The organism is Methylobacterium sp. HJ2 (genome assembly GCF_056431005.1).
Genome location: NZ_JBWJYM010000003.1, coordinates 225,628 through 336,861, shown reverse-complemented (window position 1 = coordinate 336,861; position 111,234 = coordinate 225,628). Strand labels below are relative to the sequence as shown.

Here is a 111,234-nt window from a genome sequence, read left to right as displayed (position 1 = left end):
GCGGAGGGATCCTGCTGATGTGGGAAGCCGACCCCGCATTACCAGACGCGCGCATGACCAGCCGCGGACGGGTGCGGGCCGCGCGCGGCGGGCGGCGATATCCTGCCGAAGGCCGTTGACCGTCCCTGCGGTCTCCGCTATGACGCCCGACACTTTCAGGCAGGTTCGCCGTGTCGGCGCAATCACCTCGGAAGCGGATCCGGATCGAGCGTTCGATGCACACGGCCCTTATTGTAGCGGAAGCGCCACTGACGGGGCGGCTCTAGCAGGAGCCGCGATCCGGGCGGTGGCGCATGCGGGGTCCCTAGCGGGGCCCTTTTTTGTTGCCCGCGCCCGGCCGGACGCCGAGGTCCGAAACGATCCGCGAGACGAGACGAGACGAGGAGGAACACGATGGGCGGCGAGGTCATGACCGGGGCCGAGATGGTCATCCGGGCGTTCCAGGATCAGGGTGTCGACACGCTGTTCGGCTATCCGGGCGGCGCGGTGCTGCCGATCTACGACGCCCTGTTCCACCAGAACACGATCAAGCACGTGCTGGTGCGCCACGAGCAGGGCGCGGTGCACGCCGCGGAGGGCTACGCGCGCTCGTCCGGCAAGGTCGGCTGCGTCCTCGTCACCTCGGGCCCCGGCGCCACCAACATCATCACCGGCCTGACCGACGCCCTGCTCGATTCGATCCCGCTCGTCTGCATCACGGGCCAGGTCCCGACGCACCTGATCGGCACCGACGCGTTCCAGGAATGCGACACGGTCGGCATCACGCGCCACTGCACGAAGCACAATTACCTGGTCAAATCGATCGACGACCTCCCGCGCATCCTGCACGAGGCGTTCTACGTCGCGGCCAACGGGCGGCCCGGCCCCGTCGTCGTCGACCTGCCCAAGGACATCCAGTTCGCGAGCGGCCTCTACGAGCGCCCGACCTCCTCCGAGCACAAGACCTACCGCCCGGCCGTGAAGGGCGACCAAGAGCGCATCCGCGCGGCCGTCGAGCTGATGGCGGGCGCGCGCCGGCCGATCTTCTACACCGGCGGCGGCGTCATCAACTCGGGCCCCGAGGCCTCGCGGCTCCTGCGCGAGCTCGTCGCCGAGACGGGCTTTCCCGTCACCTCGACCCTGATGGGTCTCGGCGCCTTCCCGGCCTCCGACGACAAGTTCCTGGGCATGCTCGGCATGCACGGGACCTACGAGGCCAACCTCGCGATGCACGAGTGCGACGTGATGGTCTGCGTCGGCGCACGCTTCGACGACCGCATCACCGGCCGCCTCGACGCCTTCTCGCCCTTCTCCAAGAAGATCCACATCGACGTCGACGCCTCCTCGATCAACAAGGTGGTCAAGGTCGATGTCGGCATCGTCGGCGATTGCGCCTCGGTCCTCGCCGACATGCTGGAGGCGTGGCGCGCCTTGCCAGAGAAGCCCGAGGCCTCGAACCTCGAGGGCTGGTTCTCGAAGATCGCCACCTGGAAGGCGCGCGAGTGCCTGAACTACTGGCCGTCGGGCACGATCATCAAGCCGCAATACGCGGTCCAGCGCCTGTACGAGGCCTGCAAGACGCGCGAGACCTACATCACCACCGAGGTCGGGCAGCACCAGATGTGGGCGGCCCAGTACTTCAAGTTCGAGGAGCCGAACCGCTGGATGACGTCCGGGGGCCTCGGCACCATGGGCTACGGCCTGCCCGCCGCCATCGGCACGCAGCTCGCTCATCCGAACGGCCTCGTCATCGACATCGCCGGCGAGGCCTCGATCCTGATGAACATCCAGGAGCTGTCGACGGCGGTGCAGTACCGCCTGCCGGTGAAGATCTTCATCCTCAACAACGAGTACATGGGCATGGTGCGCCAGTGGCAGGAGCTGCTGCACGGCTCGCGCTACTCGCAGAGCTACTCGGAGAGCCTGCCGGATTTCGTGAAGCTGGCCGAAGCCTACGGCGCCAAGGGCATGCGCTGCGAGAAGCCCGGCGACCTCGACGCGGCGATCGCCGAGATGCTGGCCTATGACGGGCCGGTGATCTTCGACTGCGTCGTCGACAAGACCGAGAACTGCTTCCCGATGATCCCGTCGGGCAAGGCGCACAACGAGATGCTGCTCTCCGACTATCTCGGCGAGACCGGCGTCGAGCTGGGCGATGTCATCTCGGAAGAGGGCAAGATGCTGGTCTGAGGTTCCGGACGGGGGCTCAGCCGTGCCGATCGGCATCGATCCCGCGGGTGCTGCCCGTGCGCAGCACCCGGAGCGCCAGGGCGAGGCGGGCGCGCAGGCTCCCGGCGGGCCCCGCCTCGGGAAGGTCGTGATGCGCCCGCGGGTCGAGCCGCGGCGTCGCCGCGGCGCGCTCGGCCGGGCTCGCCCCGGCGCGCTTGCGCAGGGTCACGAAGAATTCCAGGGCCTTGGGCGCGGTCGGGACGATCTCGGCGACCTCGAACGGGATGAGGTCGAGGGCGATCAGCTCCGCGAACACCGCCAGGAAGCTCACCGGGGTGTAGACCGTGCAATGCACGTCGATATAGGCCCCCTCGGCGGCGACCAGGCGGGCATGCGCCAGCGCCGTGTCGAGCTGGTTCTCGAACATCGGCGGCGGGTTCCGGCCCGCTCCGGCCCAGACCGCCGGGACATCGACGGTCGCGGTGCGGGCGATGTGCTCGAAGACCTGCGCGGGGCTGGCGACGCCCGGCCCCGCCAGATGCTGCGCGACCAGTTCCCCGGTGGTGGAGGGCGCGCGGCGGAAATCGAAGGTGAAGCGCTTGTCGGGCACGGCCAGGAACAGCACGCCGCCCTCGCGCAGCACCGCGGCGAGTTCGACGAGCCAGCCGACCGGGTCGGCGATGTGCTCCATCACGTGGCTCGCCACGATGTAATCCACCGGGGCACGGGGCCCGAGCGCCTCGGCGAGGCCCTGGTGCTCGAGGACGAGGTCGACGTCCACGATCGGCTCGGCGCCCGGGCCGGACACCGCCTCGTGACCCGCGTACTTGGCGCGCAGGTCCTCGGTGGAGCGGTGATCGGCGTAGAGGACCTCGCCGTCCTCGCGTCGGATCAGGGGCCGGTTGAGCGGCCCGAGTTCGACGCCGACGCGTCCGCGGGGCTTCACGGCATCGAGGGCACGCTGTCGGGGGGTCATCCGGCGGCGGATATCACGCACCCCGGATGCGGTCCAGAGAAGCGGTAGGACCCGGGCACGGGCCGCCGTCAACGACGAGCACAGGCACTAGCGGGAGACGAGGGCATGAACGCGATGAACACCCACTACCCCGATCCGGTCCGGGTCGAGGCGGTCAACCGCCACACCCTGGCGGTGATCGTCGACAACGAGCCCGGTGTGCTGGCGCGCATCTCCGGCATGTTCTCGGGGCGCGGCTACAACATCGAGAGCCTGACGGTGTCGGAGACCGAGGCGGCCCGCCACATCTCGCGCATCACCATCGTGACGACGGGCACGAACGCCGTGATCGAGCAGATCAAGGCGCAGCTCGACCGGCTCGTCCCCGTGCACCGGGTGGTTGACCTGACGCTGCAGGGCAACGCCATCGAGCGCGAGATCTGCCTCGTGAAGGTCGTCGGCCACGGCGAGCACCGCAGCGAGGCCCTGCGCCTCGCCGCCGCCTTCGGGGCCAAGACCCTCGACGCCACGCTCAATTCCTTCGTCTTCGAGCTCACCGGCACCACCGAGGAGATCGACCGTTTCGTGCGCCTCCTGACGGTGATCGGCCTGGTCGAGATCTGCCGCACCGGCATCTCGGCGATGGGCCGCGGCGCCGAGCCGCTGTAGCCGCGAGCCGGCGCGGATCCGTGCCGGCACGCCCCCGCGCTGGGAATGGGAACGCGCCCGCGCAGGGAACGATCGACGACCGCGGCCCCTTGGCCAGTCCATCGACACGGACGGATCCGCACCATGACAGCGACCCTCTACTACGCCCCCGGCGCCTGCTCACTGGCCTCGCACATCGTGCTGGAGGAGGCCGGTGCGGATTACGGGACCGAGCGCCTCAACCTCCAGGCCGGGGACCAGCGATCGGGCCGCTACCTCGCGGTCAACGAGCGCGGGCGGGTGCCGGCGCTGGTAGAGGGGGATTGGGTGCTCACCGAGAACACCGCGATCCTGCGCCATGTCGCCCGGACCCATCCCGAGGCTGGTCTCTGGCCGGAGGAGACGCGCGCCCAGGCGGAGGCCGACGAGTGGCTGTGCTGGCTCTCGACGAACCATCACCCGGCCTTTGCCCATATCCGCCGGCCCGAGCGCTACGCCGGCGACGAGGCGGCCTTTCCCGACATCAGCGCGAAGGGCCGCGACACCTACGGCGACCTCTGCACCATGACGGAGGTGCGCCTCTCGAACGGCGGCTGGGCGGTCGCCGGCCGCTACAGCGTGGTCGACCCCTACCTGCTGCTGTTCTGGTTCTGGGGCCGCGGGCCGGCCTGCAAGTTCGACATGGCCGGGCGCTTCCCGGCCTGGACGGCGCATGCCCGGGCGATGGCCGAGCGCCCGGCGGTCCGCACTGTCTTCGCCCGCGAAGGGCTCGACCTGCCGGCCTGAGGCGCGGGCTGGACGTCTGCCGGCCCCCGATCGGTCGGCGCAGGATCGCGGTGCCGACCGAGCTCCGATCGACGCCAGCCCTTGTCCCGGCGGGCGAATCGGCTTAGTGAGCCGCCGTACCGTACGGTACGGTACTATCGAAAAGAGCCATGCAGCCGACCTCAGCGTCCCGCGGCGCGGCGCTTCCCGGAGCGCCGGCCGGCGCACGTTCCGACACCCGCGCCGACACCCGCGTCGAGCCGCCCTCGGCCCGCCAGCAGGCGGTGCTCGACGCCGTGCTCGCGCTCCTGGTGGAGGAGGGCGACCAGCTGACCATGGACGCGGTCGCGCGCCGGGCGAGCTGCTCGAAGGAAACGCTCTACAAGTGGTTCGGCGACCGCGACGGACTGCTCATCGCGACGGTGCGCTGGCAGGCCTCCCGCGTCCATGCGGGGCGCTACGAGCCGAGCACGCTCGACGGGACGGCCCTGCGGGAGACCCTGCGGGACTTCGCGGCGACGTGGCTGGAGGTCATCGCGAGCAGCACCTCGGTGGCGCTGAACCGCGTCGCGATCGGGCATGCCGGCTCCCGCAAGAGCAACCTCGGCGCCATCGTGCTGGCGAACGGGCGCCTCGCCATCGGCGAGCGGGTGAAGCCCGTGCTCGAGGCGGGCCGCGTCGCGGGGCTCCTCGCCTTCGAGGATGCCGAGACGGCGTTCCGGACCTTCTTCGGTCTGGTCGGCCGCGATATCCAGATCCGACTTCTGCTCGGCGACGCGCTCAGCCTCGACGCCGCCGAGCGACGGCGCGACGCGACCCGCGCCGTCGAGCAGTTCCTGGCCCTGTACGGCCGGGGAAGAGACCCGAACACCGACTGAGAAGGGATGACTGACATGCGGGTGTATTACGATCGCGACGCCGACCTGGGCCTGATCAAGGGCAAGAAGGTCGTCATCGTCGGCTACGGCAGCCAGGGCCACGCCCACGCGCTGAACCTGCGCGATTCGGGCGTGAAGGACATCGTCATCGCCCTGCGTGAGGGCTCGGCCACCGCCAAGAAGGCCGAGCACGAGGGCTTCCGGGTGATGTCCGTCGCCGAGGCCGCCAAGTGGGGCGACGTGGTGATGATGCTCACCCCCGACGAGCTGCAGGGCGACATCTACCGGGAGTCGCTCGAGGGCAACATGAAGCAGGGCGCCGCGCTGCTGTTCGCGCACGGCCTCAACGTCCACTTCAACCTGATCGAGCCGCGCAAGGACCTCGACGTGCTGATGGTCGCCCCGAAGGGCCCCGGCCACACGGTGCGCGGCGAGTACCTCAAGGGCGGCGGCGTGCCGACCCTGATCGCGATCGCGCAGGACGCCTCCGGCAACGCGCACGACCTCGGCCTGTCCTACGCCTCGGCCAACGGCGGCGGGCGCGCGGGCATCATCGAGACCACCTTCAAGGAGGAGTGCGAGACCGACCTGTTCGGCGAGCAGGCCGTGCTCTGCGGCGGCCTCGTCGAGCTGATCAAGGCCGGCTTCGAGACCCTCGTCGAGGCGGGCTACGCCCCCGAGATGGCCTATTTCGAGTGCCTGCACGAGGTGAAGCTGATCGTCGACCTCATCTACGAGGGCGGCATCGCCAACATGAACTACTCGATCTCGAACACCGCTGAGTACGGCGAGTACGTCACCGGTCCGCGCATCGTCACGCCCGAGACCAAGGCCGAGATGAAGCGCGTCCTGAACGACATCCAGTCGGGCATCTTCACCCGCAACTGGATGCTGGAGAACAAGGTCGGCCAGACCTCGTTCAAGGCCACCCGCGCCAAGCTCGCCGCGCACCCGATCGAGGAGGTCGGCGCCAAGCTCCGCGGCATGATGCCGTGGATCTCCGAGAAGGCGCTGGTCGACAAGTCGCGCAACTGATCCGCGACGGCGGGCAGGCCGGGCGCAGAGCCCGGTCTCCCTGCGGCGAAGGGCCGGTCCCACACAGGCGGGGCCGGCCTTTTTCGTGCGCGCCGCGGTTGCACGCCCGGGCCGATCCCGCGATCATCCGAGCGGAGCCGTCCCGGAGAGGACGGAGGCGGACGAGGACACCCCATGGCATCGCTCTACTCGGAGGCGCACCGCGCGCTGCAGGAGGAGTTCGGCACCGTCAAGCTTGCGGACCGTCTCGACACCGATTGGGTGCACGAGGCGATCCAGCCCGAAGAGGAGGCCTTCATCGCCTCGCGCGACATGTTCTTCCTCTCCACCGTCGATCCCGACGGGATGCCGACCGTGTCCTACAAGGGCGGACCGACCGGCTTCGTGAAGGTGACGGACGCGCGGACCCTGGTGTTCCCAGGCTTCGACGGCAACGGCATGTTCTACTCGATGGGCAATGTTGCCGGGCAGGCCAAGGTCGGGCTGCTGTTCATCGACTTCGAGACGCCGCACCGGATCCGCGTCCAGGGCCACGCCACGCTGCTGCGCGACGACCCGCTGATGGCCGCGTACACCGAGGCGAAGTACCTCGTCCGGGTGGATGTCACGAAGATCTGGGTCAATTGCCCGCGCTACATCCACAAGTACCGCAAGCTCGAGCAGAACAAGTACGTGCCGCGGCCCGACCGCGAGACCCCGCTCGCCGCCTGGAAGCGCCTCGACCTCGCGGGCGACGTGATCAGCGACGCGGACAAGGCGCGGGTGGCGAAGGAGGGCAAGCTCGCGGTGGCTGAGTACGAGGCGCTCGTCGCGCGCGGCGAGGCCTGAGCGTCGCGCCCTACGCGTCGGCCCAGCTCTGCGCGGCGCCCGCATCCAGGGGCGCGTCCACCCGGCACACCACGCCCGACGGCGCGAAGGCGATCTCGACGGTGCCGTCGAGGTCGCGGGCGAGGTTGCGCTCGATGAGGCGCGAGCCGAACCCGCGGCGGCGGGGCACAGACACCGGCGGCCCGCCGATCTCGCTCCAGGTCAGGCGCAGGCGTGGTGCCGCGCCACCGTCCGCCGTCCGGCCGGTCTCGCAGCCGGCCCCGCGCCCGATCTCCCAGCCGATCTCCACATGGCCGGTGCGGTTGGACAAGGCGCCGTACTTGACCGCGTTCGTCGCCAGTTCCTGGAAGGCCATCGCGAGCGCCAGGGCCATGCGGGGCGAGAGCCGCACCTCCGGTCCGCCGGTCCGGAAGCGGCCGCCCGATCGGGGGTCGTAGGGGGCGATCGCCTGCCCGACCACGTCGGAGAGGTTGGCGCCGTCCCAGTTCTCGCGGGTGAGGACGTCGTGCGCCCGCGACAGCGCCAGCAGGCGGGTTTCCAGGGCGTCCTGCGCCTCCGCGGTGGTCGGCGCGTTGCGCAGGGTCTGGGTCGCGATCGACTGGACGGTGGCGAGCGTGTTCTTCACCCGGTGGTTCAGCTCGTCGATGAGCAGCCGCTGATGATCGGCCCAGCGCTTCTCCGCTGCCAGCGCCTTGATCAGGCGCTGCTCGCCGGTGCGCAGCTCGACGAGGCGGGCGCGCGCCTCGTATTGCCGCCGCCGGCCGCGCAACGCGGTGCGGACCACGCTGACGAGGGTGGTCGGATGGAACGGGCGCTCCAGGAAGGTGACGTTGCCGAGCACCTCGGACAGGCGCTGCGCAGCCGGGTTGCGCTCGATCCCGCCCCGTCCCGTGAGCAGAACGAAAGGAAGGTCGGACCAGGGCGGCTGGTTCGCCACCCAGCGGTTGATCCGGCTCAGGTCCGCATCGTGGACCGCCTCCTCGGCCAGGAGGACGAGCCCCGCTCCCTCCGCCATCCCGGCATGGAGCGCCGCGAGATCGCGGCAGACCGCCGAGGCGATCCCGGCCTCGCCGAGCAGCGCCGCCGCCAGCCCGGCATCCCGCCCGACCGGCGCCAGGATCAGCGCCCGCTCGGAACTCTCGACCTCCGGCATCAACTCAGCTCGGTTCCCAGCACGGCCTTGTCGATACCCACATAGGTCGGGATGCCGCGCAGGACGCCCTGGAACTCCTCGAGGGGCGCCCCGACGCGCAGGCCGGTCGAACCGATCCGGTACTCCCGGATGGTGTCCTCGTGGCTGCCCGTGCGCTTCTTTATAATCGAGATCGCGCGCCGGACCCGGCCGCCGGCCTCGAAATAGCGCAGCAGGACGACGGTATCGGCGAGATAGGTCACGTCGACGGGCGAACGCATGTCGCCCACCAGCCCGTGCTGGGCGACGGTGAGATAGGTGGAGCTGCCTCGGCGATTGAGGTACTGCAGCAGCTCGTGGATGTGGAGGATGAGCGCGTTCTCCTCCGGCATCGCGGCCTGGTAGCCGTTGAGGCTGTCGATGATCACGGTCTGCACCGCGTGCTCGTCGATGCAGACCCGGACCCGATGGCTGAACTCTCCGGGCGACAGCTCGGCCGCGTCAACCTGCTCGAGGAAGAGCCGCCCCTCGTCGCGCAGCGCCTGCAGGTCGTGCCCAAGGAGCCGCATGCGCTCGATCAGCAGCCCGATCTCCTCGTCGAATACGAACAGGGCGGCCCGCTCCCCGCGCGCGATGGCGGCCAGCGCGAACTGGAGAGCCACCAGCGACTTGCCGGTGCCGGCCGGCCCGAGGATCAGGGTGCTGGAGCCCTGTTCGATCCCGCCGCCGAGGAGGGCGTCGAGCTCGTCGACGCCGCTCGAGGCCCGGCCGCGCGCGAAGCTGGTCTTGTGCTCGAGGGCGACGAGGCGCGGATAGACGGCGACCCCGCCGGTCTTGATCGCGAAATCGTGGTAGCCGCCGCGGAAGCGCTGGCCCCGGTACTTCACCACCCGCAGGCGGCGGCGCTCCGCGCCGTATTCTGGTGCCAGCTCCTCCAGCCGGACCACGCCGTGCGCGACGCTGTGGACGGTCTTGTCGGCCGCGTCCGTGGTGAGATCGTCCAGCATCAGCACCGTGGCGCCGTGTCGGGAGAAGTAGTGCTTCAGCGCGAGGACCTGCCGACGGTAGCGCAGGGAGCCGCCCGCGAGCAGCCGGATCTCAGACAGGCTGTCCAGCACGATGCGGGCCGGTCGGTGCGCCTCGACCGCCTGGAAGATCAGCTTGGTGGTCTCGCCGAGTTCGAGGTCGGAGGAGTAGAGCAGGCTCTGCTGCTGGCCGGCGTCGAGCAGGCTCTCGGGCGGCACCAGCTCGAACACCGTAATCCGCGCGTCGTCGAGATCCCAGCCATGGGAGGACGCGCTCTCGGAGAGCTCCTCCCGGGTCTCCGACAGGGTAATGTAGAGGCCCGTCTCGCCGCACCGCGCGCCCTCGAGCAGGAACTGCAGGGCGATCGTCGTCTTGCCGGTCCCCGGACTGCCCTCCAAAAGATAGAGCCGGTCGCGGGCGAGGCCGCCGACGAGGATATCGTCCAGGCCGGACACGCCCAGGGCCGCCTTCGGCCTCGTTCCGGTAAGCGTAGCCATGGCAGCCGATTCTCTGCTCGCGCGGCGGACGGACCCGGCGATCCCGTCCCCGCGGACGGACCACGAATCCGCGGTTTTATGCAACCAGGGATTGTATCACCAACCCTCTGTGCCCTCCCTCCCTAAGGAAACGGTTGCGGGATGCCAAGTCGCAGGCCGGTCCGCCGGGGGCCCCGGGACTGGGACGCTTCGACGCCCGCCGGGGGGCGAGGTCGGGACAGATCCGCGCTGGCGCGAAGCCCCAGGCGGCGTCACGGACGAGTTCGAGCCGGCCGCGGCCGGACGCTCAGCAGCCGAGCCGGTCGGCGAGATCGGCGAGGTCCCGGGCCGCGTAGGTCACCGCCGTCGCCGGAGCCGTCTCGCCGCCCGCGGGGCCGTGCTCGCGCGGGCGGGCGACATGCGCGGTGACGAGGCCCTCGGCGGCGGCGGCCGCCAGGTCGTTCGAATGCGCCGCGACCATCACGGTCTCGGACGGCGCGAACCCGAGCGCCGCGACGGCGTCGCGGTAGACCCGCGGAACCGGCTTGTAGGCGCGGGAGAACCCCGCACCCAGGATCGCGTCGAACGGCAGGGCGTTGCGCCGGGCGAGGTCGACCATCAGGCGCACCGGGCCGTTCGAGACCGGGGCGAGGATGTATCGCGTGCGCAACCGCGCCAGCGCCTGCGGCACCTCCGGCCACGCGTCGAGCCGGTGCCAGGCCTGGACGAGATCGCGCGCGGCCTCCGCCGGAAGAGGGGCGAGGCCGAGCTGTGCCAGGACCGTGGCCAGGGATTCGCCGTGCAGCGTATCGAGATCGACGTAGGCGCGCGCCCCGGACCGGACCGCCTCCATGCCGGGCTGGTAGAGGGCCCGCCACGCATCCGCGAAGGCGCCCCCGTCCACGCCCGGGATCAGGCGCTCGGCCTCCCGGGCGACGCCCGAGCGCCAGTCGACCAGCGTCCCGAAGACGTCGAAGACGAGCGCGCCGACCGGCATCAGACCGCCTTCAGGCGCGTGCGCCGCACGAAGCCGACGATGTCCTTGACGGCGTCGAGCGTCGGCGCGGCGATCGCCTCGGCGCGCTCGGCGCCGTCGGCCAGCACGGCGTCGATATGGCCGGGATCGGCGCTGAGGCGCTTCATCTCGGCGGCGATGGGCGCGAGGCGCTCCACCGCGAGATCGACCAGCGCCCCCTTGAACGCGGAGAACTGCGCGCCGCCGTACTGGGCCAGCACCTGCTCGCGGGTGGTCTCGCCGAGCGCGGCGTAGATGCCCACGAGGTTGTCGGCCTCCGGGCGGCCGGCAAGGCCCGCCGTCTCGGAGGGCAGGGCGTCGGGATCGGTCTTGGCCTTGCGCACCTTCTGGGCGATGAGGTCGGCATCGTCCGTGAGGTTGATGCGCGAATTGTCGGAGGGGTCCGACTTCGACATCTTCTTCGAGCCGTCGCGCAGGGACATCACCCGCGCGGCCGGTCCCCCGATCAGCGGCTCGGTCACCGGGAAGAACGCCTCGCCGTGGCCGTGCGCCGCGATCGAGCCGGCGAAGTCGGTGTTGAACTTCTGAGCGATGTCGCGGGTCAGCTCGAGATGCTGCTTCTGGTCCTCGCCCACCGGGACGTGGGTGGCGCGGTAAGCCAGGATGTCGGCGGCCATCAGCACGGGATAATCGTAGAGCCCGATCGAGGCGTTCTCGCGGTCCTTGCCGGCCTTGTCCTTGAACTGGGTCATGCGGTTGAGCCAGCCGAGGCGGGCCACGCAGTTGAAGACCCAGGCGAGCTCGGCGTGCTGGGGCACTTGGCTCTGGTTGAACACGATCGATCGCGCCGGGTCGATCCCGGCGGCGAGGAACGCGGCGGTGACCTCGCGGATCTGGCCGCGCAACGCCTCCGGGTCCTGCCAGAGCGTGATCGCGTGCAGATCGACCACGCAGTAGAGGCACCGCGCGTCGCGCGCCTGCATCTCCACGAAGCGCTTGATCGCCCCGAGATAGTTGCCGAGATGCAGGTTCCCGGTCGGCTGCACGCCGGAGAAGACCAATTCCTCGAACGCGGCCATCGGCGCCAATCCTGGGACTCGAAAGAAGCCGGGCCCGTCGCCGGCCCGACGCGGCGGTACTGGCACCTGCGATCGGGACTGGTCAAGGATGGCGCGATGGGGGCGCGCCTCCGTGGCCCGGCCAATCTGAGGCTTATCGCGGACGGAGGTTTCAGTCTCATCGCAGTCGAACCGGGGAGCGGGCCCCGGTTCCGGTCCGCCAAATCAATCCTCGTCCGCGTCCGGCCGCGACATCGGCACGCCGCCGAACACCGTGATGCCCGAGACCATCCCGCGCGACCCCGCGCCTCGACATGAGCGCGCGGCCGCGGAAGCTGCGGAGATTGCAGAAGGCCTTTCCGCCCACGCAGGGCAACGACGCCAATGGCTCGCCGGCCGTGCAGCCCGGCCGCAGCGCCGACGGGAAGCGGGCGCTCCTCGCATAGCTGAAAGCGCTCCGATCCCGGCCGATGCGGGCCGGGGGCGTATGGCCGATACGCGGTCGACCGCGGCGCGCTAGGCTCCGGAGGCGCCGGGGCGGGCGCCCGCTCCGCCGGAGAGCGTCGCGCTCGGGCAGATATCGGCCAGCACGCAGGCGCTGCAGGCGGGCTTGCGGTGGTGGCAGATCCGCTGGCCGTGCAGCATCAAGATCTCGTGGTTGTCGTAGAGATCCTGCGCGCTCCAGTCGGCGGGCAGCTGCGCCCGCAGCACCGGGTGGGCGGGGCCGACATCGACCCGCGGGCCGATCAGGCCGAGACGCTGGGCGACGCGATGGTGGTGGCTGTCCACCGGCAGCGCCGGCATGCGCAGCACCGAGAAGGACAGCACGGCCGCGCTGGTCTTCGGGCCGATCCCCGGAATCGCCTCGAGCCAAGCCCGCGCCGCGTCGACCGGCATCGCGCCGAGGAAGCCGAGATCGAGGCAGCCTGCCCGCTCGGCGACAATGCGCAGCACCGCCTGGATCCGGGGCGCCTTCAACTCGGGCCAGGTGACGCCCGCGATCAGGGCCTCGACCGCCTCGGTCGGCGCCTCGATCACCGCCTGCCAATCCGGATAGCGGGCGCGCAGAGCCTTGAAGGCGCGGCCCGATTCCGCGTTTCGGGTGCGGTGGGACAGGAGCGAGGAGACGAGCTCGCTCAGCGGATCGAGGCTATGGAAATACGGGATCGGGCAGCCGTAGACCGGGCAGAGCCGCCGATGCACGGCGAGCGCCTTCTCCGACAGATCGACCCGCAGATCGGGCTCGACGCGGGATCCGGGTTTGCGCCGGGGCGCTTCGTGTCGCGAGAGGACGGCCATGACGGAGCGAATCCGCCCCGGCCATCCCGGGTTCCGGGCCGGGGCGCGACAGGTCGCCCCGGCCCGCCGCCTCAGCGCACCAGCGCGTAGATGTTCACGTCGAGCCTGTCGTCGGTCCCGTCCTTCAGATCGGTGAGGTATTCCTCAATGAACCGGTCTTGGACCATGACGTCCTTGGCATCGAGATAGGCGGTCAGGGTCTCGTAGGTGCCGTCGATCGACTCGTAGGAGCCGCGGTGGGGGAAGCGCAGGGCCTTGCCGCTCGGCGTAGTCCCGAAGCGGACGCCCTCGGCCTCCGGCTTCGCCTCGGCTCCCTTCGTTTCGGGCCCCCGAGAGTCCGGCACCTGCCGCACCGGGATCATCGCCTCGTACTGGAAACCGTCCTCCTCGGTACGGGTGAAGACCGCGAGCGGGCGCCCGGCGGGCGTTACGCCGAGCTTGGCGAGTTCGGCCTCGATGCGGGCGAAGCTCTGGCGCAGGCTCGGCACCGCCTCCTCCCATTTCGTCCGGCCCGCCAGGATCGCGGCGGGCTTGGCCGGAAGCGAGACCGCGTCGACGTCGTTGGCGTCTCCCGGCGCCTCGACCAGGGGCGGCCGGCTCGTGGCCGCCTGGGGTTTGGTGTCGGCGGGTGGCGCGGTCGGCGGCGCGATCGCCTTCTCGGGCGCCGGCGCGTTGGAGCGGGTCGGGTCCTGCGGCGGGTTCGGGGCGGTGGTCGTCGGCAGCGGGCTGGTCTCGGCCGGGGAGGGCGCCGTGGAGGGCGGCGGGGGAGGCTGCTGCTGGGCGAGGCCCGGCGAGAGACCGGCCGCCGTCAGGGCGAGGCCGGCGAGGAGCAGGGGACGAAAGCGGATCACGGATGCGCTCCGGCAGGGTGGGCGGCCGTCAGAGTAATGGGGCGGCGCGCTGAGCCGCCGCACCGTAATCGCGAAGCCGGTGCCCCGCGAGGGCGCCGAGGCCGCACTGCGTGCGAACTTCGCGCGATCGTCGCGCAATCGTGTGAGCGATCGTGCGCGCGACGCGGGCCGGAGCCGCACCGCGCGGGGTACCGGCCCCTCGCGCCGCGCGGCGGAGTTTGCCATATAGCCGGCGCGTCGCGCCGCGGCAGAGTCCCTCGCCCGAGCCGCCCGGAGGGGTTCGCCGCACCACGGGGTCTTTCGTGCCCTTGCCGAGACCGAGACCGTCAGAGAGAGCCCCCGCACCCGGCATGAGCGCACTCGCCCACAAACGATTCCTGAAGATGCATGGAGCCGGCAACGCCATCGTGGTGCTGGACCTGCGCGGCACGGATCTGCGCGTGGCTGCCGAGGAGGCGCGCGCCATCGCGGAGGACGCGCATTCGCGCTTCGACCAGCTGATGGTCGTGCACGATCCCGTGAGCCCCGGCACGGACGCCTTCATGCGGATCTATAACGCCGACGGCTCGGAATCGGGCGCCTGCGGCAACGGTACCCGCTGCGTCGCCTTCGCGATGTTCGATGACCCCGCCATGGCGCGCCCGGCCGAGGGCGGGCGCCTCACCCTGGAGACGGTCGCGGGCAAGATCGACGTGCGCCGCGTGGCCGACCGCTCCTTCACCGTAGATATGGGCCGGCCGCGGCTCGCCTGGAACGAGATCCCGCTGCGCGATCCCTTCCCCGACACCCGCCGGATCGAGCTGCAGATCGGTCCGATCGACGATCCGATCCTGCACTCGCCGGGCGCCGTCAGCATGGGCAACCCGCACGCGGTCTTCTTCACCGAACTCGACCCCGACACGTTCGACCTCTCGCGGATCGGGCCGCTGCTTGAGAACCACCCGATCTTCCCCGAGCGGGCCAACATCTCGATCGCCCAGGTCACCGGCCGCGAGGCGATCAAGCTCCGGGTCTGGGAGCGCGGGGCCGGGCTGACGCTCGCCTGCGGCACCGCCGCCTGCGCCGCGGTGGTGGCCGCCTCGCGCCTGAGGATGATCGGGCGCCAGGCGAGCGTCAGCCTGCCCGGCGGCACCCTGTTCGTGGAGTGGCGGGCCGACGACCACGTGCTGATGACCGGCCCGGTCTTCCTCGAGGCCGAGGGCACGCTCGCCCCGGAGCTGTTCTCCGGCGCGGCCTGATGCCGGTCGAGACGCTCACCTTCGGCTGCCGCCTCAACACCGTCGAGTCCGAGGTGATGCGCGGCGCCGCTGCCGGAACGGAGGACGATCTCGTCATCGTGAACACCTGCGCGGTCACGGCGGAAGCCGGGCGGCAGGCGCGCAAGGCGATCCGCCGCGTGCACCGGGAGCGTCCCGGCGCCACCATCGCGGTGACGGGATGCGGCGCGCAGGTCGAGACCGCCGCCTACGCGGCGATGCCCGAGGTCGCCCGGCTCGTCGGCAACGCCGAGAAGCTGCGCCCCGAAGCCTGGACCGCGCCGGCCTCCCGCATGGTCGGCGACGTGATGGCCGCGCGCGAGCAGGCGGGCACGCGCATCGACGGGCTCGCCGGGCACACCCGCGCCTTCGTGCCGGTGCAGAACGGCTGCGACCACCGCTGCACCTTCTGCGTCATCCCGTTCGGCCGCGGCCATTCCCGCTCAGTGCCGGTCGCGGCGGTTGTGGAGCAGGTGGCCCGCATCGTCGCGCAGGGCGGCCGCGAGGCGGTGCTGACCGGCGTCGATCTCACCGCCTACGGCCGGGATCTGGGAACACCGACCCTCGGCACCCTGGTGCGGGCGATCCTGCGGGGGGTGCCCGATCTCCAGCGGCTGCGCCTGTCGTCGATCGATTCGGTCGAGGCCGACGCCGACCTCGTGCGGGCCTTCGCCGAGGAGCCGCGGCTGATGCCCCATCTCCACCTCTCGCTCCAGGCCGGCGACGATCTCGTGCTCAAGCGCATGAAGCGCCGGCACGGGCGCGCCGACGCCATCCGCTTCTGCGCCGAGATCCGGCGGCTGCGGCCCGGCACCGTCTTCGGCGCCGACCTGATCGCAGGCTTTCCCACCGAGACCGAGGCGCAGTTCGCCCGCTCCCTCGACCTCGTGGAGGAATGCGGCCTGACGCACCTGCACGTCTTTCCCTACTCGCCCCGCCCCGGCACGCCGGCCGCCCGGATGCCGCCGGTCGCGCCCGAGGCGATCCGGGAGCGCGCCGCGCGGCTGCGTGCGGCCGGCGCCGCGGCGCTGCTGCGCCATCTCGACGGCGAGGTCGGCCAGGGACGCCGGGTGCTCGCCGAGCGCGGCGGCCTCGGCCGGACCGAGGCGTTCACCCCCGTGCGCCTCGCGGCCGAGCCCGGCGAGATCCACACGGTCACCATCGCGGGCCATGACGGGCGGACGCTGATTGCCGCCTGAGCCGGATCAGGCCAGCCCGCACCCCGCGAGGACCGACCGCATGTGGGGCGGCGGCGGCGCCTCGACCCGGATCGGATCGCGCTTCGGATAGAGCGGTAGCGCGAGCGCGCGGGCGTGCAGGTGCAGGCTGCCGCCGCGCGGCCCCGGCCCATAGATCGGATCGCCGAGGATCGGCCAGCCCGAGGCGGCGCAGTGGACACGGAGCTGATGGGTGCGGCCGGTGACCGGGTTCAGTTCGAGCCAAGTCCGGTTCGCCGCCCGGTCGCGCCCGAGCACGCGCCAGCGCGTCAGCGCCGGATCGCCCGCGGGATCGGCCTTCATCCACCACGAGCGCGGATCATCGGAGCGGCGGGCGAGGGCGAGGTCGATGCTGCCGGCTTCGGCCTCGGGTCCGCCCTCGACCAGCGCCCAGTAGGTCTTGTCCACCGCACTCGTGGCGAACAGCTTGCCGAGACGCGCCAGCGCCTTGGCGTGGCGCCCCAGCGCGAGGCAGCCCGAGGTGTCGCGGTCCAGCCGGTGCACAGCCTCGGGTCGGCGCGGCAGGCCGAAGCGGAGCGCGTCGAGATGGTCGGTCAGGGTCTCGCCGCCCTTCGGTCCCGGATGGACCGGTAAACCCGCCGGCTTGTCGATGACGAGCAGCAGGGCATCGCGGTAGAGCAGGCGTGCGCCTATGTCAGGCAGGATCGGGGCGGACATCCCCGTCCGCTAAACCATTTCGGCCCGCGCCGGTATCCGGCGCGCGCCATCGCCAAGGACGACACGATGAGCGAGGACAAGCCGGGCTGGTTCGGCCGCCTGTTCGGGCGCAAGGCCGCGCCGGACCCTGCCGAGGCGCCGACGGAGACCACCGCCTCGCCCGAGGAGGAGGTCTCGCCCGCGCCGGGCGCTTCGCCCGCAGAGGGGCAGCCCGACTTCGCCACGGGGGCCGACGACGTCGCGCATGTGCCGCCGCCGCCGGGCGAGCCGGATCCGGAGCACCCGGAGCGCAACGCGATCCCCGACGAGATCGAGGGCGCCGACCTGCAGCCGATCGAGGGCGCGGCCGAGACCCCGCCGGCCGGCACCGCCGGGGACGACCCGGACCGCGGCGCCGAGCCTGCCGACACCACGAGCCGGGCCCGCGAGCCCGTGGTCGAGCCCATCCCGGAGCCCGAGCCCGAGCCCGAGATCCAGCCCCTCGACGCCGCGGCCGCACTCGCCCACGATGCGGGCCCCGGGCCGCAGCGCGAGCCGGAGGCCCGCGGCTGGTGGAGCCGCCTCACCTCCGGGATGAAGCGCACCTCGACGGCGCTGTCCGACCGGGTGACCGGCCTGTTCACCAAGCGCAAGCTCGACGCGAACACCCTGGAGGATCTGGAGGACGCCCTGATCCAGGCCGATTTCGGCCTGGAGACCGCGACGCGGATCTCCGAGGCCGTCGGCAAGGGCCGCTACGAGAAGGGCATCTCGCCCGACGAGGTGCGGGCGATTCTGGCGACCGAGGTCGAGCGTGCGCTGGAGCCGGTGGCGCTGCCGCTGCGAATCGATACGGCGCACAAGCCCTTCGTGATCCTCACGGTCGGGGTGAACGGCGCGGGCAAGACCACGACGCTCGGCAAGCTCTCCCTGAAGCTGCGGGCCGAGGGGCGCAGCGTGATGCTGGCGGCGGGCGACACCTTCCGAGCGGCGGCGATCGAGCAGCTCAGGGTCTGGGGCGACCGCACCGGAACCCCGGTGGTGAGCGGGGCGCAGGGCGCGGACGCGGCGGGCCTCGCCTACGAGGCGCTGCAAAAGGCGCGGGCGGCGGGTACCGACGTGCTGCTGATCGACACCGCGGGCCGGCTCCAGAACAAGGCCGGGCTGATGGCCGAGCTGGAGAAGATCATCCGGGTGATCCGCAAGCTCGACCCGGAGGCGCCGCACGCCACCTTGCTCGTCCTCGACGCCACGGTCGGCCAGAACGCGCTGAGCCAGGTCGAGCTGTTCTCGCAGGCCGCTCCCGTCTCGGGGCTGGTGATGACCAAGCTCGACGGCACGGCGCGCGGCGGCATCCTGGTGGCGCTCGCGGCGAAGTTCGGCCTGCCGGTCCACTTCATCGGCGTCGGCGAGGGGGTGGAGGACCTGGAGCCCTTCGCGGCCCGGGACTTCGCCCGCGCCATCGCGGGTCTGGAGAAGGACTGAAGGGGCCGCTCGCTACGGCCGCCGTGCGATCCTATATCAGGCCCGCATGCAGATCGAATCCGTCCCCCCGCGCCGCCACCTCCCGCCGCTGCTCAAGCTCGCCCTCGAGATGGGGCCGCTGGTGCTGTTCTTCCTCGGCAACGCCTATTCCGAGCGCTTCGGAGTGGCGCCCGAGCAGAAGCTGTTCGTGGCGACCGGCGTGTTCGTCGCCGCGACCGTGGCGGCCCTGGCGGTCCACTACGCGCTGGTGCGGCGGCTGCCGATCATGCCGCTGGTCTCCGGCGCGGTGGTGATCGTGTTCGGGGGGCTGACGCTCTACCTGCAGGACAAGACCTTCATCATGGTGAAGCCCACCATCGTGAACACCCTGTTCGGCGTCGTGCTGCTGGGCGGCCTCGCCTTCGGCAAGTCGCTGCTCTCGGTGGTGCTTGATTCGATGTTCGCCCTGACCGAGGAGGGCTGGCGCAAGCTCACCTTTCGCTGGGGCCTGTTCTTCCTGGCGCTCGCCGTCTTGAACGAGGTGGTCTGGCGCACCCAGACGGAGGATTTCTGGGTGAACTTCAAGGTGTTCGGCATCATGCCGATCACCGTGCTGTTCGCCCTCGCCCAGACGCCGCTGCTGTCGCGCTACGAGCGCAAGGGATCCGGGGTCTGAGGCACCGCGCGCTCAGCGGGCCGCCGCGAGCTTGCCCGCCGCGCGGATCTTGCCCAGCACGGCCTCAAGGTTCTCGGGCGTGACGATGCCCACGAGCTTGTCGCGGATCACGCCGTCCGGGCCGATGATGAAGGTCTCGGGCACCCCGTAGACGCCAAAATCGATGCCGACCCGGCCGCTCTCGTCGCGGCCGACCGCCTGGAACGGCACGCCGTTGCGGGCGAGGAAGGCGCGGCCCTTCTCGGGCGCGTCCTTGTAGTCGATGCCGACGAGGCGGATGCCGGGCTCGCGGGCGAGCCGCATCAGCATCGGGTGCTCGATCTGACAGGGGGCACACCACGAGGCCCAGAAGTTCAGGACCGTGACCTGACCGCGGAAGTCGGCGCTCGACAGGCCGGGCACCGGCTTGCCTTCGTGGGCGAGGCCCGGCACCTCGGGCAGGGTGAAAGCCGGTGCCGGCCGGCCGATCAGAGCGGAGGGCAGGGCGGCCGGATCGACGCCCGAGCGCAGGCGCAGGAAGAAGACACCGGCCAGCACCGCGAAGGTGACGACCGGCAGGATCAGCAGCAGCGAGCGCGAGGCCGGCCGCGGGGTCTCGGCGCTCACCGGCGCTCCTCCCCGAACTGCCGCAGCGCCCGCTTCTGGGCACGCTGGTCGCGCAGGGCGTTGAGGACCAGCGCCCCCATCACCAGCGCCGTAAAGGCGTAGGCCCCGAGGATGAAGCCGGCGTGGTTTCCGAGATCCATGATCGGCGCCCTCAGAGCGCTTGGCCGAGGGGGAGGGGGCCCGACGCGGCCAGGGCGGGCCGGCCGGCATCGAGGCGCTCGGCCGCGCGGATCGTCAGCGTGCGCACCCGGCGCCGCATCACCTCGGTGCGCATGGCGTAGAGATGGAGCGTGCTGCTGCCCAGCGTCGCCGCGAGGATCATCACCAGGAGCGGGTAGAGCATCGACGGGTCGATGGTTGGGCCGCCCATGCGCAGGATCGAGGCCGGCTGGTGCAGCGTCGACCACCAGTTCACCGAGAACTTGATGATCGGCAGATTTACGGCGCCGACGAGGGTGAGGATCGCCACCGCGCGCGCCGCCCGGTTCGGCTCCTCCATCGTCCGCCACAGGGCGATGATGCCGCAATAGATCAGGAACAGGATCAGCATCGAGGTCAGGCGCGCGTCCCAGACCCAGTAAGTGCCCCACATCGGCTTGCCCCAGAGCGAGCCGGTGACGAGGCAGATCAGGGTGAAGGCCGCCCCGATCGGCGCACCGGCGCGCTGCGCCACGTCGGCCAGGGGATGGCGCCAGACCAGGGTGCCGATCGCCGACAGGCTCATGGCGCCGTAGACGAAGACGCCGAGCCACGCCGCCGGCACGTGGATGAACATGATGCGCACGGTCTCGCCCTGCTGGTAGTCGGGCGGCGCGACGAACCAGGACAGGTAGAGCCCGAGCGCGAGGCTCAGCACGGAGATCGCGGCGAGCCAGGGCACGAGCGCCCCCGACCAGCGCATGAAGTGGCTGGGATTGGACAGCCGGGTCCAGAGGGAGATCGGCTGCGGGATCGGCGTGGCCTCGGACATGCCCGACGCTTTAGCGCGGGGTGCGGTGCAGCATCAATGCGGGCCGAGGGCGCAGGGCGGGGCCGATCCCCAGGCGAGCCGCCGCCCGCCTCGCGCGGCGGGACCGGGGTCGTCAGGGGGCGTCGCCCAGGCGCCCGTGATCGCAGCGGCAGCGCCGCGGTCGCGGTCGAATGCGGGGGCGCCCCGGGCGGCCGAGGGTGGTCGCCCGCTACTCCGACCAGCGCAGGGCGGCGGCGGCCGCAAGGGTGCCGGTCACCGCCGCGATCAGGCTCAAGGCCGCCAGGATGGTGAGCGGCGTTCCGAACGGCACCGTGCCGCCCGAGGCCGATTCCGTCGCCGAGACACCGAAGATCAGGGTCGGCACCATCAGGGGCAGGACGAGGACCGCGAGGATCAGGCCGCCCCGCCGGATCGAGGCGGTGAGCGCGGCTCCGACCGCCCCCACGAAGGTGAGGGCCGGCGTGCCGGCGAGCAGCGTCAGCGCGGTGGCGCCCATCTGGGTGCCGTCGAGAGCGACGAGGAGGCCGAAGAGCGGAGAGGCCAGCGCCAGGGGCAGGCCGGTGGTCAGCCAATGCGCCGCGACCTTGGCGAGCACCACGAGTTCGAGGGGGACCGGGGCCGCGCTCATCAGGTCGAGGGAGCCGTCCTCGTCGTCGGCCTGGAACAGGCGGTCGAGGCCGATCAGCGTGGCGAGCACGGCCGCGAGCCAGAGGATGGCGGGGCCGATGCGCGCCAGCAGGTTGAGGTCCGGCCCCAGCGCGAAGGGCACCAGCGCCACGATCATCAGGAAGAAGACGAGCGAGAGCGCGCCGGAGCCGCCCACGCGGGCGGCGAGGGCGAGGTCGCGGGCGACGAGGGCGGAGAAGATCCGGATCACGCCCAGTCCTCCGCGTCGTGTGCGGGCAGAGACGCCACGGCGAGCGCCGGGGCGGCGATCGCGAGCTCCCGCGCGTTCTCCAGGCCGAGGGCCTGGTGGGTCGCCGCCACGACGAGGCCGCCGGCGGCCCGGTGCTCGGCCATCAGCCCGGCGAGCAGGGCCTGCGAGGCCACGTCGAGGGCGGCCGTCGGCTCGTCGAGGAGCCAGAGCGGACGGGCGCAGACGAGGAGCCGGGCGAGCGCCACGCGCCGCCGCTGCCCGGCCGAGAGATAGGCAACCGGCAGGTCGAGGGCGTGGCCGAGCCCAAGGCGCTCCAGGGCGGCGCGCGGCTCGAGGCTCGGATGGCCGAGCAGCGCGCGGGCGAAAGCGAGGTTCTCGCCCGCCGTCAGCGCCGCCTTCAGGCCGTCCCGGTGGCCGACCGCGTGCAGGCACTCGGGCAGGCTGGCCTCGCCGACATCCTCGGCGCGCACCGCGCCCGCGTCGGGGCGCAGCCGTCCGGCCAGGATCGCGAGCAGGCTCGACTTGCCGGCCCCGTTGCGCCCCGTGACCGCGAGCGCCTCGCCGGGCCCGAGGGCGAAGGACAGGCCGGCGAAGATGCGCCGGCCCGAACGGCGGCAGGCCAGATCCTCGACGCTCAGCCGCACACCGAACCCTCCCGGCGGCACCGCCGCCGCGCCGTCTCAATGCCCGATTGCGCGCCGGAACGGAACGGCGCAGTCTCGCGCAGCGGGCGCCGCGACGGGGATCGCGGCGGCTCGGCAGAGGATGGTGTCATCGGGATCGATCAGGAGAGGGCCATGCCGGGGACCGGACAGAGAGAGACTGCCGATCGCGGGCCGCGGAGCGAGGCGGAGGCCCGCGAGAGCGCCGACGCGGTCGCGGGGCTGCGCCTGGTCCAGGCCCGGCTCGCCCGCTGCAGCCCGACGGAGCGGGACGCCTACTGGGCGGCGGTGCGCCACTGCTTCGGGACGCCCGATCCGGCCCAGCCCTGAGCCGGCCAGGACCCGACGGCCGCCCGGTCGGTGCCATGCCGGGCGAAAGGCCGTCGCGGGCGGACAGCCCGGGCGGAGTGTCACGCAACCGCCCGTAGCGGGCAGATTCGAAACGTTCTATACGAGCCCCTGGCTGCGCCGCGCGAATCTGGGGCGTCCAAATCGTCCCTCGCGCAACCTCCTGCTCGGGCGCCCCCGAGGCGGCGCGCGCTCCCCGGAGCGCAGTCAGGCCGAACACTGTTATCGTGGCGCGGGAAATGCCTGCGCGTGTTCGACAAACGCCAGCGAGGAAGCAACCAGCCGTGGCATCCATCGACAGCTTCAAAGCCCACCAGACGCTCGACGCGGGGGGCAAGACCTACACGTACTATTCCATCCCCGAAGCGCAGAAGAACGGACTCGCCGACGCGGCGCGCCTGCCCTTCTCCATGAAGGTCATCCTCGAGAACCTGCTCCGCTACGAGGACGAGCGCTCGGTCAAGAAAGCCGATATCGAGGCCACGGTGGCGTGGCTCGGCAACATGGGCAAGACCGAGACCGAGATCGCCTTCCGGCCCTCCCGCGTGCTGATGCAGGATTTCACCGGGGTGCCCGCCGTGGTCGACCTCGCCGCCATGCGCGACGCGATGGTGGCGCTCGGCGGCGATCCGCAGAAGATCAACCCGCTTGTGCCGGTCGACCTCGTGATCGACCACTCCGTAATCGTCGACGAGTTCGGCACCCCGAAGGCGCTCGCCGACAACGTCGCCCTCGAATACGAGCGCAACGGTGAGCGCTACACCTTCCTCAAGTGGGGGCAGTCGGCCTTCGACAATTTCTCGGTGGTCCCGCCCGGCACCGGCATCTGCCACCAGGTCAACCTCGAGTACCTGTCGCAGACGGTGTGGACGCGCGCCGAGAACGGCACCGAGGTCGCCTATCCGGATTCGCTCGTGGGCACCGATTCCCACACCACGATGGTCAACGGCCTCGCCGTGCTGGGCTGGGGCGTCGGCGGCATCGAGGCCGAGGCCGCGATGCTCGGCCAGCCGCTCTCGATGCTGATCCCCGAGGTCGTCGGCTTCAAGCTCTCCGGCAAGCTGCCCGAGGGCACCACCGCGACCGACCTCGTGCTTACCGTCACCCAGATGCTGCGCAAGAAGGGCGTCGTCGGCAAGTTCGTGGAATTCTACGGCCCCGGCCTCGACGACATGGCCGTGGCCGACCGCGCCACGATCTCCAACATGGCCCCCGAATACGGCGCCACCTGCGGCTTCTTCCCCGTGGATCGCAAGACCATCGACTTCCTCAAGGTCACCGGCCGCGCCGACGACCGCATCGCGCTGGTGGAGGCCTACGCCAAGGCCCAGGGCATGTGGCGCGACGCCGAGACCCCGGACCCCGTCTTCACCGACACGCTCGCGCTCGACATGGGCGACGTGCGCCCGTCGCTCGCCGGCCCGAAGCGCCCTCAGGACCGGGTGCTCCTCGACGGCGCCAAGGCGGGCTTCGCCCAGTCGATGGAAACCGAGTTCAAGAAGGCGGCCGACATCGCCAAGCGCTACGCGGTCGAGGATTCGAACTTCGACATCGGCCACGGCGACGTGGTGATCGCCGCGATCACGAGCTGCACCAACACCTCGAACCCGAGCGTGATGATCGGCGCGGGTCTGCTCGCCCGCAACGCGGTCGCCAAGGGCCTCACCTCGAAGCCCTGGGTCAAGACCTCGCTGGCACCCGGATCCCAGGTCGTCGCCGAGTACCTGGAGAAGGCCGGCCTGCAGAAGCCGCTCGACGCGCTGGGCTTCAACCTCGTCGGCTTCGGCTGCACCACCTGCATCGGCAATTCCGGCCCCCTCCCGGCCGCGATCTCGAAGGCGATCAACGACAACGACGTGGTCGCCGCCGCGGTACTCTCGGGCAACCGCAACTTCGAGGGCCGGGTGAACCCGGATGTCCGGGCGAACTATCTCGCCTCGCCCCCGCTCGTCGTCGCCTACGCGCTGGCCGGCTCGCTCCAGGTGGACATCACCACCGAGCCGCTCGGCCAGGGCTCGGACGGGCAGCCGGTCTACCTGAAGGACATCTGGCCCTCGACCGCCGAGGTGCAGGCCTTCATCGAGCAGAACATCACCTCGGAGCTGTTCAAGAGCCGCTACGCCGACGTGTTCGGCGGCGACCAGAACTGGAAGGACGTCGAGGTCACCGAGGCCGAGACCTTCGCCTGGAACCCCGGCTCCACCTACGTGCAGAACCCGCCCTACTTCGTCGGGATGGAGAAGACCCCGGCGCCGGTGACCGACATCGAGAACGCCCGCATCCTCGGGCTCTTCCTCGACTCGATCACCACCGACCACATCTCCCCGGCGGGCAACATCCGCGCGGCCTCGCCGGCCGGCGAGTACCTGCAGTCGCATCAGGTGCGCGTGCAGGATTTCAACCAGTACGGCACGCGGCGCGGCAACCACGAGGTGATGATGCGGGGCACCTTCGCCAACATCCGCATCAAGAACCAGATGGTGCGGGACGCCTCCGGCGGCGTGGTCGAGGGCGGCTGGACGCATTTCCAGCCGACCGGCGAGAAGATGTTCATCTACGACGCGGCGCAGAAATACGCGGAGCAGAACACGCCGCTCGTGATCTTCGCCGGCAAGGAATACGGTACCGGATCGTCGCGCGACTGGGCGGCCAAGGGCACGAAGCTGCTCGGCGTGCGCGCCGTGGTGGCGGAGAGCTTCGAGCGCATCCACCGCTCGAACCTCGTGGGCATGGGCGTGGTGCCCCTGGTCTTCCAGGGCGACACCAGCTGGGCCTCCCTGGGGCTCAAGGGCGACGAGACCGTCACGATCAAGGGGCTGTCCGGCGAGTTGAAGCCGCGCCAGACCCTGGTCGCCGAGATCACCTCGGCCAACGGCTCCAAGCAGGAGGTGCCGCTGACCTGCCGCATCGATACGCTGGACGAGCTGGAATACTTCCGCAACGGCGGCATCCTGCCCTACGTGCTGCGTTCGCTGGCGGCCTGATCCTCGGGCGCGGCGGCCGCAGGGCCGCCGCCACCGCATCGACATCGACCGCGCCGGGGCGACCCGGCGCGGTCTTGCGTTCCGGACCCGCGCGGTGCGTGTCGGCGCCGCGGAAGGTCGCGTGGCGGGGTGCTGTGTTTTGCCGAACCGGTCCCCATCTCGGCCGAAAGCGCTCTCGGAGGTCCCATGCGCGCCGTCCTGCCGGTCCTGATCTGCCTCTCCGCCGTGCCGGCCCTGGCCGAGCCCTCCGCCGTGAAAGGCGCGCCGAAGCCCGCGCCGGCGCCGGTGATCGGCTGCGCCTCGCTGGCGAACTACCGGATGCTGTTGGCGGAGAGCCCCGGGGCGGAAGCGGGCGCGCGGCTCGCTGATCCCAAGGCCGATCATCTCGGCTGCGCCGCGATCGCGCCGGAGACGGTCACCGGCCTCGCCGACCATGTCGTGCTGGAAGGCCGGCCCTACGATTGCCTCGCCCTGCAGAGCACCACCGTCTGCCAATGGGTGACGGGGGGCAGCCTCGCGCCGGCCGCCCGGAAAGCGGCCGAGACCGGCAAGAGCAAGCGCTAGGGCGTCCGGTCGACCGCATCGGCCAGGGCCGGACAGGAAGGGGCGCTGTCAGGCGGCGCAGGACGCGCCGCCCGGAAGCACGATCTCGGGATCGGCGAGGTAGGTCGTCCCGTTCCGCACCGGCCACGCCACCCATTCCGACCAGGTGAAGCCGAGCCTGACCCCCTGGATCAGCCGCGGCACCACGGACCCGAGGATCGGCCGGTATGGCATCGTCACCTCGGCCAGCACGAAGCGCGCGCCGGCCCGCTGAAAGTTCGTCGGGACCGCGATGCCCGTCGCCACGCCGACGCTCCGGCTGCTCGTGCTGGGATAGGTGGAGCAGACCCGGACCGCGAATTGGCTGTTCGACTGGTAGACGCCGATGGCCGAGACCTGGATCGCGGCGTTCGCCGCGGCGAACGGGGCGAGAATCGGCTGGGCGGAGGCCAGGATATCGGCCATCAGGGTGGCGGAGATCGGGCTCTGGCTGTCGCCCTGGGCCGTGAGGTCGGCGAGGGTCCGGCTGAGCTGGACCACCTTGCGCTTCTGGTCGACGGCGTTGACCAGTTCGGCCGTCGCGAGCACCAGGACGAGGAGGATCGGGAGGAAGAGCGCGAACTCCACCGCCGCGATGCCGCGCCGCTCGCGCGCGAGGCGCCCGGCTGTCTGTCCGAGGCGCGCGAGGCGCCCGTAAGCAGGCCCGAAGCAAGCGCGCGCAGGATCCCGCCGTCGCATCAGCAGGCACTCCCGCTGCCGGATTGGTAGGGCTCGACCCGGAACACGGCCGCGGCCTGGATCAGCGCCGAGCCGTCGGCGAACACGCCGAGCCCGAAGCTCAGCCCGCGGGCGAAGACGGGATACTTCACCGCGGCCCGCACCACGGCGACGCTCTGCGGGCCCGGGCAGGCGTAGGTGGTGCCGAACCCCGCCGACCACGTGCCGGAGCCGCTGTCGACGGCCGACGTGCCCGACGAACTCGACGCGAAGGAGCCGGCCGAGCGCACGTCGAGCTTCAGGTTGGCGCAGCTGAACATCCAGGCCTTGGAGTCGAGATTCGGCCCGCAGATCGTCGCCTGGAGGTTGCGCAGGATCTGCGCCTGGTCGGTCGAACCGGCATTGGCCTGCTGGAATGTGCCGGTGAGCAGGCTGCGCGTGGCCTGCTGGAGCGCTAGCGCGAGGCTGTCGCGGGCCATGTAGACCAGGGCGTACTGACACAGCACCAGGAACAGGACGATGAACAGGCTGCCCGCCAGCGCGAACTCGACCGCGTAGGCGCCCTCCGTCGCGCCCGCGAAGCGCCGGAGCTGCCCCGACGCGCCCCGTGCCGGCCGGAGCGGGCTCATTGCGACAGCCTCACCAGGGTGAAGTTCTGGAAGATCGCCTGGAACGCGGCGCCGACCGAGGCGGTCGTCGCCGCGTTGACGAACAGGTTCGGGGTGCTGGCGCAGGCGGTCAGCTGCGGGATGATGTCGTCGAACCGCGTGCCGGCATTGCCGATCTGGCTCGGCTGGCCGAGCGTGGCGTTGTAGCCCCAGTCCCAAGTCATCTTGAGATAGGGCGCGTAGAGGACGCCGACCGAGACGCTCGCGTCGAGCTTGCGGCAATCGGTCGGCGAGAACGGCTTCACCTGCGGCTGCAGCCAGGGCTGGTAGCTGCTCCAGGTCCGGGTCGGGTCCTGCACCCCGTCGGTGGCGATGATCACGAGCTTCTTGGGCGTCGTCGTCCCATCCCCGCCGGTCCCCACCGTCGCGGCGAAGGAGGACATCAGGGAGCTGAACAGGGTCGCCCCGTCGTAGTCGCCCGAGGCGGACGGGGCCTGCGGCAGGTTGCTGGAGGCGGTGCTCAGCGTCGCCGTGATCGGCACCACGGTGGTCAGGCTGGTGCTGAAAGCATAGACCGCGATGCGGAGCCGCTTCGAGGACGACGACTGGTTCTGGAGCCAGGTGACGAAGTCGGTGATGCCCTTGTTGATCTCGTTGATCCGCAAGGTGATGCCGTTCTTCTGCGCCCACTGGAAGGCGTCGTAGGCGGTTCCCTTGACCGGAACGCCGTCGTGGCAGGCGAAGGCGCAGCCGATATTGGCGTTGAGCGCGTTGATGTCGGCGTTCGTCGCTCCGATCGCCATCGAGCCCGACACGTCGATCATCAGGTAGATGTCCACCATCGGGGACAGGTTGAGGCTCGAGACGGCGTTGCCGGAGAGGGCGAACTGATTGAACCCCGTGACCTTGAGCAGGCTCGTCGCGGTCGCCGAGGTGTAGCGGCCCGTCACCGTCACCGTCCGGTTCTGCTGCACGACCGAGAAGGTGGCGTTGGTCCCCGGCGGGAGATTGGGGGCGGAATTGAACGCGTCGTTGGCGGCCTTGACCGCGTTCGCCACGATGGTGGAGCTCGCGACGTTGGCCGCGTCGTCGGCTTGGGCCTTGTTGGCCGCGATGATGACGGCCGCATCGAGGGCGTTGTTGATCCGGGTGCGATCCTGGATCGCGCGGCTGTAGTCGATCGCCCCACCGGCGAGCCCGAGCATGGGCACGAGGAACACGCCGAAGAGCATCGGCATCGAACCGCGCGTGTCGCCCGCGCCGCGGCGCACGAGCCGCGCGAGCGGGTTCTGCCTGCCCATCGCTTTGTCCGTCCCCATGGCCCGATGCCGTGGAAGCGCGACCGACAGACCCTCACCGGAGCGGTGGAAACGATCCATCCGATGACGCGACCCGATGCGTTCGGTATTCGATCGTCTCTACGGCTCTGGAATGAAAAAAACGCTAACGTTTTCAGTGCTCGCGCACGCGAAATGAGCGAATTCCGCGCATAAGCCCTGTAAGTCCCTGCGCTATCAGCAACTCATGGTTGCAAATACCGACTTCGATTGCGCGCATTGCGCGGACCTGCGCGAGGCCGTGACGCGATCGTCCGACGGGGCGCGCCTGGACCGTCCGAGGCAGGGGTCCCGAGCGGAGGACCGAAAGCCCATTGTCCTCGGATCCGACCGGGGTCGGAGGCCAATCCTCGCCGGGCGTATCGGGCGTGCGGCCGCGGGCGGGGACGTCGTTTCCACGCGCGCCGGCTGACGCCTCGCCACGACCGAGGCACCCCGTGCCAAAGAGGGCGGCCTCGGCGTCTCGGTCATCGTCTCCGAGGCCGCAAGGCCGTCGAGTCCGCGCAGCGGGACCCGACCACCCCGCTGCGTGCGCCGTCAGGCCGAGGCCAGTGGCTTCGAGACGTCCTCGAGCGAGCGCCCCTCGGCGGCCGTGCCCCAGATGCCGCCGACTACGGAGGCGGCGGCCATCAGGGCGGCCCCGATGAGGTAGCCGGTGAAGACCGCCCCGCGCGAGCCGGATTCGACCAGAGTGCCGAACAGGAGCGGGCCCGAGACGCCTCCGACTCCGGTGCCGATGGCGTAGAAGGCCGCGATGGCGAGCGCCCGGATCTCGAGCGGGAAGGTCTCGGCGACGGTGAGGTAGGCCGAACTCGCCGCCGCCGAGGCGAAGAAGAACACCACCATCCAGGCCCCGGTCTGTCCGACGGGACCGAAGGCCTCGATCTTGAACAGGTAGCCGGCGATCGCGAGCAGCACGGCCGAGATGCCGTACGTGAAGGCGATCATCGGCCGGCGGCCCACCGTGTCGAACAGCCGCCCCAGCAGCACCGGCCCGAGGAAGGAACCCAGCGCGAAGGGCAGCAGGTACCAGCCGACATGCCCGCCCGGCACGCCGTAGAAGCGCTCCAGCACCAGGGCGTAGGTGAAGAACAGGGCGTTGTAGAAGAATGCCTGCCCGATCATCAGCACCAGCCCGACCACGGTCTGCTGCCGGCTCGTCACGAACATCGCCCGGAACACCTCGGAGAGCGGGGTGTGGTCGCGGGTCTTGAGCTTGAGGCGCTTGCTCTCGTCCGGCGGCGGCAGGGTCACGCCCGCGTCGGTGAAGCGCTTCTCGATGCCCGTCACCACCCGGTCGGCCTCGGCGGCGTAGCCGTGGGTGACGAGCCAGCGCGGGCTCTCGGGGATCCAGGTGCGCAGGAGCAGGATCGCGAGGCCGATGGCGCCCCCGGTGAAGAAGGCGACGCGCCAGCCCCAGGCGGGGTCGATGACCTCGGGGCGCAGCAGCACGATCGACATGAAGGAGCCGAGCGCGGCGCCAATCCAGAACGAGCCGTTGATGACGAGGTTGGTCCAGCCCCGGGCGCGCGCCGGCACCAGCTCCTGGATGGTCGAGTTGATCGCCGTGTACTCGCCGCCGATGCCCGCCCCGGTGAAGAAGCGGAACAGGCAGAAGCTCCAGACATTCCACGACAGGCCGGTCGCGGCCGTCGCCACCAGGTAGAGGGCGAGGGTGATGAAGAACAGCTTCTTGCGCCCGATCCGGTCGGTGAGCCAGCCGAAGCCGATCGCCCCCGTGACGGCGCCGACGAGATAGGCGCTCGCCGCAAGGCCCACGTCGAATTCCGAGAAGGCCATCGGCGGCTGGCGCAGGGCGCCGACGAGGGAGCCCGCGAGCGTCACCTCCAGCCCGTCGAGCACCCAGGTGATGCCGAGGGCCACGATGACGAGAACGTGGAAGCGGCCCCAGGGCAGCCGGTCGAGCCGGGCCGAGATGTCGGTGTCGATCACCGCGCCCATCGGCGCCCGCTCGGGTGCGCCGGACCGGGGCGCCGACTCGACCTTGCTCGTCATCGTGCTCGTTTACCTTGATCCGCAACAGCTGTTGGCAGGTGTTCGCCGGTGTGAACGGCGCCGAACGGTTCAGGTTCGTCTTCACCCGCGTCGGCCTCAAGTAGGGCAGCCACGCGGATGCGTCCCCATGCGACCCCATCTATCGCTGATCTGTGTCCTCCTCGCCGCCACCGCCCCGGGCGCCACGGCTCCGGCCCGCGCCGCCGAGCCGGCGCCGCGCCCGCCCGCCGACCTTGGCGCGGAGGTCTGGCGCCTGCGGCCGTCGCAGCCCGCGATGCCGCCCGCGCTGCCAGCGCGATCCGTGCGCGGCTCCGGCGCGCGGCCGGCCGGCGAGATCCCGGAGGCGCGCCGCAGCGTGCGGGTAGTCTACCCGGCGCTCACAGAGGCGCGTTGAGGCGGCCCATCAGGACAGGTTGCTGCCGTCGGCGCTGCGTTAAAGGCAGCGCCGGCTTGGGAGGCATTACGCCTGTTTCCCAGGTCGGCCGGCTCGCTCGTTACACCATCGATGGCGAGGCAGGGGGCGCCCATCCGCAAGAGCGCCGTCGTGGGGGTGTGCCCAGCGGCGAGCACGACGTTCTTGCGCTCGGCGCGGCGCGCTTTCATGGCGGCGAATGAGAGCGTGCAGGTCGGCTGTCGCGCGTGACGGGCAGGCGCCGGCAACCAAGAGGACGGCCTCGCAGCCCAAACAGGGTCCTGCACAAAGGGCGGTCTCCGGTCTCGCGGCGCCGATCCGGGACCGGACTGCCGCGACTGGCGGCGGCGCGCGTGTTAGACTGTCTCCCGACAACATGCCGGACGCCGACAATGCCGCAATGGCTCGCCATTGGTCTCGGGACAGTGATCGGACTGAGCGTTCTCGCAGGTTCGCTAGCATGGGCATTCAAGCCTCGGCGCCGAGGACATGCCTCGCGCCTCCCGCCAGGCTCGGACACCCCCGCTCCGATGACTGCGGCCAACCTCGATTCACTCTAACAGGGCGCCTGCACTCCTACGCCTCCTGCAGCCCATATTCGAAGTCTCTGGGCGGCAGGTCGAGCGGCGTAGGCAGACGCGAGCCGCGATAACGCCGCTGGGCGGGTGGCTACCCCGTCGCGTGACGGGTTACCCCGGCGGCCAGCGGAAATCGTCGGCGCGGCCGGGCTGGGGTAGGGGGGCGGCGCCGCGCTGGAGGGCGCGGTCGACATTGCCGGAGGGGTCGGAATCCAGAGGGCGGCCGGAGGTGAGCGCACCGCCGGGCGAGATCTCGGCCCGGCCGAGCGGCACCACCGGTCCGGCTGCGGGCTTGACCGGGAGGGCCGGGATGCCGGGGGGCTCCGGCAGGCTGGGGAGCATGGCGGTGATCTGGCGGTCGATGGTGGCGGTGTCGTCGAGGTTCGGCGCGGCGTTGCCGAGCGTCGGGCTGCCGAGCGTCGGGCTGCCGACAGCGGGGCCCGGCGTCGCCGAGACCGCCGCGGCGGGCGCCTCCGGGGCGGGGGCGGCCGTGCCCATCAGGCGTTTCAGCTCGACATCGACGAAGTGCGCCAGCTTGCGCGCGCCCGCGGCGGTGAAGTGAACGCCGTCGGCGGTGCGGAGCTTGGCCGTCTGGCCGTCGAGATCCGGGCCCGTGGCGGTGTAGCGGTTGCGGTCGTCGACGAAGCCCGGCCCGACATCCACGAAGGTGGCGCCGGCCTTCTGCACCACCTCGCGCACGAGATCGTTGATGCCGGCGAGATCCTTGGTCAGGCCTTCGCTGCGCATCGGCGGCGCGCCGACCCAGATCAGCGGGATCTTGCGTGCGGTGAAGACCTGCGCCAGCGCCTCGACGCGGGCGCGGTAGAGCTCGCGCCAGCGGTCGGTGAGGGGATCGACGCTCTGGTCGCCGTCGCGGATCGGCTGGCGGTCGTTGGCGCCGAGCAGCACCACCGCGTAGCCGACCTTCGGGTTCGTCTTCAGGTAGTCCTCGGCGACCTTGGGCCAGTCGACCACGTCCTTGCGCACGAGGCCGCTGTCGCCCCGCGCCCGGTCGATCACCGCGACGTCGGCGTTGTCCTCGAAGACATCGTCGAGGCCGCGGCTGAGATGATCGGCGAGCGAGTCGCCGAACACCGCGATCTGCACGCTGGGCTCGGTCTTGGCGATCGCGGGCTTGGCCGGCTCCGGCGGGGAGGGCGGCCGGGCACGGCGCTTGGGGACGGGCCGCGGGCCCTCCTGGGCGGCGGCGGGACGGGGCGGGCGCGGGCGCCGGTAGCTCGGCTCCGGGCGCGGCTCGGCCGCCTGAGGCCGGTCCTCCCAGGGCCAGTAGAATTGCCGCGGCGCCTCCTGGGGCGGCGCGTAGCGGCGCGGCGGCGGCCGGTCGTCGTAGGCGTCGCGCGGACGCCGCCGGGGCACGGCGTAGCCGGGCTGGTCGTAGCTGTCGCCCCATTGCGCCTGGACCGGCGCGGGCATCAGCACGGACGCGCCCGCACCGGCCGCGAGCCACGCACCGACCGCTCGGCTGATCCAGGCCACACGCGCCCGTCGCATCCCACAATCCCTGCCCACCGCCGTGACGCGGCGCTCGTCCGGCCAGCATAGCGGAGAGCGGGGCGTGCGTCTAAAGCGGGGCAAGCGGCTCGCCGGTGGGCCTGAAACGGGTCGGCCCACGCAGAGACCCCTTTCCCTGCCTTTGTATGCCACGCCCAGGAGCACGATGTTGCGCCCGCCGAAATCTGACGCCTGGGTCTCGTAGAAACGAACTAATAGCGACCCTTTCGGCAATTCCTGAACGTCTGACGAATGCCCACCTCTATTCCGAGCCCGTCGATGGCAGGCCACAGGCGCAATGGATAAGCCGGAGTTCCTCGGCGCCTCGGATCACCGCGGCGCCGAACGGTCCCCGCCTCACCATCCTATCAAAGACGGCCGTTCAAGCGGGCAAGTAGCGCCGGCGTGGCATAGCCGTCCGCCGGGAGGCCTTCGCGGATCTGATACCGGCGCACGGCCTCGCGTAGCTTCGGGCCGGCGCGGCCGTCCGCGTCGCCGGCGTAGAGCTCCTGCGCCTTGAGCCCCGTCTGAAGGGCGCGCAGGCCCGCCGTATCGAGACGGCCGGCGGCGCTCGGCCAGGGGGCGGCGAGCGGCGGGCCGCCGGAGAGGCGGTCGGCAAGATGGCCGACCGCGAGCGCGTAGGAATCGGCGGTGTTGTAGCCCCGGATCACCTCGAAATTGTCGGTGATCAGGAAGGCCGGGGCACCGCGCCCGCCCGGCAGGAACAGGCTCGCGCGTCCCCGGGCGGGCAGGGGCTCCCCGTCGTTCCGGCGCACGCCGCGGGCGGCAAAGTCTGCGAGGTCGGCGTCGTAGCGGGTGAGGTCGAAGCCGTCGGGCAGGGTGACGGCGTACCCCCAGGATAGCGCCGAGTTCCAGCCGAGATTTTTCAGGTAGGCGGCGATGGAGGCCAGCGCGTCGGGCTCGCTCTGCCAAATGTCGCGGTGGCCGTCCCCGTCGAAGTCGACGGCGTGGGCCAGGAAGGTCGAGGGCAGGAACTGGACCTGTCCCATTGCCCCGGCCCAACTGCCCTTCATGGCGGCGGGGGTGACGTCGCCGCGCTCGAGAATCGTGAGCGCGGCGAGCAATTCGTCGCGAAACAGCGTGCCCCGGTGGCGGGCTTCGGCCAGCGTCGCGAGCGCCCGAATGGTGGGCGTCGCGCCGCCGCTCGCGCCGAAATCCGACTCGATGCCCCAGAAGGCCAGGATCACAGGCGCCGGCACACCGTAGCGCGCCTCGATCGCCGCGAGGGTAGAGGCGAGGGCCCGGCCGCGCGCCTGCCCGCGGGCGATCCGGCCGGGCGAGACGGCGCCCACGAGATAGTCCCAGACCGGGCGACCGAACTCGCCCTGACGCTTGATTCGGGCGAGGACATCGCGGTCCGGCCCGGCCACCCCCGCGAAAGCCGCCCGGAAGGTCGCCTCCGAGACGCCGCGGGCGGCCGCGTCCGGCCGCAGCGCCGCGACGAAGGCCGCAAACCGTGCAGGCTCCGCGGCCGGCTCAGCCTGGGCCGGGTCGAACCGGACGGGGACGAGGGTCAGCAGAGCTGCCGACAGAGCGACGAGAAGGGCGGCGCGTCGCGGCGAAACACGCATCGCGTCAGCGCCGGTTGCGCCGGATCAGCGCGTCCTCCCAATCGAGGGCCTGTCGGACAATGCCCGCGAGGTCGTCGTAGCGCGGCTGCCAGCCGAGGGCGCGGATGCGCTCCGCGCCCGCCACGATCCGGGCGGGGTCGCCGGGGCGGCGCGGGCAGAGGCGCACGGTGAAGTCGCGCCCCGAGACGCGTTTGACCACGTCGATCACCTCCAGCACCGAGTAGCCGCGGCCGTAGCCGCAATTCATGACCCGGCTCTCGCCGCCCGCGCGCAGGTGGTCGAGGGCGACGCGGTGGGCATCGGCGAGGTCGGAGACCTGGATGTAGTCGCGCAGACACGAGCCGTCCGGCGTCGGGTAGTCGGTGCCGTAGACGTCGAGGTGGCTGCGCTGGCCGAGCGCGGCCTGGGTCGCGACCTTGATCAGGTGTGTGGCGTTCGGTGTCGACTGGCCCGAGCGCCCGCGCGGATCTGCGCCGGCGACGTTGAAGTAGCGCAGAATGACGTAACCGAAGCCGTGCGCCTTCGCCGCGTCCTCGATCATCCACTCGCTCATGAGCTTCGAGCGGCCGTAGGGGTTGATCGGCCGGGTCTCGAGATCCTCCGGGACCGGGACGGTGTCAGGCTCGCCGTAGACGGCGGCGGTGGACGAGAAGATCACGTGGCGCACGCCCTCGCGCACCGCGGTCTCGATCAGCGCCCGGGTCTTCACGGTATTGGCGAGGTAATATCCGAGCGGGTCGGAGACCGAGTCCGGGACCACGATTCGCGCCGCGAAATGCGCGAGCGCATCGCAGCCGTAGGTGCGGATCGTGTCGGCCACGAGGGTCTGATCCGACACGTCCCCGACCACGAGCTTGACCTCCGGCGGGAGCAGCCAGTCGAATCCCGTCGAGAGGTCGTCCAGCACCACGACCTCCTCGCCGGCATCGTGGAGCGCCAGCACCATGTGGCTGCCGATATAGCCTGCACCGCCCGTGACCAGAACCGCCATCGCCGAAATCCCCTTCGCGCCGCCAGTGCCTTGCGGATGTCACCCGTTTTCGGCTCGCCGCTCCCACCCGCTGCGCCAAGTAAGCCTTGCAGGACGTGAGGCCGTGCTATCTCTGTCCTGCCAAACATTCTGTTGCCGTTCCACTCCCCAATCACTCCCTACGACCAGGTTCGCCGATGAAACCGATCCGCAAGGCCGTTCTCCCCGTTGCCGGACTTGGCACGCGTTTCCTTCCCGCGACCAAGGCCGTTCCCAAGGAGATGTTGACGGTCGTGGACCGGCCGGTCGTGCAACACGTGGTCGATGAGGCGCGCGAGGCGGGCATCGAGCATTTCATCTTCGTGACCGGACGCGGCAAGGCCGTGATCGAGGACCATTTCGATATCGCCTACGAACTCGACCGGACCCTGCAGGAGCGCGGGAAGACGGAGGCCTACGAGGCGCTGAAGCGGGATCTCCCCAGAGCCGGCCAGACCAGCTTCACGCGCCAGCAGGCCCCGCTCGGGCTCGGACATGCGGTCTGGTGTGCCCGGGAGATCGTCGGCGACGAGCCCTTCGCGGTCCTGCTGCCGGACATGCTGAGCCGGGGTTGCATGCAGCAGATGCTCTCCGCCTACGAGCGGCACGGCGGCAACGTCATCGCGGTGGAAGAGGTCAAGCCCGAGGAGACGCACCAGTACGGCATCGTCAGCGTCGGCCAGACCTTCGGACAGACCTTCGAGATCAACGGCATGGTCGAGAAGCCGAAGCAGGGTACCGCGCCGTCGAACTTCATCATCTCGGGGCGCTACATCCTTCAACCGGAGATCTTCGAGATCCTCGAAAAGGGTGAGACGGGCGCCGGTGGCGAAATTCAGCTCACCGACGCCATGATCAAGCTGATGGCTGTTCAGAGCTTCTTCGGCATGCGCTACGAGGGCCGGACCTACGACACGGGCTCGAAACTCGGCTTCCTCACGGCGAACCTCGCCTATGGGCTGGAGCGTCCCGACCTCTCCGGTCCCCTCAAGGCCGAGATCGCACGCCTGCTCCAGGAATTCTGAGACCGCTGCACGCGGGGTGCGCGGGAATTGCAGGTGAACACCTGCAATTCCCGCGCACGGACCATGCGCACCGCGCAGGGCAAATCGTCGGAATCGTCTTGCAATTGGTGCGGCGCACTTTATTTTGTGCATTGCGGGATCGCGATGGCGTCGCGGTTTCGCTGCCCTTCTTGGGCGTTTCCTCCCTAGACTTCGGGCCGCTCCTTCGGGAGTGGCCTTTTTTCTTGCCCGGTCCTCGATCGGATCGATGGATCTGTCGAGCGGCGCCGCTCGGTCATTCGGCGGCGATGCGCTGCGGTGAGAGATCGCCCAGATCGTCCGCCACCGCCGTGATCACCCGACGCAGAGCGTCCCGGAGACCGTCGAACCCCGCCGTCACGGCGAGACTCGCCTCGTTCATGTAGAGCCCGCGGTTGATCTCGATCTGGAGGGCGTGGCGCCCGAGGTTGGGCTCGCCATAATGCTCGGTGATGAAGCCGCCCGCATAGGGCTTGTTGCGCACCACAGCGAGGCCCTCGGCGCGGAAGGCTGCCTCGAAGCGTTCGATCAGGGCTGGGACGCAGGCCGTGCCGAAGCGGTCCCCCAGGACGATGTCGGCCTTCGGGTCCGTCTCGCGCCCGACCGACGAAGACGGCATCGAGTGGCAGTCGATCAGGATGCACTGGCCGAAGGCCCGTGCCGTGCGCTGGATGAGACCGCGCAGGACCCGATGATAGGGTTTGTAGAGCCCATCGATCCGAGCGAGCGCCTCCTCGACAGCGAGCCGTCTTGAATAGATCTCCTGCCCGTCCGCGACGACGCGCGGCACGGTGCCGAGGCCGCCCGCGACCCGCATCGACCGCGTGTTGGCGAAGGCAGGCAGGCGTCCTTCGAACATGCGCGGGTCGAGTTCGTAGGGCTCGCGATTCACGTCGAGGAACGCGCGCGGGAAATGTGCCTTCAGCAGCGGCGCCCCCAGCGCCACCACAAAGTCGAAGAGCCGCTCCACGTGCGCGTCCTCGGAGCGGCGGAGCGCCAGCGGCTGCAGACGGGACGCGGCCAGGAAGGCGGTGGGATAGACCGCGCCGGAATGGCCGGTATTGAAGACGAAGGGCAGCCTGTGCTGCGCCGGCTCCTCCACCGCGAAGGGCAGCGCGAAACCGAGGGCGTCCGGCTGATCCGGAATGAGCTGTGTCATCGCGTCGGACGGGCCCGGTCGGGGCGGGTGCGGAGCATGAGCCCACTCTGCGGTTCGCGGAGCCGGCTGTCCAGCGCCGACATAGACGCCACGGTTTCGGCTGCGTGCGCTGCGTCACCCCGCCCGCCGGACGAATCCTAACGCCTTGTTTACCACCGGCTCCCTTTATGGAATGAACCTGAACGACTCGAAGGTCCGGAACCGTCCGATGAAAATCCTGCTGGCGGAAGACGACAACGACATGCGGCGCTTCCTCGCCAAAGCCCTGCAGAACGCGGGCTACGACGTGTTGTCCTTCGACAATGGCCTCTCAGCCTACAATCGGCTGCGCGAGGAACCCTTCGAGCTGCTGCTCACCGATATCGTGATGCCGGAGATGGACGGCATCGAGCTGGCGCGCCGTGCCACCGAGCTCGATCCCGACATCAAGGTGATGTTCATCACCGGCTTCGCCGCGGTGGCGCTCAACCCCGACTCGAAGGCCCCGAAGGACGCGAAGGTGCTGTCGAAGCCCTTCCACCTGCGCGATCTCGTGAACGAGGTCGAGAAGCTGCTGGCGGCCTGAGCCGCTCGGAGTGGCTCCAAGGGCATAGGCGCCGGCACCGAGCGCGGCCTATATGATGCGTTCCACTCGCGGGACGCGTCCATGCCGCCTGTCACCATCTACACCACCGCCTGGTGCCCCTACTGCTCGGCAGCCAAGAGCCTGCTGAAGGAGAAGGGGGTCGCCTTCCAGGAGATCGACGTCGAGAAGACGGCCGGCGCCCGCCCCACCATGGTCCAGCGGGCGGGCGGCCGAACCAGCGTGCCGCAAATCTTCATCGGCGAGCGTCATGTCGGCGGCTGCGACGACCTCTACGCTCTCGAGCGTGGCGGCAAGCTCGATCCGATGCTGAAGGATCCCGCCGATGCCTGAGGCCGGGTGCTTCGTCGCGGCCTGCGTGCAGATGCGCTCCGGCCGCGACCCGGCCGCGAACGCCGATGCCGCGGTGGCGGGCGTGCGCGAGGCCGCCGCCGCCGGCGCGGCCTACGTGCAGACTCCGGAGATGACGTCGCTCGTCGAGCGCAGCCGGACACGCCTGTTCGAGCTCGTGACGGATCAGGAATCCGATGCGACCCTGGCGGCCTTGCGTCAGACGGCACGGGAGACCGGCACGGTGGTGCAGATCGGCTCGCTCGCCATCCGCAACGGCGACAAGATCGCCAACCGGGCGTTTCTGATCGACGCGGACGGCGCGATCGTCGCGGCTTACGACAAGCTCCATCTCTACGATGTCGACCTGCCCAACGGCGAGCGCTGGCGCGAATCCGCGACCTATACGGGCGGGGCCTGCGCCATCGTCGCCGAAACGGCGCTCGCGCCGATCGGCCTCGGCATCTGCTACGACATCCGCTTCCCGGCCCTGTTCCGCGCGCTCGCCGAGAACGGCGCGCGGATCCTGACCGCCCCCGCCTGCTTCACCCGGCAGACCGGCGAGGCGCACTGGCACGTGCTGCACCGCGCCCGTGCCATCGAGACCGGATCCTTCATGATCTCCGCAGCCCAGGGCGGCCGGCACGAGGACGAGCGCGAGACGTACGGCCATTCCATCATCGTCGATCCCTGGGGCCGGGTGCTCGCGGATGCGGGTGGAGCGGAACCCGGCGTGATCCTGGCCGAGATCGATCTCGCCCGCGTGGACGAGGCGCGTGCCCGCATCCCGACACTCGAACATGCCAAGCCCTTCCGCATCGAGCGGGTCGGCGGGTCCCCGGAGGGCGGCGGCTTCCTCCAGGCATGATCCGGTACGCCCTCGCCTGCGAACACGGCCATGACTTCGAGAGCTGGTTCCCGTCCTCGGATTCCTTCGATGCGCAGGCCGCGCGCGGCCTGGTGACCTGTCCGGTCTGCGGGAGCGCGAACGTCGCCAAGGCCCTGATGAGCCCGCGCCTCGGCAGGAGCGACAAGAGTGCCTCGGCACCGCTGCCTGCCGTGCGAGCGGAAGGCGACCGCATGATCGGCGAGCCCGAGCAGCGCGTGCGGGCGGCGTTGCGCGCGATGCGCGAACATATGATGGCGAATTCCGAGGCCGTCGGCGACCGCTTCCCCGAAGAAGCGCGCCGGATCCATTACGGCGAGAGCGCCGAGCGCGCGATCCACGGGCAGGCCAGCATCGAGGAGGCCCGCGCCCTGATCGAGGAGGGCATCGGCGTGGCGCCGCTGCCGATCCTGCCGGACGACCGGAACTGATCGCGGGCGCGTCGCGTCGACCCTGGGCCTGCACACAGCCTTTCGGGGCGCAGCCCGCGGCCGGATCGCCGGCACGCTCCTGTGCCAGGATCGTCGGCGGAGCATCCCGTCGGCCGGGCATTCCCCCGGGCGGTCGATGTGCCACCCCGGATGTCGAAGACCGCTCGATTGAGGCACAAAAGGTCCGGTTGCTGATGATGGCGACCTGACATTCATTGATAACAAGTTCTTGATCGTTGCAGGCCAGGACACGCACATCCGAAACCTCAGATCGCAGGCTTCGCTTGGGAACGAAACACCGGAGCGCGTCTCGAAGGAGCGCAACACGTTCAAGTTGAATAGCCTATAAATCGACCAAATCTAAAATTAAGAAATTTTTAATTCTTATTGCACAAACAAAGATCGTTATTTGCGAGTGTCCAATGCTTTCATCTGCCAGATCAGCGCCGGACGATCGAGGTCTTGCCCAGTCCTCTCCGCCGACCTTGGACACGATCGCCAAGCGCGCCGCCGAGGTGCGGCAGGTGGCGCAGGAGAAAACGGGGCGGATCCAGCAGATCACCGGCCAGGCCCGGATGCTGGCCCTGAACGCCCTGATCGAGGCCGCCCGGGCGGGCGAGCACGGACGCGGCTTCTCGGTGGTCGCGCAGGAGGTCAGATCGATCGGCACCGAGATCGAAGCGCTCGCCCGCGAACTCGAGACCCATCTCACCAGCCGGATCGTGGACCTGCAGCAAGCGGTGAGCGCGATGGCGGGCCGAGCCCAGGAGGAGCGTTTGGTCGACCTTGCGCTCAATGCCGTGGAACTGATCGACCGGAATCTCTACGAGCGCACCTGCGACGTGCGCTGGTGGGCGACCGACGCGGCCGTCGTGGAATGCGCCGCGAATCCGACGGCGGAAGCGGCCGCCTTCGCCGGCACGCGCCTCGGCGTGATCCTCGGCGCCTACACGGTCTATCTCGATCTTTGGCTCTGCGACCGGGCCGGACGCATCCTCGCCACCGGGCGGCCCGATCGCTATCCGGGCCTCGCGGATCGCAGCGTGGCGGGGGAGCGCTGGTTCCAGGACGCCCTCGCCTTGCGTAGCGCCGACGAGTACGGCTGCGCCGATATCCGGCAGGAGGCGATGCTCGGTCAGGCGCAGGTGGCAACCTACGCGGCGGGGGTATGGGCCGGGAGCGCACTCAGCGGCGTGCTCGCCATCCATTTCGACTGGGAGCCTCAGGCCCGCGCCATCGTCGACGGCGTGCGGATCGCCCCGGAGGATCGGGCTCACACCCGGGTGATGCTGGTCGATGCCCGGCGCCGCGTGCTCGCGGCCTCGGGCGGACGGGGCAAGCTGGGGGACGCCGTGGCGATCGACCCGGGCGGCCGGACGAGCGGGGTGCTGCGCGATCCCGCGACCGGAACGGTCACGGCCTTCCATCGCACGCCGGGCTACGAGACTTACCGCGGCCTCGGCTGGTACGGGATGATCGAGCGGAGTGCGGCCGATCCGGGACGGCGCTGAGCGCGGACCGCGATGCGGGCCGGCAGGCGGCGATCGCTTCGACCACACCTCCCTCAGGCGGCCCGCGCCGCGGCGGTGAGGCCCCAGGCCTCCGCGATCAGCCCATAGGAGCGCCGACGGGCTGCCTGATCGTGGATGCTCGACACGATCATGATCTCGTCGGCCTGCGTCGCGCCGGCGAGTTCCGCCAGCGCTGTCCGCAGGGTCTCGGGCGAGCCGACATGCAGGCGGCTGCGCCCGCGCGCGATGCGCATGCGATCCGCGTCGGTGTAAGGATAGGCCTCCGCCTCCGCGAGGCTCGGGATCGGGCCGTACTCGCCGCGCTCCCGCCGCAGGGTCGCCAGCCGCGCGCTCATGGCGAGGCGTTCGGCCTCCGCGTCGGTCTCCGCGCAGATCGCCGCGAGCGCCAGGATCGCGTGGGGCTTCCCACCCCAGCGGGAGGGCCGGTACTGCCGCCGGTAGCCCAGCAGCGCCTCGGCCGCATCGTGGGAGGCGAAGTGCTGGGCGAAGGCGAAGCCGGTGCCGATCTGCGCCGAGAGGACCGCGCTGTAATCGGAGGAGCCGAGCAGGAACAGGGGCGGCAGCCGCACGCCCGCGGGCATTACGGCAACGGTGGCGAAGGGGTGTCCCTCGGGAAACTCGCCCGTCTCCCACAGCATCAGTTCCTGCAGACGCTCGAGGAAGTCGTCGCCCGAGCGGGGTGCGTCCCGGCGGCGCAGCGCCTGGGCGGTGATCCCGTCCGTCCCCGGAGCGCGACCGAGGCCGAGATCGATCCGGCCCGGAAACAGCGCCTCGAGCAGCTTGAAGCGCTCGGCCACCATCAGCGGCGCATGATTCGACAGCATGATGCCGCCGGACCCGACCCTCAGGTGCCGGGTGGCCGCAGCGATCTGGCCGATCATGATCTCGGGGGCGGGGCTCGCCACCGAGGCCAGCGCGTGGTGCTCGGCGAGCCAGTAGCGGTGGTAGCCGAGATCGTCGACGTGGCGCGCGAGCGCCAAGCTGTCCTGCAGCGCGTCGGCGGCCGTCGCGCCGGAATTCACGAACGAGAGGTCGAGAACGGAGAGCGGGATCATTCCGCGCAGATGTGGACTCGGATGCCGGTCTGCGAGGGGAGCGGCGGCGCGGGAGCCCTGCGCGGCATGCGTGGCATGCCGTCCACCGTGTCACCGGCCCGATCTTGCCGCCTCGGGTCGGCGCGCCTAGGGTCCGCGCGCCCGCCGCGCGCGGCCTGCGTGACACGATCCAAGATTCCGGAGCATTCCCCATGGGCTTTCTGGCCGACGCCCTCTCCCGCGTGAAGCCGTCCGCGACCATCGCGATGACGCAGAAGGCGCGCGAGCTGAAAGCCGGAGGCATGGACGTCATCAGCCTGTCGGTCGGCGAGCCCGATTTCGATACGCCCGACCACATCAAGCAGGCGGCGATCGAGGCGATCAACCGCGGTGAGACCAAGTACCCGCCGGTCTCCGGCATCGTGCCCCTGCGCGAGGCCATCGCGAAGAAGTTCAAGCGCGAGAACGGGCTCGACTACAAGCCGTCCCAGACCATCGTCGGCACCGGCGGCAAGCACGTGATCTACAACGCGCTCCTCGCGACCCTGAACCCCGGGGACGAGGTGGTGATCCCGCGGCCCTACTGGGTCTCCTACCCGGAGATGGTGGTGCTGTGCGGCGGCACGCCGGTCTTCGCCGAGACCGATATGGCGCACGACTTCAAGCTTCAGCCCGAAGAACTCGACCGCGTGCTGACGCCCAAGACGAAGTGGATCATCCTCAACTCCCCCTCCAACCCGTCCGGCGCGGCCTATACCCGCGACGAGATGAAGAAGATCACCGACGTGCTGATGCGCTACCCGCACGTCTGGGTGCTCACCGACGACATGTACGAGCACCTGACCTACGGCGACTTCGAGTTCGTTACCCCCGCCCAGGTCGAGCCGGCCCTCTACGAGCGCACGCTCACCATGAACGGCGTGTCGAAGGCCTACGCCATGACCGGCTGGCGCATCGGCTACGCCGCCGGGCCCGAGCACCTGATCAAGGCGATGGACTTCATCCAGGGCCAGCAGACCTCCGGGGCCACCACGATCTCGCAATGGGCGGCGGTGGCGGCCCTCGACGGCACGCAGGAGCATCTCGCCCGCTTCCGCGCGGCCTTCCAGGAGCGGCGCGACCTCGTGGTCTCGATGTTGAACCAGGCCCGCGGCCTGAAATGCCCGATGCCGGAGGGCGCCTTCTACGTCTACCCGTCCTGCGCCGAGCTGATCGGACGCAAGACCGAGGCGGGCAAGACCATCGAGACCGACGCGGATTTCGTGACCGAACTGCTCCAGAGCGAAGGCGTCGCCGCGGTGCACGGCTCGGCCTTCGGTCTGGGGCCGAACCTGCGCATCTCCTACGCCACCTCGAACCAGGCGCTGGAGGAGGCCTGCACCCGCATCCAGCGTTTCTGCGCCTCGTTGCGGTAACGGTTGAGCGAAGCGAATGGATACGGATCGCGGGCTCACCGTCTCCATTCTGGCCCCCGGCGCGATGGGCAGCGCCGTCGCAGCCCGCCTCGCGGAGAACGGCGTCCGGGTCCTGACCTCGCTGGCGGGGCGGGGAGCGGCGAGCCGGGAGCGGGCCGCGGCCGCAGGCATGGTCGACGTCCCGGACGACGCGCTCGTCTCGGCCGACCTGGTCCTGTCGATCGTGCCGCCAGCCGAGGCCGTGGCGCTCGCCCGGCGCCTCGCGCCGAGCCTCGCGGCGGCGCCGGTCAAACCCGTCTACGTCGATGCCAACGCGGTCGGGCCCGACACGCTCGCGCTGATCGCGGATGTCGTGACGGGCACCGGGGCACGGTTCCTCGACGGCGCGATCATCGGTCTGCCGCCGAAGCCCGGTGCGCGCGGCCCGCGCTTCTATCTCTCGGGCGACGACCCGGCGCCGGCCCTGCGGCTCGCCGGATACGGGATCGACGCGCGCGCCTGCCCGGGCGGCGTCGGCGCGGCCTCGACCCTGAAGATGAGCTATTCCGGCATCAACAAGGGCCTCACGGCCCTCGCCGCCCTGATGGTGCTCGCCGCCGACCGGGCGGGGGCCGGCGAGGCCCTTCTGGCCGAACTCGCCGAGAACGAGCCGCAGCTCCTCGCCCGCTTCGCGACGCGCTTGCCCGACATGCTGCCCAAGGCGCGGCGCTGGGCACCCGAGATGCTGGAGATCGCGGCCTTCCTCGGCAGCGACGGGGCGGGCCAGGAGGTCTTCGCCGGCAATGCCAAGCTGTTCGCGCGCCTCGGGGAGGGGACCGACGGGGCGGAGGCGGAGGCGATCCTGCGCTTCGCCGAGGCGGCCGCCGGGCGCGGGACGGGCTGACGGGCGGGCGCCCCGGCCGGTTCCGGTCGGCCGAGCCGACGCTGACACCGCCCAGTACCCTGGCCGATCGCAGGAGCGCGCGGCGGTCCCGACGAGACGCCTCGGGGAACCTTGTCCAACCTCAGGGATGCGGCGCGCCGGGGAGGGAGCCCGTCGCGAGGGGCTCGATGAAGGGCAGGTCGCGCCGGGCGATGTCGCGGCGGTCGCGGTCGAGCTTGTCCGCGGAGAGCAAGGCCGCCGCGATGAGTGCCGCCAGCGCGAGGGTGACCTTGGCGGCCTCCCAGATCCGTCCGAGCATGGGAAACTCTACAGCCGGCGCGCCCTGGACCGGAACGGGCGCAGGACCGTTTGTGCAGCGCACCCATGACCAAAGCGTTACGCGCCGCCCATGCCCGGTGTCCCGCCGCGCTCAGGCCTCCTCGGCCTCGGCGGCGAGCGCCCGGAACACCAGCGCGTGGCGGGCGGCCAGCGCCTCGACATCGGCCATGTAGCCCCCGCCGATCACCCCCACCACGGGCACGCCCCGCGCGCGCGCCGCGCCGATCACGAAACGGTCGCGGGCGTACAGCCCGGCATCACTGAGCGCGAGGCGTCCGAGCCGGTCGTCGCGGTGGGGATCGACGCCCGCGTTGTAGAACACGATGTCGGGCCGGAGCGCGTCGAGGAGCGGGATCAGGCGGGCGGCCAGGATCTCGAGGTAGGCCGCGTCCTCGACGCCGTCCGGCAACCCGATATCGAGGTCGCCCGCGATCTTGTGGCTCGGGTAGTTGCGCTCGCAATGGATCGAGAGCGTGAAGAGGTCCGGCGCGTAGGCGAGGCAATCGGCGGTGCCGTCGCCCTGGTGCACGTCGAGATCGACCACGAGCGCACGGGAGATCCTGCCCTCCGCCTGGAGCGCGCGGGCGGCGACCGCCACGTCGTTGAAGACGCAGAAGCCCGCACCCTGCGCCCGCCGCGCGTGGTGGCTGCCGCCCGCCGTGCTGCCGGCGAGCCCCTCGGCCAGCGCGAGGCGGGCAGCCAGCAACGTGCCGCCGACCGAGGCGCGCGAGCGCCGCACCACCGTCTCGCTCACCGGCAGGCCGATCGCCCGCTCGATCTCCCGCGGGACCGCGCAGGCGAGCACGGCCTCGACATAGGCGGGTTGGTGGGCGAGCGCGAGGAGGTCGGCGGAGGCGGGCTCGGGCGCGACGAAGCCCAGCGGCGCGAGCCCTTGCTCGGCCACGATCTCGGCGAGCCGCCCGTATTTGCGCATCGGGAAGCGATGCCCGTCCGGCAGGCTGGCTTCGTAGGCAGGATGGAAGACGATGGGCGGGATCAACCGCGCTCCTCGGGCATCGCGCCCCGAAAGCGGATCACCGGCTCCGGTGCTCCGCAACCCCTGTTCGCGGCCCGGTCCGTGCCGGCTGCAAGAGGCGTCATAAGACTGAAACAGCGCGACTGTTAGGGGGCTGCTGACCGGCGCGGCGGCAGGCCGCGGCCGGACGAGCAGAGGCATCCGCCCGCATGATCGACGCGCCGACCGGCACCCTGCTCGCCCTGTCGCTCTGCGCGCTGCTCGCCCTGGTCAACCTCACGAGCTTCGCCCTCACGGCCCGCCGCATCGGTCGCGCGCCGCGAACCGCCTGCTTTCCCGCGGGCGCACCCGTCTCCCTGGTGCGGCCGGTCTGTGGCCTGGAGGCGTTCAGCGAGGAGACGCTGACCCGCGGCTTCCGGCTCGCCTACCCGGATTACGAGATCGTGTTCTGCGTCGCCGACCCCGCCGACCCGGTGCTCCCGCTGGTCCGCCGGCTGATCGCCGCGCATCCGGCGGTCCCGGCCCGCATCCTCGTCGGCGACGAGCGCGTGAGCGACAACCCGAAGCTGAACAACTGCGTGCGCGGCTGGGAGGCGGCGCGCCACGACTGGATCGTGCTGGCCGATTCCAACGTGCTGATGCCGCCCGATTACCTTCAGCAGTTGCAGGCGGCCTGGGGCCCCGATACCGGGCTCGTCTGCTCGACGCCGATCGGCGCGCGGCCGGGCAATCTCTGGGCCGCGGTCGAGTGCGCCTTCCTCAACACCCTGCAGGCGCGCTGGCAATATACCGGCGAGAGTCTGGGCCTCGGCTTCGCTCAGGGCAAGAGCATGCTCTGGCACAAGCCGTTCCTGGACGCCCGGGGCGGCATCCGGGCGCTCGCGGCCGAGATCGCCGAGGACGCCGCCGCGACGAAGCTGGTGCGGGCCGCCGGACGGCGCGTCCACCTCGTGCACGCGCCCTTCGAGCAGCCGCTCGGGCGCCGGCGCCTGCGCGAGGTCTGGGCCCGCCAGCTGCGCTGGGCCCGCCTGCGCCGGGTGACCTTTCCGCTCTTCTTCGCGCCCGAGATCGCCAGCGGCGTCCTGCTGCCGTTCTGCCTCGCGGCGGGGCTTGCCGGGACCCCTGAAGCCTGGGCCGGCAGCGGCCTGATGGCGCTCCTCGTCTACGGCGCCGAATACGCCCTGGCGGCCCGTGTCGGCTGGCACCGGGGGCCGCGGCTGATCCTCGGCTTCCTCCTGCGCGACCTGATGATTCCGCTGCTGTGGATACGGGCCTGGATGCACGATTCCGTGGTCTGGCGCGGCAACGCCATGGATATCCGTCCCAAGCCGCCGCGCCGCTTGCGCGCCGACGCGCGCACGGCCTAACCCCGGTGACGCGCGCGGACGGCGCGTTCGGAGGCAGACAGCCCGTTGCGCATCGCGATCCTCGAGACCGGACGGCCGCCGGCGCGGCTCTCCGGCTTCCCCTCCTACGCGGCGATGTCGGCGAAGCTCCTCGGCCCCGCCTTCGAGACGACAGCCTTCGACGTGCAGGCCGGAGCGCTGCCCGATCCAAGGGCATTTCCGGGCGTCCTGATCACGGGCTCGGCCGCGGGCGTCTACGATCCGCTGCCGTGGATCCCGCCGCTGCTCGCCTACCTGCGATCCCTGCCGCGCGACATCCGCCTCGTCGGCATCTGCTTCGGCCACCAGATCATGGCCGCGGCCTATGGCGGGCGCGCCGAGAAGGCGCCTCAGGGCTGGGGCCTCGGGCTCCATGACTACGCGGTGATGACGCGCGCGCCCTTCATGGACGACGCGCCGCGCATCGCCGTGCCGGTGTCGCATCAGGATCAGGTGACGGTCCGCCCGCCCACGGCCCGGGTGCTCGCGGGCAGCGCCTTCACACCGAACGGGGTTCTGGCCTACGCGGATCGGGCCGCCCTGTCCTGCCAGTGCCACCCGGAATTCGCGCCGGACTACGCGCGGGCGCTCGTGCGCGGGCATCGGGCGGGCGCCGAGGATCCCGCGGCGATCGACCGGGCCCTGGCGAGCCTCGAGGCGTCACACGACAGCGCGCGGCTCGGCGCCTCGATCCGTCGCTTTCTGGAGGGGACCGACTGGTGCGGGTAGAGGGAATCGAACCCCCACGCCTTGCGGCTGGCGATTTTGAGTCGCCCGCGTCTACCAATTCCGCCATACCCGCGCGAGCTGCCTCATCGCACAGGTCGCAGACGCGGGCCAGCCCTTTCCGCCGCGCGCGGGCGAAGCATCCGGGGACTGTCCCCTGACCTGGCCCCCTGGCCAGTGCGGCGGCGCTGTGCTCAAAGGGCTCCCGCCCGCCACACCTGCTCCCGGACATGCATGATCCGCCGCCTCTACGAGTGGATACTCGCGCTCAGCGGCAAGCCCGCGGCACCCTGGGCGCTCGGCGCGGTGGCCTTCGCCGAGAGCTCCTTCTTTCCCGTCCCGCCGGACGTGATGCTGGTCCCGATGGCGGTGAGCCGGCCCGACCGGGTCTGGTTCTATGCTCTGATCACCACGGTGGCCTCGGTGCTCGGCGGCCTCGTCGGCTACGCCATCGGGGCGCTGCTGTTCGATTCTCTCGGCCAATGGGTGATCGGGCTCTACGGCCTGCAGAACTCGGCGGCGAGCTTCCAGGAATCCTACGCCAAGTATGGCCACTGGGTGATCCTGCTGAAGGGGCTGACGCCGATCCCCTACAAGCTGGTGACCATCACCTCGGGCTTCGCCCATTACAGCCTGTTCTGGTTCACGGTGCTGTCGATCGTCACCCGCGGTCTGCGCTTCTTCATCCTGGCGGGCCTTCTGGGCCGCTACGGCGTGCAGATCCGCAGCGTGCTCGATCGCCATCTCAACGCGGTCGCGGCGATCTCGGTGGCGGTGATCGTCCTCGGCTTCGTCCTGTTCAAGCTCATCCTGTGATCGAAGGTCGGCAACCGTGATCAACGAGACTGCATTGCTGCGGCTGAAGCGGGCCGCGCTCGTCCTGCTCATCGGATCCGTCGCGACGGTCGGAGCGGCCCTGGTGCTCGAGTACGGCTACGGCTACGCGCCCTGCAAGCTCTGCCTCACCGAGCGGCTGCCCTATTACGCGGCGATCCCGCTGGCGCTCGGCGGCCTGCTGCTGCCCGAACGCCTCGCCCGGCTCGCCCTCGGCCTCGCGGCGCTCGGTCTCCTCTACGGGGCCGGGCTCGGCGCCTATCACGCCGGTGCCGAGTGGGGCTTCTGGCCAGGCCCGAGCGATTGCGGCGGCGGCACCGGAGCCAATCCGGCGGCGGTCGGCGACTTCCTCGACAGCCTCAAGACCACGAAGGTGGTCGATTGCAGCACCGCCGCGATGCGGATCCTCGGGATCTCGCTCGCGGGCTGGAACGCGGTGGCCGCCTTCATCCTCGCCGCGGTTGCGGGCACCTGCGCCGCGAAGCGCTAGGAAGGCCGATCGACGTCGGCGGGAGACCCGAAGGGGGCCCTCCGCCGAGTCATCCGCTCAGCGGCAGAAGCGGCGCGGCCCGTATGGCGTCGGCCGGATGAAGCAGCGGCGACCGAAGAAGCGCGGCGCCGCGAAGGGCCGGCATCGGCCGTAGGGTCCGCGCGCCCAGCCCGGGCCGCAGCCCTGAGCCACCGTCTCGACCGGCACGCCGCCGGCGAGCGCCGTGCCGGAGCCGGCGCCGAGCGGCGCCGCCTGCGCGCTTGTCACGGCGCCGAGACCGCCGAGCGTCAGGGCCGCGGCGAGACCGAGGATCGTCCGTTTGGTCATGGGCTGTTCCTCCTGTTCCCATTCGGATCCGGTGCCGCGTCGGCGGTACCTTGACCGTTCGCGGATCCTGCGAGCGCCCGCCTTGCCGCAAGGTTTGCGGAGGATGACGGTTTGGACAGGTTCGCTCCGCCCTCGTCCCCGCTCGATCCGCGAGTGACAGCGCTGCGCATCCGACATCTCCCCGCAGCGGATGAAATGCATCGGAAATACTCGTCCATCAGTTGCACCCTCAGACCGAGCGAGGGGGGCAGCCCCGGGCCGCGCACAGATGCGGACGCTCCGGAGGACGCCCTGGAGGACACCATGAGTGCGGATCGACGCGATTTTCTGACCTTGACGGCCGCCGGTCTCGCCGCCGGCGCGATGGGGGGCGGGGCCAGGGCGGCGACGGGCGACCGGCCGGCCGCGGCGCAGCCCTTCGGCATGCCGCGCGACATGACGCTGCTCAACCTGCGCCGCGGGGGCGGCTATGGCCTCGGGGTGAAGCTGAAGGGCGGCGTACTCGACGTCACCGCCGCTGGACGCGCCCTCGGCCTGCCCGTGCCGGCCGACATGGACGACCTCCTGCAGAACGGGCGCGGCCCGATGCTGCGCGCCCTGGTCGATGCGGCCGAGGCGGCGCCCGACCCGCGGCTGATGCTCGACGAAGCCGCGCTTTCCTACGCGCCCCTGGTCACCCGGCCGGAGAAGATCGTGATGATGGGCTTCAACTACCGGCACCATGCCGAGGAGACCGGCACGCCGATCCCCAAGGACCCGCCGCTGTTCAACAAGTACAACAACGCGCTCAACCATCACGGCGGTACGATCCGCCTGCCGACCAAGGCCGCCCGCGAGTTCGATTACGAGACCGAATTGGTGATCGTGTTCGGGCGGGAATGCCGCGACGTCTCGGAAGCCGACGCGCTCGATTACGTGGCGGGCTACGCCACCGGCAACGATTTCAGCGCCCGGGACCTGCAGACGCTGACCTCGCAGTTCATGATCGGTAAGACCTCGGACGGGTTCGCGCCGCTTGGGCCCTATCTCGTCACCGCCGATAAGGTGCCGGATCCGAACAACCTCCGTCTCGTCACCACGGTGAACGGCAAGGTCCGTCAGGACTGGAACACCAACGACATGATCTTCAACTGCCGGCAGCTGATCAGCTTCGCCTCGCGGGTGATGACCCTGAAGCCCGGCGACATCTTTTACACCGGCACCCCGCAGGGGGTGATCTTCGGCGAGAAGATCCCGCGCAGCGAGCGTGCGTGGCTCAAGCCCGGGGACGAGATCACCTCGAGCCTGGAGGGCCTGGGCGAGCTTCGGTTCCGTCTCGTCTGAAGCGGCCTGAGGGTCCGGCGAGCCGGATCCTCAGGCCCGCGCCTCAGCGGTAGTGGCGGCGGTGATGGCGGCGATAGGCGCGGCGCGAGCGCATGTCGGTGCGATAGGCACGCCGGCCCGGATCGATGCCGAGCGCGCCGTTCACGGTGCCGACCGCGCCGCCGACGGCGCCGCCCACCACGCCGCCGATCGGGCCGCCGACGCGATCGCCCTCGGCCGCGCCGCGGCGCACGCCGCCGACGAGGCCCTGCGCGTCGGCCGCGCCCGTAAGCGTCAGCGTGGAGAGGGCGAGGGTGGCGGCGATCAGGATGCGTTTCATGGCGGGTTCCTCTTCTTGACGCCCGGACGCCAGCGTCGCGGCGCGTGACCCTCAACGGCCACGCTCGCGAAAGGTCGCAGCGCGCCGCCGCGGATTCTTGCGGACCCGTACCGAGGCCCGCCCGCTGGCGTCCGGCGCGGGCCGCTGTTAGAAGCCGCTCCATGCGCGTCGCCACAGATCGATGCGGGCCTCTGGGCTCGCGAATTACGGGCCCGGCCGCCGCCTGAGTGCCGCGCCCGCGCGGCTGCGCGGGGGCCGGGAGCGCGAGAGCCCCGGGACCGGCCGAGCGCCGGAGGTCCGGACCCGATCGATGACGCCACTTCCCAGGACGCCCGGACCGATGAGCGACGAGACCCCGGCCACCCGCGACTATTCCAAGACCCTGTTCCTGCCCCGAACCGAGTTCCCGATGCGGGCGGGGCTGCCGACGCGCGAGCCGCTGCTGATCGAGCGCTGGGAGCGCACCGATCTCTACGGCCAGCTGCGCGCGCGGGGCGAGGGCCGGCCGAAATTCGTGCTGCACGATGGCCCGCCCTACGCCAACGGCAACATCCACATCGGCACGGCGCTGAACAAGATCCTCAAAGACGTCATCGTCCGGGCGATGGGCGGCCTCGGCTACGAGGCCAACTACGTGCCGGGCTGGGATTGCCACGGCCTTCCGATCGAGTGGAAGATCGAGGAGCAGTACCGCGCCAAGGGCCGCAACAAGGACGCGGTCCCGGTGGTCGAGTTCCGCCAGGAATGCCGCGCCTTCGCGGCGCAGTGGCTCGACGTGCAGCGCGCCGAGTTCAAGCGCCTGGGCGTCACCGGCGACTGGGCCCACCCCTACGCCACGATGGCGTTTCCGGCCGAGGCCGCGATCGCTGCGGAACTCCTGAAGTTCGCCATGTCGGGCCAGCTCTACCGCGGCTCGAAGCCCGTGATGTGGTCGGTGGTGGAGAAGACGGCGCTCGCCGAGGCCGAGGTCGAGTACGAGGAGCACGTCAGCGACACGATCTTCACAGCGTTCCCGATCCGCGCAGGCGCCGCGGACGACCTCGCCGGTGCGCGCGTGGTGATCTGGACGACGACCCCCTGGACCATCCCGGGCAACCGCGCCGTCGCCTATTCCAGGAAGATCCCCTACGGGCTCTACCGCGTCACGGCCGCTCCGGAGGAGAACTGGGCCAAGCCCGGCCAGAGCTACATCCTCGCCGATTCGCTCGCCGAGACGGTGTTCCGGGCGGCCCGCGTCGAGGCGTTCGCGCGCATCGCCGACGTGCCCGCGGCCACGCTCGCCGGCCTCACGCTGGCCCACCCGCTGCACGCGCTGGGCTACGGCTTCGACGTGCCGCTCCTCGACGGCGACCACGTCACCGACGAATCCGGCACCGGCTTCGTCCACACCGCCCCGAGCCACGGCCGGGAGGATTTCGAGCTCTGGATGGCGAGCGGTCGCAGCTTGCGCGAGCGCGGCATCGACACGGCGATCCCCTACACGGTGGATGCCGACAGCGTGCTCACCGCGGCGGCGCCGGGCTTCACCGGCACGCGGGTGCTCACGGAGAAGGGCGAGAAGGGCGACGCCAACAAGGCGGTGATCGCCGCGCTCACCGAGGCCGGGGCGCTGATCGCCCGCGGGGTCCTGCGCCACCAGTACCCGCATTCCTGGCGCTCGAAGAAGCCGGTGATCTTCCGCAACACGCCGCAATGGTTCATCGCCATGGACCGGCCGGCGGAGAGCCTCGGGAACCGGACCCTGCGCGAGGTCGCCCTCCAGGCGATCGCCGACACTCAATGGGTGCCGCCGCAGGGCCGCAACCGCATCAACGGCATGGTGGAGAACCGCCCGGACTGGGTGGTCTCGCGCCAGCGCGCCTGGGGTGTGCCGATCACGGTCTTCGTCCATCGCGAGACCGGCGAGGTCCTGCGCGACGAGAGCGTCAACGCCCGCGTCGTCGAGGCCTTCCGCCAGGAGGGGGCGGATGCGTGGTTCACGGACGCGGACGGCGCCCGCTTCCTCGCGCCCGAGTACGACCCGGCGGCCTACGAGAAGGTCACCGACGTCCTCGACGTCTGGTTCGACTCGGGCTCCACCCACGCCTTCGTCCTGGACGATCCGGAGGCCTTCCCGGGCCTCTCCGGCGTGCATCGTCGCCGCGATGGCGGGCAGGACCGGGTGATGTACCTGGAGGGCTCGGACCAGCACCGCGGCTGGTTCCAGTCCTCGCTGCTCGAGTCCTCGGGCACGCGCGGTCGGGCACCCTACGACATCGTCCTCACCCACGGCTTCGTGCTCGACGGCAAGGGCCTGAAGATGTCGAAGTCGAAGGGCAACGTCGTCGCGCCCCAGAGCGTGATCAAGGATGCGGGCGCCGACATCCTGCGCCTGTGGGTCGCGGCCTCGGACTACACCGACGACCTGCGCATCGGACCCGAGATCATCAAGACCTTCGCGGAGACCTACCGCAAACTGCGCAACTCCCTGCGCTGGATGCTGGGCTCCCTCGCCCACCGCGTGCCGGGCGACGACGTCGCGCTGGGCGACATGCCCGAGCTGGAGCGGCTGATCCTGCACCGGCTGGCGGAACTCGACGGCGAGATCCGCGAGGCCTACGCGGCGTTCGACACCAAGCGCGTGGTGGCGCTCCTCAACGGCTTCATGACCGGCGATCTCTCGTCCTTCTACTTCGACGTGCGGAAGGACGCGCTCTATTGCGACCCGATCTCGTCGACGCCCCGCCGCGCCGCCCTGCAGGTGATCGACGAAGCCTTCCGGCGCGTGGCGATCTGGCTCGCGCCGGTGCTCGCCTTCACGGCCGAGGAGGCGTGGCTCGATCGCTACCCGTCCGAGACCGGGTCCGTCCATCTCGAGACGCTGCCGGAGACCCCGGCCGCGTGGCGCGATCCCGCCCTGGCGGAGCGCTGGCACAAGGTGCGCCGGGTGCGCCGCGTGGTGACGGGCGCGCTCGAGATCGAGCGCGCGGCCAAGCGCATCGGCGCGAGCCTGGAGGCGGCCCCGATCGTTCACGTGGCCGATGCGGACCTGCTCGCGGCCCTCGATGGGCTCGACTTCGCCGACGTCTGCATCACCTCGGCGATCACCGTGGTCGCGGGAGAGGGACCGGCCGACGCCTTCCGCCTCGACGACGTGCGCGGCGTCGCCGTCGAGCCGCGGCCGGCCGAGGGCCGCAAATGCGCCCGCTCCTGGCGGGTGACACCGCAGGTCGGCAGCGACCCGGACTACCCGGATGTCACCCCGCGCGACGCGCGGGCTTTGCGCGAGTGGGATGCCGCGCACCCGGCCGCGAGCGCGGCGTGAGGCCGCACGCGGCAGGATCCGGGGCGGGGCGATGACGCCGTTCCGCCTCGGCCTCGCGGGGCTCGTCGCCACGCTCCTGCTCGATCAGGCCTCGAAGCTCGGGCTGTATTTCGGCACCGATCTGGTGCTGACCCAGCCCTGGCACCTGAACCCGTTCACCGACCTCGTGGTGGTGTGGAACCACGGGGTCTCCTACGGGATGTTCCAGCAGCAGGGGGGCCTCGGCCGCTGGCTCCTCGTCGCCCTGTCGCTCGCCGCCGCCCTCGGGCTCGGCCTGTGGATGCGGCGGGCGTCCTCGCGCCTCCTCGGGCTCGCCCTAGGGCTGATCGCGGGCGGAGCCCTGGGGAACGTCGTCGACCGGATCGCCTACGGCGCCGTGTTCGACTTCGTCCACCTGCATGTCGGCCCCCATTCCTGGTACGTCTTCAACGTCGCCGACGCGGCGATCGTGGCGGGCGTGGTGGGGCTGATCCTCGACAGCCTGATGCCGGAGCGGCGCGGTGCGCGCCCGGGGGATTCGGCCCCGACGGCGTGATACGCACAACACATCGTTCCCGGTCGTCGCTCCGGTCTGGTGCGGCGTGGTCAAGGCGCCATACGATCGCCGGAAACCGGGATCAGGCCGAGACGGTCGGATCGGGCCGCGAGAACCGCGCGGCCGTCTCGGCGATTCGCGCAGCGGGTCGCGGGGGCGCCCGGCCAACGCCAATCTGTGGGGCAGCATGACCGGGTATCGCTGGATCCTTCCTCTTCCCGCCGTGCTCGCCGGGATGATCGCGGCGACGGGCGCGGGCGCGCAGGAGAGCGGGTCGCTGATGCGGGACACGCTCAGCACCCTCGGCCTCGTCGAGCGCGAGCAGGCGCCGATCGATTATCGCGAGCGCGCGCCCCTCGTCATGCCGCCCAAGCTCGATGCCAAGGCGCTGCCCGCGCCGCGCGCCGGTGCGGGCAACCCGCAATGGCCCAAGGAGCCCGAGGTCGCCGCCCGCGAGCGTGCGCAGGCCGAGCGGCGGGTGCCCCGCGGCAATCAGGCCCAGGGCCGCTACGACGACAACAACGCCACGCTCTCCCCCGACGAGATCCGCGGCGGACGGCGCGCCGACGCGCAGATCCCGCGCACCAACGAGTACAAGCCGGGCGACAACACCCGCGAGTCTTTCTGGGTAAACCCGCTCGACCTGATGCGCGGCGTGTCGGACGCGAAGGCCGAGCCCGCGGATGTCGAGCCCACGCGCGACAGCCTGACCGAGCCGCCGACGAGCTACCGCAAGGCGCCGCGCAAGATCGCCAAGTCCACGGGCGAGCCGATCAACAATGCGAGCCGCGACCGCGAGGAAGCGGATCCGGGCGTCTACCTGCGCGAGCAGCAGCGCCGCCAGTAGTCGCACCCGCTGTGGCACGGTTGCGACAGAGCCGCGGCGTAGCGAGATAAGATCACGCCGCCGGTACGGACTTTGCCGGCTCGAACGTCAAAGATGGATCGGTCGCCGTGTCCTCCCGAGAGGGAGCGGGAACGCGAGCGGGCCGCGACGAGGACGAACGCATGCATCTGTTCAGGCACCGGACGCCGGGCTTCTTCCCGCAAAACCCGCGGATCAGCGCCGGCCGCGGGGACGCCGCGCCGTTCGGACGCTCGGAGGCGGGCGGCCCCGACGTCACCGCCTTCACCCTGGACAACGGCCTCGATGTCATCGTGGTGCCCGACCACCGCGCGCCCGTCGCGACCCACATGATCTGGTACCGCAACGGCTCGGCCGACGATCCGCTCGGCCAGTCCGGCATCGCCCACTTCCTCGAGCATCTGATGTTCAAGGGCACCGACAGCCACCCGGCCGGTGCCTTCTCGAAGGCGGTCTCGGGCCTCGGCGGCCAGGAGAACGCCTTCACCTCCTACGACTACACCGCGTATTTCCAGCGCGTCGCCCGCGACCATCTCGGCACGATGATGGCGTTCGAGGCGGATCGCATGAGCGGGCTCGTCCTCGACGACGCCGTGGTGGCGCCCGAGCGCGACGTCGTGCTGGAAGAGCGCCGCATGCGCGTCGAGACCGACCCCTCGGCCCAGCTCTCCGAGGCGATGGCGGCCTCCCTGTTCGTTCACCATCCCTACGGCATCCCGATCATCGGCTGGATGCACGAGATCGAGGGGCTGAACCGCGAGCACGCGCTGGGCTACTACAAGCGCTTCTACACGCCCGAGAACGCCATCCTGGTGGTGGCCGGCGATGTCACCCCCGACGAGGTGCGCCGCCTCGCCGAGGCCACCTACGGCCGCGTGGCGCCGCAGGGTGCCCGGCCCGAGCGCCGCCGCCCGCGCGAGCCGGAGCCGAAGGCCCTGCGCCGCATCGCGGTGGCCGACCCCAAGGTCGAGCAGCCCACCCTGCAGCGCCTCTACCTGACACCCTCCTGCATCACCGCCCGCGACGGCGGCTGCCACGATCTCGAGCTCCTGGCGGAGGTCCTGGGCGGCGGCTCGACCTCCTACCTCTACCGCAAACTCGTGCTGGAGCAGGGCATCGCGGTGAATGCCGGTGCCTGGTACATGGGCTCGGCGATCGACGACACGCGCTTCTCGGTCTACGCGGTGCCCGCGGAGGGCGTCACGCTGGAGAAGCTCGAGGAGGCGGTCGACGGCGTGCTGCGCCGGGTGCCCGCGGAAGCCCTCGATGCCGAGGCGATCGAGCGCGCCAAGACCCGGCTCGTGGCCGAGACCGTCTATTCCTCGGACAGCCAATCCTCGCTGGCCCGCATCTACGGCTCGGCGCTCGCGATCGGCGAGACCGTCGAGGAGGTGCGGCGCTGGCCCACGGACATCGAGGCGGTGACGCATGGCCGGCTCGCCGGGGCCGCGGAGCGCTGGCTCACGCCGTCCCGGTCCGTCACCGGCTACCTGATGAAGACAAAGGATCTCGACGCGCCGGTCGCGATCGCCGCCGAGTAGCGGCCCCGGCGCATCCGTACCGGCGGCGCCATCCCGCCGCCGAACAAGAACAACGAGGTTTCGATGAACTTGGCCGACACCGATACGCGCGCAGCCACCTCGCCGACCAAGGCGCTGCCGGTCCCGACCGCCGCGGGCATTGAGGCGTGGCACGTGGAATCGCCGGTGGTGCCGATGATCGCGCTGTCCTTCACGTTCGAGGGCGGCGCCGCGCAGGACCCCGACGGCAAGTCGGGCTGTGCCCAGATGCTGGCGCGCCTGCTCGATGAGGGCGCGGGCGACCTGCCCTCCGACGCCTTCCAGGAGCGGCTTGCGGCCCGCGCCATCGAACTCTCGTTCCATGCCGGCCCCGACGCGATCGGCGGCTCGCTGAAGATGCTGGTCAAGCATGCGGACGAGGCGATCGACCTGCTGGCCCTGGCGCTCGCCAAGCCCCGCCTCGACCCGGACGCGATCGAGCGGGTGCGGGCACAGATGATCGCGGGCCTGCGCTACCAGCAGAACGATCCCGGTGTGCTCGCCTCGCGGCGCTTCTTCCGGGAGGGCTTTGCCGGTCATCCCTACGGACGGCCCTCGTCGGGCACGCTCGAGAGCGTCGCGGCGATCACCCGTCAGGATCTCGTGGCGATGCACGCCCAGATCATCGGGCGCAGCGCCGTGAAGGTCGCGGCCGTGGGCGCGATCGGGGCGAGCCAGCTCGCGGAGGCGCTGAACCGCGCCTTCGGGGCGCTGCCGGAGGCGGGCGAGCTGCGGGCGGCCCCGCGCACCACCGTCCAGGGCCTGGGGCAGCGCGTGCTCGTCGACCTCGACGTGCCGCAATCGGTGATCCGCTTCGGCCTCGCGGGCGTGCCGTGGCGCGATCCGGACTTCATCCCGGCCTACGTGCTGAACCACGTGCTGGGCGGCGGCGCCTTCACCTCGCGCCTGTTCCAGGAGGTCCGCGAGAAGCGTGGCCTCGCCTACTCGGTGGGCACCTCGCTGGTCAGCCACCGCGCCACCGCGATGATCTGGGGCTACACTGCCACCAAGAACGAGCGCGTCGGCGAGGCGCTGAGCGTGATCTCCGATGAGATCGGCCGGCTCGTCAGCGACGGCCCGACCGACGAGGAGCTGCAGAAGGCCAAGGACTATCTCACCGGCTCCTACGCGCTCGGGTTCGACACCTCGACCAAGATCGCGCACCAACTCGTGCAGATCGCCTTCGAGGACCTCGGCATGGACTACATCGCGCGCCGCAACGACCTCGTAGCGGGCGTGACGCAGGCCGACATCCGGCGCGCCGCTGCCCGGACCTTCGCGGACGGGCGAATGCTGGTCGTCGCCGCCGGGCGCCCCACCGGCTTCTGAGGATCTCGCCGCCGGCGCGGCCCCGCCTGTGGGGCCGCGCCGGACTCCGACCGGAACGGAAGCAGCCGATCTCCGAGGCGTCATCCATGCAGCTCACCGGCCTTCATCACCTGACCGCGATCACCGCGCGGGCCGCCGACAACTTCGCCTTCTACACCCGCGTCCTCGGCCTTCGGCTGGTGAAGAAGACCGTGAACCAGGATGACGTCTCGGCCTACCACCTGTTCTACGCGGACGGGCTGGCCTCGCCCGGCAGCGACGTCACCTTCTTCGATTGGCCGGCGCCGCCCGAGCGCCGCGGCACCGACAGCATCGTGCGCACCCACCTGAGGGTGCCGGCGGGCTCCCTGGAGTGGTGGCGCGAGCACCTCGCCCGGCAGGGCGTCGCCCATGCGGTGCCGATCGCGCGGGACGGGCGCCAGACCCTCGACTTCGAGGATGGCGAGGGGCAGCGCCTCGCCCTTGTCGAGGACGCCGCCGGTGCCCCGGGAGCCGCTTGGGCGGACAGCCCGGTCCCGGCCGAGCGCCAGATCCTCGGGCTCGGGCCCGTCCGCCTCGCGGTGCGGGATCCTGCGCGCACAGAGAGCGTGCTGACGGAAGTGCTCGGCATGACGTTCGATCGTCGTTTCGAGCTGCCCGAGGGCGAGGTGGGGGTCTTCCGCATGGGACCGGGCGGGGCCGCCGCCGAGGTGCAGATCCTGGCCGATCGCTCCGCGCCCGCGCGGCAGGGCGCGGGCGCCGTCCACCACGTCGCCTTCCGGATCCCGGACACGGCGTACGCAGGGTGGGAGAAGCGCCTGCGTCTGCATCGGATGCCATCGAGCGGGCCGGTCGACCGCTACTATTTCCGCAGCCTCTACTTCCGCGAGCCGAACGGCATCCTGTTCGAGATCGCCACCGACGGGCCGGGCTTCACCGCGGACGAACCCCTCGACGCTCTGGGCGAGGGGCTGGCGCTGCCGCCCTTCCTCGAACCGCGCCGGGCGGAGATCGAGGCCGGGCTGAAGCCGCTCTGACAAGGCGGCGGCGCCGCGCGGGCAAGAATTCAGACCGATTCCAATCGGGCGAGACCAGATCCGGCTGCCATCCAGCCATGCCTTGACGGCGGTGGCGCAAGTGCGAAAAGGGCCCGGCCGAGGGCGGGCAAGAGATTCGAGGACCGTGGCGCAGATGAGCAAGTTCTACGAGGAGCGGGTGCTTTCGGTGCATCACTGGACGGATACGCTCTTCTCGTTCCGCACCACCCGCGATCCGGCGTTCCGGTTCCGCAACGGCGAGTTCACCATGATCGGTCTGGAGGTCGAGGGCCGGCCGCTGCTGCGCGCCTACTCGGTGGTCTCGGCCAATTACGAGGACGAGCTGGAGTTCTTCTCCATCAAGGTCCCGGACGGCCCCCTCACCAGCAAGCTGCAGCATCTCAAGGTCGGCGATCCCATCATCGTCGGCAAGAAGCCCACCGGCACGCTCGTGCTCGACAACCTGCTGCCGGGCCGCCACCTCTACCTGCTGGGCACCGGCACCGGGCTCGCGCCGTTCCTGTCGATCATCAAGGATCCCGACACCTACGAGCGCTTCGAGAAGGTGGTGCTGGTCCATGGCTGCCGGCAGGTGCAGGAGCTGGCCTACGGCGAGACCATCACGCAGGACCTGCCCCAGCACGAGTTCCTGGGCGAGATGATCGCCAACCAGCTGATCTACTACCCGACCGTGACGCGCGAGCCGTTCCGCAACAGCGGCCGGATCACGGATCTGATGGTCTCGGGCAAGCTGTTTGCCGACATCGGCCTGCCCGCGATGTCGATCGCGGCCGACCGCTTCATGCTCTGCGGCTCGCCCGAGATGATCCGCGACACGCGCGACCTCCTCACCGGCCGCGGCTACGAGGAGGGCAACCACGGCGAGGCCGGACACTACGTCATCGAAAAGGCCTTCGTCGAAAAGTAGGACGGCCGGCCTCCGGCGCTCGACCGGGGGAAGCGGGCATCCTGAGCCGCTCAGCCATCCGCGGCGTCCGGCACCAGATCCCGCACGGTCCGGGCGAGGTCCGCGAGGCTGGTGCTGCCCTTGGCGATCACCCGGTCCGCCTGGCCCGCGAGCCGGCGTCTGTCCTCGCCGGTGATGTCCTTGGCGGTGAGGACCACGACGGGCACGTCGCGCCAATCGGGCCGTGCGCGCAGCGCCCGCAGGAAGCCGAACCCGTCCATTTCCGGCATCATCAGGTCGAGCAGGACGAGGCTCGGCTTCTCCGCCTCCACCGCTTCGAGGGCGAGCCCACCATGCGCGGCCTCGCGCACCGGCAGGCCCTCGCGCACCAGCGCCGTCACCAGCCGCTCGCGGGCATCCGCGTCGTCGTCGACCACGAGGATCGGGCCGTCCTCCGCGCCCGTGCGGAAGCGGTCGGTTACCGCCTTCAGGCTCGCCCAGTCGATCGGCTTCTGCAGGTAGTCGGTCGCGCCGAGCGAGAAGGCGAGGTTCTGCTCGTCCAGCACCGTCACCATCACGATCGGGGTCGCCGCCAGATCCGGATCGGCGCGCAGGGCCCGCAGGACGGCCCAGCCGTCCATGCGCGGCATGGTCACGTCGAGCAGGATGGCGCGCGGGCGCAGGATCCTGGCGCGTTCGAGCCCGAGCCGGCCGTCCTCCGCCACGGCCACCCGGAACCCCTCGCGCTCAAGGAAGCGGGCGAGCAGGTCGCGCATCGCCGCATCGTCGTCGATCACCAGGATCGTGCTCCCGGCCGGGCCTTCCGGCTCCTCGGGCCGCGTCTCCTCGGTGGCCTGGAACGTGTCCGGCAGATCGAGGGTGAAGGTGGTGCCGACTCCCTCCGCGCTCTCGACCGTGATGCGGCCGCCCAGCATCTCGGCGAAGGCCCGCGTGATCGAGAGGCCGAGGCCGGTGCCGCCGAAGCGGCGGGTCGTCGAGGCGTCGGCCTGGGTGAAGCGCTCGAACAGACGGCCGAGCTGCGCCTCGCTCATGCCGATGCCGGTGTCGCGCACGGTGAATCGGAGATGCGCGCCCGTATGCTCGGCGCCGAGGGTGATGCGTCCGTTCTCAGTGAACTTGGCGGCGTTGCTGAGCAGGTTGATCAGGCATTGGCGCACCTTCGTCACGTCGGTGAAGGCATGGCCGACCTCGGGAGCGATGGCGAGCGCCAGGGTGTTCCCGTTCTTGCCGACGAGGCCTTCCACCGTCGAGGCGACCTCGTGCACCATCCCGGCGACGTCGAAGGACTCGGCGTAGATCTCGACCCGGTCGGCCTCGATCTTCGAGATGTCGAGCACGTCGTTGATCAGGCCGAGCAGATGGCGGGCATTCGACTCGATCTTGCGCATGTCGGCGATCAGCGCCGGCTCGCCGAGGTCCTCGAGTTCCTCCTGGAGCATCTCCGAGTAGCCGATCACCGCCGAGAGCGGGGTGCGCAGCTCGTGGCTCATGTTGGCCAGGAACTGGCTCTTGGCGCGGTTGGCCTCCTCGGCGGCCTCCCGCGCGGCCAGGATCGCGGCCTCCGCGGCCTTGGCCTCCGTGACGTCCGTATGGGTGCCGACCCATTCGCGGATGGTACCGTCCTCCTCCAGGATCGGCACGCCGCGGACCGCCATGCTGCGGTAGGTGCCGTCCCGGCGCCGCAGCCGGTGCTCGACTTCGTAGAGGGACAGCGTCGAGACCGCCGCGAGCCAAGCGGTCCGCGTAGGCTCGCGATCGTCCGGGTGGATCGCGTCGAGGAAGCCCAGCCCCGCATAGGCCGCCTCGTCCTGTCCGGTGAAGCGGGTCCACGCCGCCTGCCGCGGATGCAGCTCCCCCGTCGGGGTGGCCGTCCAGACGATCGCCGCGCTGGCCTCGATTAGCGAGCGGAAGCGCTCCTCGCTGCGCCGTGTGCCGGCTTCGGCCAGATGCCGCACCGTCTCGTCGAGCACCACGAGGCCGACGCCCTCCTCGGCGGCGCCCGCCTTGAGGCCACCGCGCAGGGGATAGAAGCTCATGGAGAAGTAGCGCACGCCGCCCGGCGCGCTCGCCGTCGGCACCGCCACCGGCACGTCGGGCGTGACGAGGCCTTCGTGAAGGGCGGCCGCGAGCTTCGGGGCGAGCGCGTCCCGCAGGGTCGGCAGCATCGCCCAGATCGGCGCACCGATCTCGGCGCCGAAGCCGCGCTCGTTCATCAGCGCGAGCGCCCGGTTCATGTGGCGGATGCGCAGGTCGCGATCGAGGAAGCCGAGGCCCACGGGCGCGTTGGCGAGTACGTCGTCGAGCAGCGCCGACATGCGCAGCGATTCGCGCCGCCGCACCAGGGCGAGACGCGCCAATAGACCGATCGCTGCGAGAGCGGAGGCGGCCGAGAGCAGGAAGAGCAGCGGCGAGCGCACGCGCTCCCGCGCGCGGATGTCGGCCAGCATCGCCTCCGTGGCGGCCTGTCGGGCGGCGGCCTCGGCACGGATCGCCACCATCAGGCGCCGGCCCTCGCCGGTCCGCACCAGATCGGTCGCCGGATCGAACCCCTGCTCGCGCCGGGCCGCGACCACGCGCGCGGCGAAGTCGCGCTTGCGCGCGATCAGGTCGGCGAGCGAGGGTGCCCCGGACCGGACCGGTTCCTGAGCCGTGCCGCCGAGGGCGGCGAGACCGGTCTCGATCGCATCGAGGGATCCCGTGTAGGGCTGGAGATAATCCTCGCTGCCGACGAGGACGTAGCCGCGCTCGCCCGTCTCCAGATCCTTGACGGCGGAGAGGAGGCGCTCGACGGCGGCAACGATGAAGGTCCCGCGCGCGGTCTCGGCCCGGCTCGCCTCCCCGGCCACGTAGTTGAAGCCGCCGGCGAGCAGGGCGACGAGCAGCAGGATGAAGGCGGCCGGCGATCCGAGCAGGCCCGAGAAGGGGCCCGCCCCGGCCAACCGAGGCCGGCGCAGCCGAAAGGTCGACACTGTCATGGAACTCTTCGCTCGGGGAACGGGGCCCGCGGGAGATAGATCGCACGCGGCCGATATCGACGTGCGGGGCCGATCCCGCCGCCCGCAGGATCTCGTGCCGTGTCGGCGGACCGCCCCTGCAACGGGGCGCGTGCGGGAAGCGCCCGGTCCCGCCTTGCGCGTCCGGGCTCAGGTCTCGACCAGACCTGTGCTGGTGCCGGTGGCCTCGGGGCGGCCGTGCGGGAGGGCGAGGTATTCCGAGGAGCGCATCTCGATCAGGCGCGAGACGGTGCGGTCGAACTCGAATGCCTCGCGGCCGGTCGCGGCGGTGTAGAGTTGCTGCGCCTCCACGGCAGCCGAGGCGACGAGCTTCACCTGCGCGTCGTAGAGGGTGTCGATCAGGGTGATGAAGCGCTTGGCCTCGTTGCGCCGGTCCTCGCCCATCTGCGGGATGTCGGAGAGGATCACCGTGTGGAAGGCGCGCGCCACGGCCATGTAGTCGGAGGCGCCGAGGGGCTGGGCGCAGAGGTCGTCGAACCCGAAGCGGGCGACGCCGGCCGCCTCCTCCGGGACCGCCACGTCGCGGCCGTGGACGCGCAGCGTCGCGGGCCGCCCCGCCGCCCGGCCGGTGAGGTTGCGGAAGGCGGCATCGAGGGCTGCGCGCGACGCGGCATCGGCCGGGACATGGTAGACCGGGGCACCGCCGAGCTTCTCGAGGCGAAAATCCGTGCGCGCGTCGAGCCGCATCACCGCGACCCGCTCGGTCAGCTCGGCGATGAAGGGCAGGAACAGGGCCCGGTTCAGGCCACCCTCGTAGAGCCGGTCCGGCTCGACGTTCGAGGTCGCGACCACCGTGACGCCGCGGGCGAAGAGCGCCGCGAAGAGGCGCCCGAGGATCATCGCGTCGGCGATGTCGGTGACGGTGAACTCGTCGAAGCAGAGCAGCGTCGCCTCGTCGGCCAGGGCATCCGCCACCGGCCGTATCGGGTCGTCCCCCTTGACCTCCCCGCGCTTCAGCGCCTGCCGGTAGGCGTGGATGCGCTCGTGCGCGTCCGCCAGGAAGCCGTGGAAATGGACGCGGCGCTTCGGGCCGGGCGCCGCCTCGTGGAACAGGTCCATCAGCATGGTCTTGCCGCGTCCGACCGAGCCCCAGAGATAGAGTCCCCTGGGTACGGTACCGGCCTCCTTGCGGCCGAACAGCCATCCGAGCGCGCTGCCCTTGCGGGCGCGCTGCCGCCGCTGCAGCGTCTGAACCAAGCCGTCCAGGGCGCGCACCACCTGCATCTGCGCGGGATCACGCTCGATCGTCCGGGCAGCCACCAGCGCCTCGTAGCGCAGCTGCACCGGCCCGGACGGACCGACGCCCGCGACCGGGTCGGGGGTGGGCAGGGGCTTCGAACTCGATGTCACGCGCGGCCTCCGGGCCTGTCCAGGCCGTCCGAACATGGGTGTGGCGGGTCTGCCGCGCCTATCGGGAGGGATCAAGGCGACGCATGTCCGGCCGCGCGCAGGCGGCGGATGCCTGTCACGCAGGCCGTGCATGCCGCCCCACCGGGTCCGTTGTTTTGCTGCATTGCACAAACGGCCCCGGACTGCCACATCGGGATGATCCTTCGGGATCCCGACCATGCCGGCTTCCGGCGGGGTCGCGGCGTCGCGCAGCGGCATTCGATCGGCACGCCGTGGGGGCTAGCCGCCGGATCCGCCTCGGGAGGGAACGTCCGGATATCCGCGCCAACGATGCGCTGCAGACCGGAGACCCAGATTGGCTTTGCCAGAACGCATCCTGCCGGGACACACCGTCCGACGCCTGTGGCCCGGTGATCGCGCGGCCGTGCTCGACTACTTCCTGCGGCTCGATCCCGAGACGCGGGCCTGCCGCTTCATGGGCGGCGTGAGCGAGGCGGGCGTGCGCGCCTATGCCGAGCAGGCGCTCGTCGCGGACGGACTGGTGGTCGGGGCGTTCGCCGAGGGCGTGCTGCGCGGCCTCGGCGAGCTGCGCCCGGTCGACGCGCGGGCACCCGGGTTCATGCTGGGCTCGCAGGCCGAGGCCGCCTTCGCGGTCGAGGCCGGCTTCCGGCGCCGGGGCATCGGCACGGCCCTGTTCGGGCGGATCGCGCGGGCGGCCCGCAACCGCGGCGTCGGCACGCTTCAGGTCCGCTGCCTCGGACGGAACCGGCCGATGATCCGTCTGGCGGCCAAGCTCGGCGCCGAACTCCGCAGCGATCGCGGCGAGGCGCACGGGGATGTCCGGCTCGCGCAGCCGACGCCGGTATCGCTCTGGTACGAGAGCATCGCCGAGGCCTACGATTTCACGCTCTCGATGGTGCAGCCCTCCGCAGCGGCGGAGGAGCACGCGGCCTGAGAGCGCGCCTCAGCCGATCGGGTCGGCCACCAGCGCGAAAGTCAGGAGATCCACTGCGGATGCGCCCCCGCGCAGGAGCGCGCGCGCGGCGGCGTTGGCGGTGGCGCCGGTGGTGCTGACGTCGTCGATCAGCAGGACGCGACGCCCCTGCAGGCGGTGGCGGTGGAGCGGGCTCACCCGGAAGGCGCCCTGCAGGTTCTCGGCCCGCGCCGCCCGGCTCAGGTTGACCTGCGAGCGCGTCGCCTTCACCCGGACCAGCAGGCGCGGCTCGAACGGAAGCCCCGCCGCGCGGGCGACCGGGCGGGCGAGGAGCGCCGCCTGATTGAAGCGTCGGCGCCAGAGGCGCCAGCGGTGGAGCGGCACCGGCACCACGCAATCGGCCTCGCCGATGAGGTCGCGCCCGCTCGCGGACATCATCCGGGCCATGGCGCCGGCCAGATCGAGCCGATCCTCGTACTTCAGGCGATGCACGAGGCCGCGCGCGACGGGATCGTAGAGCGCGACCGCGCGGGCCCGCGCGAAGACCGGCGGATCGGCGATGGCGCGGGGCGAGAGCAGGGGGCCGATGCCGAGATCGAGGGCGAAGGGCGTGCCGTAGCGCGGGCAGAGCGGCTGCTCGATGAGCCTGAGCGAGGACCAGCAGGCCGGGCAGAGCGCACCCGGATCCGCGATGGCGCCGCCGCAGCCGGCGCAGGAGGGCGGGTAGATCAAGCCGACGGCGCCCCGGGCGAGCCGCGTCGCGACCGTTCGGAATGAGGGCGACATCGCGCGGCGACCTTCGGCCGGAGGCATCTCGGTGGGGAGGCCCCCGCGGGCGGGAGCGCCACGGCACTCAGCCATGCGAACAGCCTCCCGTCGAGCCCCCCCGGGACCGTCCCACGAACGCGAAACCCCGCGCGGCCCGTGCCGCGCGGGGTTCGGGATGGTCCGGGCCTGTGGACCGGCGGCACGGACCGGACCGCCACGGCGCGGCGGCGGTCGTTCGCCGGACCTCCTGGGTGATGGCCCGTGAGACGCGGTTCTACTCGGCCGGCTGGAGCACCGGAGCCGTCGCCTCGACGGGCATCGGCTTGCCGCCCAGCGCGGCGGCGAGCTTGGCCTCGTCAACCTCGCCCTCCCAGCGGGCGACCACGATGCAGGCCACCGCATTGCCGATGAAGTTGGTCAGCGCGCGGCACTCGGACATGAAGCGGTCGACGCCGAGGATCAGCGCCATGCCGACGACGGGGACGGAGGGCACCACCGCAAGCGTCGCCGCCAGGGTGATGAAGCCCGAGCCGGTGACGCCGGCCGCGCCCTTCGACGAGAGCATGGCGACGAGGAGCAGCAGGCCCTGCTCGCCGAGGCTGAGGGGCGTGTCCGTCGCCTGGGCGATGAACAGCGCCGCCATCGTCATGTAGATGTTGGTGCCGTCGAGGTTGAACGAGTAGCCGGTCGGGACCACGAGGCCGACGACGGGCTTCGAGCAGCCGGCCCGCTCCATCTTCTCGAGAAGCGAGGGCAGGGCGGATTCGGACGACGAGGTGCCGAGCACCAGGAGCAGCTCCTCCTTGATGTAGCGGATGAGCTTCAGGATCGAGAAGCCGTTGTAGCGGGCGACGAGGCCGAGCACGCCGAGCACGAAGATCGCCGAGGTCAGGTAGAAGGCGCCGACGAGGTAGGCGAGGTTGGCGAGCGAGGCGATGCCGTACTTGCCGATGGTGAAGGCCATCGCCCCGAAGGCGCCGATGGGGGCGACCTTCATGATGATGTTGACGACGCCGAAGATGGCTTCCGACAGCACCTTGATGATGTCGAGCACCGGCTTGCCGCGATCGCCCAGGAAGGCGAGGCCGAAGCCGAACAGCACCGAGAAGAACAGCACCTGCAGGATCTCGCCGCCCGCGAACGCGCCCACCGCGGTGGACGGGATGATGTTCATCAGGAACTCGATGATGCTCTGCTCCTTCGCCTTGCCGGCGTAGGTCGCGATCGCCTTGGCATCGAGCGTCTTGGGGTCGATGTGCATGCCGGCGCCCGGCTGGATCAGGTTTGCGACGATCAGGCCGACGATCAGGGCCAGCGTCGAGAAGGTGATGAAGTACAGCAGCGCCTTGCCGCCGACGCGCCCGACCTTCTCCAGGTTCGTCATCCCGGCGATGCCGGACACGACCGTGAGGAAGATCACCGGCGCGATGATCATCTTGACGAGCTTGATGAACGCGTCGCCGAACGGCTTCATCTCCGCGCCGAGCTGCGGGTAGAAGTGGCCGAGCAGGATGCCGATCGCGACGGCGGCCAGGACCTGGAAGTACAGGGTGCGGTAGAGCGGCTTGGGCTTGGCCGGCGCATGCGGCGCGGTGAGGGGAGCTGGAACGGACACCATCGGGCATTTCCTCGAGACTGGAGTGCGAAGGGCGTCTGAGGTCGCGATGCCCCGGGGGCACGCGCAGCGATCGCTCTTGCTTTTGGGCCCGCGAGCCGCAGTCATGCGTGCTCGACAGGTCAGGGTTACGGGTCCGGAATGGCAACCGTCGTGCCACCGCGCGGGACGCGGAAAGAATTTGTTAAGGTCTTGAGACAGCGAGGATTTTGTCGATGATCGGATCGTCTCCGATCGATGGGTGTCCGGGTCCCCGCACGGGGCGGGCCCGAGCGTTCTGGAATCCCGGAACGCCGTGGCGGCCGTGAGCAGACCTCCGGGGATGGCGTCACGGGGCCCGTCGCCGAGCCGGCTGCGGGGCCTCGTCACGGTGCTGGGCATCGCCATGATCGTGGTCTCGGCCTGGGCCGCCGGGCACGTCGCGGAGCGCTTCGCGCTGGCGGAGCTGCGCCGGGCGGCCCTGTCGAGCCTCGCCAGCCAATCCGGCGCTCTGCAGGCCGAGATGCAGCGCCAGAGCGCGCTGCCGCTGGCGCTGGCCGCCGATCCCGAGATCGCCGCCCTTGTCGGCCCCGATCCGGCCGAGGGCCTGGGCGCCCGGGTCAGCCTGCGCCTCGCCGAGATTGCCCGGGCAACGGGCTCGGCGGTGATCTACGTGATCCGGGCCGACGGGATCACCGTGGCGGCGAGCAACGCCGCCGAGGCGCGCAGCTTCGTAGGCCGCAACTACGGATTCCGGCCCTACTTCCGGGCCGCGCTCGAGACCGGCTACGGCTCCCAATTCGCCCTCGGCACGGTGAGCGGGCGGGCGGGCCTCTACCGCGCCCGGCGGGTGGGCGGCGGCGTGGTGGTCGTCAAGATGGAGTTCGACGCTGTCGAGGCCGCGTGGCAGGCGGCGGGCGAGCGCGTGCTGGTCTCCGATCCGCGCGGCGTCGTGCTGGTGGCGAGCGACCCGGGCTGGCACTTCCGCACGCTGGCGCCGATCGGCCCCGAGGAGCAGGCCCGGATGCGCGCGGGCCTCGAATTCGGCGACGCGGCCCTCGCGCCTCTGCCGATCCACCCGGCCGAGCACGGGCTGGTGCGGATCGGGCGCGGGGCCGAGCCGGCCCAGCTCGCCCTGATTCTCGACGCACCCGTCCCCGAGACGGACTGGCGGCTGCACACGATCACGCCGGTCAGCGCCGCCGTGGAGCGGGAGCGACTGCAGGCCCAGCTGATCGCGGTGCTGGCCGCCGGCCTCGCGTGGCTGGCGCTGGCGACCGAGCTCGACCGTCGCAGGCGCGTGCGGGCCCGCCTCGCGGAAGCGGCCGCGCGCGGGGCCGAGCTGGAGGCGCGGGTGGGCGAGCGCACCCAGGCGCTCAGCGCCGCGAACGCCCGCCTGCGCGCGGAGATCGAGGAGCGCCGCCGTTCCGAGGCCGAGCGCGAGCGGCTGGGCCGCGAGCTGGCCCAGGCCGGCCGGCTCGCCGCGCTCGGGCAGTTCGCCGCCAGCATGGCGCACGAGATCAACCAGCCGCTCGCGGCGATCCGGGCCTACGCCGACAACACCGGCGTTCTGGTGCGGCGCGGCCGGGTCGACGACGCGGCCGAGAACGCCGCCGCGATCGGTCGTCTCACCGACCGGATCGGCACGCTGACCCGGCAGCTCAAGGGCTTCGCCCGGCGCGCCTCGGGCCGGCGCGAGCCGGTGGCGCTCGCCGAGATCCTGCGCGGCGCGCGCGAGCTGGTCGAGGCGCGCGCCCGCGCCGAGGGCGTCGCCCTGGAGACGGCCGTGCCGCCCGATCTCGCGGCGATGGGCGACGGGCCGCGCCTGGAGCAGGTGCTGGTCAATCTCCTGCAGAATGCCCTCGACGCCCTGGCGGGCCGCCCGGACCCGCGCATCGTCGTGAGCGCCGCCGCCGAGGGGGATCGGGCGATCCTGGAGATCCGCGACAACGGCCCGGGCATCGCCGAGACGGAGCGTGCCCAGATCTTCGATGCGTTCTTCACGACCAAATCGAACGGGCTCGGGCTGGGGCTCGCCATCGCCCGCGGGATCGTGGAGGAGTGCGGCGGCACGCTGAGCCTGCGGGAGGCGCCCGGCGGCGGCACCGCGTTCCGGATCGAGCTCGGCCGGGCTCCCGCGAGCGAGGCGATCGCGGGCGCGGAGGCGCCGGCCCGCGCGATGGGGGAGGCGACGTGAGCGATCCGAATCCGGCCGAGCGCATCGTCTTCGTCGACGACGAGGACGACGTGCGCCGGGCGAACCGCCAGAGCCTGGAGCTCGACGGCTTCGCGGTCGAGGGCTTCGGCGACGCCGAATCGGCGCTCGCCGCGATCGAGGCGCAGCCGCCGGGCGTCGTCGTCAGCGACGTGCGCCTGCCGGGGCTCGACGGTCATGCCCTGTTCGAGCGGGTGCGGCAGCTGGATCCCGACTTGCCGGTCATCCTGATCACCGGCCACGGCGACATCCCGATGGCGGTGCGGGCCCTGCGAGCCGGAGCCTACGATTTCCTGGCCAAGCCCTACCCGGCCGATGCGCTGGTGGGCTCGGTCCGCCGTGCCCTGGAGCGGCGCAGGCTGATGCTGGAGAACCGCCGCCTGCGCGCCGAGCTCGACGCGGCTCTCGACGAGGATCCAGCCTTCCTCGGCGTCTCGCCCGAGATCGTGCGGCTGCGCCGCCTCGTGCGCGACGTGGCGCGGGCCGATGTCGACGTCCTGGTGCTCGGCGAGACCGGCTCCGGCAAGGAGGTGGTGGCGAGCGCCCTGCACCGCTGGAGCCGCCGCGCGGCCCGCAACTTCGTCGCGATGAATTGCGGGGCCTTGCCCGACAGCGTGGTGGAGAGCGAGCTGTTCGGCCACGAGGCCGGCGCCTTCACGGGCGCGCTGAAGCGCCGCGTCGGGCGGATCGAGCACGCCCAGGGCGGCACCCTGTTCCTCGACGAGATCGAGAGCATGCCGCTGCCGCTCCAGGTGAAGCTGCTGCGCGTCCTGCAGGAGCGCACGGTGGAGCCGCTCGGCACCAACGAGATCCGGCCGATCGACATGCGGGTCGTGGCCGCCACCAAGATCGACCTCGGCCAAGCGGCCGCGCAGGGCACCTTCCGGGACGACCTCTATCACCGCCTCAACGTGATCGTGGTGGCGATCCCGCCCCTGCGCGAGCGGCGCGCCGACGTGATGCTGCTGTTCGGCCATTTCCTCGCCCGGGCCGCCGCCCGGTTCGGGCGCGAGCCGCCGCCGGTGACGCGGGCGATCCGCGACCATCTCCAGCGCCACGACTGGCCCGGCAACGTGCGCGAGCTCGGCCATTTCGCGGAGCGCTGCGCGCTGGGCTTCGCGCCGGAGGACCGGGCCGCCGACGGGGCGCCGCGGGCGGGCATGAGCCTTTCGGAGCAGGTCGACCGCTTCGAGCGCGACCTGATCCGCGACGAGCTGATCGTGGCCGGCGGCGACGTCCGGCTCGCGGCCGAGTCCCTCGGCACGCCGCGCAAGACCCTCTACGACAAGATCGCCCGGCACGGCCTCACCGCGACGGATTACCGGTGAGCCGAAGCGGCGCCGGCGCGTTGCCCCGGAGATTCCACGCGCAACGGTGACGATGTCCAACGAGATCGAGATTCCGCCCCGCTCCGGCGCGGCCTTCACCCTGGCCGCCGGCGACCGCCTCACCGTGATCGACCCGTGCGGCGAGCAGGTCGCCGACCTGCTCGCCTTCGACCGGCACGATATCGGCGAGGTGCTGTCGTCCGGCCGAACCCTCGACTACGCCAGCCGGATCTACCTCACGACGGGCGACCCACTCTACTCGAACCGCTCCAACGTTCTCCTGCGCATCGTCCAGGACACGGTGGGACGGCACGACTTCCTGCTGACGCCGTGCTCGGCCGACACCTTCCGGATCATCTACGGCGACCCCCACCCCCATCGCGGCTGCTTCGGCAACCTCGCGGCGGCGCTCGAGCCCTACGGTATCGAGCCGGACCGCATCCCGGTCGCCTTCAACTGCTTCATGAACGTGCCGATCGACGCCGCGACCGGAGCCCTCACCGTGGCGCCTCCCCTGAGCCGGGCCGGCGACCGCATCGCGTTCATCGCCGAGCGCGACCTCATCGTTGGCCTGACGGCCTGCTCGGCGCTGCAATCGAACAACGGCAGCTTCAAGCCGATCCGCTACCGGATCGATCCGGCCGAGCCGAACGCCGCACGGTAGCGGCCCGGGCTGGTCCCCAGCCGGGCGCGGAAATGGTGGCGCAGGGTCGCGGCGGTGCCGAAGCCGCAGGCCGCGGCGATGTCGGCGATGGGCGCTCCGCCGGTCTCGAGCAGGTGCCGGGCGCGCGTCAGCCGCTCCTCGAGGAGCCAGGCGCCGGGCGTGGTGCCGGTGCCGGCGCGGAACCGGCGCAGGAAGGTGCGCGGGCTCATCCCCGCGGCCTCGGCCAGCGCCGCGACCGGGTGGGACCGGTCGAGCTGCGCCCGCATCCGGTCGAGCAGCGGCGAGAGGCGCGCGCCCTCGCGGGGGATCGGCACCGGGCGCTCGACGCACTGGGCCTGCCCGCCCTCGCGGTGGGCCGGAACCAGGAGGCGGCGGGCGACCGAATTGGCGGCGGCGGGGCCGTGGTCGCTCCGGACGAGATGCAGGCAGAGATCGATCCCCGCCGCGCTGCCCGCGGCCGTCAGCACGGTGCCGGCATCGACGTAGAGCACGTCCGGCACGAGCGTCGCGGCGGGGGCAACCCGCGCCAGCGCCGCCGCGTAGCGCCAATGGGTGGTGGCCGGGCGCCCGTCGAGCAGGCCGGCCGCGGCGAGCACGAAGGCGCCGGAACACAGCGACAGGATCCGCGCGCCGCGCGCCTCGGCGCGCCGGAGTGTCGCGCTCAAGGATCCGGGCACGGGCGCGTCGGGTCCGCGCCAGCCCGGCACCACGATCGTGCCGGCCCGATCGAGCAGCGCGAGGTCGCCGTCGACCGCGATCCGGATGCCGCCGGTCGCGCGCAGCGGGCCGGGCTCCACGGCCGCGACGGCGAAGCGGTACCAGTCCGCGCCCATCTCGGGCCGGTCGAGACCGAAGACCTCGACGGCGATGCCGAACTCGAAGGTGCAGAGGCCGTCATAGGCGAGGACGACGACCAGAGGATCCGGGCAGGCGTTTGGCATGATCTTGACGCCGATCGGCGATCGCGCCGCTCACAGCCCCTGCATCGCACGCGCCATCCTGGCCGGGCAATCCGAGACAGGAGATCGCCCCGTGCAGAGCCGCGTCACCGAGACCCCGCCCGCCCCATCCTCGAGGGCCGCCGCGCATTTCGCCGACCGGCTCGCGCTGGAGACCGATTGCGACGACGTCCACGCGGCCCTCGTCGCGGGGGAGCCGGATTTCGTGCTCACCGACACCCGCGGACCGGGCGCCTACGACCGCGCGCACCTGCCGGGCGCCGTCAACCTGCCCCATCGCACCATCACGGCGGAGCGGTTGGCCGCGTGGCCGCCCGACACCCTGTTCGTGGTCTATTGCGCCGGGCCCCATTGCAACGCGGCCGACAAGGCGGCGCTGCGGCTCGCCGGCCTCGGACGTCCGGTCAAGCTGATGATCGGCGGCGTCACCGGCTGGATCGACGAGGGGTTCGCTCTCGTCGGCCCCGACGCGACCTGAGGCGGGGGAGGGGGCCGGCCTCGCATCGGGGCGCGGCGGCCCTATTGAATCCGCCAGGGATGCAGAGGAACCGACGGCATGGCCGGGATCGCGATCATCGGGGCCGGCATGGCGGGCGCCGCGGCGGCGCGGGCGCTGCACGCGGGCGGCCATACTGTCCGCCTGTTCGACAAGGGCCGCAATCCCGGCGGCCGCCTCGCCAACCGGCGCCTGTCGGACGGGATCCGGGCCGATCACGGGGCGCAATACGCGACCGCGCGCGATCCCTGCTTCGCCGCATTGATCGACACCCTCGTGGCCGCGGGAGCGGCGGCAGCCTGGGGCGAGGCCGGCTGGTTCGTCGGTACACCCGCGATGACCGCCCTGCCGCTGGCGCTGCTCGCCGGGTTCGATCTCCGCACCGCGTGCCGGGTCACGGCGCTCGCGCGCGACGGTGCGGGCTGGCGGCTCGACGCCGAGGATCACGACCTCGCAGACGATCGCTTCTATGCGGTTCTGGTGACGGTTCCGGCCCCGCAGGCAGCGACGCTGCTCGCCACGGTGGATGCCGCATGGCCCGATCTCGCGACGACGCTCGCCCGGATCCGCTACGCACCGTGCTGGACGCTGATGCTCGCGCATGACGGGCCGCCGCTCATCCCCGAGACCTATCGGCGCGCGCCGGATCCCGGCTCGGCGCTCGCCTGGATCGCTCGCGACGCGACGAAGCCGGGCCGCGAGGCGCCCTGCGAGATCCTGACGATCCAGGCCGGCGAGGCGTGGTCGCGCCGGCATCTCGAACTCGACCGCGACGCGGTGGCGGCCGGCCTGCTGGCGGCCCTGCGGGAGGCCTATCCCGACACCGCGCCCGTCGACGCCGCCATCCGGGCGAGGAGCGCGCATCGCTGGCGCTACGCCCGCGTCGAGGAGCCTGCGGGCCTCCCCTGCCTGTGGTCGCCGGACCTGCGTCTCGGCGTCGCCGGCGACGGCTTCCTCGGTCCGCGCGTCGAGGCGGCCTATCTCAGCGGACTCGCTGCGGCGGACGCGATCCTCCGATCCGTCTGACGCAGATCCCGCGCCGCGCCGGCCAAGGTGAAAACGTTACCATGCACTCTCTGCATAGCCCCTCTCTCACCGACGGCATGGTGCGGCGCAATGGAGTCGTGCATAGATCATTTGTGCACGGCGGCGATGGCGTCGCGGCCGTGCTGCCCTTCTTGGGCGTTTCCTCCCTAGACTTCGGGCCGCTCCTTCGGGAGTGGCCTTTTTTCTTGGATGGATGAGATCTCGGTCGGGAAAGGTCTCGGTCGCGGATCGGCCCTGTCCGGAACGGCGGGTCGCCGGTCTACCGCTGCACCGCAGCACGATTCGCCGACGCGAAACCGGTCCGTGCATCGGTGCCGCGCGGTCGAGAGAGCGGCATCCGCCTCCGGGAGCCGGGCCCTAATGCCCGTCGTGGTCGTGAGGCTCCGGCAGCGTCAGGCCGAAATGGCTGACCAGATCCTGCACCTGGCCCGGGCTCAGCATCCTCGGATTGAGGTTGCGCAGGAGCAGGTAGAGCTTGGCCGTCTCCTCAAGCTCCTCCGTGGCAAAGACCGCCGTCTCCAGGCTCTCACCAGCGACGACCGGGCCGTGATTGGCGAGAAGCACGGTGCTATAGTGGCCGGCTAGGCCCCGGATCGCGTCGGCGACCGCCGGGTCGCCGGGTCGGAAATACGGCACCAGCGCGGTGCCGCCGGTCCGCATCAGGTAATAGGGCGTCAGCGGCGGCAGCACCGCCTTCGGGTCGATCTCGGGCAGCATCGAGACCGCGACCGCGTGGGTGGAATGCAGGTGCACGATGGCGCGGGCCTCGCTCCGGCTCTCGTAGAGCGCCGTGTGGAGCGGGATCTCCTTGGTGGGCTTGTCGCCCGAGACGAGGCGGCCCTCGGCGTCGAGCCTCGCGATGCGGGCCGGATCGAGGAAGCCGAGCGAGGCGTTGGTCGGCGTCACCAGCCAGCCGCCGTCGTCGAGGCGCAGGGAGATATTGCCGGAGGAGCCGGGGGTCAGGCCGCGCTCGAACAGCGAGCGGCCGTAGCGGCAGATCTCCTCGCGCAGGCGGGTCTCGCTCATGCGGTCGCTCCCTCGTTGAGTTCGAAGCCGAGATCGAGCGTGCCGGCCGGCGCGCCGCTGCTCAGGCGCTCCGCCGCAGCCCGGCCGATCTCCAGGCGCGGGGTCCGCATCGTCGAGAGCGGCTGCGGCAGCGCCGCGGTGATGTCGAGGGCGTGGCAGCCGAACAGGGCGAGGCGCCCGGGCACCGCCCAGCCATGGCCGAGGCAGCAGAAATAGCCGCCGAGCGCCATGTCGTCGTTGGAGAAATAGACCGCGTCGATCTCCGGCACCCGGCTGATCAGCGCATCGAGACCGGCGCGGCCGGCCGCCGCCGAGGAGGGGCCGGGGACGATCTCGCGCCCGAGGAGGGCGAGGCCCGATTCCCGCAGGCCCGCCTCGAACCCCGCGAGGCGCTTGGCCGCCCGCAGGTCCCGTCCGAGATCGTGCCCGACATAGCCGATCCGGCGGTAGCCGCGCCCGATCAGATGGCGGGCGCTAGCATGACCGACCGCCCGGTTCGAGAAGCCCACCACGATGTCGAGGCCCGGCCCGTCCGTGTCGATCATCTCCACGATGCGGATGCCGGACGCGCGCAGGCGCGCCAGGGCCACCGGGGTGTGCTCGAGTCCCGTCAGGACCAGCGCGGCCGGACGCCAGGACAGCAGGGCGCCGATCAGGGCCTCCTCCCGCTCGGGATCGTACTCGCTGACCCCGATCACGCTCTGGAAGCCGGTATGGTCGAGGGTGCCGGTGAGGCCGCGCAGCAGGTCCGGGAACACGATGTTGGCGAGCGAGGGAATCACCACGCCGACGAGCTGGGAGCCGGCCGAGGCGGCGTTGCCGGCGAGGCTCCCGGCGAGGCGGTTGGGCACGTAGCCGAGCCGGGCGGCCGCCTCCAGCACGCGGGCACCCGCGCGCTTCGAGAACGAGCCCTGGCCGCGCAGCACCCGCGACACCGTGCTCTCGCCGACCCCCGCCTCGCGGGCGACGTCGGCCAGGGTCACGAGCCGGCCCGGCGGCTGGTGGATCGTCATCGTTCCTCCCATCGCCGCCCCGGCGTCTTCCGCGATCCACGACGGTTCGGCAGCGCCGGCATAACAAGTCGCCGCCGCCGTCACAATCAATTTTGGCAGCGCTGCCACATCGCCGTTGGCAGCGCTGCCAAAGCAGTATACGGCTGAGGATCAGCACCGCCGGAACGCGCGGTGACGAGGATGGCCGCCCGCAAGAAGCGGCCGACGAGGGAGAACGCCATGTCCGTGCAATCCGCCGCGGTCCCGGGGGCCGCCGTGCCATCGACGGACTTCGTCGAGCAGACATACGCGAAAGTCTTCTGGCGGCTCGTGCCGTTCCTGATGCTCTGCTACGTCGTAGCGTATCTCGACCGGGTGAACGTCGGCTTCGCCAAGCTGCAGATGGCGCAGGAACTCGGCTTCAGCGAGACGGTCTACGGCCTCGGCGCCGGGCTGTTCTTCATCGGCTACTTCCTGTTCGAGGTGCCCTCGAACGTGATCCTGCACCGGGTCGGCGCCCGGGTCTGGATCGCCCGGATCATGATCACCTGGGGCATCATCTCCGGCGCGTTCATGTTCGTGAACTCGGCGACCACCTTCTACCTGATGCGCTTCCTGCTGGGTCTGGCCGAGGCCGGCTTCTACCCGGGTGTGATCCTCTACACGACCTCGTGGTTCCCGGCGCACCGCCGCGCGAAGGTGATCGCGGTGTTCATGTCGGCCATTCCCGTCTCGGGCATCTTCGGCAACCCGCTCTCGGGCTGGATCATGGACGCCTTCAACGGCGCATCGGGCCTGTCCGGCTGGCAGTGGATGTTCGTGATCGAGGCGGTGCCCGCGATCCTCGTCGGCGCCGCGGTGTTCCTCTACCTCGACAACCGGCCCTCCGAGGCGAAGTGGCTCTCGGATGCCGAGAAGGCCGTGATCGAGCGGGACGTCGCCGCCGAGGGCGCGGGCAAGACCGAGAGCCCGCACTCGATCGCCACCGTGTTCCGCCACGGCCGGATCTGGTTCATGAGCCTGATCTACTTCGCCTTCGTCACCGGCCAGTACGGCCTGACCTTCTGGATGCCCACGATCGTCAAGGCGTCCGGCGTGCAGGGCAACCTCAACATCGGCTTCGTGAGCGCCATCCCGTTCCTATTCGCGGTGTTCGTGATGATCCTGCTCGGCCGCAGCGCCGACCGGATGCGCGAGCGGCGCTGGCACCTGATCGTTCCGGCGCTGCTCGGCGCGGTCGGCTTCGTGGTGGCGGCCAGCACCGGCAGCACCGTGGTGGCGATCGCCGCCCTCTCGGTGGCGGCCGGCGGCGTCCTCACCTGCGCGCCGCTGTTCTGGTCGCTGCCGACCGCGTTCCTGACCGGAGCGGGCGCGGCGGCCGGCATCGCGCTGATCAACTCGGTGGGCAATCTCGCGGGCTTCGCCAGCCCCTACGTGATCGGGGCGCTGCGCGATGCCACCGGCAGCACCGCGGCCGGCATGTACGCGCTCGCCGTGATGCTGGTGATCGGCGCGGCCTGCGTGTTCGTCACGCCGAAGAGCCTCGTCAACCGCTGACCCGACCCGGCGGACGGCGCCTCGCGCCGTCCACCCCCGTTCCGACACGAGAGCGATCAGGCCTCCCATGACCAGCACCACGACGAGCGGCCGAGCCGCGGTGATCGGCCTCGGCTCGATGGGGGCCGGGATGGCGGGCTCGCTCCTGCGGGCGGGCTTCTCGGTGACGGCCTGCGACGTGAACCCGGAGGCCGTGGCGCACTTCTCGGCGTCGGGCGGCGTGGGCGCCACGACCCCGGCACAGGCGGCGGAGGGCGCGGACGTGGTGGTCTGCGTCGTCGTCAACGCCGCCCAGACCGAGACCGTCCTGTTCGGGCCCGGCGGCGCGGCGGAGATGATGCGGCCGGGCGCCGTCTTCGTCTCCTCGGCCACCATGGATCCCGCCATCGCCCGCCGCCTCGCGGCGCGCCTGGAGGAAACCGGCCGGCTCTACCTCGACGCCCCGATGAGCGGGGGCGCCGCGCGGGCCGCGGAGGGCGCCCTGACCTTCCTGGCCTCCGGCTCGGCCGCGGCTTTCGCCGCGGCGCGCCCCGCCCTCGATGCGATGGCCGGCACGCTCTACGAACTCGGCGACGCGGCCGGGCAGGGCGCGGCCTTCAAGATGATCAACCAGCTGCTCGCGGGCGTGCACATCGCCGCCGCCTGCGAGGCGATGAGCTTCGCCGCCAAGCAGGGCCTCGACCTCGCCAAGGTCTACGCGGTGATCACCGCCTCGGCCGGCAATTCGTGGATGTTCGAGAACCGGATGCCTCACGTCCTCGAGGGCGACTACAGCCCGAAGAGCGCAGTCGACATCTTCGTCAAGGACCTCGGCATCGTGCAGGACATGGCCCGCGCCGAGAAGTACCCGGTGCCCGTGGCGGCGGCGGCCCTGCAGATGTTCCTGATGGCGTCGGGCGCCGGCATGGGCCGCGATGACGACGCCTCGGTCGCGCGGCTCTACGCCCAGGTCTCGGGCGCGTCGCTTCCCCCCGCGAAGGCCTGAGGCGCCGCCATGCCGCGTTTTGCCGCCAACCTCACCCTGATGTTCACCGAGCATCCCTTCCTCGACCGCTTCGCCGCGGCCGCGGATGCGGGCTTCACCGCCGTCGAGTTCCTGTTCCCCTACGAGCATCCGCCCGAAGCGATTGGCGAGCGCCTGAGCCGCTACGGGCTGACCCAGGCGCTGTTCAACCTGCCGCCGGGCGACTTCGCGGCGGGCGAGCGCGGCCTCGCGGCGCTGCCGGACCGCTTCGACGAGCTGCGCCAGGGCGTCGAGACGGCCTTCCGCTACGCGGAGGTCACCTGCGTCGACCGGCTCCACCTGATGGCGGGGCTCGCCGATCCGCGCGATCCCGACGCCGTCGCGAGCTACCGCCGGGCGGTGACGTGGACCGCCGAACGCCTCGCCGAGCGCGGCCTCGACCTCGTGCTCGAGCCGATCAACGCCCGCAACATGCCGGGCTACTTCCTCAACGATTTCGGCATGGCGGCGGACCTGATCCGCGCGATCGGCATGCCGAACCTGAAGCTGCAGTTCGACCTCTACCATTGCCAGATCCTGCACGGCGACGTGACCATGCGGCTGCGCGCGCTCATGCCGCTGATCGGTCACGTGCAGACGGCGAGCGTGCCCGACCGCCACGAGCCGGGGACCGGCGAGATGAACGACGCCTATCTGTTCGCCGAGCTCGACCGGCTCGGCTACGCCGGCTTCGTCGGCTGCGAGTACATCCCGGCCGCCGGCACGCGCGAGGGCCTCGGCTGGTTCGCGCCCTACCGGGGAGAGGCCCGATGAGCCTGTCGCTCGGCTGCGTCGCGGACGACTACACGGGGGCGTCCGACCTCGCCAACACCTTGACCAAGGCGGGCCTGCGCACGGTCCAGACCATCGGCGTCCCGGCCGCCGATCTCGCGCTGCCCGACGTCGACGCGATCGTCGTCGCGCTGAAGAGCCGCTCGATCCCGGCCGCGCAGGCGGTCGCCCTGTCGCGCGAGGCCGATCGCTGGCTGCGCGACCGCGGAGCGGCGCACGTGATGTTCAAGATCTGCTCGACCTTCGACTCGACAGAGGCCGGCAACATCGGGCCGGTGACCGACGCCTTGCGCGGCGATGCCGGCGAGGCGATCGCCCTCGTCACCCCGGCCTTCCCGGAGACGGGCCGCAGCGTGTTCCAGGGTCATCTCTTCGTCGGCGCGGTGCCGCTGAGCGAGAGCCCGCTGAAGGATCATCCGCTCAACCCGATGCGGGATTCGAACCTCGTGCGGGTGCTGGCCCGCCAGAGCGCCGGCCCGGTCGGGCTCGTCGACATCGCCACTGTGGCGCGCGGGGCCGACGCCGTGCGGGCCCGCCTCGACGCGCTGGCGGCGGACGGCCACGGCGCGGCCATCGCCGACGCGATCTTCGACGCCGACCTCGAAATCCTGGGCCGCGCCGCGCTCGCGCACCGGGTCTCGGTCGGCGCCTCGGGCCTCGGCCTGGGGCTCGCCCGGGCGCTGGCCGCGGCCGGGACGGGTGCGGCGGACGCGGCCGGCGCCGTCACGGCGGAGCCCGTCGGCGGGCTCGCAGCCTGCCTCGCAGGCAGCTGCTCGCAGGCGACGCTGGGACAGATCGCGGCGGCCGAGGCGCTGATGCCGGTGCTGCGGCTCGACACCGAGAGCCTGATCGACGGCGGCAACGCCAGCGTCGTGGCGGCGCTCGCCTGGGCGGCCGAGCGGATCGGGCAGGGGCCCGTCCTGATCGCCAGCAGCGCCGACCCCGAGACCGTGCGCGCCCTCCAGGCCCGCTACGGCGCCGCGCGCGCCGGGCACGCCATCGAGGAGGGCTTGGCCCGGATCGCCGCGGGACTCGTGGAGCGGGGCGTGCGCCGCCTCGTGGTCGCGGGCGGCGAGACCTCGGGCGCGGTGGTCGACCATCTCGGTCTGACGGCGTTCCGCATCGGGCCCGAGATCGCGGCCGGCGTGCCGGTGCTGCGGACGGCGGGCGAGCCGATGCTGCTCGCCCTCAAGTCCGGCAATTTCGGCGGGCAGGACTTCTTTGCCCGCGCCCTCGACCTGATGCGCTGAGAGGAATCCGCATGCACGCCCTGATCCTCGGCGCGGCCGGCATGATCGGCCGCCGCCTTACCGCCGCCCTCGTGAAGTCCGGCCAGGTCGGCTCCGAGCCGCTCACCGCGCTCAGCCTCGTCGACGTGATCCGCCCGGAAGCGCCCGCGGGCTTCGAGGGCCCGGTCCGGGCCGAGGCCGCCGACCTCTCGGCACCCGGCGCGGCCGAGGCCGCCCTCGCGGGCCGGCCCGACATCGTGTTCCACCTCGCCGCGGTCGTCTCGGGCGAGGCCGAGGCCGATCTCGAACTCGGCTACCGGGTCAATCTCGACGGCACACGCCTGCTGTTCGAGGCGATCCGGCAGCTCAGCGCCGCCGACGGCTACCGGCCGCGCGTGATCTTCACCTCGTCGCTGGCGGTGTTCGGCCAGCCGCTGCCCCCAGTCATCGGCGACGATTTCATCCCGGCCCCGGCTTCCTCCTACGGCACCCAGAAGGCGATGGGCGAGCTGCTCCTCGCCGATTACAGCCGCCGCGGCTTCCTCGACGGGATCGGGCTGCGCCTGCCGACCATCTGCGTGCGCCCGGGCAAGCCCAACAAGGCGGCGTCCGGCTTCTTCTCCGGCATCATCCGCGAGCCGCTGGCCGGGCAGCCGGCCGTGCTGCCGGTGGCGGACACGGTCCGGCACTGGTTCGCCAGCCCCGGCGCGGCGACCGGCTTCCTCCTTCACGCGGCCGGGCTCGACCTCGCCGGCCTGGGCACGCGGCGAACCATGACCATGCCGGGCGTGTCCGCGACGGTGGCCGAGGAGATCGAGGCCCTGCGCCGGGTCGCGGGCGACGGGGCGGTCGCCCTGATCCGGCGCGAGCCCGACCCGGCCGTCGCCCGCATCATCGAGACTTGGCCGGAGGCGTTCGACACGCGGCGCGCCGACGCGCTCGGGTTCACGGCGGACCCGTCCTTCGACGCGATCGTGGCGCAGCACGTGGCGGAGTTCCACGGCGCGCAGGCGGCCTGAACGGGCACGCCGTCCGGAAGGAGAGGTCGGACAGGTAACGCAACGCCGTCCGCCGCCGAAGGATGGGGGTGCGCCACCGCGCACGGCCCATCACCCGGAAGCCCCCGACGATGCGACGCGCCCTCCGCCTCTCACTCCCGCTCCTGGGCGCCGCCCTGGCCGCCTGTTCGGCCCACGCCGCGGACCGCCCGGTGGTGGTCGAGCTGTTCACCTCGCAGAGCTGCTCGTCCTGCCCGCCGGCCGAGGCACTCCTCGGCACCCTGGCGCAGGAAGGACCCGGCGTGCTGCCGCTGGCCTTCCACGTCACCTACTGGAACCACCTCGACTGGCGCGATCCCTACGCGCTCCCGGCCGCCACCGCCCGCCAGGAATCCTACGCCGGCCGGCTCGGGGACGGGGTCTACACGCCGCAGGCGGTGATCGACGGACACCGCGGCGTGGTCGGCTCGCAGGTCGACGGCGTGCGCTCGGCCATCGCGCGGGCCCGCGCCGAGGCGGGCAGCGGCGTTCCGGTCAGCCTCAGCCGCGACGGGCCGAACCTCGTGGTGCGGCTGGGGGAGGGCCCCGCCGCGGCGAGCGTCGTCCTGATCGGCTTCGACCCCGCCCACACGACCCGGGTCGCGCGGGGCGAGAATGCCGGCCGCACCCTCGTCCAGGCCAACGTCGTGCGCTCGGTGCGTGAGATCGGCCGGCTGTCCGGCGCCGGTCGGACGCTGACCGCGCCCTGGCCCGCGGGGGAGGCGGCCGCGATCCTGGTCCAGGCCCCGGACGGGCGCATCCTGGGGGCAGGGCGTCTCGACGGCTGATCCGGCCTCCGCTGCGACCCGGCGTCAGCGCCGCCGGCGCCGGCGTGCCGCGATCACCCGGCTGAGCACGAGGGAGAGCTGCTCCACCGAGTAGGGCTTGTGCAGCAGCTCGAACCCGTGCGTCCCCTCCTGGGCGAGGACGTGGCTGTAGCCGCTGGTCAGGACGATCGGCAGATCGGGCTGTCGCTCGCGGATCTCGTTGGCCAGCGAGACGCCGTCCCGGCCGGGCATCACCACGTCGGAGAACACCACGTCGAAGCGGTAGGGGATGCGCTCCAGTTCCGCGAGCGCCGAGTCGGCGTCGCGCACCCAGACGGTGGCGTAGCCGAGTTCCTCCAGCGTCTGCGTGGCGAAGCTGCCGACCTCCCCGTTGTCCTCGACCACGAGCACGCAGGTGCCGCGTCCGTCGATCGGAACGGTGACGGTCTCGTCCTCCTCCGGCCGGCTCGCGGGCGCCTCGGCCCTGGGCAGGTAGAGCGTGAAGGTGGTGCCCGCGCCGACCTCGCTCTCGACCAGCACCTCGCCGCCAGATTGCTTGACGAAGCCGAAGACCTGGCTCAGCCCGAGACCGGTGCCCTGACCGACGCCCTTGGTGGTGAAGAACGGCTCGAAGATCCGCTCCATCGCCTCGGGCGCGATGCCGGTGCCGGTGTCGCTCACCGAGACGGCGACGAAGGGGCCGGTCACCGCGGCCTGCCGCCGGGTGCCGGGGACGCCGTCCGCCGGCTGGACCAGGATGGTGAGCACGCCCTCGCCGTTCATGGCGTCGCGGGCGTTGACCGCGATGTTGACGATGGCGGTGTCGAACTGACTCGGATCGGCATGGACGAAGCAGGGCTGCTCGGGCAGCCGCGTCACCACGCGGACCCGGGCGCCCGTGAGGGTGCCCACCATGTCGCCGATGGCGGCGACGCTCGCCCCCGCATCGAAGGTCTCGGGCTTGAGCGCCTGGCGCCGCGCGAAGGCGAGGAGCTGGCCGGTGAGCTTGGCCGCGCGGTCGACGGTATCGGAGATCGCCAGCACGTAGCGGGAGCGGCGATCCTCGGGCAGGTCGCGGCGCTTGAGCAGATCGGTCGAGGACTTGATCACGGTGAGGAGGTTGTTGAAATCGTGCGCCACGCCACCGGTGAGCTGGCCCACCGCCTCGAGCTTCTGGGCCTGGCGCAGGGCCTCCTCGATGCGCTCGCGCTCGGTGATCTCCGCGGTGAGGCGGGTATTGGCCTCGGCGAGCTCCTGCAGGCGCCAGCGCTGCTCGGCCAGATCGGTGAGCACGCCGCAGAGGAGCGAGTCCTGCTCGCCGTCGCGCGCCAGCCGGCTCAGCGACACGAGGAACGGCCGCTGCGCGCCGTCCGCCTCGCCCAGCACGATCTCGGCGCGGGCGGGGGCCTCGGCGGCCTCGGCCAGCAGGGCGTCGAGCGCTTCCTGGTGAGCCCCGCGGACGAAGCCCGTCAGTGCCCGCCCGATCAGGCGCTCCTGGCGCGTGTCCAGCATCTCGGCGAGGCGCCGGTTGCAGTAGAGGATCGTGGCATCCGGCGCGAGGGTGAAGGCGCCCTCCTGGATCTGCTCGATCAGCACGCGGTAGGGCCGGTCGGCGTTCTCCAGGGTGTAGACGAGGCGCTCGCCGTCGAGGCCCTCGACGACCACCGCGTCGAAATCGCCGCGCCGGATCGCGGCCAGCGTCTCCTCGCTCTCCTCCAGGCGCGCCTCCAGGTCGCGGATGCGGGCCAGCGCGCTCGCGAGAGCGGCCGTGGCCGTCGGGTCCTGTCCGGGATCGCCCGCGTCAGGGTTCATCGGCCTCTCCGGCGCCGAGGCCGAGCCCGGCGCGGATCCGGCGGGCGTCGCCGAGATCGCCGGTCAGGCGACGGGCGGGCTCTGGGCGCAGTCGCACCAGGGTCGGGGCGGCCAGCACGCGGTCGCTCTCGGCAAGCTGGGGCTGCTGGTAGATATCGACGATCTCGAGATCGTAGCGTCCCGGCAGGTCGGCGTCGCAGACGTGCCGGACCGTCTCGATGGTGCGGCGCGAACGCGGCGAGGTGCCGGCGATGAACAGGCGCAGGCGATAGCGTTCCTCGGCACCCGGCTCGGACCCGCTCACGTCTGGGACGCCTTCGGCCGGATATCGAGGCCGACGAAAACCTTCTCGGTGTTCGAGAGGTCGCCGATGATGCGCTTCAGGGGCGAGGGCAGGCGCCGCACCAGGGTCGGGATCGCCAGGATCTGGTCGCCGGCCGCGAGCTGCGGGTTCTTCAGGAGGTCGATTACCTCTAGGTCGTAGCGACCCGCGAGGTGCTGCTCGCAGAACCGCTTCAGGTTCGCCATCGCGGCGAGCGACTTCGCGGTCTGCCCGGCGACGTAGAGGCGCAGATGATAGGTGCCGGTCTCGAGGTCGCCCTCCTGTGGGTCTTCCGCCGTGTCGTCGCCCGTCATCTGCCCTCCCGCCGTGCCGCGAGCGCCCGGCGCTCGCCCGTCATCCGTGCCTCGTGCGCGGCATCCTCGCCGAGCAGCACGGTCTCCTCCTCCTCGGTGGCCTCCAGGCTCGCCTGCAGCTCCGCGATCTGCCGCTCGATAGAGAGCCGCCGCCGCGCCGCCGCGCGATGGCGCCGCTCCGCCTCCTGCCGACGCCGCTCCGCCGCCGCCTGCTCCTCGGCCTCCTGAACGATCCGGGCGCTGCCGGTGAGCACGCCCGCCGGACCAACATACGCATCGACCAGATCGATCCCCGAATTCGACATCAGGAACTCGCGGATCTGGTGGGAGTGGCTCATCCCGCGGGCCTTGATGACGTAGAGGGTGCGCGTCCGCTCGCCATTCGCCTCCACGTTCAGGAGCTTCACCCAGGAATCCATCAGCGAGGACACGCCGATGTCGTCCCCGCTGTCGATGCCGCCGTCGGTGCGCATGCTGGTGACCACCGCGGTGATGCCGCGGCTCTTGAGCAGGTCGATCATGCGCAGCACGGTCGCCTGCAATTCGCTCGCAGGGCCGCGCAACGCCGAGAGCGGATCGACCACGACGAGGCTCGGGCCGAACTGCTCGATGTCGCGGTGCATCCGCGCCAGATGCATCTCCAGGCCGTAGAGGCTCGGTCGCGCCGCCTCGAAGCGCAGAAGCCCGGAGGCGAGGTGGCGCGCGAGATCCAGACCGATCGAGGCGGCATTGCGCACGATCTGGTCGCCGCTCTCCTCGAAGACGAAGGCCATGCAGCGCTCGCCGCGGGCGCAGGCCGCGTCCATCATGCTGGCCGTGATCATGGTCTTGCCGGTCCCGGCCTCGCCCGAGATCAGGATGCTCGACCCGCGGTGGAAGCCGCCGGGCCCGAGCATGGCGTCGAGTCCCGGGATCCCGGTCGAGATCACGCCCGCGGGCGCGCTGTAATCGAGATCGGCCGAGGTGACGGGCAGCACGCTGATCCCGCCCGCATCGATCAGGAACGGGTACTCGTTGGTGCCGTGGGCCGAGCCGCGATACTTGACGACGCGCAGGCGCCGCGTGGTGATCTGCTCCTCGACCCGGTTGTCGAGGAGCACCACGCAGTCCGAGACGTATTCCTCGAGTCCCTGGCGGGTGAGCTGGCCCTCGCCGCGCTCGCCCGTGATGATCGCGGTGAGCCCCCGGTCCTTGATCCAGCCGAACAGGCGGCGCAATTCCGCGCGCAGTAGGCCGGGATCGCTGAAGCCCGAGAACAGCGTCTCGATCGTGTCGAGCACGATGCGCTTGGCACCCACCGAATCCACTGCGAAGCCGAGGCGAATGAACAGGCCCTCGAGGTCGTACTCGCCGGTCTCCTCGATCTCGCTGCGCTCGACCCGGACATGGTCGATCGCGAGCTTGCCCGCGGCCACGAGGCCGTCGAGGTCGTAGCCGAGGGAGGCGACGTTGGCGGCGAGATCCTCGGCGCGCTCCTCGAAGCTCATGAACACGCCGGGCTCGCCATAGGCCGTCGCGCCGTTGACCAGGAAGGTCGTGGCGAACAGCGTCTTGCCGCAGCCCGCCGCGCCGCAGACGAGCGACGGCCGCCCGGCGGGCAGGCCTCCGAAGGTAATGGCGTCGAAGCCCGCGATGCCGGTCGGCACCTTGGGCAGTGCGGGGACCGTCTGCGGATGAGGCGCCACGGCGTCGTCCTCTGCTCTGGACCGCCCAGGCCGGATCCCCGGATCGATCGGGCGGCGCATCACGGCCAACGGGATCGTGACGGGCGCTGCTCGCCGAAGGTGCGATCGCGGACGGGGCCGGAAAATCGGTGCCGTCGAGAACCGGCGGCCTGACCCGGTACTGCAAAGCCTCAGGCCCCGCAACACGGTCCGGCACGCGGAGCCGCGTGCGGGCGATACGCCTGCGGGCAGTCCGTCAGCCCCGCCCGCGGCGGGCGTCCGCGGCGGCGAGCATCTGCCGCAACTCCTCGGCGACCCGGCTCTGGGTCGCGTCGATCGGGGCGGTGCGGCGGGCGACGAGGCGCAGCTCCTGCGCCTGCAGGCCGCTGTCGCGCAGCGGCATGAACACCATCTCGCCCCGCGCGACCTCGACGTCGGTCTCGATCTCGCTCAGGAAGGCCACGGTCTCGCCCAGGCCGACGGAGCGCTTCAGGAGCTCGATCGAGTTCGTCTCGGCGATCGACTCGATGCCGATCATCGAGCGCTCGAAGGCCTCGGCGAGCAGCGCCCCGATGGTCACGGAGCGGTCCGGGATCACCATCGGGAAGCCGATGCAGTCGGCGAGCGCCGCGGTGCCGCCGCGGCAGCGCAGCGCCAGCGCGTGGCCGGGCGCCGTGACCACGCCGATCCGCGAGGTGGTGCGCCCCAGGACCCGGAGCTTCGGGTCCGACGGCAGCTGGTAGCCCAATCCGAGGTCCGCCTCGGCATTGATCACCGCCCCGACCACGTCGTCGCGCGGCAGCGCCCGCACCACGAGCTTCACGTAGGGGAGGTTGGCCCGCATCCAGTTCACCAGCGGCGGCATCAGGGTGTTGGCGAGGCCGCTCATCGTGGCGATCCGCACCAGGCCCCGGCGCTGTCCCTGCAGGTCGATGAAGCGCGAGCGCATCTCGGCATGGCCCCGCAGGGTCTGGCGCACATGGGCGATCAGGAGCTCGCCCGCCACCGTGAGCCGCATGCGGCGGGGCAGGCGCTCGAAGAGCTGCACCCCGAACTCGGCCTCCAGCGCCAGGATCTGCCGGTTGATCGAGGAGGCGGCAATCCCGAGCCGGTCGGCCGCCCGGCGGATCGAGCCGGTGCGCGCGACCTCGTCGAGATAGCCCAGCATTCGCGCGTGCAGCATCGGCGCTCCGTTGCCTCAAAGGCATCGCTGAGCACTCTTTTTAATGCTTCTCAAAGAGCGAGCAAGGCCTATCAATCGGGTGAAATCCGCAGGAGGTTCAAGGCGATGGCCGTCACGCTCACACGTCGCAACGCGGTTCTGGGCAGCGCTGCCGCGGCGGCGGCCGGGCTTCTCGCCGCACCGCGCCGCGCGCGCGCCGCACCCACGAGGATCCGCTTCCTGACGAGCTGGTTCGCGCAGGCCGAGCACGGCGGCTTCTACCAAGCGCTCGCCACCGGCCTCTACGCGAAGGAGGGGCTCGACGTCGCCATCGACATGGGCGGCCCGCAGATCAACGGCCTGCAGCTCCTCACCGCGGGCAACGCCGACATCGTCATGGGCTACGACATCCAGGTGATGAAGGCGGTCGAGCGCAAGCTCCCGGTGGTGACGGTCGCGACCTCGTTCCAGCACGACCTCCAGGGCCTGATGACCCATGACGGGGTCGCCGGCCTGCAGGACCTCAAGGGCCGCAAGATCCTGATCGCCAACACCTCGCACGTGACCTTCTGGCCCTGGCTGAAGCAGCGCTTCGGCTACGCCGACGACCAAGCCGCCCCCTACACCTTCAACCTGCAGCCCTTCCTGCTGGACCCGGACGCGGCGGTGCAGGCCTATCCCTCGTCGGAGCCCTTCGAGGCGCGCCAGCAGGGCGGCAAGGTCAAGTTCTTCCTCTTCGCCGACGACGGCTACCCGCCCTACGGCACCACAATGGTGACGACCGAGCGCTTTGCCGAGACCAACCCCGAGGCGGTTCGGGCCTTCGTGCGGGCGACGCTCATGGGCTGGCGGGACTACCTGTCGAACCCGGGGCCCGCCAACGCCTTGATCCGCCAAGCCAACCCCAAGATGGACGAGGCCCGCATCGCCTACGCGGTCGCCTGGATGAAGGCGCAGGACGTGCTGGGCAAGGGCGAGGCGGCCGAGCGGGGCATCGGCACGATCTCCGAGGCGCGCTGGAAGCAGACCTACGACTTCATGGTGGCGGGCGGCACGCTCTCGCCCGCCACCGAGTGGCGCAAGGCCTTCACGACGCGCTTCGTCGACGGCCTCGGCATCATGCCGGCGTGATCCTGATGGACGCGCGCCCCGACCCCTCTCTGCGCCTGTCGCCCGGTCCGGCCCCGGTCGTCGAGCTGCTCTCGGCCGAGAAGGTCTTCGCCGGTGGCGTCCGCGGGCTCGATCCGGTCACCCTCCGCGTCGAGCCGGGCGAGTTCGTCAGCCTGATCGGCCCCTCGGGCTGCGGCAAGAGCACCCTGCTGAAGCTGATCGCGCGCCTGCACGAGCCGAGCGACGGGCGCATCCTGTGGTGGCGCGGCGGCTTCGACCGGGTCGGCGATGCGGGGCGCCGCCTCGCCTTCGTGTTCCAGGAGCCGACCCTGATGCCCTGGGCCGACGTCGCGACGAATGTCCGGCTCCCCCTCGACCTCGCGGGCGTCCCCCGCCGCGACGCGGCCCCCCGGGTCCGGGCCGCCCTCGAACAGGTCGAGCTCGGCGGACGGGCCGGCGCGATGCCGCGCACCTTGTCCGGCGGCATGCGCATGCGCGTCTCGATCGCCCGGGCGCTGGTCACCGAGCCGGACCTGCTGCTGATGGACGAGCCGTTCGGGGCGCTCGACGAGTTCACCCGGAACCGGCTCGATGCGGATCTTCTCGCCCTGTCCTGCCGGCGGCGCCTGACCACGGTGTTCGTGACCCATTCGGTCTCCGAGGCGGTGTTCCTGTCCACGCGGGTGATCGTGATGGCGGCGCAGCCCGGACGGATCTTCGCCGAGTACGCGGTCGACGAGCCCCAGCCGCGGGACGAGGAGTTCCGCCTGAGCGACCGCTTCGCCGGCCACGGCCGGGCCGTGTCGGCCCTCCTGCACCAAGCCTCGCTCGTCAGCCGGGGGGAGGCGCGATGAGACCCGCGACGCGGCCCCTGATCGAGCGGGCGTGGTTCCGCAACGCCCTGGCGCCGGTCGCCGTCGGGCTCCTCCTCCTCGGCCTGTGGCAGGCCGTCTGCACCCTGCGCGGCATCCCGGCCTACCTGTTCCCGGCCCCGAGCGACATCGGCCTGAGCCTCGCGGCCAATCTCGGACCCCTGCTCGCGGCGCTCGCCAGCACCCTGAAGGTCACGCTGCTGGCCTTCCTCGGCGCCACCCTCGTCGGCACCCTGGTGGCCTTCCTGTTCGTGCAGAGCCGGCTGATCGAAATCTGCTTCTTTCCCTACGCGGTGATGCTCCAGGTCACGCCGATCGTCGCGGTGGCGCCGCTGATCATCATCCTGGTCAAGGACACGTTCTGGTCGCTCACGATCTGCGCGGCGGTGATCGCCGTGTTCCCGGTGATCTCCAACACCACGATCGGCCTGCGCAGCGTCGATCCGGGCCTGCTCAGCTACTTCCGCATGAACAAGGCCGGGCGCTGGCAGATCCTGACCCGGCTGCGGGTGCCGAGCGCGCTGCCGTTCTTCCTGGCGGGCCTGCGCATCGCGAGCGGCCTCGCCCTGATCGGCGCCGTGGTCGCCGAGTTCGTGGCCGGCACGGGCGGGCGCAGCGCCGGCCTCGCCTACGAGATCCTGCAATCGAGCTTCCAGCTCGACATCCCGCGCATGTTCGCCGCGCTCCTGCTCATCTCCGTGACGGGGGTGCTGCTGTCGCTGGCGATGGCGCTGCTGAGCCGCCGCCTGCTGACCTGGCACGAGAGCGCCGCGGAGGAGACCCGATGAGCGCGACGACCGGCGATCTCGTCCTCCGCGGAGCGATCGGCCTCCTCACCGGCCTCCCGGGCGTCGGCGCCCGCGCGACCGGCGACCTCCGCATCCGCGACGGCCGCATCGCCGCGCTCGGCCACGTGCCGGCCGAACCCGGCGACCGGGTGCTCGATGTCCGCAACTGCGTGGTGACGCCGGGGCTCGTCAGCACGCATCACCACCTGTTCCAGAGCGTGCTCAAGGCGGTGCCGGCCGGGCTCGACGTCGGGCTCGAGACCTGGCTGCGCTGCGTGCCCTACCGCTACTGGAGCCGCCTCGACGAGGAGGCGATGCGGGTCGCGGCCGAGATCGGCATGGTCGAGCTGCTGCTCTCCGGCTGCACCACGCTCTGCGACCACCATTACCTGTTCGCCGACAGCTACCGCTTCGACCCGGCCGCGCTCCTGTTCGAGACGGCCGAGCGCTTCGGCCTGCGCCTCACCCTGGCGCGCGGCGGCGGCACGCTGAGCCGCAGCTACGACACGCCCGAGATCGTGCCGACGCCGACCGAGCCCCTCGACCGGATGCTGGAACGGGTGCGCGACCTCGCGGACCGCTACGACGACCGGGCGCCCGACGCGATGACCCGCGTGGTTCTGGCCCCGAGCACGCCGACCTGGGCCTGCACCCCGGACGAGTTGCGCGCCATGGCGGTCGCCGCCCGCGCCATGGGGATCGGCCTGCACAGCCACCTCTCGGAGACCGGCACCTACGTCGACTACACCCTCGCCACCTACGGGATGCGCCCGGTGCAGTTCGTGGCCGAGCACGGCTGGACCGGGCGCGACGTGTTCTTCGCCCATCTCGTCCACGCCGATCCGGGCGAGGTCGCGCTCCTGGCCGAGACCGGCACCGGCATGGCCCATTGCCCGCAGAGCAATTGCCGGCTCGGCTCGGGCATCGCGCCGGCAGTCGAACTCGACAGGGCGGGGGGCCGCGTCTCGATCGGCGTCGACGGCGCCGCCTCGAACGAGGCCGCCGACATGGTGAGCGAGATGCACTGCGCCTGGCTCGCCCACCGCTCGGTGAAGGGCGCGCCGAGCCTGACCTGCGACGACGTCCTGCGCTGGTCGACGGCGGGCGGAGCCGACATCCTGAACCTGCCCGCCATCGGCACGCTCGCGGTGGGGCAGGCCGCCGACATCGCGGTCTTCGACCTGACGCATCCGCGCTACGCCGGCCTGCACGACCCGCTGGCGGCGCCCGTCGCCTGCGCGGGATCGGCGCATCTGCGCCACGTCCTCGTGGCGGGCCGGCCCGTCGTCGCGGACGGCGCCGTGCCGGGCGTCGATCTGCCCGCCCTGTCGGCCCGCGCCGCGGCAATCGTCCGGCGCCTCGCCGACTGACGTTCGATTCCCCTCGCGCAGTCATCCCGGCCGGGCGCGAAAACGTCGTTGGAGTAACGACGATGCTCACCACGAAGCAGAACCTCTTCCGCAAGTTCTGGCATGCCTGCATCCCGGTTCACGAACTGGAGACCGGCCCGAAGCCCTTCACCCTGATGGGCATCGAGATGGTGCTGTTCCTCGATCAGGACGGGGCGCCGAAGGCCCTGCGCGACCGTTGCTGCCACCGCACCGCGCGCCTCTCCAAGGGCTGGTGCGAGCGAGGCACCATCGTCTGCGGCTATCATGGGTGGAGCTACGACGGCACGGGCCGGCTCGTGCGCGTGCCCCAGTACGATGACGACCGGCCGCTGCCCGACGTCTCGGTCGACGCGTATTTCTGCATGGCGCGCTACGGCTACGTCTGGGTCTCGATCGAGGAGCCGATCGAGGACCTGTTCGACATCCCCGAGGACCGCGACCCGGCCTTCCGGCGCATCTTCCAGTTCTACGAGACCTGGAAGACCGCGCCGATGCGGATGATGGAGAACTCCTTCGACAACGCCCACTTCGCCTTCGTGCACCAGGGCACCTTCGGCGACGCGAGCCAACCGAAGCCGAAGATCTACGACATCATCGAGACCGATTACGGCTTCTACGCCGCCTCGACGGTCGACATCGTCAACCCGCCGGAGGCCCATGCCATCACGGGCGACACCAGGCCCTACACCCAGCGCAAGATGGAGAACCACTGGTACCTGCCGTTCTGCCGACGGATGGACATGGAGTATCCGAGCGGCATCCGGCACATCATCATCAACTCGGCGACCCCGATCGACGACGAGCGCATCCAGCTGATGCAGCTCCTCTACCGCAACGACCGCGAGGAGGATTGCTCGACCGAGAGGCTGATCGCCTGGGACCTCAAGATCACCAACGAGGACAAGGAGGTCCTGGAGAGCACGGACCCGGACGCGACCCTCGATCTCGCCACGCGGATCGAGAGCCACATGGCCTCGGACCGGCCCGGCATCATCATGCGCAAGCGCCTGCTCGACCTGCTGCACCAGAACGGCGAGGACGAGGTGCGGCGCGCGGCCCCACCCCCGGCGCCCGTCGGCAAGCCCGGGCTGATGCTCAAGGGCCCCGGGGCCGAGGGCACGATCCAGGTGGTGATCGACCGGGTCACCCGCGAGGCCGAGCGCGTCGTCGCCCTCGACCTCGTGGCCGAGACCGGCGCGTTGCCGCCCTTCGAAGCGGGCGCGCATGTCGACGTGCATGTGGCCACCGGCATCGTGCGACAATACTCGCTCTGCAGCGATCCGGCCGACCGGAGCCGCTACACCATCGCGGTGCTGCTGGAGGCCGCCTCGCGCGGCGGCTCGCAGACCATCCACGACGCCTTCCACGTGGGCCGGCGCGTGCGCATCACCCGGCCGCGCAACCGGTTCGGCCTCGCTGAAGGCCGGCGCCACCTGCTGATCGCGGGCGGCATCGGGGTGACGCCGATCCTCGCCATGGCGCACGCGCTGGCCGCGCGCGGGGCGGATTTCAGCCTGCATTACTGCGCCCACAACCGGGCGACGGCGCCCTTCCTCGCGGCCCTCGAAGCGGGCCCCTTCGCCGACCGCCTCTCGGTCCATCTCGGCGCCGACCCGGACACCCCGCGCTTCGATCCCCGCGCGGTGCTCGCCGAGGAGCCGGCCGACGCGCAGGTCTATGTCTGCGGGCCGGCGCGCCTCCAGGACGGCGTCGCGGCGGCGGCCGAATCCCTCGGCTGGGCGCCGGAGCGTCTGCACCGGGAGCGCTTCACGGCGGATGTCGACCGCAAGGGCGATCCCTTCAGCGTCACCGCCGCGCGCAGCGGCCTGACCGTCGAGATCCCGCCCGAGCGCAGCGTGGCGCAGATCCTGGCCAAGCACGGCATCGAGATCCCGGTCTCCTGCGAGCAGGGCGTCTGCGGCACCTGCGTCACCCGCGTCGTTTCGGGTGCCGTTGACCACCGCGACCTGTTCCTCTCCGAGGCCGACCGCGCCCGCAACGACCGCATGACGGTGTGCTGCTCGCGCGCGCAGAGGGGCGCAACGCTGGTGCTCGACGTCTGATGCGACCTCCGCTCGATCACAGCGGAGGCCGGGTCAGACGAGGCCGCGCGGCACCTGAGCGAAGCCCAGAGCCGCCAATCCGAAGGAATCGTCCGGATCTGATCTGATCGCTCGCGGCCCCGCCGGGCTCACTCGCGGGGCGGCTCGCTGGCGGGCGGGGCGACGAGCGCGTCCGGCTGGGCGTGGCGGCGGATCGATTCGGCGACGAAGCCCGACGCCTTCGCCTCCTCGACGAAGGCGCGCAGGCTCGGGAGCGCCGCCGGGCGCGTCCGCGGCACGCCCATCGCCTGCTCGATCGCCATGAACCGGCCCGGCAGGACGCGGTAGCCCGGATGCTCGGCGGCGTAGCGCACCAGCGGCTGCCGCACGCCGCCCACGGCCTCGAGCCGCTCGCGCACGAACAGGTCGACGGCCTCCGACGAGGTCGGCGCGCGCAGCAGCGCCGCGTGGTGGATCGCCCGGGTGAGGAAGAGGTCGTAGGCGCTGCCCCGCCCGACCGCGATGCGCACGCCCGGCCGGTCGACCGCCTCGATGGCCGAGAGATCGGAGCCCGGCGGCACCATGTAGGTCCCCTCGATCACGAGGTAGGGCGCCGTGAAGGCGATGCCGGCCGCGCGGACCGGGTCGGCGGCCAGGAACGCCACGTCCCAGGCCGCGCCCTGCGCGTCCGCCGAGACCCGTCCGGCCGCCTCGTAGGGCACGAGGTCGAGGGGCAGCCCGAGGCGCTCGGCGAGGCGGCGGGCGAGATCGACCGAGATGCCCTGCAGGGCGCCGTCCTCGGTCCGCGCGAGCACCGGGTTGCCGAGATTGATCGCCGCGCGCAGCCGCCCGCCCGGCGCGATCGCCGCCGCCCAGCCGGCCTCCTGCGCGACGGCGGCGGACCGGCCGCCGATCAGCGCCGGCATCAGGAGGGCGAGGCCCGCGAGGCGGCGGCGGATCGTTCCGGCTCTCACAGGACGGGGCTCCAGGGCGCCAGGACCTCGCGGTAGCCGTCGGCCGTCCGCTCCAGGTGGCCCAGTGCCGGGAACGGGTAGTGGAAGCCCTGCAGCAGCGCACGCTCGGAGGCGATCCGGTCGTAGACCCGGCGCCGCGTGGCCTCGGCCATGTCGGGATCCTGGTCGTACATCACGTGCCAGCCGGGATGGCGCGCGAACAGCACCGGCACGTTGGTGACGTCGGACTGGATGAAGACGCTCGCGCTGCCGGAAGCCAGCACGAAGGAGGTATGGCCCGGCGTGTGCCCGGGCGTTCCGACGGCGGTCAGCCCCGGCACGACCTCGCGCTCCCAGGCATAGGGCGTCACCTTGCGGGCGAGTCCGTCGAACACCCGTCGGGCGTTGCGGAACTGCTCCTGCATCCGGCCGGCCGGCGCCCGGCTCATGGCGCCGTCGTCCATCCAGTAGGCCCATTCGGGCTCGGGCACCCGGATCTCGGCGTTCGGGAAGGCCGGCCGCCCGTCGGGCGTCAACAGGCCGTTCACGTGGTCGCCGTGGAAATGCGAGATCACCACCGTGTCGATCGCGTCCGGGTCGTATCCCGCCGCCCGCAGATTGGCGTGGAACTGGCCGATCGCGCCGCCGCTGGTCCGGACGGCGGCCTCGCCGTTGCCGGTATCGACCACGATGCGGCGCCCGCCCGCCTCGATCACCAGGGGGGTGAACGGCACGGTGAGCCGCGCCCCGTCGCGGAAATCGGCGACGAGCGCGGCGGCGACCTCGGTCCGGGACGCGTTGCCCACGAAGGTCTCGGGCAGCGCGAAGGTGTTGGCGCCGTCCGTCACCGCGGTGGCGAGGGCGTCGCCGACGCGGTAGCGATAATAGCCCGGCGCCTGCCGGGGCAGCGCGCTCTCGGCGGCACACGCCCGGCGCCCGGCGAGCACGGCCGTGGCGAGGGCACCCGTGAGGATCGTGCGGCGGCTTGCGGTCGGCATCTCGCCTCGTCCGGATCGACGCGGAGGGAAAAGCTCGGGGTCGCGCGGAACGGCGCGAGTCGAGGGAGACCTACTTGCGCGAGGCCATCAGGTCGTGCGTCAGCACCGTCAGCTTGCCGATCAGGCTGGTGATGTCGCCCGGGTTGCAGGACCATTGCGTGCCGACGGCCTCGCCGTCCGCGGAGACGGAGACCACGGCGACCGAGCGCAGCTTGCCCTCGCGCGCGAGCTTCAGCTGCTCCTGCAGCACGTCGATCATCGAGGCGATCGACTCGTCGGCCTCGACCGGGGCGAGCCGGGCCGGAAATTGGATCACCGAGGACGAGGCCAGGGCCACCTCGGCATTACGATCGCGCAGGCTCATCGGGCAGATCTCCGGTGTTCCGGCCGGTGCGTTTGCGTGCACCGCACCGGCTTGGCATGACACCGGATTGCGCAAGGCAGTGTGGACGGAGTGTGGCCGCGCGCGGTTCGCGCACCGATGGTCGGGGCCTGTGTTGTTTCGGCAACGCCCGCGAAGGCGGGCGCGAGGGCGAGGGCGGCGAGGGTGGACCGGACGTTCTTTTCCCGCAGCGCCGCGGCGGTGGCGTCGGACCTGATCGGCTGCGGCCTGTTCGTCGACGGGATCGGCGGGACCGTCGTCGAGACGGAGGCCTACGACCGCCTGGATCCCGCCTCGCACAGCTTCGCCGGGCCGACCGCGCGCAACGCCAGCATGTTCGGGCCGCCCGGCCACGCCTACGTCTACCGCTCCTACGGGCTGCACTGGTGCCTGAACCTCGTCTGCGAGCCGGGCAGCGCCGTGCTGCTGCGCGCGCTGGAGCCAGCCGCAGGGCTCGACGCGATGCGCGCGCGCCGGGGTGTGCCTGAGACCCGTCTCCTCTGCGCCGGGCCGGGCCGGCTGTGCCAAGCGCTCGGGGTGAGCATCGCGCAGGACGGCCTGCCCCTCGACCGGGCGCCGTTCCGGCTGGAGGCGCGGCCCAGTCCGGTTACGGTCGTCGCGGGACGGCGGATCGGCATCACCAAGGCTGCGGACACGCCGTGGCGCTTCCTTCTCGCCGGCTCGCGCTTCGTCAGCCGGCCGCTGACGCGGGCCGAGCGGACCGGCCCCGGATAGGGCATCATCCCGAGAGGGGCCGCCGCCTTCCGATCATTCCGATGCCGACCCGAGGACGGGAGCTCGCGCGATGCCGGACGCAGCGGCCCCGCGCGGTCGACGCGGCGGCGACGAATGATCCGGCCCGACTCCGCGTGAGGGACTCCGCCCGGCGACGCGGCGGGATGCGTTTGCGGGCGGCGCCGGGCGCGCTATCAGGCTCGGGGACGCGCGGCCCGCAGACCCGGTCGCTTCCCGACAGGCCGGAATCCCGCGATGCAGCTCACGCAACTGACTCACCACGATCTCGACGGCTACGGCGCCTCCACCGTCGTCGCGGCCTTCGCCGACCCCGTCCGCGTGGTGCACGTGCCGCGCTACGTCGATGTCGGCCCGGTGGTCGATGCCGAGTTGAAGCGGCTGCGCCGCGCGGGCGCGCCGGAGATGCTGCTCCTCACCGATCTCGGCCTCGAGGAGCCGACCGTCGCGTTCCTCAAGCGCTTCTCGGCGATGAACCGGCAGCGCGCACCCGAGGCGCGCCACCGCCTCGTCGTCCTCGATCACCACGCCTCGTCGGTGGACCAGCTCGCGCGGCAGGACCTGCCGCCCGTGCCCGATCCCGAGCGGGCGGGCCTGCTGCGTTTCGACCTCGGCGATCCCGGCATCGACGTGCTGATCGAGGAGGCCGCGAGCGCTACCCGGATGGCCGTCGCGCATCGCGCCCTCTACGGCACCCGCGAGGCCGACCCGGCGCGCGCGGCCGATCTCGACACCCTCGTCGAGGCCGTCGACGCCCTCGATCTCTGGAGCAAGGAGCGGCCGGCCTTCGCGGGCGGGCTCGCGCTGGACGAGATCTTCTGGGACAACGTTTCCACTCTGGTCCCGGTCGGACATCCCTGGCACGACCGCTTCGTCTCGGGCCTTCTCCTGGCGGCGGCCGGGCGCCTGCGCGCCGGGGCCACGCCCGCGGAACTGGAGCGGGCGGTGCCGGAGCTGCGCACCCGCCTCACCGACGCCCTGCTGGCGGATGCGCCGGACGACGACCCGGACCTCACCACCCGCAACCGCATGGCCCGGGCGCTCGCCCGCTCGGACGCGCTGTTCCACGCCCTGTCCGACGGGACGCTGATGTCCTTCGCCCTCGATTCCGGCACGTTCCAGCGGGTCTCGGACCTGATCATGACGGGCGGCCGGGCCCGGCGCGTCCTCAACGTGCAGCGCACGGGCTCGGTCTCGTTCCGCTCGAACAACGGCACGGCGATCGACGGGGCGCGGCTCTTCCGCGGCGGCGGGCACCGCGACGCCGCGGGAGGCAAGCTCCCGGGCGGCTCGGCCTTCTCGCTGGCCGACGCGGTGGCGCAGGTCGAGCCCGTGCTGAACCCCCCCCCGGCGGATGCCGCGAGCAGCCCGTTCGGCGCGCTGAAGAACTGGAAGGGCTGACCCGAGCCTCAGAACACCTCGTCGGTGTGGACGTCGAAGCGGGCGAGGTGGAGGAAGCCGAAATTGGTGGTGATCGCGCAATCGGTCGCGTCGCGCCCGCGCGCCATGACGATGCGGCCGATGCGCGGCATGTTGTGGCGGGCGTCGAACGTGTACCAGCGCGGGCCCTCGGGCCCCTCCAGATAGACCTCGAACCAGGCCGAGAAGTCCATCGGCGCCGGGTCCTTCGGCACGCCGATATCGCCGAGATAGCCGGTGGCGTAGCGCGCCGGGATGTTCATGCAGCGGCAGAAGGCGATCGCGAGATGCGCGAAATCGCGGCAGACGCCCTCGCGCTGCATGAAGCCGTCATGGGCGGTGCGGGTGGCATCGGCGCGCTGGTAGTCGAAGCGGATGCGGTCGTGGGTGTAATCCACGATGGCCTGGACCCGGGCCCATCCTTCGGGCGTGTTGCCGAACAGCGACCACGCGGTCTGGGCGAGCTTGTCGGTGTCGCAGTAGCGCGAGCCGAGCAGGTAGACGAGCACGTCGTCGGGCAGATCCTGCACCGGGATCTGTCGGGCGTAGGGGGCGAAGGCGTCGGGCTCGCCCGAATCGTGGACGGTGAAATCCGCGAAGACCCGGAACGGACCGGGCGGCGTGACGATGCGGTGGCAGATGTTGCCGAAGGCGTCGCGATACTCGTGGGACGGCACAAAGGGATCGAAGCCGATTACGTGCGGGGTCAGCACGTCCGGCATCCGCGACGGGTGCACGCTGAGCATCAGGATCATCGGCGTCGGCTGGGTCGCGTTGAACGCGATATCGAAACCGGTTCTGATCTTCATCGCTTACGCTCGACGGTGTGGCGCCACGGGAACGGTTCAGGCGGGGTGCTGCAGGGGACGCGATCGCGTGTCGGGCGGCGCGGCAGCCGGCTCCCGCTCGGTCACCGCGACGCTGACGAGCATGCCGAGGTCGTCGCTGGCGAGCCCGAAGAAGGAGCCGTGCAGCGGCACGGCTTGGCGCGGATCGCGCGCGACCGCGACGCGGATGAGGTCGCGGTTGCCGACGATGCCGTTGGTCGGGTCGAACTCGATCCAGCCGGCGCCCGGCAGGTAGACCTGCAGCCACGCGTGGGTCGAGCCGCCGCCGACGTGACGGTCCCGGTCGTTGCGCGGATTGTAGAGGTAGCCCGAGACGAAGCGGGCGGCCATGCCGAGCGCCCGCACGCCCTCGATCATCAGCACCGCGAAGTCCCGGCAGGACCCGCACTTGGTCCTCAGCGTGGTGAGCGGGTCCTGCACGCCCTTCTCGCTGCGGGCGTTGTAGGTGAAGTTGCGCCGCACGCTGCGCGTCATATCGGCGAGAAGATCCTGGGTCGGGATCCGGCCGGTCGAGGGCACGAAGCTGCGCGCCCAGGCGTCGACCTCGTGGCGCGGGTCCGGCCATTGCCGCTCGATCGAGCGGCTCAGGTCGGGCATGTCCTCCACGCCGTAGCCGAACGGGTAATGCGTCGCGTGCGGCGCCAGCGGGAACACGGGGGCGTGCTCGGGCGTGTGCTCGAGGGTGATGCCGCACTCGAAGCGGAGCTCCGCCGCGCGCCGGTCGAAGGTCGCGACCGCGACGCAATTGCCGAACACGTCGAACATCCAGCGCAGGGAGGCCGGCTTCGGATCGATCTCGAGCGTCGCCTCGATCAGGCGCTGGTCGTAGCTGTCGCGCGGGCGGAACATGATCCTGTGCTCGCCGAATGCGACGGGCCGCCGGTAGCGGTAGGTCGTCAGGTGGCGAACGGACAGGATCGGCAAAAGCTGCGTGGCCTCCGAGGGAACCGACCGGCGCGATGCAAGAGGCGCGCCCGTGGCGACCACTCCCGCGCGACGGACGCGGTCAGAGCACCGGCGGCGGCGGCTCGCTCGTCGCGCGTTCGGCCTCGACCAGGACATCGAGGGCGTGCCAGGGCTTCGGGATGAACACCGCCTCGGGCGGCAGGTCGGGCCGGGCGACGCCCTGTCCCGAGGTGACCACGAGGCGGGCCCGGGGCCACAGCGTCGCCACCGCGTGGGCGAGCTGGAGGCCGTCCATGGCCCCGGCCAGCCGCACGTCGGCGAAGACCAGGGCGACCTCGCCGCCGCGGGCCTGAAGCAGGCGCAGGGCGGCCTCGGCGCTGTCGCAGCCGATCACGGCGAGCTCGGTCTCCTCCAGCAGGGTCTCGGCGAGCGCGCGCAGCTCCGGCTCGTCCTCGACGACGAGGGCGAGGCGCGGCGTCGGGACGGCGACCGCGTGCGGGTCCTCGGCCGGCAGGGCTTCCGGCTCGGGCTCGGAGAGCTTCACCCGGCGGACGAGGGCGGCGAGATGCTCGGGCACGCCCTCGGCGACGAGGCTGTCGTAGAACGAGGCCAGCGTCTCGCCGATCTGGTCGAGCGGCACCCCCGGCGAGAGGGTGTCGATCGGCAGGTTGCGCCGCTGGCCGTCCACGTCCCGATTCGCCTTGGTCAAGATCTCCCCCCGATGATCCGCGGGTCATCCCGGATCCGGCGCGATGCCGGCCGGCACTCGGGAAGAGAAGTCGGGACGCCGCCGTCAGTTGCGCCGCGATGCGCGAATCGGTGCGGCTCCCGGGCCGGCGCCGGGCTCGTGGGCCGCCCTGCGGCTACTGCGAGGCCGTCTCCGCATCCGCATAGGCCATCACGCCGGCCACCGCCTTGACGTCGCGGTAGCGCGCGCCGCGGGCGCTCATCATCGCCTCGAACTTCTCGTGGACCTGGGCCACCGAGAGGCTGGCGACCTTCTTGCGGCGCCCGCGCTGATGGGCGGCGAAGAAGATGGTGCGGTTGGCCCGGGCCGGGCCGGGCAGCAGCGCGGCGGCCGCGGCGCCCGGCTTGTCGACCACCTTGGCCAGGAATTCCTCGGCGTCGTCCGGACCGAGGAAGTGGGCGAGGTAGACCTCGCCGAGGGAGAGTTCGCGGCCGATGCGCAGGGCGATCCGGGCGGCGTCGCGCTTCAGCATCTCGCCGGCCATCAGCGCGGAGAGGTAGGGGTCGCGGCGCAGTTCGAGGATGCGGACCCGCTCGGCCGGATCGGCGATGGAGGGCCGGTCGTTGGCGTCCGGCACCACGAGCGCCGCCTCCTTCTCCAGGCCGTACTTCGCGCCGAAATCCCGCACCACGCCGAGCCAGGTCCGCTCGATGAACTGGTACAGGCCGGTGGCCGAGGACGTCTTGGCCTGGACCGCGGTGATGAAGCTCGATTCCTTGTCGGCGACCGCCATCAGCAGGACCGGATCGGTCTGCACCGCCTGGGCGGCGCGCACGATGGTCTGGACGAGGTGGCGCCGGATCTTCATCGGGCCGAACTCGAGAATGTCGTTCGGATCGCCGACCGCGCTCTCGGAGAGAAGGAAATCGTAGGAGACCCGGTCGACGCTGTTCGAGCCGAGATCGGTGTCGAGGTCGTGCACCGCCGCGAAGGCCGAGGAGGCCCGGATCACGGCCGGCGCCGGGTCGGGATTGGGCGCCAGCCGCACAAGGCTCTGCAGGCGCGGGCGCGGCATCGGGATCTCGGTGGCGGCCTGGGCGGTGGAGACCGCGTTGTCGAGGCCGATCCGGCCGAGCTCGGCGCCCGAGCCGATCAGCACCGCGCTGAGGCCGCCGGCCACCAGGGAGATCGACAGGATCGAGCGCACCAGCGCGATCCGGCTGCCGTGGTCCCGGCCGACCTGAACCTGGGCGGAGAGGGCGTCGGCCGGGCCGGCGCCGAAACGGGCGGGGCCGGACCGGATGACCCGGCCGGCGGCTTGAGGGGCCAGTGCGTTGCGCGACGATCCGACCGTGAGGCCCTGCATGCGACTCGAGATCCCATCACGCGCCGGTTCGGCGCCTTCCGACCCGAGATGGCTTGACAGATGTGGCGACAACACGGCCGCGGTTGGGGCCATCCTGTGGCGAATGCGGCGCCCGGCCGAGCGGTCGACGAAGCGCGGCGGCCGAAACCAGCACCCGTGACTTAATCGGCGTTCCTCCCTAAGAGAGCGCGAGGGACGCGCGGCTTGGCTGGGGCTTGGTCGAATCTTCGGCCGAACCTTCGGCGGAACCGGTCGAGCAGCCTGCCAAACTCCTCAGGTTCCACGCAGAGTCAGTTTCGATGAGCGGCGTCAACGAGATCCGGTCGACCTTCCTCGACTACTTCGCCAAGGCCGACCACGCCGTCGTGCCCTCGTCTTCGCTCGTCCCGAAGAACGACCCCACGCTGATGTTCACCAACGCCGGCATGGTGCAGTTCAAGAACGTCTTCACGGGTGTGGAGAAGCGGCCCTACAACCGCGCGACGACCGCCCAGAAGTGCGTCCGCGCGGGCGGCAAGCACAACGACCTCGACAACGTCGGCTACACCGCGCGCCACCACACCTTCTTCGAGATGCTCGGCAATTTCTCGTTCGGCGACTACTTCAAGCCGCGGGCGATCGAGCTGGCCTGGACCCTGATCACCAAGGAATTCGGGCTGAAGCCCGACCGGCTGCTCGTCACCGTCTATGCCGACGACGACGAGGCGGCGACGCTGTGGAAGAAGATCGCGGGGTTTCCCGACGAGAAGATCATCCGCATCGGCACCTCCGACAATTTCTGGCAGATGGGCGATACCGGCCCCTGCGGCCCCTGCTCGGAGATCTTCATCGATCAGGGCCCGGCTCTGCAGGGCGGCCCGCCCGGCTCGCCCGACGAGGACGGCGACCGCTTCCTGGAATTCTGGAACCTCGTCTTCATGCAGTACGAGCAGATCGAGCCGGGCAACCGCCTCGCCCTGCCGCGTCCCTCGATCGACACCGGCATGGGCCTGGAGCGCATGGCCGCGATCCTCCAGGGCGTGCACTCGAACTACGACACCGACCTGTTCCGCTCCCTGATCGACGCCGTGGCGCATGCGGTGAGCCGGGCTCCCGAGCCCCGGACCGTCGCGTCCTACCGGGTGATCGCCGACCACCTGCGCGCCGCCTCGTTCCTGGTGGCCGACGGCGTGCTGCCCTCGAATGAGGGCCGCGGCTACGTGCTGCGCCGGATCATGCGCCGGGCCATGCGCCACGCGGAACTCCTCGGCTCGCGCGAGCCGATGATGTACCGCCTCGTCCCGACGTTGATGCGCGAGATGGGTCAGGCCTACCCCGAGCTGATGCGGGCCGAGAGCCTGATCTCCGAGACCCTGCGCCTCGAGGAGACCCGCTTTCGCCGCACGCTGGAGCGCGGTCTCGCGATCCTCGACGCCGAGACACGCGACTTGTCCTCCGGCGGCCAGCTCTCCGGCGAGACCGCCTTCACCCTCTACGACACCTACGGCTTCCCCCTCGACCTGACGCAGGACGCCCTCAAGGCGCGCGGCATCGGCGTCGACACGGCGGCCTTCTCGGCCGCGATGGAGCGACAGAAGCAGGCCGCCCGCGAGGCCTGGAAGGGCTCGGGCGAGGCCGCGACCGAGACGGTGTGGTTCGGGCTGCGCGAGCGCCTCGGCGCCACCGAGTTCCTCGGCTACGAGACCGAGGCCGCCGAAGGCATCGTCACCGCGCTGCTCAAGGACGGCGCCGAGATCGACGCGCTGAAGGCCGGCGAGAGCGGGCTGATGCTCGCCAACCAGACGCCGTTCTACGCCGAGTCCGGCGGACAGGTCGGCGATACCGGCCTCGTCGTGGGTCCGGGCGTGCGCGCCCGCGTCACCGCCACCGAGAAGAAGCTCGGCGACCTCTTCGTCCACCACGTCGCCGTGGAGGAGGGCACCCTCGCCCGCGACCAGGCCGTGGAGCTTCGGGTCGACCACGCCCGTCGCCGGGCGATCCGCGCCAATCATTCGGCGACCCATCTCCTGCACGAAGCCCTGCGCCAGGTCCTCGGAGACCACGTCGCCCAGAAGGGCTCGCTGGTGGCGCCCGAGCGGCTGCGCTTCGACATCAGCCATCCGAAGCCGATCGAGGCGGCGGAACTCGCCCGCGTCGAGGACATCGCCAACGCCGTCCTGCTGCAGAACGCCCCGGTGGTGACCAAGCTGATGGCGGTGGATGACGCGATCGCGTCCGGCGCCCGCGCGCTCTTCGGCGAGAAGTACGGCGACGAGGTCCGGGTCGTCTCGATGGGCCGGCCGGTGGACGAGGCCGGCACGGAGACCGAGGGCGGGCGGCTGCCGAACTTCTCGATCGAGCTCTGCGGCGGCACCCACGCCGCCCGCACCGGCGATATCGGGCTGATCAGCATCGTAGGCGAGAGCGCGGTCGGGGCAGGCGTGCGCCGCATCGAGGCGATGACGGCGGACGCGGCGCGGCGCCACCGCGCCGAGGAGGGCCGGGCGCTGGGCGCGCTGGCGGGACTCCTGAAGGCGCCGGTCTCGGAGGCGCCCGACCGGCTCGCAGCGCTCATGGAGGATCGGCGGCGGCTGGAGCGCGAATTGGCGGAGGCGCGCAAGAAGCTCGCGATGGGCGGCGGCTCCGGGGGCGGCGACGAGGCGCGCGAGGTGGCGGGCGTCAAGCTCATGGCCCGCGTGGTCGAGGGCGTCGAGATGCGCGACCTCAAGAGCCTCGCGGACGAGGGTAAGACCCGCCTGGGCTCCGGCATCGTGGCGATCGTCGGCGTGGCGCCGGACGGCAAGGCCGGCCTCGTGGTCGGCGTCACCGAGGATCTGACGGGGCGCCACGACGCGGTGGCCCTGGTCCGGGCCGGGGCCGGCCATCTCGGCGGCAAGGGCGGCGGCGGGCGACGCGACATGGCTCAGGCCGGCGGCCCGGACGGCGCAGGCGCCCAGGCGGCGCTCGACGCCATCGCGGCGGCGCTGCAGGCAGGCTGAGCGGAACCCAGCACCGGGCTCGTCCGTACCCCGTGCGGGCGCTGCCGTTCATCGATCACGGATGAGGCCCGCGCGTCTCCGTCCCGCGCTCTCCGGACGTGGCCGCGCCTCGATCGGACTCGCCCGAGCGCACGGTCGATGTGTGAGGCTGTCAGCCCGGGAAGGGGCGGGGGCTTGGCGGGCAGCCATCCCGATCTGTGACGCGATCGCTGCGAGCGGCTCGCGCGACCGGGGCGGGATGGCGAACCCGCCCGCGATCCTCGACGACGGCGTCCCGAAGGCTCAGTTCACGCGCTTCCAGGTCTGACGCTTGCAGAACACGCTCATGACGCAGCCGGACACCACGAGGCTGTTCGGGCCGGCCAGCTTGAGCGAGCCCGAATAGGTCTTCCCATCCACCGGATTGTAGAGCGTGCCCTCGTACCCGTCCGAGGTCGCTGTCGCCGCGTTGACGATCTGCACGCCGACGACGCTGCGGCCGCGCAGCGAGGGGTTCGGGTTGTGCTCGTCGAGGCCCTTTCCGGCGGTGCTGATGATGCTGCCGCAATAGCCGCTGCCGCAGCGGGCCAGGCGCACCTTCGAATCGCCGGACTCGGTGAGCCACACACCGCTCGGGTCGCCCGCCGCGTGGGCCATGCCGCCGAGCAGCAGGCTGGCGAGCGTGGCGGCGGCCAGGATCGAACGGTGTCGCAGTGTCATGACGGATAGCCTCCCGATGATGCCCGCAGGAGCGGGGGCTCCGCTTAACCAGGGCCTCGCCGTCCCCGCAAGGGTCGGTGCGGGAGGCTCGCCGGAGAGTGTCACTCGGGACGGCCGCGCTCAGCGCGGCCCGGATCCCAGAGCCGCCCCCAGATAGGTCTCGGCCACCTCGCAGAAGGGCAGGCCGGCCGCGGTCGTCAGCACGGCGTCGACCGCGAAGAGCGGGTCGCCGGGCTCCGGCGATGCCGCGATCGGAAAGGTGTCGACGGAGACGTTGCGGCGGCTCGGCGCGAGCGGACGCACCACGCGCCCGAACGGGACGTCGCTGCCGTCGAGGGCGGCGTTCATCTCCGGGGTCAGGCGACCCGGAACGTACCAGTTGTCGGCCTCCGACAGGACGTGGTCGCCGCAGGCGAGCCGGACCCGGCGGTAGCGCACCGGCTCGTCCGGACCGATGGCGAGGCGCTGGCGCCGCTCGGGTGCCAGCGGCTTGTCGGGCGCCGCCACGCGCCGGGCGACGAGGCGCGCCTCCGGGCTGAGGCCGCGCTCGGCGCACCACGCCTCGAGCACCGCCGTGGCACTCGGCGCCGCCAGGATGCGCGACCGCAGCGCCGCGATCAGGCCGGACGGCTCGTCCCGCCGGCCGGCCTCGAACGCTTGGGCCGGTGCGAGGAAGAGGGGCATGAGCACCGCGAGCAGGATCGGCCGGAGGGCGGCAGCCGCCGTCCGGGCGACCGGCCCCCGCCATAGCGGGCGCGCGGACGGGCGTCCATGCGGCCCAGGCGCGACGCGGCCCCCGGAATCGCGCGGGCGGGCCTCGACGCTCAGCATCCGATGCAGATGTCGCGGACCGCGCGCTCGTGCATCGCGCCCGTACGCTGGTTCGGCAAGGTCCCGCCCGGAGGGACGGCGGCGGCCGGGCGAACGGCCGGCCGCGGGCGCGGCAGGCCGTCCGGGGCCGCGAAGGTCGCGGCGGGGGGCGCCACGAATTGCGCCGTCCGGAAGAACGGGCTGCTCTGCTCGGGGGCACCGGCGCGGCCCGGCGTCGCCGCCGTCAGCACCAGCGCGAGGGCCAGACCCCGCACCCCCGCGATCCGCACGCTCATAAGACACCTCCGTGGCGTCAACGGCGAAGCCCGCGAACTGGATGCGGACGGCTGATCCTGACAGACCCTGTCCTCCGCACCAAGCATGCCCGACCCGGGCGCGCGAGAGCGCGGTCCGCAACTGAGTGTTTCGAGTGAGTGTTTCGAGAGATCTGCAGCCGATGACAGCGATCGGCAAAGTTTCCGCCGCCTCGGATGGACCGGCGGACAGAGAAGGTGATGGTGGAGCCTAACGGGATCGAACCGATGACCTCTTCCATGCCATGGAAGCGCTCTCCCAGCTGAGCTAAGGCCCCACTTTCATCAGCATCCGCGGGTCTGGTACCGCGGAGCGTCTCGCCGAAGCCGCTGTGCGTCCCGGCGAGGCCGGTTCTATAAGCGGGCCTCCGCCGGGACTCAACCCCTTTTTTGCACCGGCCGATCATTTTCGGATCGGCCTCCGTCGAGGCTCGGGACGGGCTTCCGCGCGGTCTCCGAGGGTCAGAGCTCAGCTCTCCTCGTCGTTCTCGATGTCGCCGTCGATCAGGTCGGACACGTCGTCGTCGCCCGCATCCTCTTCCTCCAGGAAGGTGTCGGCATCGTCGCCGGCGGCGTCGTCCGTCGTCTCGTCGTCGGTCGTGGTATCGGCATCCTCCTCGGTGGCCTCGACCTCATCCAGGGAGACGAGCTCCGGGCCCTTCTCGTCCGTCTCGTCTTCCTCGTCCGTGGCGCGCGCCAGCGCGGGGGCCGCGGCGCGGCTCGAGGTCGCCACGGCCTGATAGGTCGTGCCGCATTTCGGGCAGACGGCGGGATCGCGGGCGAGATCGTAGAATTTGGCGCCGCAATTCATGCATTGGCGCTTCAAGCCGAGTTCCGGTCGGGCCACGGGCGAAAACCTCGTAACGGTGCTGTCTGGGGAGGGGCCCCGTTAGTCGCGGCGGGAGCGGCTGTCAAATGGACCGGTTTCGCCCGGGCGCTCAGCGGCTTCCCTGCGGATTCGCGGACGATCCGGTTCGACCGCCGGGCATGCGGTGGACGCGCGCCGGAAGCGCGCCGCGCGAAGCCGGGACCGGGCTCGGCGGGTGCGCGCGGCGAGCCCGGTCGACAGAGCACTCGGCACGGGACTCGACACTCGCCTCGGCAGGGGACGGGGCCGAGGCGCTCGGGATGACGGCGCCCGGCATTGGTGCTAACCGGCCCGCCAATTCCCGCCCGCGCCGGCCTCCCGGATTCTCCTCGTGTCGCACGACCTGCCTCCCCAGCCCCTCACCGCCTCGCCGGGCGCCGCGCTTCGCGGGGCGCTGCGCCCGCCCGGCGACAAGTCGATCTCGCACCGCGCCATGATCCTCGGCCTTCTCGCCGTGGGCGAGACCCGGGTCGAGGGCCTGCTCGAGGGCGACGACGTGCTGCGCACGGCCGCCGCCGCCGAGGCGCTCGGTGCCGGCGTCGAGCGTCTGGAGCCCGGCCGCTGGCGCGTGCGCGGGGTCGGGATCGGCGGCCTCGGCGACCCGGCCGGGACCCTCGATTTCGGCAATGCCGGCACCGGCTCGCGCCTGATGATGGGGGTGGTCGGCGGCCAGCCCGTCACCGCCACCTTCGACGGCGACGCGAGCCTGCGCAGCCGCCCGATGCGCCGGATCCTCGATCCGCTGGTGCGCATGGGGACGGAGGTGATCTCGCAAGCCGAGGGCGGCCGCGTGCCCCTCACCCTGCGCGGCCCGCGCGAGGCCATCCCGATCACCTACGAGACGCCGGCCGCCTCGGCCCAGATCAAATCGGCGGTGCTGCTCGCGGGGCTCAACGCGCCCGGCACCACGACGGTGATCGAATCGGCGGCGACGCGCGACCACACCGAGCGGATGCTGCGCCTGTTCGGCGCCGAGGTCGCGGTCACCGCTCACGGGCCGGAGGGCCACGGCCGGCGCATCGCGCTCACGGGGCAGCCGACCCTGCGCGGCACCGAGGTGGTGGTGCCGGCCGACCCGTCCTCGGCGGCCTTCCCGCTGGTGGCGGCGCTGATCGTCCCGGGCTCCGAGGTGACGCTCGAGGGCGTGATGATGAACCCGCTCCGCACGGGGCTGATCACCACGCTGATCGAGATGGGCGCCGAGATCGAGCGCCTGCGCGAGCGCGAGGAGGGCGGCGAGACCGTGGCCGATCTCCGTGTGCGGGCGAGCCGCCTGCGCGGCGTCGACGTGCCGGCCGAGCGCGCACCCGCGATGATCGACGAGTACCCCGTCCTCGCCGTCGCCGCCGCCTTCGCC

Annotated in this window: 105 protein-coding genes and 2 tRNA genes (1 of these 107 only partly in view); 55 read left to right on the top strand and 52 right to left on the bottom strand. The window is 71.5% G+C overall.

Annotated elements, in window-relative coordinates; translation table 11 throughout:
• Nucleotides 1–393 precede the first annotated feature (393 nt).
• Nucleotides 394–2,169: an acetolactate synthase 3 large subunit gene (locus ACS5RC_RS10170; protein ID WP_478343732.1), complete on the top strand. Its 1,776-nt coding sequence runs from the start codon at nt 394–396 to the stop codon at nt 2,167–2,169.
• Between the two features lie 16 nt (nt 2,170–2,185).
• Here the strand turns inward: ACS5RC_RS10170 and ACS5RC_RS10165 are convergent, their stop codons facing one another.
• Nucleotides 2,186–3,124 carry a methyltransferase domain-containing protein gene (locus ACS5RC_RS10165; RefSeq protein ID WP_478343731.1) on the bottom strand — a complete coding sequence of 313 codons (939 nt, stop codon included), beginning with the start codon at nt 3,122–3,124 and terminating at the stop codon, nt 2,186–2,188.
• A gap of 105 nt (nt 3,125–3,229) precedes the next feature.
• Here ACS5RC_RS10165 and ilvN point away from each other — a divergent pair, with 105 nt between their 5' ends.
• From ilvN to ACS5RC_RS10140, 5 genes are all read left to right on the top strand, one after another.
• On the top strand, nt 3,230–3,772 hold the full coding sequence (ilvN, locus tag ACS5RC_RS10160) for an acetolactate synthase small subunit (RefSeq protein WP_478343730.1): 543 nt from the start codon (nt 3,230–3,232) through the stop codon (nt 3,770–3,772).
• 123 nt (nt 3,773–3,895) lie between these two features.
• Complete coding sequence (locus tag ACS5RC_RS10155) at nt 3,896–4,537, top strand: glutathione S-transferase family protein (protein ID WP_478343729.1); 642 nt, start codon at nt 3,896–3,898, stop codon at nt 4,535–4,537.
• A gap of 149 nt (nt 4,538–4,686) precedes the next feature.
• Nucleotides 4,687–5,394, top strand: a complete 708-nt coding sequence (locus ACS5RC_RS10150; RefSeq protein ID WP_478343728.1) for a TetR/AcrR family transcriptional regulator — start codon at nt 4,687–4,689, stop codon at nt 5,392–5,394.
• 15 nt (nt 5,395–5,409) lie between these two features.
• A complete protein-coding gene (gene ilvC, locus ACS5RC_RS10145) occupies nt 5,410–6,429 on the top strand; it encodes a ketol-acid reductoisomerase (protein ID WP_478343727.1) in 1,020 nt (339 codons plus the stop codon).
• A 174-nt stretch (nt 6,430–6,603) separates the two neighbouring features.
• Nucleotides 6,604–7,257, top strand: a complete 654-nt coding sequence (locus tag ACS5RC_RS10140; RefSeq protein ID WP_478343726.1) for a pyridoxamine 5'-phosphate oxidase family protein — start codon at nt 6,604–6,606, stop codon at nt 7,255–7,257.
• A 10-nt stretch (nt 7,258–7,267) separates the two neighbouring features.
• Here the strand turns inward: ACS5RC_RS10140 and ACS5RC_RS10135 are convergent, their stop codons facing one another.
• From ACS5RC_RS10135 to ACS5RC_RS10110, 6 genes are all read right to left on the bottom strand, one after another.
• Nucleotides 7,268–8,410, bottom strand: a complete 1,143-nt coding sequence (locus ACS5RC_RS10135; protein WP_478343725.1) for a sensor histidine kinase — start codon at nt 8,408–8,410, stop codon at nt 7,268–7,270.
• Entirely contained in the window at nt 8,410–9,912 is a 1,503-nt protein-coding gene (locus ACS5RC_RS10130) for an ATPase domain-containing protein (RefSeq protein ID WP_478343724.1), read from the bottom strand. The genes ACS5RC_RS10135 and ACS5RC_RS10130 overlap by 1 nt, the downstream gene beginning before the upstream one ends.
• A 286-nt stretch (nt 9,913–10,198) precedes the next feature.
• Nucleotides 10,199–10,888, bottom strand: coding sequence for a haloacid dehalogenase type II (locus ACS5RC_RS10125; RefSeq protein ID WP_478343723.1), 690 nt, complete (start codon nt 10,886–10,888; stop codon nt 10,199–10,201).
• Nucleotides 10,888–11,946: a tryptophan--tRNA ligase gene (trpS, locus tag ACS5RC_RS10120; protein WP_478343722.1), complete on the bottom strand. Its 1,059-nt coding sequence runs from the start codon at nt 11,944–11,946 to the stop codon at nt 10,888–10,890. The genes ACS5RC_RS10125 and trpS overlap by 1 nt, the downstream gene beginning before the upstream one ends.
• A 495-nt stretch (nt 11,947–12,441) precedes the next feature.
• A complete protein-coding gene (locus ACS5RC_RS10115) occupies nt 12,442–13,224 on the bottom strand; it encodes an endonuclease III domain-containing protein (protein ID WP_478343721.1) in 783 nt (260 codons plus the stop codon).
• Between the two features lie 71 nt (nt 13,225–13,295).
• The gene (locus tag ACS5RC_RS10110; RefSeq protein ID WP_478343720.1) at nt 13,296–14,075 is read right to left on the bottom strand and encodes a GyrI-like domain-containing protein; all 780 of its coding nucleotides are present in this window, start codon (nt 14,073–14,075) and stop codon (nt 13,296–13,298) included.
• Between the two features lie 350 nt (nt 14,076–14,425).
• On the opposite strand from ACS5RC_RS10110, the gene dapF reads away from it, so the two are divergent.
• Nucleotides 14,426–15,313 carry a diaminopimelate epimerase gene (gene dapF, locus ACS5RC_RS10105; protein ID WP_478343719.1) on the top strand — a complete coding sequence of 296 codons (888 nt, stop codon included), beginning with the start codon at nt 14,426–14,428 and terminating at the stop codon, nt 15,311–15,313.
• Nucleotides 15,313–16,530, top strand: coding sequence for a tRNA (N(6)-L-threonylcarbamoyladenosine(37)-C(2))-methylthiotransferase MtaB (gene mtaB / locus ACS5RC_RS10100; RefSeq protein WP_478343718.1), 1,218 nt, complete (start codon nt 15,313–15,315; stop codon nt 16,528–16,530). The genes dapF and mtaB overlap by 1 nt, the downstream gene beginning before the upstream one ends.
• 6 nt (nt 16,531–16,536) lie before the next feature.
• Here the strand turns inward: mtaB and ACS5RC_RS10095 are convergent, their stop codons facing one another.
• Complete coding sequence (locus tag ACS5RC_RS10095) at nt 16,537–17,226, bottom strand: RluA family pseudouridine synthase (protein WP_478343717.1); 690 nt, start codon at nt 17,224–17,226, stop codon at nt 16,537–16,539.
• Nucleotides 17,227–17,292: 66 nt separating this feature from the next.
• Here ACS5RC_RS10095 and ftsY point away from each other — a divergent pair, with 66 nt between their 5' ends.
• Nucleotides 17,293–18,690 carry a signal recognition particle-docking protein FtsY gene (gene ftsY, locus ACS5RC_RS10090; RefSeq protein ID WP_478343716.1) on the top strand — a complete coding sequence of 466 codons (1,398 nt, stop codon included), beginning with the start codon at nt 17,293–17,295 and terminating at the stop codon, nt 18,688–18,690.
• Between the two features lie 46 nt (nt 18,691–18,736).
• Nucleotides 18,737–19,345, top strand: coding sequence for a septation protein A (locus ACS5RC_RS10085; protein ID WP_478343715.1), 609 nt, complete (start codon nt 18,737–18,739; stop codon nt 19,343–19,345).
• Between the two features lie 12 nt (nt 19,346–19,357).
• Here ACS5RC_RS10085 and ACS5RC_RS10080 read toward each other — a convergent pair whose 3' ends face one another.
• The 5 genes from ACS5RC_RS10080 to ccmA form a co-directional block, all read right to left on the bottom strand.
• The gene (locus tag ACS5RC_RS10080) at nt 19,358–19,951 is read right to left on the bottom strand and encodes a DsbE family thiol:disulfide interchange protein (protein WP_478343714.1); all 594 of its coding nucleotides are present in this window, start codon (nt 19,949–19,951) and stop codon (nt 19,358–19,360) included.
• Nucleotides 19,948–20,091 carry a heme exporter protein CcmD gene (ccmD, locus tag ACS5RC_RS10075; RefSeq protein WP_478343713.1) on the bottom strand — a complete coding sequence of 48 codons (144 nt, stop codon included), beginning with the start codon at nt 20,089–20,091 and terminating at the stop codon, nt 19,948–19,950. The genes ACS5RC_RS10080 and ccmD overlap by 4 nt, the downstream gene beginning before the upstream one ends.
• Before the next feature lie 11 nt (nt 20,092–20,102).
• A complete protein-coding gene (locus ACS5RC_RS10070) occupies nt 20,103–20,921 on the bottom strand; it encodes a heme ABC transporter permease (RefSeq protein WP_478343712.1) in 819 nt (272 codons plus the stop codon).
• Between the two features lie 208 nt (nt 20,922–21,129).
• Complete coding sequence (ccmB, locus tag ACS5RC_RS10065; protein ID WP_478343711.1) at nt 21,130–21,798, bottom strand: heme exporter protein CcmB; 669 nt, start codon at nt 21,796–21,798, stop codon at nt 21,130–21,132.
• Nucleotides 21,795–22,442, bottom strand: coding sequence for a heme ABC exporter ATP-binding protein CcmA (gene ccmA / locus ACS5RC_RS10060; protein ID WP_478343710.1), 648 nt, complete (start codon nt 22,440–22,442; stop codon nt 21,795–21,797). Before ccmA ends, ccmB begins: the two co-directional genes overlap by 4 nt.
• Before the next feature lie 153 nt (nt 22,443–22,595).
• On the opposite strand from ccmA, the gene ACS5RC_RS10055 reads away from it, so the two are divergent.
• The 3 genes from ACS5RC_RS10055 to ACS5RC_RS10045 all read left to right on the top strand — a co-directional run bounded on the left by ACS5RC_RS10055 (nt 22,596) and on the right by ACS5RC_RS10045 (nt 26,356).
• Nucleotides 22,596–22,790 (top strand): hypothetical protein, encoded by a 195-nt coding sequence (locus tag ACS5RC_RS10055; RefSeq protein ID WP_478343709.1) that lies wholly within the window; start codon nt 22,596–22,598, stop codon nt 22,788–22,790.
• Between the two features lie 302 nt (nt 22,791–23,092).
• Entirely contained in the window at nt 23,093–25,792 is a 2,700-nt protein-coding gene (acnA, locus tag ACS5RC_RS10050) for an aconitate hydratase AcnA (RefSeq protein WP_478343708.1), read from the top strand.
• Between the two features lie 186 nt (nt 25,793–25,978).
• Nucleotides 25,979–26,356, top strand: a complete 378-nt coding sequence (locus tag ACS5RC_RS10045) for a hypothetical protein (RefSeq protein ID WP_478343707.1) — start codon at nt 25,979–25,981, stop codon at nt 26,354–26,356.
• A 48-nt stretch (nt 26,357–26,404) separates the two neighbouring features.
• On the opposite strand, the gene ACS5RC_RS10040 is transcribed toward ACS5RC_RS10045, so the two are convergent.
• From ACS5RC_RS10040 to ACS5RC_RS10025, 4 genes are all read right to left on the bottom strand, one after another.
• A complete protein-coding gene (locus tag ACS5RC_RS10040; RefSeq protein WP_478343706.1) occupies nt 26,405–27,073 on the bottom strand; it encodes a TadE/TadG family type IV pilus assembly protein in 669 nt (222 codons plus the stop codon).
• Nucleotides 27,073–27,681: a TadE/TadG family type IV pilus assembly protein gene (locus ACS5RC_RS10035; protein WP_478343705.1), complete on the bottom strand. Its 609-nt coding sequence runs from the start codon at nt 27,679–27,681 to the stop codon at nt 27,073–27,075. Before ACS5RC_RS10035 ends, ACS5RC_RS10040 begins: the two co-directional genes overlap by 1 nt.
• A complete protein-coding gene (locus ACS5RC_RS10030) occupies nt 27,678–28,961 on the bottom strand; it encodes a TadE/TadG family type IV pilus assembly protein (protein ID WP_478343704.1) in 1,284 nt (427 codons plus the stop codon). The genes ACS5RC_RS10035 and ACS5RC_RS10030 overlap by 4 nt, the downstream gene beginning before the upstream one ends.
• Before the next feature lie 573 nt (nt 28,962–29,534).
• A complete protein-coding gene (locus tag ACS5RC_RS10025) occupies nt 29,535–31,013 on the bottom strand; it encodes an MFS transporter (RefSeq protein WP_478343703.1) in 1,479 nt (492 codons plus the stop codon).
• 127 nt (nt 31,014–31,140) lie between these two features.
• Between ACS5RC_RS10025 and ACS5RC_RS10020 the strand changes: the two genes are divergently transcribed.
• The gene (locus ACS5RC_RS10020) at nt 31,141–31,407 is read left to right on the top strand and encodes a hypothetical protein (protein WP_478343702.1); all 267 of its coding nucleotides are present in this window, start codon (nt 31,141–31,143) and stop codon (nt 31,405–31,407) included.
• Between the two features lie 707 nt (nt 31,408–32,114).
• On the opposite strand, the gene ACS5RC_RS10015 is transcribed toward ACS5RC_RS10020, so the two are convergent.
• The 3 genes from ACS5RC_RS10015 to galE form a co-directional block, all read right to left on the bottom strand.
• Entirely contained in the window at nt 32,115–33,515 is a 1,401-nt protein-coding gene (locus ACS5RC_RS10015) for an SGNH/GDSL hydrolase family protein (protein ID WP_478343701.1), read from the bottom strand.
• A gap of 368 nt (nt 33,516–33,883) precedes the next feature.
• Nucleotides 33,884–35,107 carry a lytic murein transglycosylase gene (locus ACS5RC_RS10010; RefSeq protein ID WP_478343700.1) on the bottom strand — a complete coding sequence of 408 codons (1,224 nt, stop codon included), beginning with the start codon at nt 35,105–35,107 and terminating at the stop codon, nt 33,884–33,886.
• Between the two features lie 4 nt (nt 35,108–35,111).
• Entirely contained in the window at nt 35,112–36,098 is a 987-nt protein-coding gene (galE, locus tag ACS5RC_RS10005; RefSeq protein WP_478343699.1) for a UDP-glucose 4-epimerase GalE, read from the bottom strand.
• 176 nt (nt 36,099–36,274) lie between these two features.
• Here galE and galU point away from each other — a divergent pair, with 176 nt between their 5' ends.
• On the top strand, nt 36,275–37,141 hold the full coding sequence (gene galU, locus ACS5RC_RS10000; RefSeq protein WP_478343698.1) for a UTP--glucose-1-phosphate uridylyltransferase GalU: 867 nt from the start codon (nt 36,275–36,277) through the stop codon (nt 37,139–37,141).
• Nucleotides 37,142–37,415: 274 nt separating this feature from the next.
• Here the strand turns inward: galU and ACS5RC_RS09995 are convergent, their stop codons facing one another.
• On the bottom strand, nt 37,416–38,318 hold the full coding sequence (locus ACS5RC_RS09995; protein ID WP_478343697.1) for an N-formylglutamate amidohydrolase: 903 nt from the start codon (nt 38,316–38,318) through the stop codon (nt 37,416–37,418).
• 208 nt (nt 38,319–38,526) lie between these two features.
• On the opposite strand from ACS5RC_RS09995, the gene cpdR reads away from it, so the two are divergent.
• The 5 genes from cpdR to ACS5RC_RS09970 all read left to right on the top strand — a co-directional run bounded on the left by cpdR (nt 38,527) and on the right by ACS5RC_RS09970 (nt 42,059).
• A complete protein-coding gene (gene cpdR, locus ACS5RC_RS09990; protein ID WP_003603128.1) occupies nt 38,527–38,883 on the top strand; it encodes a cell cycle two-component system response regulator CpdR in 357 nt (118 codons plus the stop codon).
• Nucleotides 38,884–38,964: 81 nt separating this feature from the next.
• A complete protein-coding gene (grxC, locus tag ACS5RC_RS09985) occupies nt 38,965–39,234 on the top strand; it encodes a glutaredoxin 3 (protein WP_478343696.1) in 270 nt (89 codons plus the stop codon).
• Entirely contained in the window at nt 39,227–40,099 is an 873-nt protein-coding gene (locus ACS5RC_RS09980) for a carbon-nitrogen hydrolase family protein (RefSeq protein ID WP_478343695.1), read from the top strand. The genes grxC and ACS5RC_RS09980 overlap by 8 nt, the downstream gene beginning before the upstream one ends.
• The gene (locus ACS5RC_RS09975) at nt 40,096–40,548 is read left to right on the top strand and encodes a DUF1178 family protein (RefSeq protein WP_478343694.1); all 453 of its coding nucleotides are present in this window, start codon (nt 40,096–40,098) and stop codon (nt 40,546–40,548) included. Before ACS5RC_RS09980 ends, ACS5RC_RS09975 begins: the two co-directional genes overlap by 4 nt.
• A 422-nt stretch (nt 40,549–40,970) precedes the next feature.
• Nucleotides 40,971–42,059, top strand: coding sequence for a methyl-accepting chemotaxis protein (locus ACS5RC_RS09970; protein WP_478343693.1), 1,089 nt, complete (start codon nt 40,971–40,973; stop codon nt 42,057–42,059).
• A gap of 53 nt (nt 42,060–42,112) precedes the next feature.
• On the opposite strand, the gene ACS5RC_RS09965 is transcribed toward ACS5RC_RS09970, so the two are convergent.
• On the bottom strand, nt 42,113–43,135 hold the full coding sequence (locus ACS5RC_RS09965; RefSeq protein WP_478343692.1) for an LLM class flavin-dependent oxidoreductase: 1,023 nt from the start codon (nt 43,133–43,135) through the stop codon (nt 42,113–42,115).
• A gap of 191 nt (nt 43,136–43,326) precedes the next feature.
• Between ACS5RC_RS09965 and ACS5RC_RS09960 the strand changes: the two genes are divergently transcribed.
• A complete protein-coding gene (locus tag ACS5RC_RS09960) occupies nt 43,327–44,529 on the top strand; it encodes a pyridoxal phosphate-dependent aminotransferase (RefSeq protein WP_478343691.1) in 1,203 nt (400 codons plus the stop codon).
• A 16-nt stretch (nt 44,530–44,545) separates the two neighbouring features.
• Nucleotides 44,546–45,412 carry an NAD(P)-dependent oxidoreductase gene (locus ACS5RC_RS09955; RefSeq protein WP_478343690.1) on the top strand — a complete coding sequence of 289 codons (867 nt, stop codon included), beginning with the start codon at nt 44,546–44,548 and terminating at the stop codon, nt 45,410–45,412.
• 121 nt (nt 45,413–45,533) lie between these two features.
• On the opposite strand, the gene ACS5RC_RS09950 is transcribed toward ACS5RC_RS09955, so the two are convergent.
• Together ACS5RC_RS09950 and ACS5RC_RS09945 are read right to left on the bottom strand one after the other, a co-directional pair.
• Nucleotides 45,534–45,710, bottom strand: a complete 177-nt coding sequence (locus tag ACS5RC_RS09950; protein ID WP_478343689.1) for a hypothetical protein — start codon at nt 45,708–45,710, stop codon at nt 45,534–45,536.
• A gap of 111 nt (nt 45,711–45,821) precedes the next feature.
• Nucleotides 45,822–46,727 carry a histone deacetylase family protein gene (locus tag ACS5RC_RS09945; protein ID WP_478343930.1) on the bottom strand — a complete coding sequence of 302 codons (906 nt, stop codon included), beginning with the start codon at nt 46,725–46,727 and terminating at the stop codon, nt 45,822–45,824.
• A gap of 188 nt (nt 46,728–46,915) precedes the next feature.
• Between ACS5RC_RS09945 and ACS5RC_RS09940 the strand changes: the two genes are divergently transcribed.
• Nucleotides 46,916–48,073: a ceramide glucosyltransferase gene (locus ACS5RC_RS09940; protein ID WP_478343688.1), complete on the top strand. Its 1,158-nt coding sequence runs from the start codon at nt 46,916–46,918 to the stop codon at nt 48,071–48,073.
• Between the two features lie 45 nt (nt 48,074–48,118).
• Nucleotides 48,119–48,820 carry a glutamine amidotransferase-related protein gene (locus ACS5RC_RS09935; protein WP_478343687.1) on the top strand — a complete coding sequence of 234 codons (702 nt, stop codon included), beginning with the start codon at nt 48,119–48,121 and terminating at the stop codon, nt 48,818–48,820.
• Here ACS5RC_RS09935 and ACS5RC_RS09930 read toward each other — a convergent pair.
• Nucleotides 48,809–48,893 (bottom strand) — tRNA-Leu (locus ACS5RC_RS09930). The two genes, ACS5RC_RS09935 and ACS5RC_RS09930, sit on opposite strands and share 12 nt — an antisense overlap.
• Nucleotides 48,894–49,051: 158 nt before the next feature.
• Between ACS5RC_RS09930 and ACS5RC_RS09925 the strand changes: the two genes are divergently transcribed.
• Both ACS5RC_RS09925 and ACS5RC_RS09920 read left to right on the top strand, forming a co-directional pair.
• A complete protein-coding gene (locus tag ACS5RC_RS09925) occupies nt 49,052–49,633 on the top strand; it encodes a YqaA family protein (RefSeq protein ID WP_478343686.1) in 582 nt (193 codons plus the stop codon).
• A gap of 19 nt (nt 49,634–49,652) precedes the next feature.
• Nucleotides 49,653–50,141 carry a disulfide bond formation protein B gene (locus ACS5RC_RS09920; RefSeq protein WP_478343929.1) on the top strand — a complete coding sequence of 163 codons (489 nt, stop codon included), beginning with the start codon at nt 49,653–49,655 and terminating at the stop codon, nt 50,139–50,141.
• A gap of 57 nt (nt 50,142–50,198) precedes the next feature.
• Here ACS5RC_RS09920 and ACS5RC_RS09915 read toward each other — a convergent pair whose 3' ends face one another.
• Nucleotides 50,199–50,468: a GCG_CRPN prefix-to-repeats domain-containing protein gene (locus ACS5RC_RS09915; protein ID WP_478343685.1), complete on the bottom strand. Its 270-nt coding sequence runs from the start codon at nt 50,466–50,468 to the stop codon at nt 50,199–50,201.
• Nucleotides 50,469–50,771: 303 nt separating this feature from the next.
• On the opposite strand from ACS5RC_RS09915, the gene ACS5RC_RS09910 reads away from it, so the two are divergent.
• Nucleotides 50,772–51,791 carry a fumarylacetoacetate hydrolase family protein gene (locus tag ACS5RC_RS09910; RefSeq protein ID WP_478343684.1) on the top strand — a complete coding sequence of 340 codons (1,020 nt, stop codon included), beginning with the start codon at nt 50,772–50,774 and terminating at the stop codon, nt 51,789–51,791.
• A 43-nt stretch (nt 51,792–51,834) separates the two neighbouring features.
• Here the strand turns inward: ACS5RC_RS09910 and ACS5RC_RS09905 are convergent, their stop codons facing one another.
• Complete coding sequence (locus tag ACS5RC_RS09905; protein WP_478343683.1) at nt 51,835–52,110, bottom strand: hypothetical protein; 276 nt, start codon at nt 52,108–52,110, stop codon at nt 51,835–51,837.
• A 340-nt stretch (nt 52,111–52,450) separates the two neighbouring features.
• On the opposite strand from ACS5RC_RS09905, the gene ileS reads away from it, so the two are divergent.
• The 7 genes from ileS (at nt 52,451) to ACS5RC_RS09870 (ending at nt 61,646) form a co-directional block, all read left to right on the top strand.
• Entirely contained in the window at nt 52,451–55,414 is a 2,964-nt protein-coding gene (gene ileS / locus ACS5RC_RS09900) for an isoleucine--tRNA ligase (RefSeq protein WP_478343682.1), read from the top strand.
• A 31-nt stretch (nt 55,415–55,445) separates the two neighbouring features.
• Nucleotides 55,446–55,949, top strand: a complete 504-nt coding sequence (gene lspA / locus ACS5RC_RS09895; RefSeq protein ID WP_478343681.1) for a signal peptidase II — start codon at nt 55,446–55,448, stop codon at nt 55,947–55,949.
• A gap of 187 nt (nt 55,950–56,136) precedes the next feature.
• Nucleotides 56,137–56,796 (top strand): hypothetical protein, encoded by a 660-nt coding sequence (locus ACS5RC_RS09890; RefSeq protein ID WP_478343680.1) that lies wholly within the window; start codon nt 56,137–56,139, stop codon nt 56,794–56,796.
• A gap of 161 nt (nt 56,797–56,957) precedes the next feature.
• Nucleotides 56,958–58,355, top strand: a complete 1,398-nt coding sequence (locus ACS5RC_RS09885; protein ID WP_478343679.1) for a M16 family metallopeptidase — start codon at nt 56,958–56,960, stop codon at nt 58,353–58,355.
• 63 nt (nt 58,356–58,418) lie between these two features.
• On the top strand, nt 58,419–59,702 hold the full coding sequence (locus ACS5RC_RS09880) for a M16 family metallopeptidase (RefSeq protein WP_478343678.1): 1,284 nt from the start codon (nt 58,419–58,421) through the stop codon (nt 59,700–59,702).
• An 86-nt stretch (nt 59,703–59,788) separates the two neighbouring features.
• Nucleotides 59,789–60,718 carry a ring-cleaving dioxygenase gene (locus ACS5RC_RS09875; protein ID WP_478343677.1) on the top strand — a complete coding sequence of 310 codons (930 nt, stop codon included), beginning with the start codon at nt 59,789–59,791 and terminating at the stop codon, nt 60,716–60,718.
• 154 nt (nt 60,719–60,872) lie between these two features.
• Nucleotides 60,873–61,646, top strand: a complete 774-nt coding sequence (locus ACS5RC_RS09870; protein WP_478343676.1) for a ferredoxin--NADP reductase — start codon at nt 60,873–60,875, stop codon at nt 61,644–61,646.
• 50 nt (nt 61,647–61,696) lie between these two features.
• On the opposite strand, the gene ACS5RC_RS09865 is transcribed toward ACS5RC_RS09870, so the two are convergent.
• The gene (locus ACS5RC_RS09865) at nt 61,697–64,621 is read right to left on the bottom strand and encodes a response regulator (RefSeq protein ID WP_478343675.1); all 2,925 of its coding nucleotides are present in this window, start codon (nt 64,619–64,621) and stop codon (nt 61,697–61,699) included.
• Nucleotides 64,622–64,789: 168 nt separating this feature from the next.
• Nucleotides 64,790–66,010, bottom strand: a complete 1,221-nt coding sequence (gene zapE, locus ACS5RC_RS09860) for a cell division protein ZapE (RefSeq protein ID WP_478343674.1) — start codon at nt 66,008–66,010, stop codon at nt 64,790–64,792.
• 355 nt (nt 66,011–66,365) lie between these two features.
• On the opposite strand from zapE, the gene ACS5RC_RS09855 reads away from it, so the two are divergent.
• Entirely contained in the window at nt 66,366–66,965 is a 600-nt protein-coding gene (locus ACS5RC_RS09855; RefSeq protein WP_478343673.1) for an N-acetyltransferase family protein, read from the top strand.
• Nucleotides 66,966–66,974: 9 nt separating this feature from the next.
• On the opposite strand, the gene ACS5RC_RS09850 is transcribed toward ACS5RC_RS09855, so the two are convergent.
• Both ACS5RC_RS09850 and ACS5RC_RS09845 read right to left on the bottom strand, forming a co-directional pair.
• A complete protein-coding gene (locus ACS5RC_RS09850; protein WP_478343672.1) occupies nt 66,975–67,730 on the bottom strand; it encodes a ComF family protein in 756 nt (251 codons plus the stop codon).
• Between the two features lie 256 nt (nt 67,731–67,986).
• Nucleotides 67,987–69,330: a dicarboxylate/amino acid:cation symporter gene (locus ACS5RC_RS09845; protein ID WP_478343671.1), complete on the bottom strand. Its 1,344-nt coding sequence runs from the start codon at nt 69,328–69,330 to the stop codon at nt 67,987–67,989.
• Between the two features lie 319 nt (nt 69,331–69,649).
• On the opposite strand from ACS5RC_RS09845, the gene ACS5RC_RS09840 reads away from it, so the two are divergent.
• From ACS5RC_RS09840 to ACS5RC_RS09830, 3 genes are read left to right on the top strand one after another with little or no spacing between them, the layout of a single operon-like run.
• Nucleotides 69,650–71,503: a sensor histidine kinase gene (locus tag ACS5RC_RS09840; protein ID WP_478343670.1), complete on the top strand. Its 1,854-nt coding sequence runs from the start codon at nt 69,650–69,652 to the stop codon at nt 71,501–71,503.
• On the top strand, nt 71,500–72,849 hold the full coding sequence (locus ACS5RC_RS09835) for a sigma-54-dependent transcriptional regulator (RefSeq protein WP_478343669.1): 1,350 nt from the start codon (nt 71,500–71,502) through the stop codon (nt 72,847–72,849). Before ACS5RC_RS09840 ends, ACS5RC_RS09835 begins: the two co-directional genes overlap by 4 nt.
• Before the next feature lie 52 nt (nt 72,850–72,901).
• Nucleotides 72,902–73,513, top strand: coding sequence for a DUF1989 domain-containing protein (locus ACS5RC_RS09830; protein WP_478343928.1), 612 nt, complete (start codon nt 72,902–72,904; stop codon nt 73,511–73,513).
• Here ACS5RC_RS09830 and ftrA read toward each other — a convergent pair.
• Nucleotides 73,474–74,454 (bottom strand): transcriptional regulator FtrA, encoded by a 981-nt coding sequence (ftrA, locus tag ACS5RC_RS09825; protein WP_478343668.1) that lies wholly within the window; start codon nt 74,452–74,454, stop codon nt 73,474–73,476. The two genes, ACS5RC_RS09830 and ftrA, sit on opposite strands and share 40 nt — an antisense overlap.
• Nucleotides 74,455–74,545: 91 nt before the next feature.
• Here ftrA and ACS5RC_RS09820 point away from each other — a divergent pair, with 91 nt between their 5' ends.
• Together ACS5RC_RS09820 and ACS5RC_RS09815 are read left to right on the top strand one after the other, a co-directional pair.
• Nucleotides 74,546–74,950: a rhodanese-like domain-containing protein gene (locus tag ACS5RC_RS09820; protein WP_478343667.1), complete on the top strand. Its 405-nt coding sequence runs from the start codon at nt 74,546–74,548 to the stop codon at nt 74,948–74,950.
• A 78-nt stretch (nt 74,951–75,028) separates the two neighbouring features.
• Complete coding sequence (locus ACS5RC_RS09815; protein ID WP_478343666.1) at nt 75,029–75,994, top strand: NAD(P)/FAD-dependent oxidoreductase; 966 nt, start codon at nt 75,029–75,031, stop codon at nt 75,992–75,994.
• 378 nt (nt 75,995–76,372) lie between these two features.
• On the opposite strand, the gene otnC is transcribed toward ACS5RC_RS09815, so the two are convergent.
• The 3 genes from otnC to ACS5RC_RS09800 form a co-directional block, all read right to left on the bottom strand.
• A complete protein-coding gene (gene otnC, locus ACS5RC_RS09810) occupies nt 76,373–77,041 on the bottom strand; it encodes a 3-oxo-tetronate 4-phosphate decarboxylase (protein ID WP_478343665.1) in 669 nt (222 codons plus the stop codon).
• Nucleotides 77,038–78,054, bottom strand: a complete 1,017-nt coding sequence (locus ACS5RC_RS09805; RefSeq protein WP_478343664.1) for a LacI family DNA-binding transcriptional regulator — start codon at nt 78,052–78,054, stop codon at nt 77,038–77,040. The genes otnC and ACS5RC_RS09805 overlap by 4 nt, the downstream gene beginning before the upstream one ends.
• An 86-nt stretch (nt 78,055–78,140) precedes the next feature.
• Nucleotides 78,141–78,275 carry a hypothetical protein gene (locus ACS5RC_RS09800; RefSeq protein WP_478343663.1) on the bottom strand — a complete coding sequence of 45 codons (135 nt, stop codon included), beginning with the start codon at nt 78,273–78,275 and terminating at the stop codon, nt 78,141–78,143.
• Here ACS5RC_RS09800 and ACS5RC_RS09795 point away from each other — a divergent pair.
• The 6 genes from ACS5RC_RS09795 (at nt 78,274) to ACS5RC_RS09770 (ending at nt 84,439) form a co-directional block, all read left to right on the top strand.
• Nucleotides 78,274–79,590 carry an MFS transporter gene (locus ACS5RC_RS09795; RefSeq protein ID WP_478343662.1) on the top strand — a complete coding sequence of 439 codons (1,317 nt, stop codon included), beginning with the start codon at nt 78,274–78,276 and terminating at the stop codon, nt 79,588–79,590. The two genes, ACS5RC_RS09800 and ACS5RC_RS09795, sit on opposite strands and share 2 nt — an antisense overlap.
• Before the next feature lie 67 nt (nt 79,591–79,657).
• Entirely contained in the window at nt 79,658–80,575 is a 918-nt protein-coding gene (ltnD, locus tag ACS5RC_RS09790) for an L-threonate dehydrogenase (protein WP_478343661.1), read from the top strand.
• Nucleotides 80,576–80,584: 9 nt separating this feature from the next.
• Nucleotides 80,585–81,367: a 2-oxo-tetronate isomerase gene (otnI, locus tag ACS5RC_RS09785; RefSeq protein ID WP_478343660.1), complete on the top strand. Its 783-nt coding sequence runs from the start codon at nt 80,585–80,587 to the stop codon at nt 81,365–81,367.
• Entirely contained in the window at nt 81,364–82,635 is a 1,272-nt protein-coding gene (gene otnK, locus ACS5RC_RS09780; protein WP_478343659.1) for a 3-oxo-tetronate kinase, read from the top strand. The genes otnI and otnK overlap by 4 nt, the downstream gene beginning before the upstream one ends.
• Before the next feature lie 11 nt (nt 82,636–82,646).
• Nucleotides 82,647–83,633, top strand: a complete 987-nt coding sequence (gene denD, locus ACS5RC_RS09775; protein ID WP_478343658.1) for a D-erythronate dehydrogenase — start codon at nt 82,647–82,649, stop codon at nt 83,631–83,633.
• A gap of 110 nt (nt 83,634–83,743) precedes the next feature.
• The gene (locus ACS5RC_RS09770) at nt 83,744–84,439 is read left to right on the top strand and encodes a DUF1223 domain-containing protein (protein ID WP_478343657.1); all 696 of its coding nucleotides are present in this window, start codon (nt 83,744–83,746) and stop codon (nt 84,437–84,439) included.
• A 24-nt stretch (nt 84,440–84,463) separates the two neighbouring features.
• Here the strand turns inward: ACS5RC_RS09770 and ACS5RC_RS09765 are convergent, their stop codons facing one another.
• The 5 genes from ACS5RC_RS09765 to ACS5RC_RS09745 all read right to left on the bottom strand — a co-directional run bounded on the left by ACS5RC_RS09765 (nt 84,464) and on the right by ACS5RC_RS09745 (nt 89,713).
• Nucleotides 84,464–86,230, bottom strand: a complete 1,767-nt coding sequence (locus ACS5RC_RS09765) for an ATP-binding protein (protein WP_478343656.1) — start codon at nt 86,228–86,230, stop codon at nt 84,464–84,466.
• On the bottom strand, nt 86,220–86,534 hold the full coding sequence (locus tag ACS5RC_RS09760) for a circadian clock KaiB family protein (RefSeq protein ID WP_478343655.1): 315 nt from the start codon (nt 86,532–86,534) through the stop codon (nt 86,220–86,222). Before ACS5RC_RS09760 ends, ACS5RC_RS09765 begins: the two co-directional genes overlap by 11 nt.
• The gene (locus ACS5RC_RS09755; RefSeq protein ID WP_478343654.1) at nt 86,531–86,866 is read right to left on the bottom strand and encodes a circadian clock KaiB family protein; all 336 of its coding nucleotides are present in this window, start codon (nt 86,864–86,866) and stop codon (nt 86,531–86,533) included. The genes ACS5RC_RS09760 and ACS5RC_RS09755 overlap by 4 nt, the downstream gene beginning before the upstream one ends.
• Complete coding sequence (gene kaiC, locus ACS5RC_RS09750) at nt 86,863–88,611, bottom strand: circadian clock protein KaiC (protein ID WP_478343927.1); 1,749 nt, start codon at nt 88,609–88,611, stop codon at nt 86,863–86,865. Before kaiC ends, ACS5RC_RS09755 begins: the two co-directional genes overlap by 4 nt.
• A gap of 175 nt (nt 88,612–88,786) precedes the next feature.
• Complete coding sequence (locus ACS5RC_RS09745) at nt 88,787–89,713, bottom strand: LysR family transcriptional regulator (protein ID WP_478343653.1); 927 nt, start codon at nt 89,711–89,713, stop codon at nt 88,787–88,789.
• Between the two features lie 105 nt (nt 89,714–89,818).
• Between ACS5RC_RS09745 and ACS5RC_RS09740 the strand changes: the two genes are divergently transcribed.
• The 5 genes from ACS5RC_RS09740 (at nt 89,819) to ACS5RC_RS09720 (ending at nt 95,916) form a co-directional block, all read left to right on the top strand.
• Complete coding sequence (locus ACS5RC_RS09740; protein WP_478343652.1) at nt 89,819–90,823, top strand: ABC transporter substrate-binding protein; 1,005 nt, start codon at nt 89,819–89,821, stop codon at nt 90,821–90,823.
• Between the two features lie 5 nt (nt 90,824–90,828).
• Nucleotides 90,829–91,656 carry an ABC transporter ATP-binding protein gene (locus ACS5RC_RS09735; RefSeq protein ID WP_478343651.1) on the top strand — a complete coding sequence of 276 codons (828 nt, stop codon included), beginning with the start codon at nt 90,829–90,831 and terminating at the stop codon, nt 91,654–91,656.
• Nucleotides 91,653–92,462 (top strand): ABC transporter permease, encoded by an 810-nt coding sequence (locus ACS5RC_RS09730; RefSeq protein WP_478343650.1) that lies wholly within the window; start codon nt 91,653–91,655, stop codon nt 92,460–92,462. The genes ACS5RC_RS09735 and ACS5RC_RS09730 overlap by 4 nt, the downstream gene beginning before the upstream one ends.
• On the top strand, nt 92,459–93,832 hold the full coding sequence (locus ACS5RC_RS09725) for an amidohydrolase family protein (protein ID WP_478343649.1): 1,374 nt from the start codon (nt 92,459–92,461) through the stop codon (nt 93,830–93,832). Before ACS5RC_RS09730 ends, ACS5RC_RS09725 begins: the two co-directional genes overlap by 4 nt.
• Nucleotides 93,833–93,894: 62 nt before the next feature.
• Nucleotides 93,895–95,916 (top strand): Rieske 2Fe-2S domain-containing protein, encoded by a 2,022-nt coding sequence (locus ACS5RC_RS09720; RefSeq protein ID WP_478343648.1) that lies wholly within the window; start codon nt 93,895–93,897, stop codon nt 95,914–95,916.
• A 128-nt stretch (nt 95,917–96,044) separates the two neighbouring features.
• Here the strand turns inward: ACS5RC_RS09720 and ACS5RC_RS09715 are convergent, their stop codons facing one another.
• The 3 genes from ACS5RC_RS09715 to ACS5RC_RS09705 all read right to left on the bottom strand — a co-directional run bounded on the left by ACS5RC_RS09715 (nt 96,045) and on the right by ACS5RC_RS09705 (nt 98,210).
• Nucleotides 96,045–96,869, bottom strand: coding sequence for an ABC transporter substrate-binding protein (locus ACS5RC_RS09715; protein WP_478343647.1), 825 nt, complete (start codon nt 96,867–96,869; stop codon nt 96,045–96,047).
• Nucleotides 96,866–97,846 (bottom strand): MBL fold metallo-hydrolase, encoded by a 981-nt coding sequence (locus ACS5RC_RS09710; protein ID WP_478343646.1) that lies wholly within the window; start codon nt 97,844–97,846, stop codon nt 96,866–96,868. The genes ACS5RC_RS09715 and ACS5RC_RS09710 overlap by 4 nt, the downstream gene beginning before the upstream one ends.
• 70 nt (nt 97,847–97,916) lie before the next feature.
• Nucleotides 97,917–98,210 carry a hypothetical protein gene (locus tag ACS5RC_RS09705; protein ID WP_478343645.1) on the bottom strand — a complete coding sequence of 98 codons (294 nt, stop codon included), beginning with the start codon at nt 98,208–98,210 and terminating at the stop codon, nt 97,917–97,919.
• 183 nt (nt 98,211–98,393) lie between these two features.
• On the opposite strand from ACS5RC_RS09705, the gene ACS5RC_RS09700 reads away from it, so the two are divergent.
• On the top strand, nt 98,394–98,963 hold the full coding sequence (locus ACS5RC_RS09700) for a DNA-3-methyladenine glycosylase (protein ID WP_478343644.1): 570 nt from the start codon (nt 98,394–98,396) through the stop codon (nt 98,961–98,963).
• Between the two features lie 255 nt (nt 98,964–99,218).
• Nucleotides 99,219–100,382 (top strand): dimethylmenaquinone methyltransferase, encoded by a 1,164-nt coding sequence (locus ACS5RC_RS09695; RefSeq protein WP_478343643.1) that lies wholly within the window; start codon nt 99,219–99,221, stop codon nt 100,380–100,382.
• A gap of 8 nt (nt 100,383–100,390) precedes the next feature.
• On the opposite strand, the gene ACS5RC_RS09690 is transcribed toward ACS5RC_RS09695, so the two are convergent.
• The 4 genes from ACS5RC_RS09690 to ACS5RC_RS09675 all read right to left on the bottom strand — a co-directional run bounded on the left by ACS5RC_RS09690 (nt 100,391) and on the right by ACS5RC_RS09675 (nt 104,208).
• Nucleotides 100,391–101,209, bottom strand: coding sequence for a transglutaminase-like domain-containing protein (locus tag ACS5RC_RS09690; protein WP_478343642.1), 819 nt, complete (start codon nt 101,207–101,209; stop codon nt 100,391–100,393).
• A gap of 36 nt (nt 101,210–101,245) precedes the next feature.
• Entirely contained in the window at nt 101,246–102,172 is a 927-nt protein-coding gene (locus tag ACS5RC_RS09685) for a transglutaminase family protein (RefSeq protein ID WP_478343641.1), read from the bottom strand.
• An 82-nt stretch (nt 102,173–102,254) separates the two neighbouring features.
• Nucleotides 102,255–102,794, bottom strand: coding sequence for a response regulator (locus tag ACS5RC_RS09680; protein ID WP_478343926.1), 540 nt, complete (start codon nt 102,792–102,794; stop codon nt 102,255–102,257).
• Between the two features lie 223 nt (nt 102,795–103,017).
• Nucleotides 103,018–104,208, bottom strand: coding sequence for a transglycosylase SLT domain-containing protein (locus tag ACS5RC_RS09675; protein WP_478343640.1), 1,191 nt, complete (start codon nt 104,206–104,208; stop codon nt 103,018–103,020).
• A gap of 299 nt (nt 104,209–104,507) precedes the next feature.
• Here ACS5RC_RS09675 and alaS point away from each other — a divergent pair, with 299 nt between their 5' ends.
• Nucleotides 104,508–107,186 carry an alanine--tRNA ligase gene (alaS, locus tag ACS5RC_RS09670; protein ID WP_478343639.1) on the top strand — a complete coding sequence of 893 codons (2,679 nt, stop codon included), beginning with the start codon at nt 104,508–104,510 and terminating at the stop codon, nt 107,184–107,186.
• A gap of 282 nt (nt 107,187–107,468) precedes the next feature.
• Here the strand turns inward: alaS and ACS5RC_RS09665 are convergent, their stop codons facing one another.
• The 5 genes from ACS5RC_RS09665 to ACS5RC_RS09645 all read right to left on the bottom strand — a co-directional run bounded on the left by ACS5RC_RS09665 (nt 107,469) and on the right by ACS5RC_RS09645 (nt 109,856).
• Nucleotides 107,469–107,885 carry a DUF2147 domain-containing protein gene (locus tag ACS5RC_RS09665; RefSeq protein ID WP_478343638.1) on the bottom strand — a complete coding sequence of 139 codons (417 nt, stop codon included), beginning with the start codon at nt 107,883–107,885 and terminating at the stop codon, nt 107,469–107,471.
• Between the two features lie 120 nt (nt 107,886–108,005).
• Nucleotides 108,006–108,569, bottom strand: coding sequence for a hypothetical protein (locus ACS5RC_RS09660; RefSeq protein WP_478343925.1), 564 nt, complete (start codon nt 108,567–108,569; stop codon nt 108,006–108,008).
• A 140-nt stretch (nt 108,570–108,709) separates the two neighbouring features.
• Nucleotides 108,710–108,991, bottom strand: a complete 282-nt coding sequence (locus tag ACS5RC_RS09655; protein WP_478343637.1) for a hypothetical protein — start codon at nt 108,989–108,991, stop codon at nt 108,710–108,712.
• 220 nt (nt 108,992–109,211) lie between these two features.
• A tRNA-Ala gene (locus ACS5RC_RS09650) sits at nt 109,212–109,287 on the bottom strand.
• A gap of 191 nt (nt 109,288–109,478) precedes the next feature.
• The gene (locus ACS5RC_RS09645; protein ID WP_478343636.1) at nt 109,479–109,856 is read right to left on the bottom strand and encodes a TIGR02300 family protein; all 378 of its coding nucleotides are present in this window, start codon (nt 109,854–109,856) and stop codon (nt 109,479–109,481) included.
• Between the two features lie 352 nt (nt 109,857–110,208).
• Here ACS5RC_RS09645 and aroA point away from each other — a divergent pair, with 352 nt between their 5' ends.
• Nucleotides 110,209–111,234 carry the 5' portion of a 3-phosphoshikimate 1-carboxyvinyltransferase gene (aroA, locus tag ACS5RC_RS09640; RefSeq protein ID WP_478343635.1) on the top strand. Its footprint extends 324 nt past the window's final position, so the window shows 1,026 of its 1,350 coding nt (coding positions 1–1,026); the start codon lies at nt 110,209–110,211; the stop codon falls past the right edge of the window.

Coding starts and splice junctions, on each gene's coding strand:
- ACS5RC_RS10155 (WP_478343729.1), top strand. CDS start 3,896: ATGACAGCGACCCTCTACTACGCCCCCGGCGCCTGCTCACTGGCCTCG.
- ACS5RC_RS10140 (WP_478343726.1), top strand. CDS start 6,604: ATGGCATCGCTCTACTCGGAGGCGCACCGCGCGCTGCAGGAGGAGTTC.
- ACS5RC_RS10020 (WP_478343702.1), top strand. CDS start 31,141: ATGCGACCCCATCTATCGCTGATCTGTGTCCTCCTCGCCGCCACCGCC.
- ACS5RC_RS10030 (WP_478343704.1), bottom strand. CDS start 28,961: ATGGGCAGGCAGAACCCGCTCGCGCGGCTCGTGCGCCGCGGCGCGGGC.
- grxC (WP_478343696.1), top strand. CDS start 38,965: ATGCCGCCTGTCACCATCTACACCACCGCCTGGTGCCCCTACTGCTCG.
- ACS5RC_RS10165 (WP_478343731.1), bottom strand. CDS start 3,124: ATGACCCCCCGACAGCGTGCCCTCGATGCCGTGAAGCCCCGCGGACGC.
- ACS5RC_RS10150 (WP_478343728.1), top strand. CDS start 4,687: ATGCAGCCGACCTCAGCGTCCCGCGGCGCGGCGCTTCCCGGAGCGCCG.
- ACS5RC_RS09980 (WP_478343695.1), top strand. CDS start 39,227: ATGCCTGAGGCCGGGTGCTTCGTCGCGGCCTGCGTGCAGATGCGCTCC.
- ACS5RC_RS09720 (WP_478343648.1), top strand. CDS start 93,895: ATGCTCACCACGAAGCAGAACCTCTTCCGCAAGTTCTGGCATGCCTGC.
- ACS5RC_RS09845 (WP_478343671.1), bottom strand. CDS start 69,330: ATGGTGTCCGTTCCAGCTCCCCTCACCGCGCCGCATGCGCCGGCCAAG.
- ACS5RC_RS10085 (WP_478343715.1), top strand. CDS start 18,737: ATGCAGATCGAATCCGTCCCCCCGCGCCGCCACCTCCCGCCGCTGCTC.
- mtaB (WP_478343718.1), top strand. CDS start 15,313: ATGCCGGTCGAGACGCTCACCTTCGGCTGCCGCCTCAACACCGTCGAG.
- cpdR (WP_003603128.1), top strand. CDS start 38,527: ATGAAAATCCTGCTGGCGGAAGACGACAACGACATGCGGCGCTTCCTC.
- ACS5RC_RS09875 (WP_478343677.1), top strand. CDS start 59,789: ATGCAGCTCACCGGCCTTCATCACCTGACCGCGATCACCGCGCGGGCC.
- ACS5RC_RS09795 (WP_478343662.1), top strand. CDS start 78,274: ATGTCCGTGCAATCCGCCGCGGTCCCGGGGGCCGCCGTGCCATCGACG.
- ACS5RC_RS09705 (WP_478343645.1), bottom strand. CDS start 98,210: ATGAGCCTGCGCGATCGTAATGCCGAGGTGGCCCTGGCCTCGTCCTCG.
- ACS5RC_RS09880 (WP_478343678.1), top strand. CDS start 58,419: ATGAACTTGGCCGACACCGATACGCGCGCAGCCACCTCGCCGACCAAG.
- ACS5RC_RS10125 (WP_478343723.1), bottom strand. CDS start 10,888: ATGCCGGTCGGCGCGCTCGTCTTCGACGTCTTCGGGACGCTGGTCGAC.
- ilvN (WP_478343730.1), top strand. CDS start 3,230: ATGAACGCGATGAACACCCACTACCCCGATCCGGTCCGGGTCGAGGCG.
- ACS5RC_RS09940 (WP_478343688.1), top strand. CDS start 46,916: ATGATCGACGCGCCGACCGGCACCCTGCTCGCCCTGTCGCTCTGCGCG.
- ACS5RC_RS09710 (WP_478343646.1), bottom strand. CDS start 97,846: ATGCCGACCGCAAGCCGCCGCACGATCCTCACGGGTGCCCTCGCCACG.
- ACS5RC_RS09745 (WP_478343653.1), bottom strand. CDS start 89,713: ATGCTGCACGCGCGAATGCTGGGCTATCTCGACGAGGTCGCGCGCACC.
- ACS5RC_RS09730 (WP_478343650.1), top strand. CDS start 91,653: ATGAGACCCGCGACGCGGCCCCTGATCGAGCGGGCGTGGTTCCGCAAC.
- ACS5RC_RS10135 (WP_478343725.1), bottom strand. CDS start 8,410: ATGCCGGAGGTCGAGAGTTCCGAGCGGGCGCTGATCCTGGCGCCGGTC.
- ilvC (WP_478343727.1), top strand. CDS start 5,410: ATGCGGGTGTATTACGATCGCGACGCCGACCTGGGCCTGATCAAGGGC.
- ACS5RC_RS10055 (WP_478343709.1), top strand. CDS start 22,596: ATGCCGGGGACCGGACAGAGAGAGACTGCCGATCGCGGGCCGCGGAGC.
- ACS5RC_RS10025 (WP_478343703.1), bottom strand. CDS start 31,013: ATGACGAGCAAGGTCGAGTCGGCGCCCCGGTCCGGCGCACCCGAGCGG.
- ileS (WP_478343682.1), top strand. CDS start 52,451: ATGAGCGACGAGACCCCGGCCACCCGCGACTATTCCAAGACCCTGTTC.
- ACS5RC_RS09850 (WP_478343672.1), bottom strand. CDS start 67,730: ATGTCGCCCTCATTCCGAACGGTCGCGACGCGGCTCGCCCGGGGCGCC.
- ACS5RC_RS09735 (WP_478343651.1), top strand. CDS start 90,829: ATGGACGCGCGCCCCGACCCCTCTCTGCGCCTGTCGCCCGGTCCGGCC.
- ACS5RC_RS09660 (WP_478343925.1), bottom strand. CDS start 108,569: ATGCCCCTCTTCCTCGCACCGGCCCAAGCGTTCGAGGCCGGCCGGCGG.
- galE (WP_478343699.1), bottom strand. CDS start 36,098: ATGGCGGTTCTGGTCACGGGCGGTGCAGGCTATATCGGCAGCCACATG.
- ACS5RC_RS09890 (WP_478343680.1), top strand. CDS start 56,137: ATGACCGGGTATCGCTGGATCCTTCCTCTTCCCGCCGTGCTCGCCGGG.
- ACS5RC_RS09830 (WP_478343928.1), top strand. CDS start 72,902: ATGTCCAACGAGATCGAGATTCCGCCCCGCTCCGGCGCGGCCTTCACC.
- ACS5RC_RS10095 (WP_478343717.1), bottom strand. CDS start 17,226: ATGTCCGCCCCGATCCTGCCTGACATAGGCGCACGCCTGCTCTACCGC.
- ACS5RC_RS09740 (WP_478343652.1), top strand. CDS start 89,819: ATGGCCGTCACGCTCACACGTCGCAACGCGGTTCTGGGCAGCGCTGCC.
- ACS5RC_RS09960 (WP_478343691.1), top strand. CDS start 43,327: ATGGGCTTTCTGGCCGACGCCCTCTCCCGCGTGAAGCCGTCCGCGACC.
- ACS5RC_RS09865 (WP_478343675.1), bottom strand. CDS start 64,621: ATGACAGTGTCGACCTTTCGGCTGCGCCGGCCTCGGTTGGCCGGGGCG.
- ACS5RC_RS10040 (WP_478343706.1), bottom strand. CDS start 27,073: ATGCGACGGCGGGATCCTGCGCGCGCTTGCTTCGGGCCTGCTTACGGG.
- ACS5RC_RS09815 (WP_478343666.1), top strand. CDS start 75,029: ATGGCCGGGATCGCGATCATCGGGGCCGGCATGGCGGGCGCCGCGGCG.
- ACS5RC_RS09765 (WP_478343656.1), bottom strand. CDS start 86,230: ATGAACCCTGACGCGGGCGATCCCGGACAGGACCCGACGGCCACGGCC.
- ACS5RC_RS09970 (WP_478343693.1), top strand. CDS start 40,971: ATGCTTTCATCTGCCAGATCAGCGCCGGACGATCGAGGTCTTGCCCAG.
- trpS (WP_478343722.1), bottom strand. CDS start 11,946: ATGGCCGCGTTCGAGGAATTGGTCTTCTCCGGCGTGCAGCCGACCGGG.
- ACS5RC_RS09805 (WP_478343664.1), bottom strand. CDS start 78,054: ATGACGATCCACCAGCCGCCGGGCCGGCTCGTGACCCTGGCCGACGTC.
- lspA (WP_478343681.1), top strand. CDS start 55,446: ATGACGCCGTTCCGCCTCGGCCTCGCGGGGCTCGTCGCCACGCTCCTG.
- ftsY (WP_478343716.1), top strand. CDS start 17,293: ATGAGCGAGGACAAGCCGGGCTGGTTCGGCCGCCTGTTCGGGCGCAAG.
- ACS5RC_RS10070 (WP_478343712.1), bottom strand. CDS start 20,921: ATGTCCGAGGCCACGCCGATCCCGCAGCCGATCTCCCTCTGGACCCGG.
- alaS (WP_478343639.1), top strand. CDS start 104,508: ATGAGCGGCGTCAACGAGATCCGGTCGACCTTCCTCGACTACTTCGCC.
- ACS5RC_RS09885 (WP_478343679.1), top strand. CDS start 56,958: ATGCATCTGTTCAGGCACCGGACGCCGGGCTTCTTCCCGCAAAACCCG.
- ACS5RC_RS10035 (WP_478343705.1), bottom strand. CDS start 27,681: ATGAGCCCGCTCCGGCCGGCACGGGGCGCGTCGGGGCAGCTCCGGCGC.
- ACS5RC_RS09905 (WP_478343683.1), bottom strand. CDS start 52,110: ATGAAACGCATCCTGATCGCCGCCACCCTCGCCCTCTCCACGCTGACG.
- ACS5RC_RS09955 (WP_478343690.1), top strand. CDS start 44,546: ATGGATACGGATCGCGGGCTCACCGTCTCCATTCTGGCCCCCGGCGCG.
- ACS5RC_RS09690 (WP_478343642.1), bottom strand. CDS start 101,209: ATGAAGATCAGAACCGGTTTCGATATCGCGTTCAACGCGACCCAGCCG.
- ACS5RC_RS09915 (WP_478343685.1), bottom strand. CDS start 50,468: ATGACCAAACGGACGATCCTCGGTCTCGCCGCGGCCCTGACGCTCGGC.
- galU (WP_478343698.1), top strand. CDS start 36,275: ATGAAACCGATCCGCAAGGCCGTTCTCCCCGTTGCCGGACTTGGCACG.
- ACS5RC_RS10045 (WP_478343707.1), top strand. CDS start 25,979: ATGCGCGCCGTCCTGCCGGTCCTGATCTGCCTCTCCGCCGTGCCGGCC.
- ACS5RC_RS09695 (WP_478343643.1), top strand. CDS start 99,219: ATGCAGCTCACGCAACTGACTCACCACGATCTCGACGGCTACGGCGCC.
- ACS5RC_RS10130 (WP_478343724.1), bottom strand. CDS start 9,912: ATGGCTACGCTTACCGGAACGAGGCCGAAGGCGGCCCTGGGCGTGTCC.
- ACS5RC_RS10015 (WP_478343701.1), bottom strand. CDS start 33,515: ATGCGACGGGCGCGTGTGGCCTGGATCAGCCGAGCGGTCGGTGCGTGG.
- ACS5RC_RS09840 (WP_478343670.1), top strand. CDS start 69,650: ATGGCGTCACGGGGCCCGTCGCCGAGCCGGCTGCGGGGCCTCGTCACG.
- ACS5RC_RS09975 (WP_478343694.1), top strand. CDS start 40,096: ATGATCCGGTACGCCCTCGCCTGCGAACACGGCCATGACTTCGAGAGC.
- otnK (WP_478343659.1), top strand. CDS start 81,364: ATGAGCCTGTCGCTCGGCTGCGTCGCGGACGACTACACGGGGGCGTCC.
- ACS5RC_RS09655 (WP_478343637.1), bottom strand. CDS start 108,991: ATGAGCGTGCGGATCGCGGGGGTGCGGGGTCTGGCCCTCGCGCTGGTG.
- ACS5RC_RS09755 (WP_478343654.1), bottom strand. CDS start 86,866: ATGACGGGCGACGACACGGCGGAAGACCCACAGGAGGGCGACCTCGAG.
- ACS5RC_RS09665 (WP_478343638.1), bottom strand. CDS start 107,885: ATGACACTGCGACACCGTTCGATCCTGGCCGCCGCCACGCTCGCCAGC.
- ACS5RC_RS09725 (WP_478343649.1), top strand. CDS start 92,459: ATGAGCGCGACGACCGGCGATCTCGTCCTCCGCGGAGCGATCGGCCTC.
- ACS5RC_RS09950 (WP_478343689.1), bottom strand. CDS start 45,710: ATGCTCGGACGGATCTGGGAGGCCGCCAAGGTCACCCTCGCGCTGGCG.
- ACS5RC_RS09675 (WP_478343640.1), bottom strand. CDS start 104,208: ATGCAGGGCCTCACGGTCGGATCGTCGCGCAACGCACTGGCCCCTCAA.
- ltnD (WP_478343661.1), top strand. CDS start 79,658: ATGACCAGCACCACGACGAGCGGCCGAGCCGCGGTGATCGGCCTCGGC.
- ACS5RC_RS09965 (WP_478343692.1), bottom strand. CDS start 43,135: ATGATCCCGCTCTCCGTTCTCGACCTCTCGTTCGTGAATTCCGGCGCG.
- ftrA (WP_478343668.1), bottom strand. CDS start 74,454: ATGCCAAACGCCTGCCCGGATCCTCTGGTCGTCGTCCTCGCCTATGAC.
- ACS5RC_RS09770 (WP_478343657.1), top strand. CDS start 83,744: ATGCGACGCGCCCTCCGCCTCTCACTCCCGCTCCTGGGCGCCGCCCTG.
- ACS5RC_RS09910 (WP_478343684.1), top strand. CDS start 50,772: ATGAGTGCGGATCGACGCGATTTTCTGACCTTGACGGCCGCCGGTCTC.
- otnC (WP_478343665.1), bottom strand. CDS start 77,041: ATGAGCGAGACCCGCCTGCGCGAGGAGATCTGCCGCTACGGCCGCTCG.
- ACS5RC_RS09800 (WP_478343663.1), bottom strand. CDS start 78,275: ATGGCGTTCTCCCTCGTCGGCCGCTTCTTGCGGGCGGCCATCCTCGTC.
- ccmD (WP_478343713.1), bottom strand. CDS start 20,091: ATGGATCTCGGAAACCACGCCGGCTTCATCCTCGGGGCCTACGCCTTT.
- ACS5RC_RS09870 (WP_478343676.1), top strand. CDS start 60,873: ATGAGCAAGTTCTACGAGGAGCGGGTGCTTTCGGTGCATCACTGGACG.
- ACS5RC_RS09995 (WP_478343697.1), bottom strand. CDS start 38,318: ATGACACAGCTCATTCCGGATCAGCCGGACGCCCTCGGTTTCGCGCTG.
- otnI (WP_478343660.1), top strand. CDS start 80,585: ATGCCGCGTTTTGCCGCCAACCTCACCCTGATGTTCACCGAGCATCCC.
- ACS5RC_RS10115 (WP_478343721.1), bottom strand. CDS start 13,224: ATGGCCGTCCTCTCGCGACACGAAGCGCCCCGGCGCAAACCCGGATCC.
- dapF (WP_478343719.1), top strand. CDS start 14,426: ATGAGCGCACTCGCCCACAAACGATTCCTGAAGATGCATGGAGCCGGC.
- ACS5RC_RS10170 (WP_478343732.1), top strand. CDS start 394: ATGGGCGGCGAGGTCATGACCGGGGCCGAGATGGTCATCCGGGCGTTC.
- kaiC (WP_478343927.1), bottom strand. CDS start 88,611: ATGCGCCGCCCGATCGATCCGGGGATCCGGCCTGGGCGGTCCAGAGCA.
- denD (WP_478343658.1), top strand. CDS start 82,647: ATGCACGCCCTGATCCTCGGCGCGGCCGGCATGATCGGCCGCCGCCTT.
- ACS5RC_RS10010 (WP_478343700.1), bottom strand. CDS start 35,107: ATGCGTGTTTCGCCGCGACGCGCCGCCCTTCTCGTCGCTCTGTCGGCA.
- ACS5RC_RS09925 (WP_478343686.1), top strand. CDS start 49,052: ATGATCCGCCGCCTCTACGAGTGGATACTCGCGCTCAGCGGCAAGCCC.